This window comes from Chryseobacterium soli (genome assembly GCF_000737705.1).
Taxonomy (GTDB): domain Bacteria; phylum Bacteroidota; class Bacteroidia; order Flavobacteriales; family Weeksellaceae; genus Chryseobacterium; species Chryseobacterium soli.
The window spans coordinates 57,672-173,014 of the sequence record NZ_JPRH01000006.1 but is presented as its reverse complement, the minus strand read 5'-3'; the positions used below and the strand labels follow the sequence as shown (position 1 = coordinate 173,014).

Annotated in this window: 105 protein-coding genes and 1 riboswitch (2 of these 106 cut by a window edge); of the genes, 67 read left to right on the top strand and 38 right to left on the bottom strand. The window is 36.3% G+C overall.

What is annotated here, in order from left to right:
• The 6 genes from IW15_RS15090 to recJ form a co-directional block, all read right to left on the bottom strand.
• Nucleotides 1-295, bottom strand: partial view of an alpha/beta hydrolase gene (locus IW15_RS15090; RefSeq protein WP_034712933.1) — the beginning only. 578 nt of this gene lie to the left of the window's left edge; 295 of the gene's 873 nt are visible here — the first part of the coding sequence; its start codon is at nucleotides 293-295; its stop codon lies beyond the left edge, outside the window.
• An 80-nt stretch (nucleotides 296-375) separates the two neighbouring features.
• Nucleotides 376-2,634 (bottom strand): TonB-dependent receptor domain-containing protein, encoded by a 2,259-nt coding sequence (locus IW15_RS15085; RefSeq protein WP_034712930.1) that lies wholly within the window; start codon nucleotides 2,632-2,634, stop codon nucleotides 376-378.
• 48 nt (nucleotides 2,635-2,682) lie between these two features.
• Nucleotides 2,683-4,911, bottom strand: coding sequence for an outer membrane beta-barrel family protein (locus IW15_RS15080; protein ID WP_034712929.1), 2,229 nt, complete (start codon nucleotides 4,909-4,911; stop codon nucleotides 2,683-2,685).
• A gap of 242 nt (nucleotides 4,912-5,153) precedes the next feature.
• Nucleotides 5,154-5,495, bottom strand: a complete 342-nt coding sequence (locus IW15_RS15075) for a DUF3817 domain-containing protein (protein ID WP_034712927.1) — start codon at nucleotides 5,493-5,495, stop codon at nucleotides 5,154-5,156.
• 86 nt (nucleotides 5,496-5,581) lie between these two features.
• Nucleotides 5,582-6,166, bottom strand: coding sequence for a nicotinate (nicotinamide) nucleotide adenylyltransferase (nadD, locus tag IW15_RS15070; RefSeq protein WP_034712925.1), 585 nt, complete (start codon nucleotides 6,164-6,166; stop codon nucleotides 5,582-5,584).
• Nucleotides 6,167-6,190: 24 nt separating this feature from the next.
• Complete coding sequence (recJ, locus tag IW15_RS15065) at nucleotides 6,191-7,903, bottom strand: single-stranded-DNA-specific exonuclease RecJ (RefSeq protein WP_034712923.1); 1,713 nt, start codon at nucleotides 7,901-7,903, stop codon at nucleotides 6,191-6,193.
• Nucleotides 7,904-8,012: 109 nt separating this feature from the next.
• On the opposite strand from recJ, the gene IW15_RS15060 reads away from it, so the two are divergent.
• Nucleotides 8,013-8,825, top strand: coding sequence for a M48 family metallopeptidase (locus IW15_RS15060; protein ID WP_034712921.1), 813 nt, complete (start codon nucleotides 8,013-8,015; stop codon nucleotides 8,823-8,825).
• 81 nt (nucleotides 8,826-8,906) lie between these two features.
• Here the strand turns inward: IW15_RS15060 and IW15_RS15055 are convergent, their stop codons facing one another.
• The gene (locus IW15_RS15055) at nucleotides 8,907-10,529 is read right to left on the bottom strand and encodes an ABC-F family ATP-binding cassette domain-containing protein (protein ID WP_034712918.1); all 1,623 of its coding nucleotides are present in this window, start codon (nucleotides 10,527-10,529) and stop codon (nucleotides 8,907-8,909) included.
• A 120-nt stretch (nucleotides 10,530-10,649) separates the two neighbouring features.
• Here IW15_RS15055 and smpB point away from each other — a divergent pair, with 120 nt between their 5' ends.
• From smpB to IW15_RS15030, 5 genes are all read left to right on the top strand, one after another.
• A complete protein-coding gene (smpB, locus tag IW15_RS15050; protein WP_034713109.1) occupies nucleotides 10,650-11,108 on the top strand; it encodes an SsrA-binding protein SmpB in 459 nt (152 codons plus the stop codon).
• Nucleotides 11,109-11,185: 77 nt separating this feature from the next.
• Nucleotides 11,186-12,685, top strand: coding sequence for an OmpA family protein (locus tag IW15_RS15045; protein ID WP_034712915.1), 1,500 nt, complete (start codon nucleotides 11,186-11,188; stop codon nucleotides 12,683-12,685).
• 94 nt (nucleotides 12,686-12,779) lie between these two features.
• Entirely contained in the window at nucleotides 12,780-13,520 is a 741-nt protein-coding gene (locus IW15_RS15040; protein WP_034712912.1) for a YebC/PmpR family DNA-binding transcriptional regulator, read from the top strand.
• 57 nt (nucleotides 13,521-13,577) lie between these two features.
• Entirely contained in the window at nucleotides 13,578-14,402 is an 825-nt protein-coding gene (locus IW15_RS15035) for a UDP-2,3-diacylglucosamine diphosphatase (protein ID WP_034712910.1), read from the top strand.
• Complete coding sequence (locus tag IW15_RS15030) at nucleotides 14,403-15,374, top strand: glycosyltransferase family protein (protein ID WP_034712907.1); 972 nt, start codon at nucleotides 14,403-14,405, stop codon at nucleotides 15,372-15,374. It begins immediately after the preceding gene.
• On the opposite strand, the gene IW15_RS15025 is transcribed toward IW15_RS15030, so the two are convergent.
• The gene (locus IW15_RS15025) at nucleotides 15,363-15,653 is read right to left on the bottom strand and encodes a GNAT family N-acetyltransferase (RefSeq protein ID WP_034712904.1); all 291 of its coding nucleotides are present in this window, start codon (nucleotides 15,651-15,653) and stop codon (nucleotides 15,363-15,365) included. The two genes, IW15_RS15030 and IW15_RS15025, sit on opposite strands and share 12 nt — an antisense overlap.
• A 133-nt stretch (nucleotides 15,654-15,786) precedes the next feature.
• Nucleotides 15,787-16,536: an RDD family protein gene (locus IW15_RS15020; protein WP_034712903.1), complete on the bottom strand. Its 750-nt coding sequence runs from the start codon at nucleotides 16,534-16,536 to the stop codon at nucleotides 15,787-15,789.
• 27 nt (nucleotides 16,537-16,563) lie between these two features.
• Between IW15_RS15020 and IW15_RS15015 the strand changes: the two genes are divergently transcribed.
• From IW15_RS15015 to IW15_RS14985, 7 genes are all read left to right on the top strand, one after another.
• Nucleotides 16,564-17,547 (top strand): stage II sporulation protein M, encoded by a 984-nt coding sequence (locus tag IW15_RS15015; protein WP_034712901.1) that lies wholly within the window; start codon nucleotides 16,564-16,566, stop codon nucleotides 17,545-17,547.
• The gene (locus IW15_RS15010) at nucleotides 17,531-18,493 is read left to right on the top strand and encodes a DUF4013 domain-containing protein (protein ID WP_034712899.1); all 963 of its coding nucleotides are present in this window, start codon (nucleotides 17,531-17,533) and stop codon (nucleotides 18,491-18,493) included. The genes IW15_RS15015 and IW15_RS15010 overlap by 17 nt, the downstream gene beginning before the upstream one ends.
• Entirely contained in the window at nucleotides 18,486-19,283 is a 798-nt protein-coding gene (locus IW15_RS15005) for a DUF4129 domain-containing protein (RefSeq protein WP_034712896.1), read from the top strand. Before IW15_RS15010 ends, IW15_RS15005 begins: the two co-directional genes overlap by 8 nt.
• A 13-nt stretch (nucleotides 19,284-19,296) precedes the next feature.
• Nucleotides 19,297-20,454, top strand: a complete 1,158-nt coding sequence (locus IW15_RS15000) for a DUF4350 domain-containing protein (protein ID WP_034712893.1) — start codon at nucleotides 19,297-19,299, stop codon at nucleotides 20,452-20,454.
• A 78-nt stretch (nucleotides 20,455-20,532) separates the two neighbouring features.
• Nucleotides 20,533-21,564 (top strand): AAA family ATPase, encoded by a 1,032-nt coding sequence (locus IW15_RS14995; RefSeq protein WP_034712890.1) that lies wholly within the window; start codon nucleotides 20,533-20,535, stop codon nucleotides 21,562-21,564.
• A 51-nt stretch (nucleotides 21,565-21,615) separates the two neighbouring features.
• A complete protein-coding gene (locus IW15_RS14990) occupies nucleotides 21,616-22,938 on the top strand; it encodes a DUF58 domain-containing protein (RefSeq protein ID WP_034712887.1) in 1,323 nt (440 codons plus the stop codon).
• Nucleotides 22,939-23,038: 100 nt separating this feature from the next.
• A complete protein-coding gene (locus IW15_RS14985; protein ID WP_034712885.1) occupies nucleotides 23,039-23,458 on the top strand; it encodes an OsmC family protein in 420 nt (139 codons plus the stop codon).
• Between the two features lie 173 nt (nucleotides 23,459-23,631).
• Here the strand turns inward: IW15_RS14985 and IW15_RS14980 are convergent, their stop codons facing one another.
• On the bottom strand, nucleotides 23,632-26,247 hold the full coding sequence (locus tag IW15_RS14980; RefSeq protein ID WP_034712882.1) for an MGH1-like glycoside hydrolase domain-containing protein: 2,616 nt from the start codon (nucleotides 26,245-26,247) through the stop codon (nucleotides 23,632-23,634).
• A gap of 188 nt (nucleotides 26,248-26,435) precedes the next feature.
• Nucleotides 26,436-26,542: riboswitch (SAM riboswitch) on the top strand.
• 60 nt (nucleotides 26,543-26,602) lie between these two features.
• Here IW15_RS14980 and IW15_RS23220 point away from each other — a divergent pair.
• The 6 genes from IW15_RS23220 (at nucleotide 26,603) to metF (ending at nucleotide 35,271) form a co-directional block, all read left to right on the top strand.
• On the top strand, nucleotides 26,603-27,541 hold the full coding sequence (locus IW15_RS23220; RefSeq protein ID WP_034712880.1) for an alpha/beta fold hydrolase: 939 nt from the start codon (nucleotides 26,603-26,605) through the stop codon (nucleotides 27,539-27,541).
• Between the two features lie 63 nt (nucleotides 27,542-27,604).
• On the top strand, nucleotides 27,605-29,143 hold the full coding sequence (locus IW15_RS23215; RefSeq protein WP_034712878.1) for an ACT domain-containing protein: 1,539 nt from the start codon (nucleotides 27,605-27,607) through the stop codon (nucleotides 29,141-29,143).
• Nucleotides 29,144-29,263: 120 nt separating this feature from the next.
• Entirely contained in the window at nucleotides 29,264-30,424 is a 1,161-nt protein-coding gene (locus IW15_RS14965) for an O-succinylhomoserine sulfhydrylase (RefSeq protein WP_034712876.1), read from the top strand.
• Between the two features lie 142 nt (nucleotides 30,425-30,566).
• Entirely contained in the window at nucleotides 30,567-31,589 is a 1,023-nt protein-coding gene (locus IW15_RS14960; protein WP_034712873.1) for a homocysteine S-methyltransferase family protein, read from the top strand.
• Between the two features lie 53 nt (nucleotides 31,590-31,642).
• A complete protein-coding gene (metH, locus tag IW15_RS14955) occupies nucleotides 31,643-34,303 on the top strand; it encodes a methionine synthase (RefSeq protein WP_051882066.1) in 2,661 nt (886 codons plus the stop codon).
• A gap of 8 nt (nucleotides 34,304-34,311) precedes the next feature.
• Complete coding sequence (gene metF / locus IW15_RS14950) at nucleotides 34,312-35,271, top strand: methylenetetrahydrofolate reductase [NAD(P)H] (protein ID WP_034712871.1); 960 nt, start codon at nucleotides 34,312-34,314, stop codon at nucleotides 35,269-35,271.
• A 49-nt stretch (nucleotides 35,272-35,320) separates the two neighbouring features.
• On the opposite strand, the gene IW15_RS14945 is transcribed toward metF, so the two are convergent.
• Entirely contained in the window at nucleotides 35,321-36,475 is a 1,155-nt protein-coding gene (locus IW15_RS14945; RefSeq protein ID WP_034712869.1) for a hypothetical protein, read from the bottom strand.
• A gap of 99 nt (nucleotides 36,476-36,574) precedes the next feature.
• On the opposite strand from IW15_RS14945, the gene folE reads away from it, so the two are divergent.
• The 8 genes from folE to IW15_RS14905 all read left to right on the top strand — a co-directional run bounded on the left by folE (nucleotide 36,575) and on the right by IW15_RS14905 (nucleotide 46,013).
• Complete coding sequence (gene folE, locus IW15_RS14940) at nucleotides 36,575-37,240, top strand: GTP cyclohydrolase I FolE (RefSeq protein WP_034712867.1); 666 nt, start codon at nucleotides 36,575-36,577, stop codon at nucleotides 37,238-37,240.
• A gap of 11 nt (nucleotides 37,241-37,251) precedes the next feature.
• On the top strand, nucleotides 37,252-37,683 hold the full coding sequence (locus IW15_RS14935) for a DinB family protein (protein ID WP_034712865.1): 432 nt from the start codon (nucleotides 37,252-37,254) through the stop codon (nucleotides 37,681-37,683).
• A gap of 124 nt (nucleotides 37,684-37,807) precedes the next feature.
• Nucleotides 37,808-39,274 (top strand): cysteine--tRNA ligase, encoded by a 1,467-nt coding sequence (gene cysS / locus IW15_RS14930; protein WP_034712863.1) that lies wholly within the window; start codon nucleotides 37,808-37,810, stop codon nucleotides 39,272-39,274.
• A 260-nt stretch (nucleotides 39,275-39,534) separates the two neighbouring features.
• Nucleotides 39,535-40,701: a T9SS type A sorting domain-containing protein gene (locus tag IW15_RS14925; protein WP_034712861.1), complete on the top strand. Its 1,167-nt coding sequence runs from the start codon at nucleotides 39,535-39,537 to the stop codon at nucleotides 40,699-40,701.
• A gap of 124 nt (nucleotides 40,702-40,825) precedes the next feature.
• Nucleotides 40,826-43,477 carry a 4-alpha-glucanotransferase gene (locus tag IW15_RS14920; RefSeq protein WP_034712859.1) on the top strand — a complete coding sequence of 884 codons (2,652 nt, stop codon included), beginning with the start codon at nucleotides 40,826-40,828 and terminating at the stop codon, nucleotides 43,475-43,477.
• A gap of 139 nt (nucleotides 43,478-43,616) precedes the next feature.
• Nucleotides 43,617-44,750 (top strand): hypothetical protein, encoded by a 1,134-nt coding sequence (locus IW15_RS14915; protein ID WP_034712838.1) that lies wholly within the window; start codon nucleotides 43,617-43,619, stop codon nucleotides 44,748-44,750.
• A 178-nt stretch (nucleotides 44,751-44,928) separates the two neighbouring features.
• Complete coding sequence (locus tag IW15_RS14910; protein ID WP_034712836.1) at nucleotides 44,929-45,378, top strand: hypothetical protein; 450 nt, start codon at nucleotides 44,929-44,931, stop codon at nucleotides 45,376-45,378.
• 125 nt (nucleotides 45,379-45,503) lie between these two features.
• Entirely contained in the window at nucleotides 45,504-46,013 is a 510-nt protein-coding gene (locus IW15_RS14905; RefSeq protein WP_034712833.1) for a ferritin, read from the top strand.
• Nucleotides 46,014-46,121: 108 nt separating this feature from the next.
• Here IW15_RS14905 and IW15_RS14900 read toward each other — a convergent pair whose 3' ends face one another.
• Nucleotides 46,122-49,262, bottom strand: coding sequence for a UvrD-helicase domain-containing protein (locus tag IW15_RS14900; protein WP_034712830.1), 3,141 nt, complete (start codon nucleotides 49,260-49,262; stop codon nucleotides 46,122-46,124).
• Nucleotides 49,263-49,444: 182 nt separating this feature from the next.
• Between IW15_RS14900 and IW15_RS14895 the strand changes: the two genes are divergently transcribed.
• The 4 genes from IW15_RS14895 to IW15_RS14880 all read left to right on the top strand — a co-directional run bounded on the left by IW15_RS14895 (nucleotide 49,445) and on the right by IW15_RS14880 (nucleotide 52,676).
• Nucleotides 49,445-50,188: a hypothetical protein gene (locus IW15_RS14895; RefSeq protein WP_034712828.1), complete on the top strand. Its 744-nt coding sequence runs from the start codon at nucleotides 49,445-49,447 to the stop codon at nucleotides 50,186-50,188.
• 6 nt (nucleotides 50,189-50,194) lie between these two features.
• Entirely contained in the window at nucleotides 50,195-51,004 is an 810-nt protein-coding gene (locus tag IW15_RS14890) for a peptidase associated/transthyretin-like domain-containing protein (RefSeq protein ID WP_034712826.1), read from the top strand.
• A gap of 37 nt (nucleotides 51,005-51,041) precedes the next feature.
• Nucleotides 51,042-51,857 carry a carboxypeptidase-like regulatory domain-containing protein gene (locus IW15_RS14885; RefSeq protein WP_051882065.1) on the top strand — a complete coding sequence of 272 codons (816 nt, stop codon included), beginning with the start codon at nucleotides 51,042-51,044 and terminating at the stop codon, nucleotides 51,855-51,857.
• Between the two features lie 81 nt (nucleotides 51,858-51,938).
• On the top strand, nucleotides 51,939-52,676 hold the full coding sequence (locus tag IW15_RS14880) for an SIMPL domain-containing protein (RefSeq protein WP_034712823.1): 738 nt from the start codon (nucleotides 51,939-51,941) through the stop codon (nucleotides 52,674-52,676).
• A 75-nt stretch (nucleotides 52,677-52,751) separates the two neighbouring features.
• Here the strand turns inward: IW15_RS14880 and IW15_RS14875 are convergent, their stop codons facing one another.
• From IW15_RS14875 to IW15_RS14855, 5 genes are read right to left on the bottom strand one after another with little or no spacing between them, the layout of a single operon-like run.
• Nucleotides 52,752-53,264 carry a GNAT family N-acetyltransferase gene (locus IW15_RS14875; RefSeq protein ID WP_034712819.1) on the bottom strand — a complete coding sequence of 171 codons (513 nt, stop codon included), beginning with the start codon at nucleotides 53,262-53,264 and terminating at the stop codon, nucleotides 52,752-52,754.
• A gap of 2 nt (nucleotides 53,265-53,266) precedes the next feature.
• On the bottom strand, nucleotides 53,267-53,488 hold the full coding sequence (locus tag IW15_RS14870; protein ID WP_034712816.1) for a PspC family transcriptional regulator: 222 nt from the start codon (nucleotides 53,486-53,488) through the stop codon (nucleotides 53,267-53,269).
• Nucleotides 53,481-54,755, bottom strand: a complete 1,275-nt coding sequence (locus IW15_RS14865) for a DUF2851 family protein (RefSeq protein WP_034712813.1) — start codon at nucleotides 54,753-54,755, stop codon at nucleotides 53,481-53,483. Before IW15_RS14865 ends, IW15_RS14870 begins: the two co-directional genes overlap by 8 nt.
• Nucleotides 54,756-54,781: 26 nt before the next feature.
• Nucleotides 54,782-55,930 carry an N-acetyl-alpha-D-glucosaminyl L-malate synthase BshA gene (bshA, locus tag IW15_RS14860; RefSeq protein ID WP_034712811.1) on the bottom strand — a complete coding sequence of 383 codons (1,149 nt, stop codon included), beginning with the start codon at nucleotides 55,928-55,930 and terminating at the stop codon, nucleotides 54,782-54,784.
• 4 nt (nucleotides 55,931-55,934) lie between these two features.
• Nucleotides 55,935-57,674: a glycoside hydrolase family 3 protein gene (locus IW15_RS14855; protein WP_034712808.1), complete on the bottom strand. Its 1,740-nt coding sequence runs from the start codon at nucleotides 57,672-57,674 to the stop codon at nucleotides 55,935-55,937.
• A gap of 115 nt (nucleotides 57,675-57,789) precedes the next feature.
• Between IW15_RS14855 and IW15_RS14850 the strand changes: the two genes are divergently transcribed.
• Nucleotides 57,790-58,329 carry a hypothetical protein gene (locus IW15_RS14850; protein ID WP_034712807.1) on the top strand — a complete coding sequence of 180 codons (540 nt, stop codon included), beginning with the start codon at nucleotides 57,790-57,792 and terminating at the stop codon, nucleotides 58,327-58,329.
• 160 nt (nucleotides 58,330-58,489) lie between these two features.
• Here the strand turns inward: IW15_RS14850 and ribA are convergent, their stop codons facing one another.
• The 8 genes from ribA to IW15_RS14810 all read right to left on the bottom strand — a co-directional run bounded on the left by ribA (nucleotide 58,490) and on the right by IW15_RS14810 (nucleotide 65,551).
• Complete coding sequence (gene ribA / locus IW15_RS14845) at nucleotides 58,490-59,086, bottom strand: GTP cyclohydrolase II (protein WP_034712805.1); 597 nt, start codon at nucleotides 59,084-59,086, stop codon at nucleotides 58,490-58,492.
• Nucleotides 59,087-59,103: 17 nt separating this feature from the next.
• Nucleotides 59,104-59,562, bottom strand: a complete 459-nt coding sequence (locus tag IW15_RS14840; protein ID WP_034712803.1) for a hypothetical protein — start codon at nucleotides 59,560-59,562, stop codon at nucleotides 59,104-59,106.
• Nucleotides 59,559-60,173, bottom strand: a complete 615-nt coding sequence (locus IW15_RS14835) for a DUF4254 domain-containing protein (protein ID WP_034712801.1) — start codon at nucleotides 60,171-60,173, stop codon at nucleotides 59,559-59,561. Before IW15_RS14835 ends, IW15_RS14840 begins: the two co-directional genes overlap by 4 nt.
• A 14-nt stretch (nucleotides 60,174-60,187) precedes the next feature.
• Nucleotides 60,188-60,403, bottom strand: coding sequence for a twin-arginine translocase TatA/TatE family subunit (locus IW15_RS14830; RefSeq protein ID WP_034712799.1), 216 nt, complete (start codon nucleotides 60,401-60,403; stop codon nucleotides 60,188-60,190).
• A gap of 29 nt (nucleotides 60,404-60,432) precedes the next feature.
• A complete protein-coding gene (locus IW15_RS14825) occupies nucleotides 60,433-61,995 on the bottom strand; it encodes a murein hydrolase activator EnvC family protein (protein ID WP_034712795.1) in 1,563 nt (520 codons plus the stop codon).
• On the bottom strand, nucleotides 61,992-62,840 hold the full coding sequence (locus IW15_RS14820; protein ID WP_034712792.1) for a DUF4292 domain-containing protein: 849 nt from the start codon (nucleotides 62,838-62,840) through the stop codon (nucleotides 61,992-61,994). Before IW15_RS14820 ends, IW15_RS14825 begins: the two co-directional genes overlap by 4 nt.
• A gap of 111 nt (nucleotides 62,841-62,951) precedes the next feature.
• A complete protein-coding gene (locus IW15_RS14815) occupies nucleotides 62,952-63,968 on the bottom strand; it encodes a sugar phosphate nucleotidyltransferase (protein ID WP_034712789.1) in 1,017 nt (338 codons plus the stop codon).
• 155 nt (nucleotides 63,969-64,123) lie between these two features.
• The gene (locus tag IW15_RS14810; protein ID WP_034712786.1) at nucleotides 64,124-65,551 is read right to left on the bottom strand and encodes an oligosaccharide flippase family protein; all 1,428 of its coding nucleotides are present in this window, start codon (nucleotides 65,549-65,551) and stop codon (nucleotides 64,124-64,126) included.
• A 151-nt stretch (nucleotides 65,552-65,702) separates the two neighbouring features.
• Here IW15_RS14810 and IW15_RS14805 point away from each other — a divergent pair, with 151 nt between their 5' ends.
• Together IW15_RS14805 and IW15_RS14800 are read left to right on the top strand one after the other, a co-directional pair.
• Complete coding sequence (locus IW15_RS14805; RefSeq protein WP_034712782.1) at nucleotides 65,703-67,040, top strand: dihydroorotase; 1,338 nt, start codon at nucleotides 65,703-65,705, stop codon at nucleotides 67,038-67,040.
• 361 nt (nucleotides 67,041-67,401) lie between these two features.
• Nucleotides 67,402-68,457, top strand: a complete 1,056-nt coding sequence (locus IW15_RS14800) for a tetratricopeptide repeat protein (protein WP_034712780.1) — start codon at nucleotides 67,402-67,404, stop codon at nucleotides 68,455-68,457.
• Nucleotides 68,458-68,646: 189 nt separating this feature from the next.
• On the opposite strand, the gene IW15_RS14795 is transcribed toward IW15_RS14800, so the two are convergent.
• A complete protein-coding gene (locus IW15_RS14795) occupies nucleotides 68,647-70,944 on the bottom strand; it encodes a GH92 family glycosyl hydrolase (protein WP_084681442.1) in 2,298 nt (765 codons plus the stop codon).
• Nucleotides 70,945-71,069: 125 nt separating this feature from the next.
• Between IW15_RS14795 and IW15_RS14790 the strand changes: the two genes are divergently transcribed.
• The 3 genes from IW15_RS14790 (at nucleotide 71,070) to IW15_RS14780 (ending at nucleotide 75,159) form a co-directional block, all read left to right on the top strand.
• Nucleotides 71,070-71,951: an SDR family oxidoreductase gene (locus IW15_RS14790; protein WP_034712777.1), complete on the top strand. Its 882-nt coding sequence runs from the start codon at nucleotides 71,070-71,072 to the stop codon at nucleotides 71,949-71,951.
• An 81-nt stretch (nucleotides 71,952-72,032) separates the two neighbouring features.
• The gene (locus IW15_RS14785; protein WP_051882064.1) at nucleotides 72,033-74,231 is read left to right on the top strand and encodes a M1 family metallopeptidase; all 2,199 of its coding nucleotides are present in this window, start codon (nucleotides 72,033-72,035) and stop codon (nucleotides 74,229-74,231) included.
• A gap of 100 nt (nucleotides 74,232-74,331) precedes the next feature.
• The gene (locus tag IW15_RS14780) at nucleotides 74,332-75,159 is read left to right on the top strand and encodes an endonuclease/exonuclease/phosphatase family protein (protein WP_034712775.1); all 828 of its coding nucleotides are present in this window, start codon (nucleotides 74,332-74,334) and stop codon (nucleotides 75,157-75,159) included.
• A gap of 6 nt (nucleotides 75,160-75,165) precedes the next feature.
• On the opposite strand, the gene IW15_RS14775 is transcribed toward IW15_RS14780, so the two are convergent.
• Together IW15_RS14775 and IW15_RS14770 are read right to left on the bottom strand one after the other, a co-directional pair.
• On the bottom strand, nucleotides 75,166-75,852 hold the full coding sequence (locus IW15_RS14775; protein WP_034712771.1) for a response regulator transcription factor: 687 nt from the start codon (nucleotides 75,850-75,852) through the stop codon (nucleotides 75,166-75,168).
• Nucleotides 75,842-77,161, bottom strand: coding sequence for a sensor histidine kinase (locus IW15_RS14770; RefSeq protein ID WP_034712769.1), 1,320 nt, complete (start codon nucleotides 77,159-77,161; stop codon nucleotides 75,842-75,844). The genes IW15_RS14775 and IW15_RS14770 overlap by 11 nt, the downstream gene beginning before the upstream one ends.
• 196 nt (nucleotides 77,162-77,357) lie before the next feature.
• On the opposite strand from IW15_RS14770, the gene IW15_RS14765 reads away from it, so the two are divergent.
• From IW15_RS14765 to IW15_RS14755, 3 genes are all read left to right on the top strand, one after another.
• The gene (locus tag IW15_RS14765) at nucleotides 77,358-77,729 is read left to right on the top strand and encodes a GLPGLI family protein (protein ID WP_034712767.1); all 372 of its coding nucleotides are present in this window, start codon (nucleotides 77,358-77,360) and stop codon (nucleotides 77,727-77,729) included.
• A gap of 249 nt (nucleotides 77,730-77,978) precedes the next feature.
• Complete coding sequence (locus IW15_RS14760; RefSeq protein WP_034712764.1) at nucleotides 77,979-80,348, top strand: outer membrane beta-barrel family protein; 2,370 nt, start codon at nucleotides 77,979-77,981, stop codon at nucleotides 80,346-80,348.
• 102 nt (nucleotides 80,349-80,450) lie between these two features.
• The gene (locus tag IW15_RS14755; RefSeq protein ID WP_034712761.1) at nucleotides 80,451-82,316 is read left to right on the top strand and encodes a M1 family metallopeptidase; all 1,866 of its coding nucleotides are present in this window, start codon (nucleotides 80,451-80,453) and stop codon (nucleotides 82,314-82,316) included.
• A gap of 81 nt (nucleotides 82,317-82,397) precedes the next feature.
• Here IW15_RS14755 and IW15_RS14750 read toward each other — a convergent pair whose 3' ends face one another.
• The 7 genes from IW15_RS14750 to clpB all read right to left on the bottom strand — a co-directional run bounded on the left by IW15_RS14750 (nucleotide 82,398) and on the right by clpB (nucleotide 89,506).
• On the bottom strand, nucleotides 82,398-83,405 hold the full coding sequence (locus IW15_RS14750) for a zinc metalloprotease (RefSeq protein ID WP_034712758.1): 1,008 nt from the start codon (nucleotides 83,403-83,405) through the stop codon (nucleotides 82,398-82,400).
• A 313-nt stretch (nucleotides 83,406-83,718) separates the two neighbouring features.
• Nucleotides 83,719-84,357 (bottom strand): response regulator transcription factor, encoded by a 639-nt coding sequence (locus IW15_RS14745; protein ID WP_034712756.1) that lies wholly within the window; start codon nucleotides 84,355-84,357, stop codon nucleotides 83,719-83,721.
• Nucleotides 84,354-85,139 carry a sensor histidine kinase gene (locus IW15_RS14740; RefSeq protein WP_034712754.1) on the bottom strand — a complete coding sequence of 262 codons (786 nt, stop codon included), beginning with the start codon at nucleotides 85,137-85,139 and terminating at the stop codon, nucleotides 84,354-84,356. Before IW15_RS14740 ends, IW15_RS14745 begins: the two co-directional genes overlap by 4 nt.
• Complete coding sequence (locus IW15_RS14735) at nucleotides 85,118-85,762, bottom strand: hypothetical protein (protein ID WP_034712752.1); 645 nt, start codon at nucleotides 85,760-85,762, stop codon at nucleotides 85,118-85,120. The genes IW15_RS14740 and IW15_RS14735 overlap by 22 nt, the downstream gene beginning before the upstream one ends.
• A 44-nt stretch (nucleotides 85,763-85,806) precedes the next feature.
• Complete coding sequence (locus tag IW15_RS14730; protein ID WP_051882062.1) at nucleotides 85,807-86,370, bottom strand: hypothetical protein; 564 nt, start codon at nucleotides 86,368-86,370, stop codon at nucleotides 85,807-85,809.
• A gap of 250 nt (nucleotides 86,371-86,620) precedes the next feature.
• Complete coding sequence (locus IW15_RS22845; RefSeq protein WP_165585204.1) at nucleotides 86,621-86,770, bottom strand: hypothetical protein; 150 nt, start codon at nucleotides 86,768-86,770, stop codon at nucleotides 86,621-86,623.
• Nucleotides 86,771-86,911: 141 nt separating this feature from the next.
• Nucleotides 86,912-89,506, bottom strand: a complete 2,595-nt coding sequence (clpB, locus tag IW15_RS14725) for an ATP-dependent chaperone ClpB (protein WP_034712750.1) — start codon at nucleotides 89,504-89,506, stop codon at nucleotides 86,912-86,914.
• A gap of 538 nt (nucleotides 89,507-90,044) precedes the next feature.
• Between clpB and IW15_RS14720 the strand changes: the two genes are divergently transcribed.
• From IW15_RS14720 to IW15_RS23125, 25 genes are all read left to right on the top strand, one after another.
• The gene (locus IW15_RS14720; protein WP_034712746.1) at nucleotides 90,045-90,623 is read left to right on the top strand and encodes a TetR/AcrR family transcriptional regulator; all 579 of its coding nucleotides are present in this window, start codon (nucleotides 90,045-90,047) and stop codon (nucleotides 90,621-90,623) included.
• A gap of 225 nt (nucleotides 90,624-90,848) precedes the next feature.
• Nucleotides 90,849-92,168: a phenylacetate--CoA ligase family protein gene (locus tag IW15_RS14715; protein WP_034712743.1), complete on the top strand. Its 1,320-nt coding sequence runs from the start codon at nucleotides 90,849-90,851 to the stop codon at nucleotides 92,166-92,168.
• Complete coding sequence (locus tag IW15_RS14710; RefSeq protein WP_034712741.1) at nucleotides 92,165-93,250, top strand: 2Fe-2S iron-sulfur cluster-binding protein; 1,086 nt, start codon at nucleotides 92,165-92,167, stop codon at nucleotides 93,248-93,250. The genes IW15_RS14715 and IW15_RS14710 overlap by 4 nt, the downstream gene beginning before the upstream one ends.
• Before the next feature lie 92 nt (nucleotides 93,251-93,342).
• Nucleotides 93,343-94,284 carry a 1,2-phenylacetyl-CoA epoxidase subunit PaaA gene (paaA, locus tag IW15_RS14705; protein WP_034712739.1) on the top strand — a complete coding sequence of 314 codons (942 nt, stop codon included), beginning with the start codon at nucleotides 93,343-93,345 and terminating at the stop codon, nucleotides 94,282-94,284.
• An 11-nt stretch (nucleotides 94,285-94,295) separates the two neighbouring features.
• Nucleotides 94,296-95,240 carry a hypothetical protein gene (locus IW15_RS14700; protein WP_034712736.1) on the top strand — a complete coding sequence of 315 codons (945 nt, stop codon included), beginning with the start codon at nucleotides 94,296-94,298 and terminating at the stop codon, nucleotides 95,238-95,240.
• Nucleotides 95,241-95,294: 54 nt separating this feature from the next.
• A complete protein-coding gene (gene paaB, locus IW15_RS14695; protein WP_034712733.1) occupies nucleotides 95,295-95,576 on the top strand; it encodes a 1,2-phenylacetyl-CoA epoxidase subunit PaaB in 282 nt (93 codons plus the stop codon).
• Between the two features lie 73 nt (nucleotides 95,577-95,649).
• The gene (gene paaC, locus IW15_RS14690; protein WP_034712731.1) at nucleotides 95,650-96,399 is read left to right on the top strand and encodes a 1,2-phenylacetyl-CoA epoxidase subunit PaaC; all 750 of its coding nucleotides are present in this window, start codon (nucleotides 95,650-95,652) and stop codon (nucleotides 96,397-96,399) included.
• 5 nt (nucleotides 96,400-96,404) lie between these two features.
• On the top strand, nucleotides 96,405-97,214 hold the full coding sequence (locus IW15_RS14685) for an alpha/beta hydrolase (RefSeq protein ID WP_034712728.1): 810 nt from the start codon (nucleotides 96,405-96,407) through the stop codon (nucleotides 97,212-97,214).
• A 3-nt stretch (nucleotides 97,215-97,217) separates the two neighbouring features.
• Nucleotides 97,218-97,682: a 1,2-phenylacetyl-CoA epoxidase subunit PaaD gene (gene paaD / locus IW15_RS14680; protein ID WP_034712725.1), complete on the top strand. Its 465-nt coding sequence runs from the start codon at nucleotides 97,218-97,220 to the stop codon at nucleotides 97,680-97,682.
• 152 nt (nucleotides 97,683-97,834) lie between these two features.
• Nucleotides 97,835-98,635: an enoyl-CoA hydratase/isomerase family protein gene (locus tag IW15_RS14675; RefSeq protein WP_034712723.1), complete on the top strand. Its 801-nt coding sequence runs from the start codon at nucleotides 97,835-97,837 to the stop codon at nucleotides 98,633-98,635.
• 89 nt (nucleotides 98,636-98,724) lie between these two features.
• The gene (locus IW15_RS14670; protein WP_034712721.1) at nucleotides 98,725-99,858 is read left to right on the top strand and encodes a 3-hydroxyacyl-CoA dehydrogenase NAD-binding domain-containing protein; all 1,134 of its coding nucleotides are present in this window, start codon (nucleotides 98,725-98,727) and stop codon (nucleotides 99,856-99,858) included.
• Nucleotides 99,859-99,961: 103 nt separating this feature from the next.
• Nucleotides 99,962-100,276 (top strand): hypothetical protein, encoded by a 315-nt coding sequence (locus IW15_RS14665; protein ID WP_034712718.1) that lies wholly within the window; start codon nucleotides 99,962-99,964, stop codon nucleotides 100,274-100,276.
• Between the two features lies 1 nt (nucleotide 100,277).
• A complete protein-coding gene (locus IW15_RS14660; RefSeq protein ID WP_034712716.1) occupies nucleotides 100,278-100,691 on the top strand; it encodes a PaaI family thioesterase in 414 nt (137 codons plus the stop codon).
• 53 nt (nucleotides 100,692-100,744) lie between these two features.
• Entirely contained in the window at nucleotides 100,745-101,107 is a 363-nt protein-coding gene (locus IW15_RS14655) for a four helix bundle protein (protein ID WP_034712715.1), read from the top strand.
• 45 nt (nucleotides 101,108-101,152) lie between these two features.
• Nucleotides 101,153-102,358, top strand: coding sequence for a 3-oxoadipyl-CoA thiolase (gene pcaF, locus IW15_RS14650; protein WP_034712713.1), 1,206 nt, complete (start codon nucleotides 101,153-101,155; stop codon nucleotides 102,356-102,358).
• Between the two features lie 143 nt (nucleotides 102,359-102,501).
• Complete coding sequence (locus IW15_RS14645) at nucleotides 102,502-103,095, top strand: acyltransferase (RefSeq protein WP_034712711.1); 594 nt, start codon at nucleotides 102,502-102,504, stop codon at nucleotides 103,093-103,095.
• A 21-nt stretch (nucleotides 103,096-103,116) separates the two neighbouring features.
• A complete protein-coding gene (locus IW15_RS14640; protein ID WP_034712709.1) occupies nucleotides 103,117-103,944 on the top strand; it encodes an alpha/beta hydrolase in 828 nt (275 codons plus the stop codon).
• 123 nt (nucleotides 103,945-104,067) lie between these two features.
• Entirely contained in the window at nucleotides 104,068-106,563 is a 2,496-nt protein-coding gene (gene paaZ, locus IW15_RS14635; RefSeq protein ID WP_034712706.1) for a phenylacetic acid degradation bifunctional protein PaaZ, read from the top strand.
• Nucleotides 106,564-106,721: 158 nt separating this feature from the next.
• The gene (locus IW15_RS23040) at nucleotides 106,722-106,877 is read left to right on the top strand and encodes a hypothetical protein (RefSeq protein WP_228384374.1); all 156 of its coding nucleotides are present in this window, start codon (nucleotides 106,722-106,724) and stop codon (nucleotides 106,875-106,877) included.
• Nucleotides 106,877-107,254 (top strand): SMI1/KNR4 family protein, encoded by a 378-nt coding sequence (locus IW15_RS14630; RefSeq protein WP_228384373.1) that lies wholly within the window; start codon nucleotides 106,877-106,879, stop codon nucleotides 107,252-107,254. The genes IW15_RS23040 and IW15_RS14630 overlap by 1 nt, the downstream gene beginning before the upstream one ends.
• A gap of 50 nt (nucleotides 107,255-107,304) precedes the next feature.
• Nucleotides 107,305-108,090 carry a DUF4241 domain-containing protein gene (locus tag IW15_RS14625; RefSeq protein WP_051882061.1) on the top strand — a complete coding sequence of 262 codons (786 nt, stop codon included), beginning with the start codon at nucleotides 107,305-107,307 and terminating at the stop codon, nucleotides 108,088-108,090.
• 2 nt (nucleotides 108,091-108,092) lie between these two features.
• Complete coding sequence (locus IW15_RS14620; RefSeq protein WP_034712702.1) at nucleotides 108,093-108,788, top strand: SMUG2 DNA glycosylase family protein; 696 nt, start codon at nucleotides 108,093-108,095, stop codon at nucleotides 108,786-108,788.
• A gap of 618 nt (nucleotides 108,789-109,406) precedes the next feature.
• Nucleotides 109,407-109,973: an acyltransferase family protein gene (locus tag IW15_RS14615; RefSeq protein WP_051882060.1), complete on the top strand. Its 567-nt coding sequence runs from the start codon at nucleotides 109,407-109,409 to the stop codon at nucleotides 109,971-109,973.
• Entirely contained in the window at nucleotides 109,933-110,526 is a 594-nt protein-coding gene (locus IW15_RS14610; protein ID WP_131368564.1) for an acyltransferase family protein, read from the top strand. The genes IW15_RS14615 and IW15_RS14610 overlap by 41 nt, the downstream gene beginning before the upstream one ends.
• 104 nt (nucleotides 110,527-110,630) lie before the next feature.
• Complete coding sequence (locus IW15_RS23125; protein WP_262483676.1) at nucleotides 110,631-110,756, top strand: hypothetical protein; 126 nt, start codon at nucleotides 110,631-110,633, stop codon at nucleotides 110,754-110,756.
• Between the two features lie 226 nt (nucleotides 110,757-110,982).
• Here the strand turns inward: IW15_RS23125 and IW15_RS22090 are convergent, their stop codons facing one another.
• The 3 genes from IW15_RS22090 to IW15_RS14595 are packed head-to-tail and all read right to left on the bottom strand — an operon-like array spanning nucleotide 110,983 to nucleotide 112,990.
• Nucleotides 110,983-111,819: a T9SS type A sorting domain-containing protein gene (locus tag IW15_RS22090; protein WP_051882059.1), complete on the bottom strand. Its 837-nt coding sequence runs from the start codon at nucleotides 111,817-111,819 to the stop codon at nucleotides 110,983-110,985.
• 34 nt (nucleotides 111,820-111,853) lie between these two features.
• Nucleotides 111,854-112,396, bottom strand: a complete 543-nt coding sequence (locus tag IW15_RS14600; RefSeq protein ID WP_034712695.1) for a phage tail protein — start codon at nucleotides 112,394-112,396, stop codon at nucleotides 111,854-111,856.
• 51 nt (nucleotides 112,397-112,447) lie between these two features.
• A complete protein-coding gene (locus IW15_RS14595) occupies nucleotides 112,448-112,990 on the bottom strand; it encodes a phage tail protein (protein WP_034712693.1) in 543 nt (180 codons plus the stop codon).
• Between the two features lie 256 nt (nucleotides 112,991-113,246).
• On the opposite strand from IW15_RS14595, the gene IW15_RS14590 reads away from it, so the two are divergent.
• Complete coding sequence (locus IW15_RS14590; RefSeq protein ID WP_034712691.1) at nucleotides 113,247-114,011, top strand: enoyl-CoA hydratase/isomerase family protein; 765 nt, start codon at nucleotides 113,247-113,249, stop codon at nucleotides 114,009-114,011.
• 247 nt (nucleotides 114,012-114,258) lie between these two features.
• On the top strand, nucleotides 114,259-115,343 hold the beginning of the coding sequence (locus tag IW15_RS14585) for a SusC/RagA family TonB-linked outer membrane protein (protein ID WP_034712688.1). Its footprint extends 1,864 nt past the window's final position; only the first 1,085 of its 2,949 coding nucleotides appear in the window; it begins with the start codon at nucleotides 114,259-114,261; its stop codon lies off the right edge, out of view.

The following is a 115,343-nucleotide window of genomic DNA, read 5'->3' as shown; positions in this document are numbered from 1 at the left end:
CAAAAACCATGTCCGGAAATTTCTGCATCATCGCAAGTGTGAAAACGGTAAGCTGGGATTTATCACCTCCCCGCCAGCCGCCGCCATGAAGTATAACAAAAACATCTTTTTTCTCCGTAGTTTTTTCATGAGGAACATAAAAATCCATGACCTGCTCGGAGTCTTTTCCGTAAAGAATATTTTTTTCACTGTCAAAACTGATATGATCGCTAAGTTTCAGGATCTTCTTTTGGCAGCTCTGTACCAAAAACAGAGTGCTAATGCATGCTAATACGATCAATAAACCTTTTTTCATAGGTATTAAAGATAAAAAAACCCGCTAATAAATCAGCGGGTTCTCTGTACAAATATAATTGAATATGAAACGATTGTTTTTTATCTTGTTCTGCTTTTGATAGCATCTGAAGCTCCTTCAATATCTCTTACTTTTTTAACTTTTTGGTTTCCAAAGTTATACGTAATACTGAAAGTCATTCCCCGGTTGAATTGGTCATTTTTCACATAATTGTAATTTCCGTTAGCCTGAAAATCTTCAATTTCCACGATATTGGTTCTAAGGACATCCGTTACATTCAGTGCAAACGTCCATTCGTTCCAGACTTTTTTCAGACTAAGATCCAGACTCATTAAGTTTTTCAACAATCCAAGCTCAATCTGTTGTTTGTCTACAAAGAAGTAATTAACGCCTACAAACCATGTTTTCTTTTTATCTAAACGGATGGTATTGTTGGTTTGAATAACGATACTTGTAGATTTTGTTTTATTAACATATTCCACAGGTTTACCGTCTATATCCTGGAAACGGTCTCCGGTAGTAGGATCAACAGCCAAAGTACCGTTGTTGATATTGTGCTGTACCCCGATATTAAAATTCGTTGTCCAGTATTCTTTGAAATATGATTTTTGAATTCCAAACATCGCAGACATTTCCTGTTTGTTTCCAAAATTTGTTCTTAAATAACGAAGCACGTTGTTGGTGCCTACTTTTCCATCTGGTGAAACTGGATAGCCCTGTAATGGAACCTGAGTGATGACATCTTTGTATAAAGAGTGATTTAAAATCAGGAAATATGAGCTTTTATACATATAGGTTAATTCCTGATTATACGTGGAAGATGCTTTTACAAATGGATTGTTCTGAGTGTAATTGTCATTTGTTAAAATATTTCTTACCGGATTAATCTCCCAGAAGCTGGGTCTTCTCATTCTGGTAGAAAACGCATAAGAAATATTGTTAGTTTGATTCAATGCATAATTAAAACTTACGTAAGGCAGGAAGTTATTATACTTTCGGTCTATTCTTCGGAATTCTTCCGGAGTATTGGTATTATCAGATGTTCCTAAACTGCTCGTAACTTCATAGCGGGCACCGGCCTTTCCGGAAAATTTATCAGAGAATTTCTTTTCCAGTGTTAAATAAACCCCATAAATCGTTTCATCATATACAAAGTGATTCGGATCATGTTTTGGGGCTACAGGAGGCTGTGCATTGAATATGAAGGTATCATTTTTAGTGTCATTATCAGTTTTGGTTTTATTAAAGTTTCCCCCCACAGAAACGGTGAAATCATTTTTAAACTTTTGGATGTAATCTACAGTACCTGAGAAATTATTAATAATCTGTGGAAGATTCTGAATGATTTGTTGATTTAAACCCAGTACATCTCTGCTTATATTGGATCCATAGGTTTTATTATCCGTATTCTGAAATCTTCTGTAATTAAGATAAGCAGCGTTAAGATTCAACTTACTTCCCAATGAATCCGTCTTCAATTCATAGTTTAAGTTAAGTGAATTGTTGTAAGAACGGGCATTTTCTCTGTTTTTTGACCAGGTATATTGGGTGCTGTCGCTCACTATAGTATTAAATAAATCTACTCTTGAATCATAGCTTCTGTTCACCCATGAATTCCAGGATAGCGCCAGATTACTCTTATCGGTTAATTGATAATCAATATTTAAATATCCACCCAGGTTTTTATTAGGGTCTGTAATATCACCAATAGATTCATTGGAAGATTTAGCATTTCCGTTTTTAAGGACATAAGATTGTGCCTGGATGTTATCTCCTGCAAAAATATTACTGCTGATTCCTAATTTGTCCTTTCTGTAATTAATAGATACAGATGCACTCGAACCATTGTATTTATTCTGCATATTGCTCATTCTCATGTTTCCACTCAGGCCGTCGCTCATTTTTTTCTTCATCACGATATTGATGATACCGTCTGAAGATTCCACCTGATATTCACTCCCTGGAACTGTGATTACTTCAATTTTTTGGATATTTTCGGCAGGAGTGCTTTTAAGAAGCTGAACCAGAGAATCTGCATCCATGTTGGTTTTTCTTCCGTTGATGTAGATCAGCGCATTATTCTTTCCGGCAATTTTTAATGTTTTGTCGTCAGTAGAAGAAAGCAGGGGAGTTTGCTTTAATAAATCAAAAGTAGTATTTCCCTTGGCTACTGGAGAAGCGGCAACATCATATACAAAACGGTCGCTTTGTTTTTTGAATACCTGTTTTTTGATCGTAACTTCCTCGATACTTTTAGTTTTAATAGTATCCTGTTTCTTTTCCTGTGCAAAGGCGAATCCTGTGAAAAATATGGCGGCGATGAGTAGTGGCGTTTTCATGATTTTATTTTTTAGTTGAAATAACTTGTATGCGTAATATTTGATTTTTTAAGTTCTTGATTTTACAGCGTCATTCGCTGATTTCATCTCTCTTGCTTTTTTTAATTTTTGATTTCCGAAGTTATAAGTAGCACCTGCGCTTATTATTCTTCTGTACCCAAAAGTGGTAATGTTATTATAGCTTCCGTTAGGCTGTATACCGGTAAGCCTGTCATAGTTTTGATTAAATACATCATACACTTCAACTAAGAAAGTCCAGTTGCCTGAGATCTTTTTTATGCTGAGGTCTAAGCTTTGCTGTATTCCAGATTCTCCAATCTCCACCTGGTTTTTTCCGGCGTAAAAATAATTGACTCCCAAAAACCAGTCTTTTTGGGAAGAAAGACGGATACTGTTGTTGAACTGGGCAAAAAAATTGAAATTTTTAACATCGATTGTATAAGGAATAAGAGTTTCCGTAGTTCCCGCTGCAGGTCTGGAAGTAGGATCCTCACTTACCGTACCGGAAAACATTCTATATGCTACATTTACAGAGTAGTTGGTAGTCCAGATCTCTTTCATCCAGGATTTGTTCATTCCGACAGTCAGACCCAGTTGCTTATTGATACCATAATTCGTTCTGATGTACCTTAAGAATTTTGTGGTAATGATGATTGGGTTTCCATGCTCATCCTCACCTTGTTTGGATAAAGTTCCCTGCAAAGGAAGCTGGCTGGAAGCATCCTGTGCGTAATTGAAGCTGAGATTGGCATAGAAAGCGCTTTTAAACATATAACTGATTTCCTGATTATAATGTTTCGAAGCCAGGATGAACGGATTATTCTGAGTGTAATTCTCAGGTGTAAAATATGTTCTTGAAGGATTCAGCTCCCAGAATCTTGGTCTTCTGATTCTGCTGGAAAAAGTATAGCTGATGCTGTTATCTGCATTGATTACGTAATTAAGATTAAGATAAGGAAGCAGATTATTATAATTTCTGTCGAAATCGGTTTTTCCTAAAATCTCTCCGGTACTTTTGGTCATCTCATATCGGGTTCCGATTTTACCGGATAGTTTTTCATTAAACTTTTTTTCATAAGTAATATAAGCGCCTAAAATATTTTCCTTGTAAATAAAATGATTCGTCTGGCTGATGTCACTTACAAAATTACCATCCGCAAAAACATCCTGTTTAGCATCATTATCCGTATTCGTATGGTTATAGCTGATTCCCATTAACCATGAATTTCCCTTCGCTGTTTTCTGGATATAATCAATATTAGCAGCATAATTATTAATAATCTGAGGAACGGATTGTCTGATAGCACCATACTGACTTTCGATACTGATTGGGAAAGTTTCATTAGAACTTACTTTATCCCTGTTGAACCATAAATAAGAAACATTCGAAGTCAGTTTACTGCCTAAAGAATCTGTTTTTATTTCATAATTAAGATTGAAAGAATGATTTCTTGTTTGTGCATTTTCCGTGTTTACGGTTCTGTTTTGCAAAACACCATCCTGCCAGTTGGTAACGTCCAACACTGAGTTAAAACTTTTATTATATCTCATGTTATAAGTAAGTCCCAGGCTTTGCTTTTTATTAATCTCATAGTCGATGTTTACCACACCACCATAGTTTCTGTTAGGATCGGTATTCATCCCGTATGATTCATTTCTGAAGGTTGCATCACCGTTGGAAAGAGTGTATTTTTCTTTTTCTTTCCAGCTTCCCATATTGAAATTGGTGTTGAAAGCCCATTTATTTTTTCTTACATTCAATGAAAGTCCTCCCGATGGATTATTAAAATATCCCTGTTCATCCAGTACTTTCAATGTTCCGTTATACCCATTGTTCTTACTTTTTTTCATTATGATGTTTATTACACCTTCGGTAGATTCTACCTGAAACTCACTTCCGGGAACCGTGATCACTTCAATTTTCTGAATATCTTCGGAAGGCGTATTTTTCAGCATCTCTATCAATGCCTCAGCATCCATATTGGTTTTCTTGCTGTTGATGTAGATCACTGCATCAGATTTCCCCATTATTTTTAAGGTTTTCCCATCAATACTTGAAATCATAGGAGTTTGCTGTAAAAGATTAAAAGTATTGGTTCCCTTAGCAATAGGAGATGCGGCAACATCATAAATAAAACGGTCACTCTGTTTTTTGAAAACCTGCTTTTTCAAAGTGATCCCTTCTATGCTTTTTACTTTCAGCGTATCCGTTTTCTTTTCTTGTGCGAAAACAAATCCTGTGAAAAATAGAGCTCCAATTAGTAATGACGTTCTCATGATGGTTATTTTAACTTGTTAATAGCTTGTATGTGTTATTATTTAACATTACAAAGATATATAATAAATCTAGTATCTTGCAATACAAAGTACTTGAAATATTTTTATATCCATTTTAACTAATTGATTTTCAGTAGTTAAAATTTGTATTAAAAAATTAGATACTTACCTTTTATACATGATAAGACAACTGTAACTGGAATATTGTTACAGCAAAAAGTGAAATTTTATGAAAAATAAAATTATTCTCTGTCGAATCGGGCTAATTTTTTATCAACCCAGATCGTTGCGAACGGGAAAAATGCCGAAAGAAGGGCAAAGACGAAATCCTCATCATCCCAGTTGAAAATTTTTCTCACAGGAAGACACAACAAAAGATAAAGGCTGAAAAATATCCCGTGGATATTTCCAATAACAATAATGAAAATCGTAGGAAGAAGTCCCTCATCATCATATCTTTTCCAGATCATGGCAACGCCGTATAGCAGGAAACAAGAAACAGCTTCTGCAATACAAATCTGTTTAAACCATTTGATGATTTTTTCCTGGGAATATTTTGAGAAAAATTTTTCGATGAAGTTCATTATCTTGATTATAAATTATCATTGAAACTTAAAATAAAGATTCACTGGTCGCGGCTTTATTTCCTTAACGTTCAATCCGTACAAAATTACTTATAAAAACTGCTTCCGTCCAAATAGTCAAATACTTCCGGTGGTAGCATAGGTCTTACATTTTTACCCTCTTTAATCATATTCCGGATTTCCGTAGCCGAAAGCTCAATGACAGGAGCTTTTATAACTGAAATATTATCATGCTGAAGATATTCAGAATCCTTTTTCTCCCCTTCAAAAACCCTTGGATACACAATAATGTGATGATTTTTTATAAGAGTTTCAGAATTTTTCCACTTATGAAGACCATCCAGATTGTCTTCACCCATAATCAGGCTGAAAGAATGATCAGGATATTTTTCATGAAGATAAGTAAGTGTATCAATAGTATAGCTTGGTTTAGGAAGTGAGAATTCTACATTGGAGGCTCTCATATTCGGATAATTTTTTACGGCAAGCTGTACCATATCCAGCCTGTTGTGATCCTTCAGCAACGTTTTTTTCTCTTTGAAAGGGTTTTGTGGGCTCACGACAAACCAAAGCTCTTCCATATCAGAGTTCTCCAGAATGTAATTGGCCAAAATAAGATGTCCAATGTGGATTGGATTAAATGACCCGAAAAAAAGACCGATCTTCTTCATAAATCAAATGGCAGCATTTAGTGATTATTCTCTAAACTTTACGTCCTTAATATTCAGATAATGCGTTACATTACCTTTCCAGTGGTTTTCTTCCAGTGTGAAAGCCAGATCAAAGTTTTTATTCTTAAAATCGTCTACGAATGGGCCTAATTTAAAACCCACACATTCAATATTTCTTCCTGTAGCTTCCTGTCTTATGTAAAATTTAACGTGGTTATTGTCTTTCCCCATTGTTTTTACATATCCGGAAAGCCTTTGATTCGTTAAAGTCAGGATAGGCTTCATATTGTGAGGGCCAAAAGGCGCCAGTTTTCTATGAAAATTAATGAATTCTCTGTTAATATCATCAACATTGATTTCAGAATCAATATGAATAGTCGGCTCTTTCTGATGTTCCTGAATCTTCTCCGAAACAATTCGTTCAAACTTTACTTTGAATGCTTCAAATTTGTCTTTTTCCATTGAAAGGCCTGCCGCAGCGTGATGTCCTCCAAATTTCAGGAAATATTCTGAACAGAGATCCAGCGCTTCATGAACGTCAAAATCCGAAACAGATCGGGCAGAAGCTACCATTTCTCCATTGTTTCCATCTGTGAAAACCAATGTTGGTTTATGGTATGTTTCAATCAGTCTTGAAGCAACAATTCCGATAACGCCTTTGTTCCATTCGGGATGATAAACGATCGTCGTATGTTTGGTTTCCTGCTGAGATTCAATGATCTGATTCAAAGCGGAAAGGGTGGAATTCATATCCAGTTCACGCCTTTCATCATTAAGACCCATAATGTCATTAACGATCTGGTTGGCGTGTTTCAGGTTATCGGAAACCATCAGCTCAACCGCTGCTTTTCCATGTGAAATCCTTCCTGCAGCATTTATTTTGGGGGCAATTTCAAAAACAATATTTGAAATTTCAAAATGAGAAAGTTTATCTTCAGGAATAAGAAGCCTTAGCCCCATATTTCTTGTTTTTCGAAGGACTTTTAATCCCATTTTAGCTAAAACCCTGTTTTCACCGGTCATCGAAACAATATCTGCCGCAATGGAAATGGCAAGCAGATCAGTAAGTTCAAATAATTCTGCTTCAGGAATTTTATAAATAGTATTCAATCCCTGGCAAAGCTTAAAGCCCACTCCGCATCCTGAAAGTTCCTTAAACGGATATCTGCAGTCAGTTCTTTTAGGGTCTAAAACAGCGGCAGCATTCGGAATTTCGTCTCCCGGAAGGTGATGGTCGCAGATGATAAAATCGATATCCAAGCTTTTGGCGTAAGCGATCATGTCAATTGCCTTGATTCCGCAGTCTAACGCGATAATTAAAGAGAAATTATTTTCTTTCGCGAAATCAATTCCTTCGGTGGAAATACCATATCCTTCAGAATTTCTGTCGGGAATGTAATAGTCCAGATATTTTTTCTCAACAATTTTGCTGAGATAGAGGTACATCAAAGCAACGGCCGTAGTTCCATCTACGTCGTAATCTCCATATACCATTATTTTTTCTCCATTTTCAATAGCAGTTGCAATGCGTTCTACCGCTTTTTGCATGTCAGCCATTAAAAAAGGACTGTGAATATCAGTAAGGTTTGGCTTAAAAAATTCCCGGGCCTTTTGATAATTGTCAATTCCTCTAAGAACGAGGAGTTTAGATTCAAAAGTACCAAATCCAAGTGACGAACTTAGGCTGTCCACAACTTCTTCATCGGGTTCGGGCTTATAGATCCATTTTTGACTCATTTCACAAAAATAGGGAAAAAAAATAGCATTTTGAAATGATTAATGATGAAGTTTTGAAACTGAAGTTGTTAAAAATTAACTACCTTCGCGGTCCAAATTCGAAATAATTATGAAAAAAATGGCTATCGGGCTTCTATTGTTAGGAGCTGTGTGTACAGTTAATGCACAAAAAATTAATCTTGGAAAAGCAGTAGGGGTGGTTTCCAAAGGAGCCAAGGCCTTTACTTTTACCAATGAAGACGCGATTAAGCTGTCAAAGGAATCAGTAGATTATATGGATAAAAATAATCAGGTTGCTGGTCCTAAAGATCCTTATACCATAAGGCTTAATAAACTTTTCGCGAAACACAAATCCCAGGATGGTCTTACGCTCAATTACAAAGTCTACAAAGTAAAAGACATTAATGCCTTTGCCTGTGCAGACGGTAGCGTTCGGGTATTTTCTTCATTGATGGATATCATGACGGATGATGAGCTACTGGCAGTTATCGGGCATGAAATCGGACATGTGAAAAATCAGGACACAAAAGATGCTATGAAATCGGCTTATTTAAAAGCAGCAGCATTAGATGCGGCTTCATCAGCTTCCGCTACAGTTTCTACACTTAATGAAAGCCAGGTAGGAAAGATGGCGAACGCCTTTTTGGATGCTTCACACAGCAAGAAGCAGGAATCTGAAGCTGACACCTATTCATATGATTTTATGAAAGCTAATAATTATAATGTAGTAGGAGCGTACAGAGCATTTAAAAAGCTGGCACTGCTTTCAGAAGGAAGTACACAATCTGGTTTTGAAAAGATGTTTAATTCTCACCCGGACAGCGAAAAAAGAGCTCAGGCTGTTAAGAAAAGAGCAGAGAAAGACGGTTTATGGAAAGACCCCGGAACTGTTACCCTGCCGAAAACAAAACTGACTTCATAAAGGTAAACTTACATAAAAAAATATTCCTCAAAAGCAACTTTGAGGAATTTTTTTATTCTGAAACTAGAATGTATTCTTGTCTTAAGAATACATTTTTTCTCTTAATTCTTTTACTTTTTTATCAGCAAGATATTCGTCATAAGTCATTTCTCTATCGATGATCCCTGAAGGAGTCAATTCGATAATTCTGTTACAGACTGTCTGAAGCATTTCGTGGTCATGAGATGCCAATAAAAGATTTCCTTTGAAGTTAGATAAAGAGTTGTTCAAAGTAGTGATACTCTCAAGGTCTAAGTGGTTGGTAGGTTCATCAAGTAAAAGAACATTTGCTTTCTGAAGCATCATTCTACTGAACATACATCTCATTTTTTCCCCTCCTGAAAGTACAGTACAAGATTTCAAAGCTTCATCCCCTGAGAATAGCATTCTTCCAAGGAATCCTCTCATGAATTCTTCGTGACGCTCTTCATCATTTTTAGTGAATTGTCTTAACCAGTCTACTAAACTTAGGTCTTCCTGGAAGAAATTCGTATTGTCTAAAGGCATATGCGACTGGTTGGTAGTAACACCCCATGCAACTGTACCTTTGTCTGCTTCAACATTTCCGGCTAAAATTTCAAAAAATTCAGTGATTGCTAAAGAGTTTTTAGAAATTACCGCTACTTTATCTCCTTTTTTAAGATTAAGGTCAATATTAGAGAACAATAATTCTCCGTCTTTAGTCTTTTCAAGACCTTTTACATCTAAGATCTGATCTCCGGCCTCTCTTTCCATTTCAAAAATAATAGCAGGATATCTTCTTGAAGATGGCTTAATATCATCGATGTTAAGTTTATCGATCATTTTCTTTCTTGCCGTTGCCTGTTTAGCTTTTGCTACGTTTGAACTAAATCTGGCAATGAAATCCTGAAGTTCTTTTTTCTTCTCTTCAGCTTTTTTGTTGGCTTGAGCTCTTTGTCTTGTTGCCAGCTGTGAAGCCTGATACCAGAATGAATAATTTCCTGTATAAAGGTTCAGTTTAGCATAATCCAAGTCACCGATATGAGTACAGACAGTATCTAAGAAGTGACGGTCGTGAGAAACTACAATAACTGTATTTTCGTAATCCGCAAGGAAGTCTTCTAACCATGAAATAGTGTCGATATCCAGGTCATTCGTAGGTTCATCCAGAATCAGTACATCAGGGTTTCCGAAAAGTGCCTGAGCCAAAAGAACTTTTACTTTGTCCTTGTTCTCAAGTTCACTCATCATCTGCCAATGCATATCATCCTTGATTCTTACATTAGAAAGCATACTTTGTGCATCAGATTCTGAGTTCCATCCTCCCATTTCATCATAGATAACACCTAGTTCTCCCGCTTTTATACCATCTTCATCAGAGAAATCTTCTTTCGCATACAGCGCATCCATTTCCTCTTTTATTTCAAATAGCTTTTTATTTCCTCTTAGTACAGTTTCAAGAACAGTATATTGATCGTAAGCAAAGTGATCCTGCTCTAAAACTGACATTCTTTTTCCTGGCTCTAGTGATATATGCCCTGTCGTAGGATCCTGCTTTCCAGTTAATATTTTAAGGAATGTTGATTTTCCAGCTCCATTAGCTCCGATAATCCCATAACAATTTCCTTTTGCAAACATGATGTTTACCTCGTCAAAAAGAACTCTTTTCCCGAATTGTAAAGATAAGTTAGATACTGTTAACATATAGTTTTGTAAATTTGGCGCAAAATTACGAAAAGAATTTGGGTAATTTATAATAATGTCATAGCCAAGTTTTTAAATGTACCGTATTTTTTATATATTTCATAACGAAATTTAAAAATGATGAAGATCGAAAAAACAGTCAATATATTTAATAGAAGAGCCCGGTTTGAATATGAAATTCTTGAAGAATTTGAAGCAGGCATGGTATTAACGGGTACGGAGATAAAATCTTTACGTTCATCCAAAGCTTCCATTACAGAATCGTTCTGTCAGTTTATTGATGGGGAGTTATACATTATAAATATGATGATTGATGAGTACAAATTAGGTACTTTTTACAATCACAAAACAAAAAGGGAACGGAAATTGCTGTTGCACAAAAAAGAATTGCAGAAACTTGAAAAGAAATTAAAGGATGCAGGAAATACTGTTATACCTTTAAAGTTATATATTAATGACAAGGGGAAAGCAAAGGTTTTAATAGCGCTAGGAAGGGGGAAAAAGCTTTTTGATAAAAGGGAAGCGATAAAAGATAGAGAAAATAAACGTAACCTGGATAGAATATTAAAGAAAAGTTAAAAATCATTTAAAAAACTTTGTATATAAAGAAAAATTATATTTATTTTGCATTATCAATTATTTAATCATTTAATTCTATGAAAAATCTAAAATTAGGAATTTCAGCATTGGCGCTTACTGTAGCCTCTACTGTTTTCGCTCAGACTACCAACAATCCGTGGTTAATCGGGGTTGGTGCTCATGCGGAAAACCATAAAGCACAGCAGGGCAACTTCAGTAATACGTTCTCTGCTAATAATTTGACGAAGACAATGTTCAATGTGAACAACTTCTCTATCACTCCTCCATTGTCTAAGCTTACTGTAGCTAGAAACATTGGTAAAGGTTTGGTTATCGACTGGCAGACTTCTGTAGGAAATGTTGATAATAAGAGATTCAACATGGGTAAAGAGTTCATGTTAATGACTGGTCTTGGTTTCCAGGCTAAAGCTGCAGGGCTTTTATGGAACGAAGAGTCTTGGTTTGATCCTTACTTAAGAGTAGGTGCTAACTATTTAAGACATGACTATACTGCTCTTTCTTTCCCAAGAACTGACGTTAATGGAAACTATGTTTTAAACGGAGACGGTGGTAACGAGAATGGTAAAGCTAACTTCTTTACAGTTTCTACAGGTGCAGGTGCTAACTTCTGGGTAACTAAGAACTTCGGTCTTGGTGTTCAGGGTGATTATGTATCAACTCCTGGTGATAAATCTACTGTTGCTAACTTTTGGCAAGCTTCAGCATCTTTACTATTTAGATTTGGTAACAGAGATAGAGATAAGGATGGTATCTTAGATAAAGACGATTTATGTCCAGATACACCAGGTCTACCAGAATTCCAAGGATGTCCTGATACTGACGGTGATGGAGTTCCAGATAAAGACGATCAATGTCCAGACGTAGCAGGTCCAGTTGAAAACAACGGTTGTCCTTGGCCAGATACTGACGGTGATGGTGTAATAGACAAAGATGATGCTTGTCCTACAGTTGCAGGTCCAGCAGAAAACAACGGTTGTCCTTGGCCAGATACTGACGGTGATGGTATCTTAGACAAAGATGATGCTTGTCCTACAGTACCAGGTCTTCCTGAATACAACGGATGTCCAGCTCCTAAGAAGCCAACAGCTATCGTAGTAACTGAACAATTAAAAGATATCTTATTTGATTTCAACAAAGCTACAATCAGACCTCAGTCTAGTGAAAAATTAGACAGTGCTGCTAAGATTATCAAAGATGCAGATGCTGAAAACTTCGTAGTAGTAGGTATGACAGATGCTAAAGGTGCTGCCGCTTACAACTTGAAACTTTCTAAAGAAAGAGCCGCTTCTGTAGTAGCTGCTTTAGAAGCTAGAGGTGTAAACCCTGCAACATTGAAATCTATCGGTATCGGTTCTCAGGAAGCTACTGTTCCTGCAACTGCATCTGATGCTGAAAGACAAAAAGACAGAAAAGTTATCGTAAGAGCTATCTCAGGTGCTGAGTGGGATACTTACAAGAAGAATGACCTTACTGTAGCTAAACCAGCTAAAAAAGCTGTTAAAAAAGGTGCTAAGAAAGCTCCAGCTAAGAAGGCTCCAGCTAAAAAGAAAAAATAATTAATTTTTCTAAATAATAAATACCTCCAATTTTTTTGGGGGTATTTTTTTTTCGTATACTTTTAAGTAATTTTGTTGAAAATTTAAAATAAAAATGGGAAGAGCATTTGAATATAGAAAAGCTTCTAAAATGGCCCGTTGGGATAAAATGGCCAAAACTTTTTCTAAAATTGGAAAAGATATCGCATTAGCAGTAAAAGCTGGTGGACCAGATCAGGAAGCTAATCCTGCATTAAGGAGATGCATCCAGAATGCAAAAGGCGCGAATATGCCAAAAGACAATGTGGAAAGAGCCATCAAAAAGGCGAGTGGTGCTGATGCAGAAAACTATGAGGAGATTACCTATGAAGGATATGGACAGGGTGGTGTTGCATTTTTTGTAGAATGTACCACCAATAACACAACAAGAACTGTTGCCAACGTAAGAGCTATTTTTAATAAGTTCGACGGTAACCTTGGGAAAAATGGGGAGCTAGCATTTATCTTTGATAGAAAAGGTATTTTCAGTATTGATAAGGCCCAAATCAAAATGGATTGGGATGATTTCGAAATGGAAATGATTGATGGAGGTGCTGAAGATGTAGATCAGGATGAAGAAGAAGTAATGATTACGACTGCTTTTGAAGATTTTGGATCTATGTCTCATAAACTGGATGAACTTGGAGTGGAAGCTAAAAGTGCAGAACTTCAAAGAATTGCCAACAATACGAAAGAAGTGAATGCAGATCAGTTTAAGGCTAACATGAAAATGCTTGAGCGTTTTGAAGAAGATGATGATGTGCAGAACGTTTATCACAATATGGAAATCACAGAAGAGTTAATGAACACTCTCTAAAAAATAATATAGCATTCATATATAATTAACTTTCAATTAGTTTCTTTGCATAAAACTATGAAAAGAAACGTAGAGCTAGTTGTTATTTCGGATGTTCATTTGGGAACTTATGGATGTAAGGCTAAAGAATTGCTGAGATATCTGAATTCTATTCAACCTAAGACTCTGGTTTTGAATGGAGACATTATTGATATCTGGCAGTTTAAAAAGTCTTACTTCCCTAAACCTCATTTGAAAGTGATCAAGAAGATTCTTTCGTTGGCTACTAAAAGTACGGAAGTCTACTATATCACAGGCAATCATGATGAAATGTTCCGGAAGTTTACCGATTTTGAATTGGGTAAATTAAAGGTCTGCAATAAAATCTGTCTGGATATTGATCAAAAGAAAACCTGGATCTTTCATGGGGATGTTTTCGATGCATCAGTCCAGCATTCTAAATGGATTGCCAAACTCGGCGGCAAAGGCTACGATCTGCTAATCATCATCAATAATATGGTCAATTGGTTTTTGGAGAAAATGGGACGGGAAAAGTATTCATTTTCAAAGAAAATCAAAAACAATGTAAAGAAAGCCGTGAAGTATATTGGCGACTTTGAGCTGACGGCTTCCGAATTGGCTATTGACAATCATTATGACTACGTAATCTGCGGACATATTCATCAGCCTCAGATTCGGAAAGTAATCAATAAAAAAGGATCCTGTACTTATCTTAATTCCGGAGACTGGATAGAAAACCTGTCTGCCCTGGAATACAATGAAAAGGAATGGACTATTTTTTATTATGATGAACATAAACATCTGCTTCAAGATGATGGAACAGAAGATATTCAGGATATGGATAATTCTGAACTTTTAAAAATAGTTACCAATTTTTCCTAAATGAAAATTTTATATGCATTTCAGGGTACCGGAAACGGTCACGTAGCAAGAGCACAGGAAATTATTCCTATTCTTAAAAAATACGCTTCGGTAGACACTTTAATCAGTGGGCATCAATCGCAATTAAAGGCTGATTTTGATATTAACTATCAACATAAGGGCATTTCTCTGCTTTATAACAAAACAGGCGGTTTATCCTACCGCAAAACGTTTACTGAAAATAAATTTCTGGAAGCTGCTAAAACAATCAGGGAACTTGAGCTTTCCCGGTATGATCTCATCATTAACGATTATGAACCTCTCACCGGCTGGGCTTGTAAATTGAAGAAATTACCGATGATTGAACTTAGCCATCAGGCATCTATGAGCTTTGCCGAAACTCCAAAACCTGAAAAAAAAGACTTCCTGGGAGAATTGATCTTAAAATATTATGTTCCCAGTGACAGAAAAATAGGGTTTCATTTTGAAAATTATCATCCTCAGATTAAAAAGCCGGTTATCAGAAGAAAAATAAGAAATCTTAATCCGCAGAAAAAAGGATATTATTTGGTTTATCTTCCCAGTTTTGCCGATGAGAATATTATTAAAATTTTGCGACAGATTCCTGTTGAATGGAAAGTATTTTCAAAATACAGTAAACAACAGGTTAAAGTGAAAAATGTAGAAGTTTTTCCTATCGACGAAATTCAATACCTCAAATATTTTGAAAGCTGTGAAGGGATTTTATGCAATGCCGGTTTTGAGAGCCCGGCAGAGGCACTTTTTATGGATAAGAAATTATTCGTGATTCCCATTCATAACCAATACGAACAGGAATGTAATGCCTGCGCTTTAGATCAAATGGGAATTCCTAATTCTAAAGTGTTAGAACTTGAAGAGATCATGAATTGGGTAGCTTCTGATCATCATCTCAAGGTAAACTACCCGGATAATATTGAAGATATACTGGTGAATGAAGTTTTAATTCTTTAAGAAAATATCATCTACATCGGTCATTCTCGTCATCACAGCTCTTGCATAGGAACAGTGCGGATATACTTTCCAGTTGTTTTCCCTTGAAAATTTCAGGGCTTCTTCAACCAAAAATTTTCCCATTCCCCTTCCTTCAAATTCCGGATGTACCAGTACGAAAGAAATAATCAGTTTATTGTCTTCAGGGAAAATAGTATAGGTAAGCCTTCCTACTTCTTTTACTTCGTTGTTGAGCGTAATAACACCGCCGTTTCCTGATTTATTGTTGTCAAATTTCATAATCAATAATTTGTTAATGGAAATACAAAAATTGCACCGACCTTTTGTGAAACATAAATAACACGAATGTTTTCAGAAGCAATATCAATTTTCAAAGTCACTCCAGCTATCAAATGGAGTTGTACATTGAGCTTTAATTATCTTTCCCAGTATAGTAATTGTAATCTTTGATGATCACATTAATAAACTGCCTTTCCGTCATTTTTACGGCATCAACATCCAGTTTTAAAATACTTTTAATCTTATCTGATAGCTTGCTGATTACCTGTCTGTCGTCTATTTTAAGGGCTTTTGTATAATTATCTTTAATAATTCTCATGTCGTTATCACTCAGAGCAATTACCTGAGGAAATGAAGGAACGTAATCCTGATGGATATTTTCTAAGATTGTATGAGAAATATTGATGTTATTTTTGAGTGAAATCACGGCGGTACCGGAAGCAATATCTCCTAACCGCTGATTATTTTTTGAAACGATCATTGAGATCAAACCAACCACTCCGGCAAAAGAAGTATCAATCAGCCTGAATACCCATCGAATCAGATAATCTCCAAAACTGGCCTGATATCCATCAATTTTTACCACCCGGATTTTCATGGCTTTTTTGCCGGGAGTCTGTCCCTCCATCAGGCTTTCCAAAACAACGGGGTAAATGTAAATAGGAAATGTAATGGCAATATAGATAGCCATTTGCGACCATTGATCAAGCCCGGTCAATATATAGCCTAAATCAAAAACACTAAAAAATAAATACAAAGCAACAACTGCGTATGCCACTTTTATCAGAAGATCAATGATGAAAGCAAGCATTCTTTCTCCAACGCTGGCGGTGGTAAAGTTAATATTTACATTTTGTGAAGTATTTATCGCAATTTGAGACATATTTTTTATTATTTTAGCCTTACAATTATGAGAGAAGTTTATTTTATTAAACAAAATAAAGAAAAATGGTTGGGAATAGAACAGGTTATTCAAGGGAAAATCAAAAAAAATCCTGATGACCTGTCTTCGCTGTACATCAATCTCATCAATGATCTTTCTTTTGCACAGACTTATTACCCTAAAAGCAATACGACTGTATATCTGAATCACCTTTCTTCCCAAATATTTCAGAAGATTTATAAAACGAAACGTGTGGAAGAAAACAGGCTGTTGTATTTCTTCAAAACAGAAGCGCCTTTACTGGTGTATCAGTATCGGAGGTATTTGATGTATGCTTTTATTTTCTTCATTTTATTTACTTCCATAGGCGTTCTTTCCGCAATATATGATAAAGATTTCACGAATATCATTCTTGGAGAAGGGTATGTGAATGAAACGATTGAAAACATCAAAAAAGGGAATGCAGTAGGAGTTTATCAGAGCGGTTCCACATGGGGCAGTACGATAGGAATTATTTTTAATAATATCGGAGTAGGTGCTAAATTATATCTCTATGGGATTGCCGGAGGAATAGGAACGCTGTATGCGCTTCTTTCCAATAGTGTAATGCTGGGGTCATTCCAGTATTTTTTCTATGATTACGGAGCCTTAATGGATAGTGCAAGAGGAATCTGGCTTCACGGAGTTTTTGAGATCTTTTCAATGGTGGTGGAAGCTATGTGCGGATTGATTCTTGGGGCCTCTATTTTATTTCCTAAAACCTTATCAAGATTCAATTCTTTTAAAAGCGGTTTTAAAGATTCCTTTAAAATATTCTTAAGCACGGTTCCCTTTACCATCTGTGCGGGAATTATCGAAGGATACGTTACAAGACATGCCTTGAAAATGCCGCTCATATTGAATCTTATTATTATTTTCGGGTCTTTGGTTATAATAGGATTTTACTATTTCATTTACCCGTCCATTGTCTATAAAAAAATTAATACACCAACAAATGATGCAATTTTATAAGAAAAGGGAGTTTGGAACTTTTATCAGCGACAGTTTCAACTTTTTCAAAATATACGGTAAAAATTATTTTAAAAACTATCTGCTTATCAATGGTCTGCTGATTATTTTGATGATAGCAGTGGTTATTTTCGGATTCAGAGAGATTTTCGGACAGCTTGCTGGTTCAAATCTTAGCGGTGAAAGCTACTACTTCGAAAGGTATTTTTCTGATAACGCCGGAATGCTCGTCATTGTAGGAGGATTGATATTTGTGCTTTTTGCAGTACTGATGATCGTCAATTATTTATATCCCGTGTTTTATCTTAAAAGAATTGCTCAGGGAGCTGAGAAGGTGAAATCTGATGAGATTCTGGGTGATTTTAAGAAAAATGCAGGCAGAATTATTATTCTTTGTTTAGGAATGATGTTTATTGTCACGCCGCTGTCCTTCTTTGTACTGGGAATCTCTTATGCACTGCTGCTGATCATTATCGGATTCTTCCTGTTGCTGCTGGTATATCCTACACTTTTTAATGTCGTGATATTTTTGATGTTTGATTATTTCAATACAGACAGAGGTTTCTTTGAAAGCTTAAGTTATGCCATCAGATCGCAGTTTTCTTATCCGAATGGGAGAGAAAAATCACCATATTGGAAATATTGGGGAGCAACCATTGTGGTATCCATCATTTTATATGTGATAACTTCTATTTTCACACTGATACCGATGATGTTTACTTATGGATCAGCGCTTACGACAATTCCTGATGGAAGTTCCGGACAAGATGCTTTTGCAGGGGTAGCAGGGATTATCTTCTTCATATTTTACGGAATTTCAATGCTGATCTCATTTTTCCTCTCGAATTTAATCTTTATCAATTCAGGGTTAATGTATTATGACAGCCGGACAGATCTTCATCAAAAAGTAGAACTTGCAGAAATTGAAACCATCGGATTTAATGAATAAATTTCTTTTTTTCATACTGATCTTTTTTTCGGTAGAATCGGTATATGCTCAAAGCGACAGTGCAACAACTGTGGTTGAAAGCTATATGGAAGATTCTCTGAGCTCAGGGCATTATAGAAATATGCTTCGGGCGGATTCTGTTTTGTTGAGGAATCCTGTTTCTGAAAATACAGTGTATCCTAAGAAATTTAAAGAAAATCTCCAGTCAAGATACAAAGGGAATGAATACGATTATACTGTTTCTAAGCCCAGAGAATCTTTTTTTCAAAAGCTTTTACGGAAATTAGATCAATTCCTGCAAAGTATTTTTGGAGAAACAGCGTTTACTAAATCTGCTAATGCAGCCAGTATAGTCATTCGGCTTTTTGCTATTCTTCTTGTGGGCTTTTTGCTGTATTTTATCGTCAGATATATCCTTGGAAAAGATGGAAACTTTTTCTTTGGCAAAAAAAATAAGAAAGTAGAGATCAATGCAGAAGAACTCCATGAAAATATTCATGAAATTAACTTTCCGGAAAGTATTGCTCAATTTGAGAGATCCGGCGATTACCGGTCTGCCGTTCGGTATCAGTTTTTATTTGTACTGAAGAAATTAAGCGATAAAAAATTAATCAATTGGAACCCTGAAAAAACCAACAAAGAATATGGAGCGGAATTAAAAGCTCCCCATCTCAAAAATGAATTTTTCAATCTGTCTTACATTTTCGATTATGTATGGTATGGAGAATTCAATATTGATGAACAGGGATATCAGAATTTTAAAAATCAATATCAGGCATTTAAACCGTAATTAAACTTTTACTATGAACAAAACTTTCAAAATATATGCTGTAATCTTCATCGTGGTGATGGTTATTCTGGCGTTGCTTGAAGTGAATAAAAAAGAAACTACGGACTGGAGAAAAAATTTTGATGTCAATAAAAAAACACCTTTCGGATTGTTTGTTTTTAATAATGAAGTGAAAGACCTTTTTAAAAACAATCTGAAAAAAATTGAACAGACTCCGTACGATTATTACAACCAGCATCCTAAAAAACCGCATAATATTCTGGTTATTGAAAGTGACATTGATGAAGAATCGTGGAGAAAAATCCTTGATGAGGTTTCAAAAGGTTCCGATGCGATGCTGATTGTAAATGATATTCCGAGAGAAATTTCAGACAGTATCGGGTACTATGATTCAGACATCTCTTTTAAGGAGGAAAATGTCCTGAAACTTACCGATAAACAATATCAGAATGATTTTATTAAATTAGATAAATTTCCGTCAGGTAGAGGATTCACCTTCATTAAACCCCAGGTGGAAGTCTTGGGCAAAACCATTGAAAAAGATAATGGAGATCAGGCTAATTTTATTAAAGTTAAATTTGGAAAAGGAAATATTTACGTTCACAGCGAACCTCTTTTCCTGACGAATTATTATCTTCTGAAACCGGGAAATATAAAATATACTCAGGATGTTTTTTCGTATCTTCAGGATAAAGAAACCCTTTGGTTTGTAGAAAGCAATACAAAAACTTCGCGGTTTTTTATGAGGTTTATCTTATCAAATCCCGCACTTAAATATGCCTGGTGGCTATTTTTGGGAGGATTGGTTTTGTTTATCTTTTTTAATGCCAAAAGAAAACAGCGTATTGTTCCCATTATTGAACCTCTAAAGAATACTTCGGTAGATTTTGTAAAAAGTATCGGAAACCTTTATTTACAGGAAGGCGATTTCCATGATATGATGGCCAAAAAAGCCCAGTATTTCTTACACAAAATTCGATTGGATCTTTTAATTGATACTCAGAATCTGGATGAAGATTTTATTAAAAAACTTCAGTTGAAAACCGGGAAACCTATTGAAATGATTCAAGAAGCAGTCAGTCTTATTAAAAAAGCGCAGGATCCTTATTCCCATGTAATGAAAGAAGACCTTGCTGCCCTGAATACAATTCTGGATGAAATAATAAAATAAAAGGCAATAATCTGATCAGCCAGTGATACAAGAAGATTATTGCATTGTTAAATTGATATATTGGTAAATTATAATCCTATGGAAAACATTGAAAACCAAAATATAGAAGATCGAAGTTCTATAAACCTCACAAAAAAAGAAGATCAGTTCGAATCAAGAATTGATATGATTGAACTTCGCGCCAGCCTGGAAAAAGTAAAAGCCGAGATCGGGAAGGTGATCGTAGGGCAGGAAAGTATGATTGAACATCTTTTAGCAGCCCTTTTATCAAACGGGCACGTATTGATTGAGGGTGTTCCCGGAGTTGCCAAAACCATTACCGCAAAATTGCTTGCCAAAACCGTTGCTGTAGCGTTCAGCAGAATTCAGTTTACACCGGATCTGATGCCTTCTGATATTTTAGGGACCTCAGTTTTCAATGTAAAAAATTCTGAATTTGAATTTAAAAAAGGACCTATTTTCTCCCACTTTATCCTGATTGATGAGATCAACAGATCACCGGCGAAAACGCAGTCTGCTTTATTTGAAGTGATGGAGGAAAGACAGATCACTATGGACGGAGTACAATATAAAATGGATGAACCGTTTCTGGTGCTGGCTACCCAAAACCCGATAGAGCACGAAGGAACGTACAGGCTTCCTGAAGCACAACTGGACCGTTTTCTATTCAAGATCAATGTTGGATATCCTAATTTTGAGCAGGAAGTTGCCATCATTAAAAATCAGCACGAAAGTAAAAAAGAAGATAAAACGGAGACCGTTCAACAGGTGATTACTGCAGAACAGTTGAAAAATTACCAACATCTGGTAAAAGAAATTATTGTGGAACCTCAGCTGATACAATATATCGCTAAAATCACAGTAAATACCAGAGAAAATCAATTCTTATATCTGGGAGCTTCTCCGAGAGCATCACTGGCACTTCTTAGCGCTTCAAAGGCATTTGCAGCGCTAAGAGGAAGAGATTTTGTAACTCCTGAAGATATTAAAGAAGCCAGTTATGCTGTATTGAGACACAGAGTAATGGTTTCGCCAGAAAGAGAAATGGAAGGTCTTACTGCAGACGAAATTATCCGTCAAATATTAGAAGGAATAGAAATTCCTAGATAAGAGACGGGATTAGGGCTTAGAAAATAGTTCTGATCCTTAAGAATCTATATCATGAAAAACTTATACATCAACACTCGTTTTTTCTTTACGCTCATTGGAGTGGGGATCCTTTATGTGTTCGCATTTTTCTTTCCGTTTTTAATGATTATTGCGCACATCATTCTCCTTATATGCTTTCTGGCGGTGATGGTGGATTATCTTCTGTTGTTTCTTCAAAAGAACGGAGTTCTGGCCCAGAGAATATTACCGGAAAAATTATCCAACGGTGATGAGAATCCGGTGAAAATTGATATTAAAAATGAATACAGCTTTCCCATTACAGCGAGAATCATTGATGAAATTCCGTTTCAGTTTCAGAAAAGGGATTTTTTAATTGAAAAAAAGATTGATTCTGGTAAAAACACGTATTTTCAATATGTTTTAGAGCCTAAAGAAAGAGGGGAATATCATTTTGGAAGCTTAAATATTTACGCTTCATCACCGATAGGTTTTGTCTCCAAAAGGTTTATTTTTCAGAAAGATGCCAGCCTTCCTTCTTATCCGTCTTTCGTACATCTCCGGAAATATGAATTAATGGCACTGCAAAATGAATTTTTGCTGGGTGGAATCAAGAAAATAAGAAAGCTCGGCCATACCATGGAATTTGAGCAGATCAAAGAATATGTTCCGGGAGATGATATCAGAACTATCAACTGGAAAGCAACTTCTAAAACGAATCGCCTGATGGTGAATCAGTTTCAGGATGAGAAGGCACAGCGTGTTTTTATGCTCATCGATACAGGCAGAACAATGAAAATGCCTTTCAATGGATTGAGCTTACTGGATTACTCGATCAATGCGGCAATGGCGTTGTCACATATTATTCTGAAGAAAGGAGACCGTGCAGGAATGATGACGTTTTCGAAAAAAACAGAGAATAAAATTGCGGGGGAAAATAAATCGGGACAGCTGAAAAAAATATCAGAAGCACTGTACAATGTGAAAACTGATTTTTTTGAAAGTGACTTCAACCGTCTGTACCAGGATGTAAAATACTCGATCAATCAAAGAAGTCTGATTCTGTTATTTACGAACTTTGAAACGTTGGATGGATTAAACCGACAGCTGAAATATCTTCGTGGAATAGCCAAAAACTATTTATTAGTGGTCGTTTTCTTTAAAAACTCCGAGCTGCATACACTCATCCATAAAGATCCTGAAAGTACACAGGAAATTTATGATGAAATCATTGCTGAAAAGTTTGAATTTGAAAAGAAACTGATCATTCAGGAACTCCGCAAATATGGAATTTACACCGTATATACACTTCCTGAGAATTTGAATATCGATGTTATCAATAAATATTTGGAGATAAAAGCGAGAGGAATTTTATAAATTTGCAGTACTAAATAATTAAAAGCACTTCAACAGATGCTGTTTCATATAGCGGTATCCTTCAGAATGAAGTGAAAATCTTTCAAATCAAAATTCAACAATGAAAATAACACTTAATAGAATCAACGACGACTTTTTATTTGAATGTACCAATTCTCAGGGAAATTCAATTCTTTTAGACAATACTTCACAGCCCGGAGCCAAAGGAGTTTCTCCAATGGAAAGTGTGCTGATGGCGGTTGCAGGATGCAGCGGAATCGATGTGGTTTCCATTTTAAAAAAACAGCGTCAGGAAATTACAGACTTTAAGGCTGAAGTAGAAGGAGAAAGAGTGGTTGTAGAAGATGCAAAACCTTTTAAGGCAATCAAGGTGAAATTTTTCCTGGCGGGAACGGTTGATCCTAAAAAAGCAGCAAAAGCGGCGGAATTATCTTTTGAAAAATACTGCTCAGTGTCCAAAACCCTTGAACCGAATGTGGAAATAGGATATGAAGTTTTTGTTAACGGAGAAAAGATTTAAATTATCAATCATAAAAAACAAAACAACCGGGCAGTACTGTCCGGTTGTTTTATTTTTGCTACGTTCATGTGATTATTATCTACGCTTCCGGTAAGTCCTTCTGCTAAACGTAATCCTATTCTGTTGTAAGAATAGTTGTCAGCAAAAAGCCCCTTAAAAAAGAGGCTTTGCAGTTATATTGTCAATCTTGGTTTCATGAGTTTTGCGACGGTGGCTGTCCATCCCGTTTGGTGGGAAGCACCTACGCCGCGGCCGTTATCACCGTGGAAATATTCAAAGAAAGTAATGTAATCTCTGAAATGTTCATCATAATTAAAAAGAGCATTTCCTCCATTGAAAGCCCTCTGGCCATGTTCATCCTTTAAAAATATAGAACAAAGTCTATTGCTTATATTTTGGGCGACTTCGTCGAGATTTCTTTTGTCTCCGCTTCCTGTCGGAAGGTCGACCTTTAGACTGTTTCCATAATAAAAATGAAAACGCTGTAAACTTTCAACGATCAGGAAATTGATGGGGAACCAGATCGGTCCTCTCCAGTTGCTGTTCCCACCGAACATTCTGCTGTCGCTTTCCGCAGGAGTATAATACACTACATTTTCATTGCCGTGAACAGAGAAAACAAAAGGATTTTCTTCATATACTTTTGACATTGCACGGATTCCGTAAGAGCTTAAAAACTCTTTCTCATCAAGCATTCTTGTCAGGACTTTTTTCAATCTGTTTTTACGCAAAATACTCATTAAGTGCTTTCTGCCGTGTCCTTCTTCATCCCAGTGAGAAACTAATTTTGTAAGCTCAGGCTTGTTTTTCAATACCCATTCCATTCTTATTTTGAAATTAGGCATTTTTTCAAGCAGACTGTGATCAATAACTTCCACAGCAAATAATGGGATAAGGCCTACGATGCTTCTTAAACGTAATGATACGCTTTCACCGTTTCCAAGCTGCAGAACGTCATAGAAAAATCCATCTTCCTCATTCCATAATCCTTCTTTATCATCACCCAGATTTTCCATGGCCTCAGCGATATACAGATAGTGCTCAAAAAACTTAATCGCCATATCCTCATATACCTGATAATACTGAGCGAGTTCCATGGCAATACGCATCATATTAAGGGCATACATAGCCATCCAGCTGGTTCCGTCTGCCTGTTCAAGATGCTGACCGTCTTTTAAGACCATATTTCTGTCGAAGGCCCCAATATTATCAAGTCCTAAGAAACCGCCCCCAAAAATATTATTCCCGCTTTTATCCTTTCGGTTAACCCACCAGGTGAAATTCAGAAGAAGTTTTTGGAAAACTTTTTCAAGGAATAATAAGTCGGGTTTACCGTTTTGCTTTTCATCAATCTTAAAAACCCGGAAACATGACCATGCATGAACAGGTGGATTTACATCACTTAAGTTCCATTCATAAGCAGGAAGCTGACCGTTCGGGTGCATATACCATTCCTTGGTAAGCAGTAAAAGCTGCCCTTTTGCAAATTCAGCATCAATAATAGCATAAGGAACACAATGGAAAGCCAGATCCCAGGTTGCATACCACGGATATTCCCATTTGTCGGGCATAGAGATGATGTCTTTATTATGAAGATGGTTCCACTCCGTATTTCTTACATAATCATTGAAATTTCTTGGAGCTTCAAAATTAGGATCTCCTTTCAGCCATTTTCCGACGTTGTAATGATAAAATTGTTTATTCCAAAGCAGTCCCGCGAAAGCCTGTCTCTGAACATTTTTTTCATCATCATTCGTTACGTCATTTTGCATTTCGTTATAAAACTCATTGGCTTCATTGATTCTTGCATTCAGGATCTCATCAAACTGAGAAAATGGTTCATCCAATTCATTTGGACATAATCTGAAATCAAATGTTTTTGACTCGCCGGCGCCAATCATTTCATCAATTAAAAAAGAAGCTTTTGTTCCTCTTTTTTCAGGATTCACTGTATTGGACTGATGGATGATAAAATTATTGATGCCATCTTTAAAATAGGTATTTTCTGTTTCGGGAGCTCCATACAGCTTGGGAGTATTCGTTTCATTCTCACAAAAAACACTATTGGCATTCAATCTCCTTGAATACAATTTCTTAATGGATATGCTATCGTGGTTAATGTCAATACATCCTTCATGAGAGGCATTCAGCTGACCTTTATACGTATTATACCCCCATTTCCAGTTATTTCTGAACCATGCGGTCGGAGCCACTACAATGGGAGCCTCCTGCTGGCTTCTGTTACACACAGTAACCCTTACCAGAATATCATTATGATCGGCTTTACCGTATTCAATGAAAATATCGAAATACTCGTTATTGTCAAAGATCCCGGTATCGATAATTTCATACTCAGGTTCCTTTTTACTTCGTCTGCCGTTTTCAGCAACGAGGTTATCATATGGGAATTTATTGATAGGATATTTGTACACCATCTTCATATAGCTGTGGGTAGGTGTATTATCCAGGTAATAAAAAATTTCTTTAATATCTTCTCCGTGATTTCCCTGAGGATTACTCAGTCCAAAGAAGCGCTCCTTCACCATCTTATCTTTCTTGTTCCAGAAAGAAAGACCGAAACAGAAAATCTGTTTTACATCAGAGATTCCGGCAATACCTTCCTCTCCCCATCGATAGGCGTAGCTTTCTGCATTATTATGATTGGTATGGTTCCAGGCATTTCCGTTCGGACTGTAATCTTCCCGTACATTTCCCCATTGACGGTTGCTTACATAAGGACCCCAGTTTTTCCAGTTGTTATCTTCTAATCTTTGTTTTTCAACACTCATATTGCATCACTTTTCGATACGAAGGTAGTTTTTTTGAAAAATAATTCCAATTGTTTTAATCTGAATTATCCTTAACATAGTCTTGAAAATCTTTTATTTATGGGGCTTTTAAGGGGAAATTATTTTTTTTTAAAAAGATAAAATAAAAAGTACTATCTTTGCGGCACACGTTCATTCAAATATTGAAAATGTTATCAAGAAAGGTTGAGGGATTAGACCCTATGAAACCTTAGCAACCCTTTGTGCAAGCAAAGAAGGTGCTACGTTCTACCAATTTATTTTGGACAGATAACTTACTGAAGTTCTTTCAGCCATTTCTTATGGCATTTTCAATTGTATTAAAATAATAATAGAATTGAAAACAGAACTAAAAAATATTACACTTTCGTATCAAACGAATTCCGGTAAGGAATACAATATCCCGTTGAGCTACCAGCTCTTCGGGAAAGACCTGTTTACTGCACCCATCATTGTTATTAATCATGCTTTAACCGGAAACTCCAATGTTGCCGGTAAAAAAGGATGGTGGAAACAGCTGATCGGCGAAGGACAGGTTATTGATACCAATACCTACACTGTTCTGTGTTTCAATATTCCCGGAAACGGATATGATAATTTTTTAATTGATGAATATGAAAATTTTTCTCCTTCAGATATTGCCAATATATTTCTGGAAGGACTTAAAATTCTAAACATACAAAGCGTATACGCCATTATTGGAGGATCACTGGGCGGAGGAATTGGATGGGAAATGCTGGCTAAACAACCAGATCTGGCGGAAATCTTTATTCCGGTGGCCTGCGATTTCAAAACCCATGACTGGCTTCATGCACAATGCCTGGTTCAGAAGTTTTTGTTGGGTAGCGATCACGAGCCATTACAAAAAGCGAGAATTCATGCGATGCTGTGCTACAGGACGCCGCAATCATTAAACGATAGATTTCAAACTCAATATAATCAGGAAAAGCAATGCTTAGAATCAGAAGACTGGTTGGTGTATCACGGTAATTCACTAAACGAAAGATTTAGTTTAAAATCGTATAAGCTGATGAACCATCTGCTGATGAATATTAATGCCGAACAAAAAAGATTGGATGAGATCAGCGCACGAATGCACCTGATTTCAGTAGATACCGATTTATTTTTTCCGGCCTCTGAAATTCGAATGTGCTTTGAAAAGCTGAAAGAGAAAAATAAAAATGTTGACTATCACGAGATACAATCAATACATGGGCATGATGCCTTCTTAATGGAATACGAACAATTAAATAACATCATTAAAAATATTTTGTAAAGAATGAAATGGAGCGGCCGCGAAATTCTATCTGACCAATAATAAAAATTAAAGTAAGAACAGATGAAAAATGCTAACGAAATAAAATTTTTAAAAAACAGATCAATCATCAAATTTGAAGGAGAAGATTTCTTAGGTGAAATCGGGATTGACGGAAGAATTTTCAAAGCCCTTACCCTGGCGAGAATCAGTGTGGGCGTAATTTCTCAACAGGCTATAGAAAACGGCCTCTCAATTTTAGTTCATGAAAATGATTCCGAAAAAGCGGTTAACTGTCTCATAGAAGAATTTGAAGCAGAAAGACTATCGGGGAAAGTTTCTCAGATCTACAGCATCAATAATGTTTCTGTACTGGGATTTGTTGCTGAGGATTTTAATAAAATTCTTTCAGAGCTTGCCAGAAATAATGTTTTTCCACTGCTTTTAAATCAAATTGCAAGTGAAAAAAGAGTCAATATAGTAGTGACCTCTTCACAGGATGAGAAAACTAAAAATATCATTGAATCTGAGATTTCGAAAAAACCTAAAACCGTTCATCTGGCTATTATCGGCCATGGAAATGTAGGGAAAACATTAATTGAGCAGGTGCTGAAATCATCAGAAGAGATTAAAAGACGTAAGAAGATTGATCTTAAAGTAGTGGCGGTAGCCAATTCAAAGAAAATTGCATTTAATAAAAAAGGTTTTGACGGTAATTGGAATGATGAGGTGCTGGCGGCGAAAAATTCTTCCAATGTTGAAGAACTGATTAGCTTCTCCAAAGAAAACCAGCTGGAAAATCTGATCGTTGTAGATAATACAGCAAGTAAAGATTTTGTTAAAAATTACCATGCCTTAGCTGAAAATGGATTTGACCTTGTGTCTTCCAATAAAATATTCAACACACTTCCTATTGAAGAATATCGCAAACTAAGATATACGTTGAGTAAAAATAATAGAAGATATCTGTATGAAACCAACGTGGGTGCCGGTTTACCCTTAATTGATACCATAAAATTATTACACCTTTCAGGGGAAAACATTACCAGAATCAAAGGTGTATTCTCAGGATCTTTAAGCTATATCTTCAATAATTATTCTGTAAGAAATGACAAATTTTCTACAGTGATCGGAGAGGCAATGGAAAAAGGATATACGGAACCGGATCCACGCGAAGATCTTTCAGGAAATGATGTTGCGAGAAAACTGTTGATCCTTGCGAGAGAATTAGACCTGATCAATGAATTCAGTGATATCAATATTCAAAATTTAATTCCGGAACATCTTCTTTCCATTGAGAAAAATGAATTCGTTTCAAGATTGGAAGAACTGGATGATGAATATCAAAAAATTAAGGACAATCAGGAATCTGGTCATGTGCTGCGCTATGTAGGAGATCTGCATGGAGACCTGCAAAAAGAAAAAGGCCAGCTGGATGTAAAACTGATTTCTGTTCCGGGAGGTTCTGCTTTAGGGCAACTGAAAGGATCAGATTCCATTTTTGAAATCTATACGGAAAGTTATGGTGAAAACCCGATTGTGATTATGGGAGCAGGAGCAGGAGCCCAGGTGACGGCAAGAGGTGTTTTCGGAGATATTTTAAGACTAAGCGAAACAAAATAAATTAATGTACATACAGCGATATAACAGTGTACCCAAAAAAACTACCTCAAAAAGCACGTACAGTCACTCATTGGTAAACTGTTACACTGATATATTGCTACATTATTAAAATTAAACTATATGGAAAATTTTGAAACATTTGCAATAAGAACACAGACTGAGAGAAGCCAGTTTGATGAGCATTCTACACCATTATACCTTACCTCCAGCTTTGTTTTCCAGGATGCGGAAGATATGCGGGCGAGCTTTGCCGAAGAAAAATCTAAAAATTTATACAGCCGATTTTCCAATCCTAACGTCAATGAATTTACCGATAAAATCGTAAAAATGGAAGGTGCAGAAGCCGGATACGCTTTTGCAACGGGGATGGCTGCGATCTATTCTACATTTGCAACATTACTGGATGCCGGAGATCATATTGTAAGCTGCCAGTCGGTTTTTGGATCTACCCATACTTTATTTACGAAGTATTTCCCGAAATGGAATATCGAAACCACCTACTTTAAAGCAGATAATGCAGAAAATGTTGAGCAGTATATTAAGCCCAATACAAAAATTTTATATCTGGAAACACCAACCAATCCGGCCATTGAAATTCTGGATTTAGAGTTTTTCGGGAAAATTGCAAAAAAACATAATCTGATTTTTATTGTCGATAACTGTTTTGCGACGCCTTATCTGCAACAGCCCATCAAATATGGGGCAGATGTGGTGGTGCATTCCGCGACAAAGCTTATTGACGGACAGGGAAGGGTGTTAGGAGGTGTTGCTGTAGGAAGAGCAGACCTGATCAGAGAAATATATCTTTTCGCAAGAAATACCGGTCCCGCTATGTCGCCTTTCAATGCCTGGGTATTGTCAAAAAGTTTGGAGACCCTTGCCATCCGTGTAGAAAGACACTGTGAGAATGCGTTGAAAGTTGCTCAGTTTCTGGAGAGCCATCCTAATGTAGAATTGGTGAAATATCCTTTCTTACCTTCCCATCCAAGCTATGAAATTGCAAAAAAGCAGATGAAATTAGGCGGAAATATCGTGGCTTTCGAAATAAAAGGCGGAATAGAAGGTGGCAGGAAGTTTTTAGATAGCATTACAATGTGTTCGCTTTCCGCAAACCTGGGCGATACAAGAACTATTGTGACACATCCTGCTTCTACAACACACTCGAAATTAACCGACGAAGAAAGAAATGAAGTGGGAATTACTGCCGGTTTGGTTCGTTGTTCAGTAGGTCTTGAAAATGTAGAGGATGTCATAGCAGATCTGAAACAGGCACTGGATTAAATTATTTTGACAGATTGATCTCAAAAAATTAGCCTTGATTAGGTTTCAGAATAAAAAGTTTGAAATATATAAAAGCCTTAATGGATGATTTCGTTTGGATAAAATGAAAATCCTATTAAAGTCATTTCAATAAAAAAGTAAAATGAAAAATTCAGCACAATTATATAAAGCATTATCACAGAGAATCCTTGTTCTTGACGGAGCGATGGGAACCATGCTTCAGCGGTATAAATTTGAAGAAGAAGATTACCGGGGTGAGCGTTTCAAAGACTGGGAACATCCTGTAAAAGGAAATAATGACCTGCTTTCATTAACGCAGCCTCATGCCATTGAGGAAGTTCACAGGAAATATTTGGATGCAGGAGCAGATATTCTCGAAACCAATACCTTTTCCGGGACTACCATCGCCATGGCGGATTACCATATGGAGGAATTGGTGTATGAACTTAATTATGAATCTGCAAAGATTGCGAGAAAAGTTTGTGATGAATTCACTGCTAAAAATCCAGACAAACCCAGATTTGTAGCAGGATCTATCGGACCAACCAACAGAACGGCAAGCTTAAGCCCTGATGTGAATGATCCAGGATACCGTGCGATTACTTTTGATGAACTGAGAATTGCTTACAAACAGCAGTCAGAAGCTTTATTGGATGGAGGTTCGGATATTTTACTGGTAGAAACGATATTTGACACTCTGAATGCGAAGGCTGCTCTTTTCGCCATTGATGAAATTCAGGAGGAAAGAGGCATTGAAATTCCCATTATGGTTTCAGGAACGATTACCGATGCATCAGGAAGAACATTGAGTGGACAGACTGCAGAAGCATTTTTAATCTCAGTTTCTCATTTGAACCTATTGAGTGTAGGATTCAACTGTGCGCTGGGAGCTAACCAGCTGACGCCGTATTTAGAAACTTTAGCTCATAATTCAGATTTCTATGTTTCAGCCTATCCGAATGCCGGCTTGCCTAATGCTTTTGGGAAATATGATGAAACCCCTGAATTCATGGCAGAACAGATAAAAGAATATGCAGAAAAAGGATTAATCAATATCATTGGAGGCTGTTGTGGAACTACGCCTGAACATATAAAAGCTATTGCAGACTTGGTTGACAAATATGAGCCAAGGAAGATTAACAAATATAACAATGTATCAATTTAAAAATGTATCAATACTTAACCTGTTGCTAGATTTTTAAATTGGTAAATTAAATTATGAAGTATTTAAGACTATCGGGCCTTGAGCCTCTTATTATAACGCCGGAAAGTAATTTCATCAACGTTGGTGAAAGGACTAATGTTGCCGGTTCCAAAAAGTTTTTAAGATTAATTAAAGAAGAGAAATTTTCCGAAGCATTGGATATTGCCCGCCACCAAGTTGAGGGTGGTGCACAAATTCTTGATGTGAATTTTGATGACGGATTGATTGATGGAAAAGCTTCCATGATCAAGTTTTTGAATTTAATTGCTTCAGAGCCTGATATCTCGAGAATTCCGATTATGATTGATTCTTCCAAATGGGAGATTCTGGAAGCCGGGCTTCAGGTAGCACAGGGAAAATGTGTGGTCAATTCCATCAGCTTAAAAGGGGGCGAAGAAGAATTTATAAAGCAGGCAAAAGCTATTAAGAGATATGGTGCGGCAGTGATTGTAATGGCTTTTGATGAAGATGGGCAGGCGGATACTTTCGATCGTAGGGTAGAAATTACAAAACGTTCCTATGATATCCTGGTGAATCAGGTAAAATTTGCAGCAGAAGATATTATTTTCGACTTAAATATTTTCCCTGTTGCAACTGGAATGGATGAGCACAGGAGAAATGCAATCGACTTCATTGAGGCCACAAGATGGGTAAGACAAAATCTTCCGTATGCATCTGTGAGTGGAGGAGTGAGTAATGTTTCATTTTCTTTTCGCGGAAATGATACAGTAAGAGAAGCGATGCACTCGGTTTTTCTTTACCATGCCATCCAGGCGGGAATGAACATCGGGATCGTAAATCCAGCCATGCTGGAAGTATATGATGAAATTAATAAAGAGCTTCTTCAATTAGTTGAAGATGTAATTCTTGACAAAAGAGAAGATGCCACAGAAAGACTTTTAGAGTATTCTGAAAAAAATAAGTCTGTAAAAAAAGAAAAAGTAGAAGAGCTTGAATGGCGGACAAGACCTTTACAGGAGAGGATTACGCATTCTTTAGTGAAAGGGATTGACCGTTTTATTGAAGAAGACGTAGAAGAAGCAAGACTCCAGTCGGCAAAACCCTTACATGTTATTGAAGTTAATTTAATGACGGGAATGGGAGTAGTTGGAGATCTATTCGGAAGTGGGAAAATGTTTTTACCGCAGGTGGTAAAATCAGCACGGGTGATGAAAAAAGCCGTAGCCTATTTACAGCCTTTTATAGAAGCAGAAAAAGACGGGGCAAGACCTGCCAACGGGAAAATATTAATGGCAACTGTAAAAGGAGATGTTCACGATATCGGTAAAAATATTGTAAGTGTGGTGCTGGGCTGTAATAATTATGAAATTGTAGACCTTGGAGTAATGGTTCCGGCGGAAAAAATTATACAGGCTGCCATCGAACACAATGTTGATGTAATTGGCTTGAGTGGTTTGATCACGCCAAGTTTAGATGAAATGGTGTATATCGCTTCAGAATTGGAACGTCAAAATCTTAATTTTCCTTTATTGATCGGTGGAGCAACAACTTCCAAGGCTCATACTGCGGTGAAGATCGATTTAAAATATAAAAATGCTGTCGTACATGTAAATGATGCTTCAAGAGCTGTGAATGTTGTAAGTTCTCTACTGGGCGACCGTAATAAAGAATATGTTCATGACCTGAAAGATGAATATTCTGATTTCCGCGAAAAATTCCTGAACAGACAAGTGGATAAAGAATATGTTTCCATTGAAGAGGCAAGAAAAGACAAGTTTAAAATTGACTGGGAAAACGAAGAAATTTTTACTCCAAATAATATAGGCATACAGGTTTTCCATAATCAGGATCTGAATGAGCTTGTTCCTTTTATCGACTGGTCGCCTTTCTTCAGAAGCTGGGATCTGCACGGGAAATACCCGAATATCCTTGAAGATGAGGTAGTAGGCGCACAGGCTAAAGAACTGTTCAAAGATGCTCAGGTTATTTTAAAGAAAATTTTGGATGAAAAATTGTTAACAGCCAAAGCTATTTTTGGAATTTTCAAAGCCAAAGCTAATGAAACGGATGATATCCTGATCTTCGATGAAAATGATAAGGAGCAGGCAAAATTTATCACCTTAAGACAGCAGGTTCAGAAATCCAAAGGAAAAGAATATTTGGCATTAAGTGATTTCATTGCACCGCAGAGTTCGGGGAAAACCGATTATGTAGGCGCTTTCTGTGTAACGACAGGTTTTGGAACAGATGAGCTGTCAAAAGAATATGAAGAGGCTAATGATGATTATAATGCCATCATGGTAAAAGCGCTGGCAGACCGTTTTGCTGAAGCCTATGCTGAATTTTTACATAAAAAAGTAAGGACAGAATATTGGGGCTATTCCAATCAGGAAAATTTAAGTAATGAAGATCTTATTGCAGAAAAATATAAAGGAGTACGTCCTGCTCCGGGCTATCCTGCGTGTCCGGATCATTTAGAGAAACACACGATTTGGGATCTTTTAAAAGTAGAAGAAAATATCGGCGTTTTCCTTACCGAAAGCTTAGCCATGTTTCCTACTGCATCAGTTTCCGGATATTATTTCGGAAGCCCGCATGCCAAATATTTCGGACTTGGGAAAATCACAGAAGACCAATTGAAGGACTATTCCAAACGAAAAGGAATTTCCTTGCAAGAAGCAAGAAAATGGTTGTCACCTAATTTAGCAGATTAATACGAAACATGAAAATTACAGATCATATAAAAAACGCAAAAGGAAAAACATTATTCTCCCTGGAAGTTGTCCCGCCGCAAAAAGGAATTGGGATTGAAGATTTATATCGAAATATAGATCCGTTGATGGAATTTAAGCCACCTTTTATTGATGTAACGACCTCGAGAGAAGAATATATTTATATCGACAAAGGAAATGGATTGGTAGAACGTCGTATTACGAGAATGCGTCCCGGAACCCTTGGGATATGTTCGGCCATTCAGCATAAATATAATGTAGATACCGTTCCGCATCTTCTTTGCGGAGGTTTTACAAAAGAAGAAACGGAATATCTTCTGGTAGACTGTATGTATCTCGGAATTGAAAATGTAATGGCACTTCGTGGAGATGCCATGAAGGGACATCAATATTTTGAACCCACTTCCGGAGGCCATGCCAGTGCGATGGATCTTGTACATCAGATCAATAACCTGGGTAGAGGAAAATACCTGCATGACGAAGATCAGGTATGTGACGAACACAATAAATTCTGCATTGGAGTTGCTGGATATCCCGAAAAGCATATCGAAGCTCCCTCCATGAACTACGACCTGAAATGGCTGAAACAGAAAGTAGATGCCGGAGCAGATTATATTGTTACCCAAATGTTTTTTGATAATAAAAGATACATTGAATTCGTAACCAAGGCGCGGGAAATGGGAATTACCATACCGATAATCCCAGGCATTAAGCCAATTGCAACCAAGAAACATCTTAAATTATTGCCTCAGGTCTTTAAAATAGATCTTCCGGAAGAATTAATTAATGCAGTGGAAAATGCTAAAAATAATGAAGCCGTCAGAGAAATCGGAATAGAATGGGCCATCAGCCAATGCAAAGAATTGCTTGATTTTGGAGTACCTGTTTTGCATTTTTATTCGATGGGCAAAAGTGATAATATTAAAAAAGTAGCCGGAGAGCTATTCTAATAGAAGTATCATGAAAGGAGCCCTGCTGATGAACAGCAGGGTTTTTATATTAAAGATCAGGATGTCTTTCAAAAATCTTATTTCGATCAAATAAATAACGGTAGGTGGCAAGCTTTCTTGTTAAATCAGTATCAAGGTTTTCTGCAATTTTGATCATTTTAGGATTAAAATCTCCAATCCACTGAAGTTCAGTGACGGTAAAATCAGTGTGCTTTCTTATATGCTGAGTGCCTTCCCAGATCATGTAGCCATCAATCCCTTTCTTCTGCCATTCAGGAACAACTCCGAAAACAAGACCTACCATTTTTTCATTTTTCCTGAATTTTTTGAGAAAAAAGAATTTAATTTTCTCAAAAATCCCAAACTTTCCATTCAGATATTTAAACCATTGGTTGAGGTCCGGAATATTGATCCACATAGCAACAGGATTCCCGTTTTCATAAACAAACCAAGAAATATGCTCATTGATAATAGGTTTCATCGTCTTGAACATCTTTACCACCTTAGCCTTTTCCAATTGTTTGCCTTCTCCGTGTGATGCCCAGGCTCTGTTATAAATTTCCGTAAAATCTGCAGCAAATTTTTCCAGGTTATTCTTTTTCATGGGCTTTGCTGTAATAGCAGGATTTCTTCTGTGCTTTTCATGCATCACTGTGAAGACTCTTGAGACGTCTGCAAAAATAGATCTTGAAAAACAAAGCTGTTCAAAATAAACCGAAAATCCATAATTTTCAAAAAGCTCCTTATAATAGGAAAAATTATAGTTCATGCCGTATAAAGGCTCTATAAACTGATCAATAAGCAGTCCCCAGAATTTATCCCTTTCCCCAAAGTTGATGGGCCCATCCATGGCTTCCATTCCTCTTGCCTGCAGCCATTTTTTGCAATAGTCAAAAATGAAATTTGCGGTTTCCTGATCATTAATGCAGTCAAAGAAACCAATTCCTCCTGTTGGCTGATTCTGGAGGTAAAGTTGGTTGACAAAAACAGCTATTTTTCCAACAGTAATGTTGTCTTTATCTTTAAATAAAAACCTACGGCATTCTCCGTTTTTGAAAAACTTATTTTTTTGAGGGTCAAAAATGTTTTCGATATCCTTATCTAAAGGTCTGATATAATTTTTATCATGCTGATAAAGGCGGGCCGGGAATTCTAAAAATTCTTTTTTCTGGTCTTCATCCTGTACTTCTTCGACAATAATCATAATTTTTTTCTCCGAATGAATAATAAGGTAATGTTTTTAAGCTCAATTGAAATATAACAAACAGATATAATCCGTATTTTTGCTGCAAATTAAATAAAAATGGTTGATTTTACTGATAACGACGATGATATTTTCACTGGAAAAGAACATACGCCTATACGGGAAGATGCTTTTGATAAATCGCCACAGGAAAAAATAGAAAAGATTACAGCGCTTTTTGGCGAGATTATGGAGACATTAGGTCTCGATATGACAGACGATTCTTTAAAAGATTCTCCGAAACGTGTTGCGAAAATGTATGTGAATGAAATTTTTGGAGGACTCCTTCCGGAAAATAAACCCGGAATTTCTACTTTTTCTAATAAATACAAATACAGCCAGATGCTGGTGGAAAAGGATATCACCGTATATTCTTTTTGTGAACATCACTTTTTGCCGATTATTGGAAGAGCACATGTAGCCTATATTTCAAATGGGGAAGTCATTGGACTTTCAAAAATAAACAGGATTGTAGATTATTACGCCAAAAGACCGCAGGTTCAGGAAAGACTGACAATGCAGATCGTAAATGCTTTAAAAGAAGCACTCGGAACCAAAAATGTTGCCTGTATCATCGATGCAAAGCATCTTTGCGTCAATTGCAGAGGAATAAAAGATACAGCGAGTTCAACCATTACCGCTGAATTAAGCGGTATTTTCAAAACAAATCCGATTACCCGACAAGAATTCTTACACTATGTAGGAAGTCATGCAAAATTGGATTAAATTTGTTTCAAATGGATTATCAGATTCTTAACCATATTGTCACAGCAGAGCTTAAGAGGTTTGAAATGATTTCTGAAGAAGAATGGTCACATAAAATCTCCCCTGAAAAATGGTCTAAAAAAGAAATTTTAGGACATCTTTGCGACAGTGCTTTTACCAATATAAGAAGATTTGTAATCACCCAATATAAAGAAAACGAGAATATTGTATACGATCAGGATCTTTGGGTAAAAGCCCAGAATTATCAGAATATTTCAGCTTCCGAGATCATCAGTCTCTGGAAGGTTTTAAATATTCAGATCGTACATATTGTGGAAAATATTCCGGATGAAGCATTGCAGAGAACCTGTGACACCACGAAAACGGAACTCAGGATTTTTACGCTGGCTTATCTTATTCAGGATTATATAGACCATTTGCAATATCACTTAAAAGCAATTTAATAATGATACAATTTAAAAAAGTTTCCAATAAAATTTTTGTAGCAGTAATTATTTGTTGCGAAAGCCTATTTTTATCTTAATTTTAAATTTATTATTCATTAAAAAATCATTCAATTTTGTAATCATGCAATTAAAAATATATAACTCGCTTACTGCAGAAAAAGAAATATTCAAGCCTATTTTAGAAGGAAATGTCGGAATGTATGTCTGCGGACCTACCGTGTACAGCAATGTTCATTTAGGGAATGTAAGAACGTTCCTCTCTTTCGATTTTATTTATCGCTCATTGATGCACTTAGGATACAAAGTGAGATATGTAAGGAACATTACCGATGCCGGACACCTTACCGATGACGGAAATGTAGAAAATGATCGCTTCGTAAAACAAACCCGTCTTGAAAAGCTTGAGCCGATGGAAATCGTGCAGAAATATACGGTGGATTTTCATAAAGTACTGGATATGTTCAACCTGCTGCCTCCGAACATTGAGCCTACAGCAACCGGACATATTGTAGAACAAATAGAATTGACTCAGAAGCTAATTGAAAAAGGATTTGCCTACGAGAGCAATGGTTCAGTTTATTTTGATGTTCTGGAATACAACAGAAGAGGATTAAATTACGGTGAACTTTCAAAACGTAATATAGAAGAACTTTTCGCCAATACCCGTGATTTGGATGGGCAGGGTGAGAAGAAGAATCCGCAGGATTTTGCTCTTTGGAAAAAAGCATCTCCCGCTCACATTATGAGATGGAATTCTCCTTGGGGGGAAGGTTTTCCGGGATGGCATCTTGAATGTACTGCAATGAGCACTAAATATTTAGGTGAAAAATTTGATATTCATGGCGGCGGAATGGATTTAAAATTCCCACATCACGAATGTGAAATTGCCCAGGGGAAAGCCTGCAATGATATCGCTCCTGTAAATTACTGGATGCATGCCAATATGCTGACCATGAACAGCCAGCGTATGAGTAAATCAACAGGAAATTATATCCTGCCGATGCAGCTGGTGACCGGAGAAAATGATTTCTTTGAAAAACCTTTCCATCCGACGATTGTAAGATTCTGCTTCCTGCAGGCTCATTACAGAAGTGTACTGGATATTTCCAATGATGCAATGATCGCGAGCGAAAAAGGATTCATCAGATTAATGGAAGCGGTTAAAGTATTGAATGCTGTCACGCCAAATGATGAAAAACAATCCGGTTTCAATTTTGAAGAATGGAAAACGAAATGTTATGATGCATTAACCGATGATTTCAATTCACCGATACTGATTGCCCATTTATTTGAAGCCGTGAAATTTATTTTCGCTTTAAATGATGATAAAGAAACGATTTCAGCCAAAGATCTTGAAGACTTAAAAACAACCTTACGGGCATTCATCTTTGATGTTCTGGGATTACAGGCTGTTGAAGAAAACAATAATGAAAAATTAGATCAGACGTTGCAGGTTTTAATTGAATTGAGAAATCAGGCCAGAAAGTCCAAAAATTTTGACCTTTCAGACCAGATCAGAGACAAGCTGCTTGCAGAAGGGATTGAGCTGAAAGATGGCAGAGACGGAACAAGCTATGTCTTAAATTAATTAAAGTTTTTAACACTTATATATACTCTCGCAGATTATGCGGATTGAGCAGATGAATATGTGATATAAATCTGCCTGATCTGCTTAATCTGCGGGATTTTTTTATTAAAATTGAAGGTGAATTTCTTATATTATTAAAAAATAATGTTCATTAATCATTATAAATAATATTCAATAGGAAGAGAGTTTTTTGTTATTTCATATTGGAAATTGTGTAACTTAGTAAGAATAAAACAATTACACATCTAAAATCTATTATTATGAAAAAACATTTATTCCCTTTATTTTTGCTGTTGTTAGGCATAGAAGCACAAGCACAGCAGGATTTTTTTGCCATTACCGGAAAAGATTCTCCAGCAATTATTTTCAATGATTTTCGTTCGATGGATGCAATAAACGGTATTTCCGGAGAACGTATTTTTACTGCTGATTCTTCAGCGAAAGTATTTTCACAGGCTAGAAGAGGTGTTGCTTCTGAGGACAAAAATTCATATCATAATGCTCAGGCTACCACGATGGCTGCGTTGGCGTATGACTCATCTAATAATAATCTGGTCTACATGCCGATGTTTTCTTCCAATATCTATGTATTGAATCCAAATACAAAAGAAATTACATTAGTGGAAAATACGGTGGCGAGAGTAACTTCCTGTGACATCAATTCTCACATTACGAGAATGACCGCAGGATATGATGGAAATATATATGCCATGAATAATTCCGGGACCCAGTTTTTGCAGATTGCTAAAAAGAACAGTCAGTATGCAGTAACAGATCTTGGAATCGTTAAAGATGATCCATCCAATGGGAAAAATTCATTTACGACCATGGAAACCGGTTTTGGCGGAGATATAATCGCAGATGCCGATAATAATTTCTATGTTTTTTCAGTGTCAGGGAATGTATTTAAAATCTCAACTAAAGAATTAAAGGCAACATTTGTCGGAAAAATCACAGGTATTCCGGAAAATTATTCTGTAAACGGAGCAGCGGTTAATTCCAAAGGAAAAGTGGTTATTGCAAGTGCAAAAGGAGCTCCGTTATTCGAAATGGATATAGAAACTTTACAGGCTAAACAGCTTCCCGGAGATCTTAATCTGCATATTTATGATTTAGCAAGCAAATATTTTGTCAACGACAAAGCGCTCTCCAATACTACCCTTGCCAATCTGGATATATACCCGACAAGAGTGGATGAACATTTCATTACGATACGAGGAAACGATAAAGCGATAAAAGGAAATATCAAACTTAGTGTTTTTGATTTATCCGGTAAAAATGTAATGCAGCAGCAATTATCTGCTAAAGAGGGCTCATTGAACCAGCAGGTATATTTGAAAAATCTTGTTAGTGGTGCCTATATTGTGAGTATTACAGATGAAGCCAACAAAATTCTTTTAAACAAGAAAATTTTGGTCACTGAATAATCTTTAACTTTCATAAAAATCAAGAGCCTTTTCAAATCGTTGAGAAGGCTTTTTTAATGAAGATTTGATATTCAATAAGTTTTGTTTTTCAAGATTATAATGTATTTTTATAAAAAAAATATAAATGAGGCTATACTTTATTATCGATTACAGAGCAAAAGCCGGAGAGTCTTTGGAGTTGGTTATCAATGAAGAAGGAGCCACAGCTCAGAGTCATACATTATTTTATGCAGAAAATGGAATATGGAAATGTGAGGTGGATTATTTTTCAAAATCAATTTCTTATCAATATAAGCTTAAGGATGAAAAAGGAGTTATCCTTCGTGAAGAATTTGTGATGCACAAACTTCATTTTCCTCATAACTACAAAGAATTTGTCATTTTTGATGAGTGGAATAACAAAAATTTCCCTGAAAACTACCTGAACAACAAAATTCTTTATAATAAACTTAACCATTTTGTTCCCGAGAAAATTACGGTGTTAAAAAAACACACCCATTTATTCCGCATTGAGGCACCTGTTTATAATCCCGACTGGAAGATTGTACTTTTTGGAAGCACAGCATCATTAGGCAATTGGAACTATGAAAAAGCGGTACATTTAGTTCAGACTGATTTCGGAATTTGGGAAGTATCTGTTGAAATTCCTGAGAATGAACTTATTCAGTTCAAGTACTGCATTTACGATACAAAAGAAGGACGTGTAATTGATGTGGAGACGGGTGAAAACAGATATACGGCACCCAATCTGTCGAAAGATATATTGCATATTGTTTCCAATCACTATTTCAAATTCAAGCTGTATCAGATGTACCACGATGCAGGAGTTGCCATTCCCGTATTTTCACTGAGAAGTAAAGACGGTTTTGGAGTCGGAGAATTTTCCGATATGAAAAAATTGGCTGACTGGACAAAAGAAACGAATCTCGGAATCATCCAGATCCTTCCAATTAATGACACCACTGCGAATTATACATGGACAGACTCTTATCCGTATGCTGCAGTATCAGTATATGCATTACATCCACAATATATTTCATTAGAAAACTTAGATTTTCCTTTACCTGAGGATTTAGTTGAAGAATATCAATCCGAAAAACAAGCATTAAATCTCTTAGAATTAATAGATTATGAAAAAGTAATTTCCGGGAAATGGAAATATATAAAAGCTGTTTTCGGTGGGAATAAGGAAAGGATTTATAAAGACAGAAACTTTAAGAAGTTTATAAAAGATAACGAAAGCTGGTTGGTTGCCTATGCGGCGTTTTGTGTGTTAAGGGATAAATATAAAACGCCCAACTTTAATGAATGGAAAACGCATAAAAAATACATTGCCGGCAAAATTTCTCCATTCTTTTCTCCTAAAAATAAAGACTATGATGAATCAATGCTTCATGCGTGGGTACAGTATCAGCTCCATCTGCAGCTTAAAGATGCTGTAGATTATATGCATAGTCTGGGCATCTCTGTAAAAGGAGACCTCCCGATCGGTATTTACAGATACTCAGTAGAGGCATGGACAGAGCCGGAATTATTCGGAATGGATTTTCAGGCTGGGGCACCACCGGATCAGTTTACGGAACTTGGGCAGAACTGGGAATTTCCAACCTATAACTGGGAAGCCATGAAGGCTGATGATTACAGATGGTGGAAAAACAGATTCAAAGTGCTGGAACAGTATTTCGATGCTATGAGGATCGACCACATATTAGGATTCTTCAGGATCTGGAGAATGCCAATTTCTGCCACACAGGGGATTTTAGGGTATTTTTACCCTGCAGTGCCTATTGTTTTGGATGAATTCAACGCACGCAGCATTCCTTTCAGTTTTGACAGGTATTGCAAGCCTTTTATCAATGGGCAGATCCTTTGGGATTATTTCGGCGAGGACAGTGGTAAAACGCTAGAATTCATTAATAACAACCAGAACGGAACGTATTCATTTAAAGAAGAATTTGATACCCAGAGAAAGCTGTCGGATTTCTTTAAGAAAAATCCTCGTGGTCCCATCGAAGAGCAGCTGATTTCCTTGTGTGCAAATGTTTTATTTCTGCCTGAAGAAAGAAACGGACAAACGGTATATCACCCAAGATTCAATGTATACAATACAGAATCTTATAAATATCTTTCAGATTGGGAGAAGAAAGCTATCTATGAACTGTATCATGATTATTTCTTCAAAAGACAGGATCATCTTTGGTATGAAAAAGCGATGGAAAAACTTCCGGTCATTTTGAATGCAACTAAAATGCTTATCTGTGGAGAAGATTTGGGAATGGTTCCTGCAAGTGTACCGATTGTAATGGATGAATTGGCAATTATCGCGCTTAAAGTGCAAAGAATGCCATCTGAAAATATACCTTTCTACAATCCTAAAAATGCAGGTTACTTAAATGTAGTGACCGCTTCTTCACACGACAGTTCTACCTTAAGACAATGGTGGAAAGAAGACCCGGCATTAACGCAGAAATATTTCAACCAGCACCTGAATCAATATGGAAAAGCACCGGAAGAACTCACTGCTGATCTAGCTGAAATTATTATGAAACAGCATCTGTACAATGATGCCATGCTGGCGATATTCCCGATACAGGAATTTTTGGCTACAGATCCGGCATTGACCAATCAGAATATGGATCAGGAAAGAATCAATAATCCTGCAGTTTTTCCACATTACTGGCGGTATAGAATGCATTTGAATGTAGAAGATTTAAAAAACAATACTTCTTTCAACCAAAAAATTGCCGGTTGGATAAAAGATAGCGGAAGAGCGTAAATTTAATATTTGATTATCAATTAGTTAATGATATTTTAAAAGAAGTTAGGTCAAAAGATTTAACTTCTTTTTTTTATTTACATCAAAGAGATAGAATAGAGATATTCTACTATATACTAACCAATTAACGACTATAGAGATGAAAAAAATACTTTTGGGATTTGCATTGAGCCTGGCGACTCTGTCGTTCGCTCAGCAATACCCTAATAACCCTAATAACAACGGTTGGGGAGACAACGGAAATAATAATAACGGTTATAACGGAGACAACAGCGGATATAACGGAAATAATAACGGATATAACGGAAGTAACGACGGATATAATGGAAGTAACGATGGGTATTACAGCGATCAGGATGATCAAAATTATTTCCCTAATGATTACTACTACAATTATCCACAGGATTATTATCCGCAGGATTATTACCAAAGCTATTACAATGACTACCGAAACAGTATTCTCAATATCAACTGGAATGTCTTTTTTACCCAAAACAGACTGAACCGTTGGCAGATAGATCAGGTATTAAGACTTAACAATCTATATGTAAGCTTCTCAAACTGGAATAGCTTCTACCGATACAATCCGGACAGATGGTATTACGATAGATTTTATGCACTGCAAAGAATTTTGGGACCAAGAGTATTCGTTACTTTCCAAAATAACTATTATCATGGATACAGCCCTATTAGGTATTTCCAGAATTACAGAACAACCTATTACGCACCAAGATTCAGTGTAATGCCACGGTACAGAAATGTAAATATCAATGTTTACAGAGTGGACAGAGCAAAATTCAGAGGGATGAATAATCCTACTTTGAATATCGTGAGAAGAAGCAGCAGAGAAGACAATGGATTCAGAGGTTCTGTAAGAGATAATAATGGCGGAGGTTTCCGGGGAAATAACAACAATAATAATTCCGGAATCCGTACCCAGGGAAATAATGGAGTAAGAAATAATGGAAACAACGGAAATAATGGAAATTCAGGAGGGTTCAGAGGTAATAATAATATGAACAGTGGAACCCGAACTGAGAATAACGGAGGTTTCAGAAGCGGAAACTCCAGTGATGGAACCAGAGTAGGGGTAAGAACCGGTGGTGGATTCAGAAGCCAGGAAACAAGAAGAGAAAGCATTCCCGTAAGACAGGAAAATAATGGCGGAGGTTTCAGACAACAGCGTTCTGAACATTCAGCTCCAAGACAGCAGCATAACAACAGCGGCGAAAATAGAGGCGGAGGTTTCAGACAACGTTTAGCACGTAATTAATTTTCATATATTATATTTAAGTGGTGTGAAGGACAGATTTTTTTTAGAATCTGTCCTTTTTTATTGCGATATATTTTCGATAATTAAAATTAACATTTTTTATGAATTATTTGATTTAACTTCTGTTTCTATCGATAATCAAATAGATGTATAACAATTAATTAAAAATTTAAGAAAGATGAAAAAGTTAATTTTAGCAATAGCAATGATCGGAATGGGAAGTTTTGCCATGGCGCAACAAACAACTACTCCGCAGGATAAACAAGCAAGAAGAGCAGAAATGCAGCAAAAAATGCAGGAAAGAGAGCAGGAGCATATGGCACAGATGCAGAAAGATCTTAACCTGAATCAAACTCAGGTTACCCAGATAAAAGCGCTTAATGAAAAAAGAAAGGCTGAAATGAAGGCTACCTTTGATCAGAACAAAGAGAACAGAGAAGCCCAAATGGATCAGATGAAAGCGAAAAGAGCCCAAATGGATGCTGAAATGAAAAATATTTTAACTCCACAGCAGTATGATAAATGGCAGGCAGACAGAAAAGCTAAAATGGAGCAGAGAAAGCAGGGAATGAAGGAAGGAAAAATGATGAGGAAACCAATGAATACAGGAGCTGCTGAGGTAAAATAACAGCTTATAATGTTAGTTTTTTAATGCAAAAAGGATGGAAGTAATTCCATCCTTTTTGCATTAATTTTCATTAAAACTTTTGATTTCGGGGTTTTATTCCATAATTTTGAATATAAATTTTTATTATGGTAAGCGAAAAAATTGCAAAATTAATTAACGAACAAATAGCACACGAACAATACGCCGCACAATATTATCTTTCAATGTCTGCATGGTTTTCAGGAATTGACCTGGACGGAATTGCCAACTATTTCAGAGTTCAGAGTAAAGAAGAACTGATGCACGCAGATAAAATGTTCGACTATTTAAATGATGTAGGAGGCCAAATCATTATCGGAGAAATCGCAAAACCTCCGCATGAGTTTGAAAATGCAATTGATATTTTCGAAAAAGCATTACAGCACGAAAAAACGGTAACGAAAAGTATCTTTAATATTGTTAAAAATGCCAATGACGAAGGTGATTTTGCAACGACTTCTTTTCTTCAGTGGTTCATCAATGAGCAGGTAGAAGAAGAGGCGAGTGCTTCACAGTATGTTACCAAAATCAAAATGGTTTCAGATAACCCATCTGCATTATACCTTTTTGACCAGGAATTGTCCCAGAGAGTTTTCACTCCGGATCCAAAGGCATAATACCAGGATTCGTTTACATACAAAACCCACCATTCTTAGGAATAGCGGGTTTTTATTTTTTTAATGAATTGGTAAAAATATTTCTGGTTTTCAATCAAGGAAGTTTTTTTATAAATAAATAAGCTGGGTCTTCGAAACCTTTCTCCCAAGGCTTTCCAGAATATTTTTATATCCTTCGATCTGCATGACGTCATCTTCTTTCGGTTCTCCGGTTTTAAAATCTACAATCACATGATCTTCCCCATTTTTCAGAATACGGTCGGGTCTGAAGATTCTGCTTTTCCCGCGTACGGTGATCATGATGTCCTTTTCATTGATAACATTCCACTTTTCGTCAAAAAATTCAGCATAGGTGGTGACGATATGTTCTAAGGTCTGCTGAATTTCATTTCTCTCATCCAGAGTGATCAAACCTTCCAGAACATAACTGTCCAGGACCTTAACAATATCTTTTCGAGTGTTTATTTTTGATAATAATTCGTGGACGAAGAGACCTATTCTTACCTTTTCAACCCGTACCTGATAGTTTTTCGATGGCGTTGCAATCTTTATCGAGGTACTTTTTTCATTGATATTTTTTAAATTCCGGATGTTTTGTGTTTTGAATGATGAACTCTTATGTTTCGACTGTTTTTTTAACAGCTCAGGATCCACAGGATACAGGTCAAATTCATCTGCTTCGCTTGTGTTTTTTTCCTGAAGGAATGCTAACAGTTCAAGATTGTTTGAAGTTTTATTTTGTTTTTGAAGGTAAAAGAAAAGCTGTTCCACAGGTCTTGTGGTCGCCACATATTGTAAACATAATCTGTCGATGAGGTTTTTATATGAATTCTGCTTGTTGAATTTTTCAATAGATTCGTCATACACCTCAAGGTTTTTACTGAACTGATTGATATTAACTGATTTCAGGGCATCATTGTTGTCGGTCTCAAACCAGTTAGTAAACTCGCTATCTCTGTTTTTATTCATCATTGGAATAAAGACAATAGGGAACTCCAAACCTTTCGATTTATGAATCGTCATAATCTGAATGGCGTCGATGTTTTCTGAAGCCTGAATAGTGAAGGCTGAGGCTTCTTCATCCCAGTATTTTAAAAATTCTTTTGTACTTGCACCTGCATTTTGGGTAAAATTAAAAAGCATTTCCAGGAAGTTCAGAAGAAAATCAGTTTCCTTGTTCTCAATAGAAAATTCGTTGATGTAATATTCAACAAAATTATACAGGTTAAACTTCGGGAAGTTGTCCTGTTTCAGATGTAAAGAATACGTTTCATGAAGAAACTGAAGAATCTCTTCATGCGTTTCAATTTCCAGGATTTTTTTCATTTCCAGCGTGAAATCTGCCATCTGAACCCTTCCCAACGTATTAAGATGATACATCATCATAATCAGATTGGGTTTGCTTTTAGGATTCATTTCCCATTTCAGAAATTCGATGGCCGCCTTTAACGTATTCGATAGTTCAAGCGTCAGTCCTTTATCGGAAATTGTCTTAATATTGGTCTCTCCACCCTGGTACTGTACTTTCAGATTTCCCAATTTCTGTGAATAGCTGAAAATATCGAAGTTTCCACGGCATAAAATTGTAATATCCGAAAACTTAAAACCGTTGTCAAGACTTTCCTGGATATCTTTACGCATCCGTTCGGAAGTATCGTTGTAGAAATCTTCATTGGTAAGATTTTCAATTAGGTTTACTTTTACCCTTCCTGCAATTTTTGACTTTGAATTTTGTTCAGCATCCGTCCCGAAAATATTTTTATGTTCCTCCTCCAGATCCCGGGAATGGTATTGGTATAATTCATTATTAAACTGAACAATATTGGTGGCACTGCGCCAGTTGTCTTTCAGAACCAGAAGATCAGCTTGTTTAGGGGCAAATTCCTTTTTATTGATAATATCCAGCATGAGTTTGCTTTCTCCGCCACGGAACCTGTAGATGCTCTGTTTTGGATCTCCAACTAATGTGAAAGAGGTGTTCTTAGAGGATACACTATGATCCCTCAACGGAACAAAATTCTGCCACTGAAGTTCTGAAGTATCCTGAAATTCATCAAAAAAGTAATGCTGAAACTGTGAACCTACTTTTTCATAAATAAAAGCCGAAGGCTCATTTCTCAGGTTTTCATTGATCAGGATATTAAATTTTGAAAGTAAAACCAGATCATTTTCCTCTTCAATTTTTTTTAATTCATCCTGAATATCCTTGTTGACCTTTAAAGGAAGAAGAGCAAACAAAATTTTCTCTTTCTTTTGCGTTTCGATATATAAAATAATAAGCTTCATCCTGCTTTCAAGGAGCTGCTCTAGAATTTCTAAGATGTCCGGCTCTTTACTTTTTGATTTTGAAGAAGCTCCCTTTCTGTAATTATTGACCACAGATTCTTCCTGCGTCGTTGGAAAAGGAAATCCCGGTCTTTTCTGCTGATAAAAATCCAAAACCTTGGTAAAGAATCCTCCAAGTCCATTTTTACCCTGGGCGAAATCTTCAATCTCTATATTTCTGGACTTGAATAAATCTACAGACTGTAAAGCAAGTTCTGTTGATTGTTTTTTATTGGCTACAATTTCTTTCCGAAGCGTATTTTTGATGTCTTCATACGTCGTATCATCAAAACTTTTATTGCTTTTAAGATGTTCATAATGAATATCTTTTACAAACTCTTTTGCTGATCCGTAAAGACTTTTGTTGAGGTTGATCCTTTCATTGTTTTCGAGGCTGTAATCCACATAATCCATGAAAGAATTGGAGATCGACTCATTTTCACCAATCTGATCAAGCATTTTATCAACCGCTTCGATCAGAAAAGGTTCTGCATCAATTTCAAGGTTAAAGTTTTTAGCCAGTCCCAGCTCATAAGAAAAACTACGTACCAGCCTTGAATTAAACTTGTCAATCGTTCCGATATTTAACGTGGAATAATTGTGAAGAACATAATCCAGCAGTTTTTTAGAGCGAAGGTGAAGTTCATCGATGGTAATCCTTAAGCCCTGTTCTTCAAAAGCTTTCTGTATATTTTTCAGATCTGCATTCTCTGCAAACTGATCAGAAGCAAAATTTCCCAGCCATGATAAAATTCGTTCCTTCATTTCATTGGCTGCCTTATTGGTGAAGGTAAGTGCTAAAATGTTCCGGATTGAATGCGGCTGATTCGGATAACGAAGACAGATCATCAAAAGCCGCTGTACAAGGGCATAGGTTTTCCCTGAACCCGCAGAAGCATTGATCACTGTATAAGAATTTTGCATTGTTTTAATAGAATTGAGACTGCAATTTAGCTAAAATTTAAGTGGGATTTTAACAATTTGGGCCGGCTCTTTAACAGTTTTAGAATTAAAAATCAAAAATAAATCCTAAAACAAGTTAACTGAGGTTAAACTTATGATTACATTTAAAAATAATTTTAGCTTTGCTTTATTAAAAACAGCCCGTGAAAATTAAATTATTCTTTCTTTTATCTACCATCTTTTTTATCAATCTGAATGCCCAGAGCTATATTTTTGGGAAAGTCACCACTGAAGATGGCAGCGAGATGGCGGATGTTGCCGTCATTAATATAAGAACGGACGAAATGGTGGCATCTAACCAGGATGGGCACTTTATGCTTTCAGGAAGAGTAGGGGATGAGCTGCGCTTTATAAAAGCCGGCTATGAACGGATGATGAAAAAAATATCCAAAGAAAACATAGAGTCTCCTTTAAACGTCAGTCTGGCAAGAACAACCATATTGATTCCTGAGGTTGAAGTGAAAAAAGGGCTTACCGGAAACTTGAGGATAGATTCCAAGAACCTCAATAAGCCAAAAGTGGAGAAACTGACGAAAGAGATAGACCGCTACATTGCTCAGAAATCAGATCCTAGGATATTGGCCGCAAGACCCGGTGAATTTGTACAGCCTAAAGGACAGGGCTTTTCAATTGGAAAAGTGAAAGACAGATGGGATGATACAGATCTTGTAACCTACCTTCGAACTGCTTTGGGGGATGAATATTTTATCCATCTGAAAATAGAAAAACCTCTGATAGACCATTTTATTTATTATGTGCTGGCGGGAGGTTTTGAAAGGAAAAAGATCTTAAAATATGGATTTTGCAGTGATGCAGACTTATATAGATTTCAGCGTTTTGTACTGACCAGAATTTCTTCTTACCGTGCTCCGCAAACCCAAAGATAGACCGTAATGAGAAGATATATCAGACAAAGTCTGTATGCAGTTCCTTGTTTTATTTTTGCAGATGTATGCTCACAGCAAAAGATTACAGGAAGCATTATAGATAACAATGGAAGTTCAACCCTTAATTCTGTTTTAGTAGTGAATATTTCCAATCATACAAGCACATTCAGTAATGCTTCCGGAAATTTTGTAATTGATGCTGATGAAAATGACGAGCTCAGGTTTGTAAAGGAAGGCTATTATCGTGTTGACAGGAAGATAACTAAACAAGACATCAGAAATCCATTACTGATCGTTTTGCCTCATGCTGAAATCCTGATTCCCGAAGTAAAGATTAAGTACCAGCCTACAGGAAATCTGGAAAGGGATAGCAAACATCTCGACGAGTCAAGAAAAATAGCTTCTTTAAAATCCGGATTGGATGATTATATGAGAAGTCCTCTCAATGAGCCGTTGCCAAAAAACACGATTCCGAAACAATTTGGAGGTCATGACTTTGCTGCAGGGCAGGGAGATGTATTAGGAGCTCTCGGTCTTGTAGTAAATTTGATTAAAAAATCAGGCAAGCCTAAGATCACGAAAGCTGATTATAATGAGACTCAAAATTTTATTAAAAGAGTAAAGGAAGAAATGAATCTTGATTTTCTCAGGAAATATGGAATGGGTGATGAACAGATAGACCGTTTTTTACTCTATGCCAATGACACCAAAAAACTTGCAAAATTATATAGAAAAGATTTTAATGTGGCAGCCATAGAATTTGAACTGAAAGCAGCATTTCAGGAGTATAAAAAGACGAATAAACTTGAAGGCTAAACAATTACATTACAGATAAAAAACACAAAAAGATACATTGAATTTCAAAAGCAAATACAGATATGCACTTACCGGAAAAATAGTTTTTGTTTTCCTGGTCTTTCTGTTTACGCATTTGTTTTCACAGCAAACCGTCACAGGGAGAATTGTGGATAATGACGGAATCAATTTGAGTGGTGTTATCATTATCAATATGGCTACCGATCATAAAACCTATTCGAATGCTGAAGGAGCATTTTCTATTGAAGCTTCACAAAATGACGAGTTGAGGTTTGTCAAAGAAGATTTCGGAAGAGTTTCTACGAGAGTTCTGACGGATGGTAATAATCCTCCGTTATTAGTCAGCCTTATCCCGATTCCAAAAGAGATAGAAGAAGTACAGATCGTCAAAAAACTTACAGGTGATCTGTCAAAAGATTCCAGAATAGTGGCGAAGGTAGATAAGGGAGAAATCGTTCAGCAGGCAGTCGGACTTCCGCAGCCGATTGGAAAAATGAGGGAAAAACCGGCAGAAGTAAAAAGCGTTTTGCTGCCAATGCTTTTGGGAAGTCTTAATGTTCAGGGAGTATATGATCTCATTAGCGGAAAAGCCCGAAAGCAAAAAAGACAATATAAATACGATGATCTTCAGGAACACATTTCTTGGATTAAAAATAGAGTCGACGAAGACTATTTTACACAGGCAGGCATTCCTGCGGAAAGAATTTCAGAGTTTATAGAATTTTCTTTTCTTGTTAAACCTCAGGTAAGAACCTATGTGAAAGCTAAAAATTTGTCTGGAGTCCTGCTGAGACTGGAAGAAACGATTCCCTTATATGTCGATCGGTTAAAACATTCCGGCAAGTCAGAATAATGTTAAAGAAATCTTAAAATTTCGGAACGGAAATTGATATACTTTCTGTGAAAAATTAAATCACCCCAACTCACAAATTTTATGAATAAAAGCAGTATTATCACCGTTGCCATTGGAGCACTAGGATTTGTACTCGGTCTCGGTCTTCTTGGAAATGCCATAAAAAACAGGAATAAATCTGAAAACACCATTTCTGTAACCGGTTTAGGAACTAAACATTTCACTGCCGACCTTATCACCTGGTCCGGAAGTTTTTCGAAGAATAATATGGATCTGAAATCAGCCTATGATGAATTGGCAATGGACAGAAAAGTGATCAATGATTATCTTGTTTCAAAAGGGATTAAGCAGAATGAAATTGTATTTTCGTCCGTAGATATTCAAAAGCAATTCAGAAATTACAATGATGCCAACGGAAATAATATCCAGGGAGAATTTTCCGGATATAATTTAACCCAAAAAGTTTCCATTGAAAGTAAAGAAGTGGCTAAAATTGAAAACGTTTCCAGAAATATTACAGAGATTATTAACCGTGGGATTGAATTCACTTCTTCATCGCCATCTTACTTTTACACAAAATTATCGACTGTGAAGCAGGAAATGATTGCCAGCGCGACAAAAGACGCCAAAGAACGTGCGGAGAAAATTGCGGAGAACTCCGGAAGCAGTTTAGGTCACCTTAAAAAGGCAACGATGGGTGTAGTTCAGATTACAGCTCCTAATTCAAACGAAGATTATTCGTACGGAGGAACGTTCAATACGTCTTCCAAAGAGAAAGAAGCCAGTATTACCATCAAACTGGAATATGAAGTTAACTGATGCTTAGAACATCGAGCAGGTTTTCATAAAAATAAATAAAAAAAGAAAAAGTCAGAGTAATCTGACTTTTTTATGTTAATGATAAACGATATCGTAAATTTCGTCTTTGATGATGTTGAGGTTTTCAGGAGAATAATTAGCCAGCAGCCAAAGGTCTAAAGGTTTCTTCCCTTCGCCGTAGCTGGGCTGTACATGGGCTTCATCAATCAATCTGAATCCATTTCTCTGATAAAAAGCATACCGTCTTTTGGCATCTTCATCCAGATGTTCAGGCTCTATTTCTAAAATAATCCGCGGATAATTGTCAAATAAATAGCCTGTGATATGCGAGCCTAATTTCTGACTTCTGAATTCCGCAAACACTTCAAAATGTTCTACAAAAACATAATTGCTGAGTTCCCAGATAATGAGATATCCAATTGTTTTAGATTCGTGAAGGACCGAAATGATCTTCACATAAGGATTTGAAAATAAATCTACGAATTGGTTCCAGTCTCTCCTTTCATCTTCAGGAAAGGTGCTGGAGTAAGAGTTGTATATTTCCTGAACTCTATAATCCTCTGATGAGGTGATCTGTAAAAATTCCATAATTATAAGTCAAAAACGCTGGGCCTCCTTGTTATGAAAATGTCTTTAATCCAAAGAGTAAAGGCAAGTCCCAGATAAATTAAAAAGAAAAAGCCTGCCGTGGCAAAAGTTGAATAGATAAAGAATACCCGTAATTTAGACACGGGAATCCCCAGTTTAGCGCCCATTCTCGTAAGAACACCAAACCATTCTCTTTCCATTTTATGGCGGATATTATCAAACATTTGAAGATTCTTTTAAAATTTTAAATCCAATACTGCAATGTAAGCAATTTTTTTCTTCACAGAAACTTTTGTAATGATAAATAAGACTCTGGCTTTCTAAGGCAGTGGGAATAGAAGTCCCCATGTTTTTCCAGTTTTTGGTCACTGAATTTTTTTCTGCAGCAATCGTTCGGTAAAAACTGATGATCTCTTCCGAAATTTCTTCATGATGATATTTGTGATAGGTATATTTTAAGGGAAGAATCGTGTTGAGAATAACAAGATCTATAAAATCTTTACTTACCACCTTGGGATATTTACTACTGGATATCTTTCCGAAATTAAAATGATTATCCCAATATTCGGAAGCGTTACTATCTTTAAAAATAGCAAATAATTCCTCCGAGTTTTTTGCAACGATCACTTTAGAAAATATATTTTGCTGCTGATGGTAAAGGTTTGCGAGTTGAGAAAGCCGGATCGTAGGAAAATTAGGTGGACGTAATCTCAAAAATTTAGGATGAAAATGTAAATCCAGAATATTGAACTTTGCTTTGATAAAAGTAAATTCTCTTTTCCATATCTTCATCTGCTCATCTTCGTCAGTTTCAAGCCATCCTGAAATTCCAAATAACAAAGCTTCCAGCTGATATGGGTTTTGCCGGATTTTATTAACAATACTGAAGTCTACACTTTCAGCGATCTGCCGGAAAATATAGGCATTCACTTTTAGTCCGAAAGAATATGCTAAACTGTGGAATAGAACCGCTTCAAAGTTATTTTTATACTGTTTCAGACTATGCTCAAATTCCAGGGATTTTTCTTCCAGTTTTCTTAGGATATTTCCTTCATGAAAATTAACAGGAATTTTTTGAGAATCAAAAATACGCTCACAGGGAATGAATTGATTTTCACCTGAAAGTTTTTCGTATTTCCAGAGAATATTTTCATCGATGTAGTCTTTAAGCTCTAGCGTTGGGATATTATTGATGGTAAAATCATCAATAGAAGTATCGTTATAGAAAACGACGTGAAGGATAATATTTTTGTAATTGGGATCTGTAGAATGGTTATGGAAAATCCAGTCGGATGCTTTTACATGAAGCTCAATATTTCCGGCCAATATTACATTATTGAATTTGATTTTTCCAGTTAAAAAATCCGGGCCGGCATCCGAGTTCCATTTTCCAAACTCTAGTATTTCAACGGAATTTCCTTCAATATCTTTGAAGTCAAAATGTTTGAAAACCTTAAAGTTCCAAAGATATTGAAGTAGTTTTTCCGTCATAAGTGACGATAAATATAATAGAAATATTATACTTTCGACACCTCCTTTTTAAAGTTTTCGATGGTCGTTCTATACATTTCTTCATAAATAGGAAGAATGTTTTTCAAATCGAATTTTATAGCCTGTTCTTTCGCATTTATTTTCATTTTGGCTAAAAGTTCATCGTTGCTCAGCAGCTTAATGGTATAATTACTCATTGCTTCTACATTTCCGATTTCTGCCAAAAATCCGGTCTCTCCCTGAATGTTCACTTCCGGAATTCCGCCCGCATTGGAGCTGATAACCGGAGTATAAGCGGCCATAGCTTCAAGTGCCGCAAGACCGAAGCTTTCCTGCTCCGAAGGAAGTAAAAATACATCCGAAAGCTGTAAGATTTTATACAGATCATTCACTTTTCCTAAAAGACGGATTTTGGAGATCAGATCTGGATTTTCTTCCAAAAACTGATTGATCTTTTCCATGTCAGGGCCTTCCCCGATAATGATCAGTTTGGATTTTACTTTTTTCTCCACATTTTTAAAGATCTGCAATACTTCTTCCACTCGTTTTACCGGACGTAAATTGGAAACGTGGATCAGTATTTTTTCATCCGGACTGGCAAACTGCGTTCTCTGGCATTCATCACAGTCATCAAACTCCGAATTATCAATAAAATTGGTAATTACCTGAATCTCTTTTTTGATGTGGAAAAACTGCAGGGTATCTTTTTTTAAGCTTTCGGAAACAGAAGTAATTGCATCTGATTTATTAATAGAAAATTCTACCGCATGTTTATAGCTCGGGTGCTGTCCTACCAGCGTAATATCCGTCCCGTGAAGGGTCGTCACCAAAGGAATGTCATTATTGTCTTCCATAAGCATTTGCTTCGCTGTAAAAGCTGCATATGCATAGGGAATGGCATAATGAGCGTGAAGTAAATCCAGTTTATAAAGATTAACGACCCGGTAGATCATTGAACTTAATGCAATATCATAAGGCTGATATTGGAAAAGCGGATACGTCTGGACATTCACTCTATGGAAAAAAATATTCGGATTCGTGATATCCAGTCTTGCAGGAAGTGCCGAGCTTATGAAATGTACTTCATAACCTTTGTTGGCAAGAGACATTCCTAATTCTGTTGCTACGATTCCGCTTCCGCCGTATGTTGGATAGCAAAGTATGCCTATTTTCATTAGATTACTGTTGTTTTGATGTTGTGAAAACTGTTGAGTTCATATTGGTGGTGCTGGCAGCAGCCGGATTGAGATCCATTCCCATTCCTGCTTTCAGCTGGTCATTGACAAGAACAGGAAGCCTGCCCCATATTTTCGTTTTTCCGTTAAGAGCATCTGCTGTTGCAGTCATTGAATCGTCATTATTTTCATAAGAAACGAGAACGGTTGAAACTTTTGAAATATCGATGTCTTTTAAAGCATAGGCGCTTCCGAAAACATTCAGGATAATATTTTGATTTTTTGTTAATTCGGATAGAATCTTCTTTGATTCAGCTGATATTTTATAAGGTTTATAGGCTGTAGAATTATCTTTATGCAATCCTACAATCACCGTTGAGTTGGCCGGAATTGTATTAACTTCATTGGCTTTTTTGATGATCACAGCTGACCCCAGTTGATTGGCAAAAGTTTGATAAGGAGCTTCTTCCAACGGAACGTAATAGACTTGTTTTCCGGTAAGAGGAAGCAGTTTTTTGTCGTCTTTCAGTAAAGTCAGTGCATTGGAATATAGATTTTGAACCAAGACTTTATGAGAGTTATTGTTCAGATCATTATTAACGTTTTCAGAATTGTTGGGAGTATAGTGATCTAATCCTAAAAAATATTTTGTCAACAGGATTTTCTTAACACTTTCTTCCACCCGAGACTGAGGAATTTCTTTATTATCAATCGCTTTCTGAATTAATTTTTTCCCATCAGCAACGCCTTGTGAAAACAGCATAATATCATTTCCTGCTTTGAAGGCCATGGCATCCAGTTCACCGGGCTTAAATTTATTGGCAACAGCTCCCATATTTAATGCATCAGTGATGATAAGGCCTTTATATCCCAGTTTCTCTTTCAACAAACCTGTAATGATGTTTTTCGAAACCGAAGCAGGAATTCCTTTAGCGGGTTCCAAACTCGGTACATAGAGATGAGCTACCATAACTCCACCGATTCCTTTATCCATTAATGCTTTGAAAGGTGCTAATTCTATGCTGTTAAGCCTGTCCAAACTATGGGAAACTACCGGAAGGTCAAGGTGTGAATCTGTGCTGGTATCACCGTGCCCCGGAAAATGTTTTATGGCTGCAAGGATATTGTTATTCTGAAGGCCATTTGAATAGGATAGGGCAGAATTAATTACATTATCCACTTCCGAACCGAAACTTCTGTTTCCGATAATCGGATTGTTGGGATTGGTATTAACATCAACTACTGGCGCAAAATCCCAATTGATACCCATTCTGTGGCAGTCTTCCGCTATTTTGGCAGACATCTGCTCAATCAGATTTTTGTCTTGTATGGCTCCTAAGGTCATAGCCCAGGGAAACTTATGAGCGGCAGCAATTCTTTGGTAAAGGCCCCATTCTGCATCCATTCCGATGATTAAAGGAACTTTGGATTTTTGCTGGAATTCGTTAACAAGATTAATTTCTCTTGCAGCATCATCCTGCATAAGGATTAATCCCCCGATTTTATCATTGACAACGATGTTTCTGATCTGGCTGATGTGGTTCTCGTCTTTATTGGTATATAATGCTACAATAAATAACTGACCCAGTTTTTCGTCCTGTGAAAGGGACTTGTATGTTTTGTCAACCCATTGATGAGCCTTTTTTATATCTTCTTTAGAGAGGTTTTTAGGCTGATATTGGGCGGTAATAGCTGAACTTATAAATAAAAAAATAAAGAGGGAAGTATATGATAATTTCTTCATGATTTTTTGAATAAGAACAAAAATACAACTAAAAAAATGATGAAAACAATGTTTTTAAGTTTTTTGGTATATGTTTTGAATATGCTTTATGTATAATAACTAAACTTTTATAAAAATGAAAAAAATTCTTCCATTTTTACTTATGGCTTTTGTAGGTCTTTTTGCTTACAGTTGCGACAATAATGACGATGTAACGCCAGTAAATACTGTGGATTACGATACATATTCAGTAGCATACGATATCGCGCCTAGTTTCACCAAGGTAAGTGATAATCTTTATAGATACACGGATGATTTTAATAATCCTCTTGTAGAGTCTGATGTAGTATTAATCTACATGCAGAATGGAACTGATGGAGGATCACCGGTTTGGAAACTTCTTCCTTACACTTATTATGTAGGAAATGCAAATAATGATGCTGTTGATTATTTATTTGATTTCAGCAAATTTGCGATCACAATTAATATCAATTCTACTCCAACATTAAGTTTAACGGCAAATCCAACTTATTATCAAGGGAAAAAATTCAGAGTGGTAGTAGTTCCTGCAAAAACAGGTACAAGCAAAAATGCAGCTGCTGCTGTAGACTATGCTGATTATAACAGTGTAATTAAATATTACCATATCGACGAGTCTAAAATTAAGACGAAGTAAATAAGAAATATCTTTTCAGTTTTTTATAATTAAAAAAGCTCCGGGAGAAATCCTGGGGCTTTTGCTTTATAATAATTGGAGATAACCTCAATTACAAAGGATTACTTAAATAAAAAGCTCCGAGAGAATATCTTTCGGAGCTTTTGGTATGTATTGTTCTTTAATTATCATTGTCATCCAGAAGATGGCCAAAATAATCTTTCTTTGTTTGTAAATATCCTTTGCTATTCTCATTAGCCGGAATCTGGAGAGGAATTCTTGAATTAAGATGGATGTTACTTTCTACGACGTATTTTACCTTTTCAGGATTGTTCGTCAGCAGATTGACATCTTTCACACCCAGCAGGTTCAAAATTTCAATAGCCACTCCAAAGTTTCTGTCATCTGCAGGAAGACCTAGTTCAAGGTTGGCCTGTACAGTATCAAGTCCTTTTTCCTGTAAAGAGTATGCTTTTAATTTATTGATAATCCCTATATTTCTTCCTTCCTGACGAAGATAGACGATAATGCCTCCGTTTTCATGGATATATTTCATTGCGGCATCAAGTTGCTGTCCGCATTCACATTTTTTTGAATGGAAAACTTCTCCGGTAATACATTCTGAGTGGAAGCGTACATTCACAGGTTTTGAAAAATCTGTATTTTCTGCTACTATGGCCATGTGAGGCATCCAGTCATTGGCATCTTCAGAGAGAGCAATCATTCGGAAATTGCCGTGTTCTGTAGGAACATTGGATTCCGCCTGAATTTTAATCATTAATAGTGCAATTAGTTTTAGTTTCCTTTTAAAGAATCTTCAATAACAGAGATGTTGGTTTTTAGGCGAACCAGATACCTGTTGAGTACCTCATCATCATCTTTATCGAGACGTTGTCTTAGTTTTTGGATTTTTTTATAAGATTTTTCGAAGCTCTTAATAGCCCTGTTTTTTCCTGGTGAATTGTTGGCGTCGATTGCATATAAGTAGTTCTGCAGACTGTATTTCAGACTGGTGATCTCTTCATTTACTTCGACATTTTTAAACTTGGGAAAAGTTGAGATAAGATTTGATATTTCAGAAGCGTTTACATTTTCTTTGATATTAATATCAAAGCCCTTCTTTTTATCTCTACCGGAATCTGAACCCTTCGTTTCGCTGTAAAAATTATTGGACAACGGGGAAAGGTTAAGCTTTTCCGTTGCGCAGGAAGCAGTTATTATTAATAGTACTCCAAAAAAAAATTGTTTTTTCATTTCTGTTGCCCCTTTTGATAAAGGATTGGGTTAAGACTTTCATCGTTATACATTTTCATTTGTCTGTATACCTTCATCTTAACATTACCGTTCTCAATATCAGCAAGCAACTGATCTATAGAAGTTGAAAGATCCTCTTTCTGAGTAAGAAGCACGTCCATTTTTGCCTGGCAATTCGTTCGGTGCTCTTCAGAAGCGGACTCTCTATTGGCTTCTAATGACATATGATAAACCTTTAATGCAAGAATGGATAGTCTGTCTACTGCCCAAGCGGGAGTTTCAGTATTTATCTTTGCATCAGGGTTCGGAGTTATATTTTCAAACTTTATAAGAAACCAACTGTCAATAAATTCCACTAGATCAGTTCTTTTCTGATTAGAGGCATCAATTGTTCTCTTCAATTGAAGAGCTTCGATCGGATCTATATTCTCATCTCTAATTATATCTTCCAAATGCCATTGAACGGTATCAATCCAGTTCTTTGCATACAAAATCCGTTCCAAACTGTCTTTTTCGAAAGGGTTATTAACTAGAGCGTTAACATCATCAAACACGTGATAGTCTTCAATAGATTGATTGAAGACTTTCCATGCGGTCTCGGTGAAATTCATTAATTCTGTAGAATTTAGTTGCTAGGCGGCGTATTATTGTTCGTTGAAGACGGATTCTTTTCAGAGTCCGGTTTATCTTCTTCTTTTACGGCATCTTTAAATTCTTTAATACCAGAACCTACCCCTCTCATTAATTCCGGAATTTTTTTTCCTCCGAAAAGTAATACAAGAAGTATCGCAACGATTAGGATGTGTTGCCACGATAAGGATAATATTGTTAATGTTTCCATTTCTAAAATTTTTACAAAGTTAGCTTTTTTTAATATGCAATCCAACCTAATGGATCAACTGGATTACTTCCTTTCCATACTTGGAAATCAAGGGTATAGGAACCATCGAAATCCTGTGCTATAGTCCCTACAGGAGTCCCTGACGAAACTTGCTGTCCTTTGGAAACACTTACATTTCCTAAGTTGGAATAAATAGTAAAGTATTCTCCATGTTTTACAATTACAGTCTTCGTGCCGTCATTGTTTGCCAATACTGAAGAAACGGTTCCCGGGAATACCGATTTTGCACGGGTACCGGAAGGAACTGAAATTTTGATTCCGTTATTTTCTTCAACAATATTTTTAAGTATAGGGTGAGGCTGTCTTCCAAAACGGTGGGTAATCTGTCCTGCTCTGTCTGCCGGATAGCCTAATCGACCTCTGCTTTCTGCAAAATTATTTCCTGCCGGAGTGGTTACTCCATAGCTGGTCATAGCTTTGGATTCTGCCGCCTTTTTGTCTTCGTCTTTTCTTTTTTCCAGTGCTGCTTCTGCGGCTCTTGCTGCAATTAGCTTATTGGTTGCTTCTTTAGCTTTGGCGTTGGCTTCTTCAGAGGCTTTCGTTGCTGCAATTTTTCTGGCAGCATCTTTTGCATTGGCTTCTGCTCTGGCTGCTTCTTCGGTACGTTTTCTTTCTTCCTCAGCTCTCTTAGCTGCCAGTTCTGTTGCTCTTTTAGATTCCGCTTCGGCTATTTTTCTTTCTCTTTCCAGGGCTTCCGCTCTGGCTTTGGCTTCGGCTTCAATTCTGGCCTTTTCTCTTTCTGCAGCAATTTTTGCGAGACGGATTTTTTCCGCTTCCGCTTTTCTTCTGGCTTCTTCTTCTGCTTTGGCTATTCTTATTTCTTCCGCAATAATGGCTCTGATCTGGCCTTCAAGAACTTTAGACTGAGTTTGTTTCTGCTTAAGCTCTACTGTCAGTTTTGATTCATTTTTCTTGAATTCCGTAACCAGCTGTTCCTTCTGTGCTTTTTCAGCATTGATGGTGGTTAAGTCTTTTTGCTGATTAATTAAAAGATTTTCTTTGTCTTTTATTGAATTCTGCCTTTGTGTAATGGTCTTTTTGATCTGATTTGCAGCATCTGTGATTTCGGCCGCTTTTTTATCCTGGAAATCGGAATATTGTTTCAGGTATTGAACCCTTCTTATTCCTTCTCCAAGGTTTTTGGCAGAAAGAATAAAGGTTACTTTGTTTTGTACCCCTTTGTTTTTATAGGCTTTTACTAAAACTTCGGCATAATTTTTCCTCAGAACATCGAGTTCCTTATTTTGCCTGTTGATCTCTAATTGACGAAGATAAATATCGTCTTCAATAAATCTTTTTTCTTTTTGAGTATTGTTGTAAACCTTTTCTCTTAAGACCAGTTTTTTATTGACATTCATAAGATAGGCTACGGAAAGCTTGGATTCGCTTCTTGTTTTAGCTAAATCTGAATTTATTTGTGCAATTTGTTTTTTAAGATCGGCATTCTGCTTCTGCAATTGTTCTTTATTTTGCTGCCCCTGGTGCAGACCAAAGAACAAAATACCTATTAAAAAGCTAAATTTTTTAATCATTTAATCTCTATTTTCTTATAACTGGAAGGTACAGAATATGCTGTTTCCATCCTCGAAAAGTCAAATTTCGTATTTTCCATTAAAATTTGACTAGATTTTGAGCCTTTTATAATTATTTTAACATTTTTTGGAAGACGTATTCCATTATATTCATCCCAATTGCTGTATGATATTTCTAATTCATCAGGAGATAATACATCTTTTAAATTGACACTTAACAGGTCGTAATTGGTATCATATTGTAAAACAATTTTATACTCTCTCGTTTTTTCATTGGTGACAATTTTCTGATTAACTTTTGAAGCCATTTTAAATCCCTGTGCATTCTGGGTAAGATTGAACTGAGAGTCGCTGATTTTTACAAAAGTTCGTCCCAGTAATATTTTTTCAAGTGATTTATAATCAATGAAATTAACATTCAGCAGGTGATTAAGATAATCAAAGTCTGAATCAATATAGGTTTTACTGGTTTTATCCTGACCTTTAATTCCTTCCGGAGTAGCAATACCTTTGGCAACCGTAAAGAAGAATGCCTGAAGGTTCATCCATACTTTTTTATCATTTTCAATATAAATGGTTGCATCAAGGGTAGGAATGAAATTTCCTGTCTCCACATTTATTTTGCTGTTGATTTTTATCTGCTCAAATTTAGGCGGAATAATCACATGTTCAAAAAAAGCGAATTTATCACTTACAGGTTCATTGACGTCTTTTGGATCCCTGTTATCCCCAACAACAGTACTAGTACTGTCCTGTGGAGTTCCTGTTTTGTTTCTGGCCGCATTACGGGTTTTACAAGACGTTACAACGAGAAGTAATAGTAGTACGGATATCCAATTTTTCATGTATTAATCTTTTCAATTACAAATGCTTTGCAATATTAACGCCAAACCACACAAAATATATTGTGTGGTTTGGACATATCTTTATTTATGTTAAATGATTTCTAACTTTATTTATTTGGATAAGAAATCCAATACGGAAAAATCTCCTAGAGAAATTTCTCTTGCGACCCCAAAATACTGGGCAGAATTACCGATCATTGAGTTGGAAAGATTTCCATGGTTGATCTTTGTATTTTCCTGAATCAATGAGTTTTCAATATTGGAATTAACGATAACGGTGTTATTTCCCAATGAAACTCCAGGACCTACTTTTGAATTGGAAATCCTTACGTTTTCTCCAATGAAGCAAGGCTGGATGATTAAAGAATTTTCAATCACTGCAGAAGCCGGGAAATTCTTCATATTTTCTCTTTCGTATTCAAGGATTTTGCTGTTGGTTTCTACCGTTGCGTTTTTATTACCGCAGTCCATCCAGTCATTTACTTTTCCTAAAGTGAATTTGGCTCCTTTCGCTCTCAGATTTTCCAGTGCAGTTGTTAATTGATATTCGCCGCCATTTTTAATATCATTATCCATGATATAATTAATTTCGCTCATCAATTTCTCAGCACTGTTGAAATAATATATTCCGATGATTGCAAGGTCTGAAACATATGTTTGTGGCTTTTCTACAAAATCTGTGATAAAGCCATAATTGTCTAATTTTACGACTCCAAAAGCAGAAGGATCTTCCACACTTTTTACCCAGATTACTCCGTCTGAATTTTTATCCAGCTGGAAATCTGCACGGAAAAGAGTATCTGCAAAAGCAATGACCACATCTCCCTGCATAGAAGCTTCAGCACATTTTATGGCGTGAGCGGTACCCAGCGGATCTGTTTGATAATATATACTTCCTTTTGCTCCTAATTTTTCGGCAATATGAAGCAGGGATTTTTCAATCTCCGGTCCAAAGTCTCCAATGATAAAGGCTACTTCTTCAATTTTTTCTCCTGCTACTTTAGCGATATCTTCCACCAACCTCTGTACGATAGGTTTTCCTGCAATAGGAATAAGAGGTTTTGGAACGGTGAGTGTATGTGGACGTAATCTGGAACCACGTCCAGCCATAGGAACAATAATTTTCATAAATGATATGAGGATATTTTATTTGTTAGTTTTAATTTTCTTAGGTTAAAGATAGTAATTAAAACCATGCTTGCCGGTAATATTTATCATCTTTAGTCTGTGTTTATCTAATTTTTAAAAATAGAATTCATTACTATCAAAAGAGGGACCAATTTTTAGTTTTTTTTGATTCGCGAGAGGACCATATTTTTTTCGGAGTAAAATAAAATTCCAATGAAAATTAAGAATAATATATTGCTCAGTAAGATATTATAGTTAAGGTATTTCACAATGATAAAACTGAAAACGCCAAGTAATATGAGGAAGAAAGACATTTTTTTCATTCTGTAAGGTATGGGATAATATTTTTGACCTAATAGATAAGACACAACCATCATGATAACATATGCTCCGAAAGTTGCCCATGCAGAACCAATCATACTGTGATAAAATTTTAGCGCTAAAAGATTCAATGCAATATTGATCCCAGCTCCAAGCCAAGAAATGATCGTTCCAATACTCGTTCTATCTGTAACTTTATACCAAGTCGAAAAGTTATAGTAAATTCCAAAGCAAAGATTGGCTAGGACAATAATTGGGATAATATCTATTGCGATCCAATAAGATTTGTTAGGAATAAAAACGCTTTTTAGCCAAGAAATATTGGCAATAATTCCTAATGCAACGGCACATGCAAAAAACGCAAAATATTCAGCGACTTTTGCATATGTTTTTTTAGAATCGCCTTTGTCCATTTGTTTAAAGAAGAAAGGCTCAATACCCATTCTATAAGCAGTAACAAATAATGTCATCAAAACGGCTAATTTGTAACAACCACCATAAGCGCCGGCCTCTTCATCTGATATCAGACCTTTTTGAATAGATTTATCGAAATTCTCATTAACCATAAATGCTAAACCAGCTAACATCAATGGGAATGAATATTTGATCATTCGTCTAAACAATGAAGTTATGAATTGAAATCTTACCTTTATTATAATCGGAAGCAATAATAAAACCCCTAGTGCACTTCCCGCAAGATTACTGAAGAATGGATAATCTACATTTTGGTCTAGTCCAAAGCTTCTTGAAATGCTTTGTGGAATCCAGAAAAATAATGAAGCAGTAAAGACTGCCTGAAAAATAGCTTGAACGATCCTTACTACTGAATATTTGATTGGTTTATTGTGAAAACGTAGCCAAGCAAAAGGTATCACCAATAAATTATCAAAAAATGCAATTAAAGCAAACCATTTAATGTATTCAGGATTATTATGATATCCGGCATAATCTGCTAACTGCTGATTGAATAAGTAGCACAACGCGAGGAAAATAGTAGAGGTTGAAAATAAAAACCAAAAAGAAGTATTGAAAGTCTTTTTCTCATTTCCTTCTTCCGCAGAAAATCTAAAATAAGCTGTTTCAAAACCAAAAGAAAGTATGATGTTTACAAACGAAATCCATGCGTAAAGCTGTGTGAAAGTAGCAAAACCTTCATTGGGAATTTTATAGATCAAAAGTGGATTAAGAATAAATAAAATAATTCTTGGCGCAATTGCACCAACTCCGTATATGATTGTCTGCCCTAATAGTTTCTTATACAATGTCGAAATTTTTTCTGCAAATGTAAATATTTAGAAATTGATTTATTATCGGAGGGATTAAAATTCATTCATAAATCTTAATTTTGTAATGAATGAAAATGCAGACCGTATTTTACTGTCTGAAATCTAATATCTAAAGCCTACCAATAAAATGAAGACCCTTATCAAAAATGTAAAAATCGTCAACGAAGGCCAGATCTTTGAAAGCGATATTTTAATTGAAAACGATATCATTTCTAAAATAGAAGCTTCTATTTCTGAGGAAGCTGACCAGATTATTGATGCTGCCGGAAAATACCTTCTGCCAGGAATTATTGATGATCAAGTGCATTTCCGGGATCCGGGATTGACGCATAAAGGAAATATTGAAACGGAATCAAGAGCTGCCATCGCAGGGGGCGTAACCAGTTTTATCGATCAGCCCAATACAGTTCCCAATGCAGTAACGCAGGAATTGCTGGCTGACAAATATGAGATTGCTGCTCAAAAAGCCTATGCTAATTATGGGTTTATGATGGGCGGAACCAATGATAATCTGGAAGAAGTTCTAAAAACGAATCCCAGAAATGTTCCCGGAATTAAACTGTTTCTGGGATCTTCAACAGGAAATATGCTGGTAGACAATCCTGAAACGCTGGAAAATATTTTCAGCAATACAAACATGCTGATCGCAGTTCATTGTGAAGATGAAGCGACCATCAGAGCGAATACACAGCAGTATATCGATAAATATGGAGAAGATATTCCGATGAAGTTTCATCATTTGATAAGAAGTGAAGAAGCCTGCTATAAATCATCTTCAAAAGCAATTGAACTTGCAGAGAAAACCGGAGCCAGACTTCATGTGTTCCATCTTTCTACTGCTGTAGAAACCGGACTTTTCAGAAATGATATTCCATTAAAGGATAAAAAAATAACAGCGGAGGTGTGCGTTCATCATTTAACCTTCACGAATGAAGATTATGAAACGAAAGGAGGTTTGATTAAATGGAATCCGGCCGTAAAAACCCAAAAGGATAAAGATGGTCTTTGGGAAGCACTTTTAGACGATAGAATTGATGTTATCGCAACAGATCATGCTCCTCATACGTGGGAAGAAAAACAAAATCTATATACTAAATGTCCTTCAGGAGGGCCTTTGGTACAGCATTCATTAGTAGTGATGCTGGAAAATTATAAAAACGGTAAAATCTCCCTGGAAAAAATTGTTGAAAAAATGAGCCATAATCCGGCCATCCTTTTCAGAATTGAAAAAAGAGGTTTTGTGAGAGAAGGATACAAAGCTGATCTTGTTTTGGTTGATTTAAATGAAAACTGGACGGTTGCCAAAGAAAATATCTTATATAAATGTGGGTGGAGCCCATTGGAAGGGATGAATTTCCATTCTAAAGTGACCCATACTTTTGTGAACGGAAATCTGGTATATGACAATGGGAAAATTACAGAAGAGAAATTTGGAGAAAGATTGCTTTTTGAAGAAAGAGATTAATAAAATTAAATCATAGAATATAATCTCTGAATTAATGGAGATTATCAAGATAATTCAATAGGAGCGGGCTTTAGCCCGCTCTTTTTATATTTTATTTTCCATTGGCTTTAGCCAAAACTTATTCTTAGCTCTCGCAAATCTGGGAGATTATGCAGATTTTAGAACACAATCACATGCTAAATCCGCAAAATCTGCGAGAATATTATATTTCAAGAGTATTTATCTTTTTCCTTTCGCGATTTTGAAATTTTATTTTTTCGCTTTACTTCCCATATAAAAAGTAAGCTTTACTCTATTCATAAGCTGTATTTTTTGCAATAAACTTTTATTTAGCTAGTTTTGCGCGGAAAAATAATCATCAATGTATAAATTTTTTTTAACCTTATTTCTCTCAATTTCTTTACAGCTTAGCGCTCAAGTTAATACACAGTTGCTTTCAAATTCATCCTGGACACGTCTGAAAAACAAAATGGTTGATGGAAGTACAGATTTATCGAAAGAATCACCCCGATTTTTGGTATGGAAGATCAACGGAAATAATTTTTGTAAAAATATTGATCCATGGTTTGTAGATAGAAATAAATGTATCAATTTTAAACTTGAAAATAATGTAATAAAGTTATCAGATAAGTTAGCCTATCACATTGAAACACTAACAGCAGATTCATTAGTTGTTGTAGAAAAGATAGATGGCGTGACTTCCCCAGATAAAATAAGAAAGTTCTGGTTTGTAAAGACTTCTGTTATTGTAAAAGATTTTGCTGATAAAGAAAAAAGTGATTCAATTATAATTAATTCCCAAACTGTAACTCCAACATTGACAAAAGATATAATTAGTGAAATGCTGAGTGTGTATTTGAAAAAAAATTATACCCACGATTTTACCTTGGATGGAGAAATCCTTATTTTTCCCAAAAAACAGGTGGTTGAAGTGAAAATGGAGAATAAAAAATGGACTAGAGATAATCAAATAGGTGTTGATTTATTCAAAAATACTCTACAAAATAGCTTTAAAGTATGGAACATAGCAGGATTTGAGAAGTTTGAAAAAATTATTATTCCTTATCATTTCTATAGTAAGGTAGAAGCGGGTTCTGGTAATTTTAGTTTTTCTAATAAGGTTTCCGATAAGGGAAATAAAGAAATTGTAATTAATATAAAAAATAAGTTTGCTTCTTCAGATAATTTCAATAAAGGTTTAGGAGCCATTAACAACCAGAAGTTTGATAGTGCAATTTATTTTTTCAATCAGGCTTATGAGAATGATAATACCAATACTGATGCATTATATAATATAGTTTCAATTTATTTAGCTCAGAATAAAACAGATGCTGCATGTGCTACATTGAAAAAATTAAAAGATCTGGAACAAACCGAAGGGATAAAATTGTACAATGAAAAATGTTCAGAAAAATAATAATCAATAGGAGCGGGCTAAAGTCCGCTCTCTTTATATTTTATTTTCCATTGGCTTTAGCCAAAACTTATTCTTAGCTCTCGCAGATCTGGGAGATTATGCAGATTTAAAACACAATCATCTGTGAAAATCTGCAAGAATATTATATTTCAACAGTACTTATCTTTTTTCTTTCGCGATTTTGAAATTTTATTTTTTCGCTTTGCTTCCCATATAAAATGTGAGTTTCCCACCATTCATAATCTCAGAATGTTTCAGAGTGAAATTACTGATCTCCTTTCCATTCAAAAGAACCTTTTGGACATACACGTTTTTCGGACTCTGATTGATGGCTTCAATTTCAAACGTTTTTCCATTTTCCAGATTCAGAACAGCATGATCAATGGCAGGGCTTCCGATAGAATAATCTTCTGAACCGGGTGCTACAGGATAAAATCCTAATGAACTTAAAATATACCAGGCACTCATTTGTCCCGCATCATCATTTCCACCCAATCCATCAGGAGTTGTTTTGTACTGCATTTCTAAAATATGACGGATCTGGGATTGTGTTTTCCACGGTTGTCCCGCCCAGTTGTAAAAATAAGCAACATGGTGTGCAGGTTCATTTCCGTGAACATAGCCGCCAATGATTCCTTCCCGGGTAATGTCTTCAGTATCGGCAAAAAATTCATCAGGAAGATGCATGGTAAACAATTCATCCAGTTTTAATGCGAATTTTTTCTTTCCACCCATCATTTTAATCAGTTCATCCGGGTTTTGAGGAACAAAGAAACTGTAGTTCCAAGAGTTACCTTCGATAAATCCCTGACCATGGGTACTCAACACATCAAAATCTTTCTTGAAGCTGCCATCAGCTAATCGGGGACGCATAAAACCTATACTTGGATCAAAATTGTTTTTCCAGTTTTCAGAACGTTTGATAAATTGGTTATAAATATCGGTTTCACCCAGATGCTTTGCAAGCTGCGCAACGGCCCAGTCGTCATAAGCATATTCCAGTGTATTGGAAACCGAGGTTCCGCTTTTCTCAGCAGGAATATATCCAAGGTCTATATACTGTCCGATTCCTTCATAATCTCTTTTGTTAGCGGTTTCCACACAGGCTTTAAGAGCCTCTTTCGGATCTCCCGTGTAATTTCCTTTGATAATTGCATCGGCAACAACGCTTACACTGTGATAACCACTCATACACCAGTTGTCATTGGCATAATGCGACCAGATCGGTAACATTTTCATGGAAAACTGGCGGTAATGTGCCATCATTGACTGAACCATATCATTATTCCTTTTTGGCTGAATGATATTAAAGAAGGGATGAAGTGCACGATAAGTATCCCAAAGAGAAAATGTAGTATAGTTGGTAAATCCTTCTGCTTTATGAATATTCTGGTCAAGTCCTTTGTACTCACCGTTCACATCGGTATAAGTGGTAGGATTGATAAAGGTATGGTACATCGCTGTGTAAAAATTGGTCTTTTCAGTTTCGGCACCTTTAATAACGATTTTATTTAATTCTTTATTCCAGTCCTGCTGGGTTTTTGCTTTGACCTGATCGAAAGATAAACCGCCGGTTTCTTTTTGTAAATTATCCAGAGCATTGGCCTGGCTTACCGGCGAAATTGCCAGTTTTACTTCTATTGCTTCATTGTCATTCGTATCAAAATCAAAATATAGTTTCAGGTTTTTGCCAGCGATTTCAGGGAAGTTTTTGGTCTGGTCAAATTTTCTCCAGAATCCATTATAAACCTGCTTGCCGTCATAATTTTTCTGACCGTAAGATTTAAATGGCTTAGAGAATGTCAGTGCAAAATAAACCGTCCTTGTTCTGGCCCAGCCGTTGGTCTGCCGGTATCCTGTAATAGTAGTTCCGTTTTCTACCCGTGCATAGGTCCATACATTTTTACCGTCATAATTATAAATTCCAGCCATCAGATCAAGGATGATGTGCGCCTGATCAGATTTTGGAAAAGTATACCGGTGAACACCTGTTCTGGTGGTTGCCGTCATTTCTGCAAGAATATTGTGGTCATCCAGTTTTACCTTATAATAACCGGCTTCTGCTTTTTCATTCTGATGGGAAAACCGGCTTCTATAGCCGCTATCTGGATTCGAAGCGGTTCCGGGATTCAACTGTAATTTCCCTACGGTAGGCATAAGTAAAAAATCGCCAAGATCAGAATGTCCGGTTCCGCTAAAATGCGTAGAACTGAACCCTACAATGGTTTTATCTTCATATCGGTATCCTGCACAATATTTATACACTTCACCGTTGTATTTCCCGTTAAGTTCATAAGAAATCGTGTCTGTTTCAGGACTCAGCTGAATAGCTCCAAAGGGAGCCGTCGCACCGGGATAGGTATGACCCATTTTTTCAGTTCCTATTAACGGATTGATATATTGATAAAGCTTTTCGAATGTTTGGGCTTTAGAATGTACACTAAAAAATAAGAGGATCAGTACAACGGAAGTTCCCGGATTTTTCATGAATGAGTAATTTTTGAATCGTAAATGTAAATAAAATCAAAGAATAATTATTTATAACATTATTTATACTGGAATTTTAAAGGTCATCCATTCAATATTTAGTATTTTTAGGAAAAATAAAAAATATGAATCTATATACACAGCCGATGCTTCGTGAAGGCGCATTGAACGATAAAGTAGCGATTGTAACAGGAGGCGGAAGCGGACTTGGAAAGGCTATGACCAAATATTTTCTTGAATTAGGTGCAAAAGTAGTGATCACTTCCAGGAATATTGAAAAGCTACAGGCAACTGCCAAGGAACTGGAAGATGAAACAGGTGGGAAAGTTCTTTGTGTAGCTTGTGATGTAAGAAACTGGGATGAAGTGGAAGCCATGAAAGAGGCCACCTTAAAAGAATTCGGAAGAATTGATATCCTGTTGAATAATGCAGCAGGAAATTTCATTTCACCAACCGAAAGACTTACCCATTCGGCTTTTGATTCTATTCTGGATATCGTTCTGAAAGGAACCAAAAACTGTACACTATCTATCGGTAAACACTGGATTGATACTAAATCCCCGGGCACTGTTTTGAATATTGTAACGACATATTCATGGACAGGATCGGCATATGTTGTTCCTTCTGCCTGTGCAAAAGCAGGTGTATTGGCCATGACCAGATCATTAGCGGTAGAATGGGCAAAATATGGAATCCGTTTCAATGCGATTGCTCCGGGGCCTTTCCCTACCAAAGGAGCCTGGGACAGACTGCTTCCGGGAGATCTTCAGGAAAAATTTGATATGAAAAAGAAAGTTCCGTTAAGAAGAGTAGGTGAGCATCAAGAACTTGCCAATTTAGCAGCTTACTTGGTATCCGATTATTCAGCGTATATGAATGGGGAAGTAGTAACTATTGATGGTGGCGAATGGCTGCAGGGAGCCGGGGAATTTAACATGCTGGAAGATGTTCCCCAGGAAATGTGGGATATGCTCGAAGCTATGATTAAAGCAAAGAAATCTAATTAAATGATAATAAAAATTCCCGGATTTGTAACAAATCCGGGAGTTTTTTTACCTATCTGTTTATAAGCTTATAAATTTTTACCAATGAATTATAAATTCCCCACGCTTGTTTCCGCTATTGCAGTCCTTATGTTTTCAGGATCTGCTATTGCACAGGAAGCTCCAAAATATGATTATGTAGAAGCATTCAAACCTTTTTTCTATCCTCAGACAGGTACGGAAACACGCTCCGCGAGCGGACAGCCGGGACATGCGTACTGGCAGAATTCGGCTTACTATAACCTCAATGTCAGCCTGAATGAGACTAAAAATGAAATTACAGGAACTGCTGAAATTACCTATACCAACAATAGTCCCGATCAGTTAGGCTTTCTTTGGCTTCAGCTGGATCAGAATTTATTTAATAAAGATTCCAGAGGAAATGCAGTTGTGCCTATGTCCGGAAGCAGAAACGGAGCTCACGGAGAAAAGCTGAATGGCGGATATACCATTAAATCGGTGAAAATGGACGGTAAAGACATAAAATATACAGTTACCGATACAAGAATGCAGATTGATCTTCCTAAAGAGCTTAAAGCGAAAGGAGGAACAGCAAAAATTAAAATTGAATATTCTTTCATATCCCCGGAATATGGCTCTGACCGAATGGGAATACAGGACACCAAAAACGGTAAAATTTTTACCATGGCCCAATGGTATCCAAGAATGTGTGTCTATGACGATGTAATGGGATGGAATACCCTTCCTTATCTTGGTGCCGCAGAGTTTTATCTGGAATATGGTAACATAACGGCTAATATCACGGTGCCTGCCAATCATTATGTGGTGGCCTCCGGAGAACTTCTTAACGAAAAGGAAGTTTATAGCAAAGAAGAAAACTCCCGCTGGAGCCAGGCGAGAAACAGTGATAAAACAGTAATGATCCGCCCGGAATCTGAGATTGGCAAAAACCAGGCTTCTGGAACCAAAACATGGAAATTTAAAATTGATCAGGCGAGAGATTTTGCCTGGGCATCTTCTGCTGCATTTGTTTTGGATGCTGCCAGAATCAATTTACCTAGTGGTAAAAAATCATTGGCTATTTCCGCATATCCGGCAGAAACCGGTGGCGATAAGGCCTGGGGAAGATCTACGGAATATACCAAGGCTGCTATAGAACATTATTCTGCAAAATGGTATGAATATACTTATCCGGCAGCGACGAATGTAGCAGGAAATGAAGGCGGAATGGAATATCCGGGAATCGTATTCTGTCATATGGATTCTAAAGGAGAAGACCTTTGGGGAGTGACGGATCATGAATTTGGACACAACTGGTTCCCGATGATTGTAGGCTCTAATGAAAGACTTTTTGCATGGATGGATGAAGGATTTAATACCTTTATCAATGAATTGTCCACGGAGGCTTTCAACAAAGGAGAATATTATAAAAAGAAGAATGTGGCCCAAACAGGAAGTTTTCTGATGAGTGATCAGTTTGAACCTATTATGGTGGGAGCTGATAATATGAAAGAAAGAAACATCGGTGTTTTGGCTTACTACAAACCGGGAATGGGACTTGAAATTTTGAGAGGATCCATTCTGGGACCTGAAAAATTTGATAAAGCTTTCAGAACGTATATCCAGCGTTGGGCGTTCAAACACCCTACACCGTGGGATTTCTTCCATACAATGGAAAATGTTTCCGGAGAAGAGCTGAACTGGTTCTGGAGAGGTTGGTTTTTCGGCAAATGGAAAATCGATCAGTCTGTTAAGGCTGTTAAATATATCAACGGAGACTTTAAGAATGGGGCGCAAATTACGGTTGAAAATATCGGACAGCTTCCAATGCCGACTACGGTTCAGGTGAAATTTAAAGATGGAACCAAGCAAATCATCCAGCTTCCTATCGAGCTTTGGAAACGAAATACCGAATGGACTTTCAAAGTGGATTCAAATAAAGAAATTGATGAGGTGAAACTGGATCCGAATTCCCAGATTCCGGATATCAATGTGAAAAATAACAGCTGGAGCTCTGCACAGGTGAAACCGGTTGAGAAAATTGATGCGAAAGATTTCGCAGGAACATTTGGAAGCAAAGAAGTCCCGCTTAAAATCATATTCTCTGAGAAAAACGGACAGTTGTATGGAAAAGCCGGCGGGCAGTCTGAATTTCCTCTGGAGTATGCTGGTGACAATACCTTCACTTTTGATCAGGCAACTATTTCCATCGTTTTCAGTAAAGACAAAAAAGCAATCACTTTTAAACAAGGGGAGAGAGAATTCAAATTCACGAGAGAATAGAATTTCCGTTTGTTTAAATTAACAATATTGTTACCTTTTTAAAGCTTCTCTCTCGCAGAGAAGCTTTATTTTTGTTGTTTATTATTTTAAATATATGAGTATGAATTTTAGATTTTCTATGGTCTTTTTGATGTTTTTTGCGTTGGGATTTTCGCAGGATCTTAAAGTAATGAGTTTTAACATCAGGCTTCAGGTGGAATCCGATAAGCAGAATGCCTGGACAGAGAGAAAGCAGGATGTAGTCAGTTTGTTGGAGTATTATCACCCGGATTATTTTGGAGTTCAGGAAGCGCTTCCTGAGCAGATGAAGGATCTCAAAACCGGATTAAAGAATTACGATTATGTAGGAGTAAGAAGAGATGACGGAAAAGAAAAGGGTGAGTTTTCAGCACTTTTTTATGATACAAGCAGACTTCAGATCATCAAATCGGGAACGTTCTGGCTTTCCGAGACTCCGGATGTTCCTTCAAAAGGCTGGGATGCAGCATACAACAGGGTTTGCACCTATGCTGTGTTTAAAGATAAGAAATCTAAAAAAGAATTCATGGCGCTCAATCTTCACTTCGATCATGTCGGAAATGTGGCAAGAGTGAAATCTTCGGAATTAATTCTAAAGAAAATCAAAGAAATCAATCCGAAAAACCTGCCGGTAACAGTGAGTGGTGATTTTAATTTAACTGATGATTCAGAGCCGATTAAAATTATGTCACAACATATGAAAGACAGTTTCTATCATTCGGAAACAAAACATTATGGGCCTGTAGGAACATTCACCGATTTCAACGTCAATGAAATTCCAAAAGAAAGAATCGATTATATTTTTGTAAAAGGATTCAACATAAAATCACACCGCCACATCAATGACAGAAGAGAGAATTTACTGTATCCTTCCGATCATTTTCCGGTATTGGTAGATATTTCTTTCTAAACAATATTACGGTGTCGGAAAATCAACTTCAAATCCAATTCCTCTCAGGGATTGGATTTTTATTTCTGGATCATTACTGAGGTATTTTCTAAGCCTGCTGATGAAAACATCAAGGCTTCTTCCCGTAAAATAATCATTAGTTTCCCAAAGACTGTCCAATATATCGTCCCGCTTTATGGCCTTTTTATTGTGTTTTAAAAGGTGAAGGAGCAGCTGCTGTTCACGGATGGTAAGCCGGATGTTTCCTGCCGTATGGGAGAGCAAAAGCTTTTCTGTATCTAATTGGTAGCTGCCTATACTGATGATATTTTCCGGCGTGGCGGGCTGTACTCTTTTAAGGATGTTTTTAATTCTCAGGATGAGTTCTTCTGGATCGCAGGGTTTGGCGATGTAATCATCGGCGCCTATTTTCAGACCTGTCAGACGGTCTATTTTCTGGTTTTTGGCTGTTAAAAACAGGATGGGAAAATCAGTTTTTTCCTTTAAGATCATTTTGGCTAAAGAAAATCCGTCAATATTAGGCATCATGATATCTAAAATTCCGATATGAAACGTAAAATCGGCAGATAAAACAGGAATGATATCAGCAGGATTCTGGAACCATACGACCTCAAAATCCTCAAGTTCAAGATACTGCTTAAGAATCATTCCAAAATCTACATCATCTTCTGCTAGCAAAATTTTAGTTTTCATAAGGCAGTCGTATTGTAAAAGTTGTTCCTTTTTGAAGCTGGCTTGAAACCTCTATTCTGCCGGCGTACTGATCAATTATTTTTTTTACAAAATAGAGTCCTAGCCCCAATCCTTTGCTGTTGTGAATATTATTGGACTGTATTCTGTAGAACTTTTCAAATATATTTTTAAGTTCTTTCTTTTCCATACCCTGGCCATTATCGGAAATTTCAATTTCTATATGATGTGGTTGGCTAATGATATTGACTTTTACAGCGGAAGATCCATATTTTACACTGTTTTCACAAAGATTTTTAATAACCGTCTCCATTAGGTTTTTATCAAAAGGAAGCTGCTGTGTAATCTGGTTTTTAATTTCAAAATCTATGTGAGGATAGGCAAAAGATAAGTCCTGAATGAAAAAACTCCAGTCTTCGGGCTGTATGTGAATAATTTCTTCTTCTGTTTCATCTTTGTGAAGCTGCTGCATCAGGCTTTCCAGGCGGAGAATCTGTCGGTCAATAAGAGGCAGTATTTCAGGATTCCATTCCTTGTTCAGTGCTTTGGAAGCGATTTTCAGCGTGGCAATAGGCGTTTTGAATTCGTGGGAAATATTATCCACAACAGTGTGGAGAACTTCTACCTGCTTCTGCTGCCTGATTAGATTTTTAACCGTGAAAATATAAAGGATTAAAACACTTGCCAGCAAAGCAATACAACATAGGAAAAGCAGAGTGAGTTCTTTGAAAACAATACTTTTGATGTTTAAAATTTCAAATTCCGTTTTGCTTTTCACATGAAAACTATTGTTTTTGATGATCTTTTTGTCATCATCTGAGGTAGAAGTAGAAGAGGTTTCCCAATTTCCTGTGTTGGTAATTCCAGCTTTTACCACCTTATTTTTTGTTTCAAAGAGGGTGATGGGATCGTCAATGAGCTGGGTTTTGGTCGGTAAAAAAACGATGGATAAATATTGAATTTTAACAGCAATTTTATACCCTTCTTTTTTGAATTGATTATCTACATACCCGCTGAAATAATCCTGACTTTTTTTTCTGTTTTGCTCAAATAGAGCTAAAAATTGTTTTTTGCTGATTTCCTTATTGTTATACCGGATGAAAATATGCTGCAACGAATCGTCCGATGCTTTTTTAATTCCTTTTTTATCTTCCAGATCATCAGTGAATCCGGTGAGTGTATTATGTACGTTTCTGTAAATTTCCCGCTCTTTTACCTGATAGGTTTTATACATGAAATAAGCCTGAATCCCTAACAGAAGCAGGAATAATGCTGCAAAAAGAGCAATAAGATTTTTACTTTTCAAAATCATAGTAACAAATATAAAACTTTAGTCTTTGTCATAGGGCCATTAACCTGTCATTAACCTTCCATTAACCGAGTTTTTCAGATTAAATAATCACCTTTGTACTGCAGGTAAAAGTTTTCATCTACTCATTACAACGGGATACATAAAAACATATTCGCATACAGTTTTCTGATTGTACTTTTTAATAAAAAATTACTCAATGGAAAAAATAATTTTTCTTTTCGTGGTATCAATGGGCATTTTTGTTAATGCTCAAAATACCGATAGATCAGTGTCTGTTGAACAGTCTCAAAAGGTGACAGCCCATCATGCTGAAGAAAGTATTCAATGGAAAATTGAATCAGAAACAAAGACACTTAATAATTATAACCTTCAGAAAGCAACGGCTGTGTTTGAAGGAAGAGAGCTTACCGCGTGGTTTACCGCTGAAACAAAAATTTCAACGGGCCATTATCAGCTTGGAGGACTTCCGGGAGCGATATTGTATGTGGAAGACAGTCAGAAAGATTTTGTGTATAAATCCAATCTGAAGAAAACGAATGGAAGAGCAGAAAAAACAATACCTTCTTAGATTGACCATCTCACCATCAAATTCATAACATGAATTGGAAAATAATATTTCGGGGCCTGAACAGCATGCTGTTCAGGTCATTTTGTATTTTAATAATAAATTAATTCCGGTTGTTGTCTAAAAGCCATTAACCCATCATTAACCTTCTGTTAACCCATATTTCCCTTAGCAACATGGACTTTTGTATCAGAAATTTCGCGGACAGGATATCCTGTTTTCGGAAGAGTATGTAACCTTAAAAAATGAATCATGTATAAATTGCTTGTCTTTCTGTTTCTTCCCATTCTGATGTTTTCGCAGCAGCAAAAAATCGAGGGAACTGTTACCAATGCTCAGAACGAAAAACTGGCTCTGGTCTCTGTTGAGGTCTTCAACTCCGAAAATACTTTACTGAAAACTTTGACGACTAATGAAAATGGAGGTTTTACCCTTGAAGGCATTTCAGAAAAGACCATAAAACTGGTGATTAAAGACCTGGAATATGGAACGGTAGAAAAAAATGTGGATATGGAAAAGCAGGATGAGCTTCAAATTGTTTTGAAAAAAGAAATCCAGGAAATTCAGGAAGTGGTGATGACTAGGCAAAAACCTGTCGTGAAAAGGAAAATCGACCGGCTGGAGTTTAATGTGGAAAATAGTAATATTTCCTCACTGAATGCATGGGAAATCCTCAAAAAAACGCCGGGCGTTACAGCAGGGAATGATGTATTGGCGATAAAAGGAAGCCAGAGTATTCTGGTAACCATTAATGATAAAAAGGTAATGCTGACAGGAGATGAACTGAAAAGTCTGCTGGAAAATACACAGGGTGACGAAGTGAAGTCTGTAGAGGTGATTACCAATCCGCCGGCAAAATATGAAGCGTCTGGAAGTGCAGTATTGAATATCGTATTAAAGAAAAATAAAATAGAAGGTTACCGCGGCGTACTGTATTCCAAATATGTACAAAGCCAGTATGCAAAAGGAGTGGCGGGCCTCTCACAATATTATAAAAAAGATAAACTCTCGGTGATGGGAAGCTATTACCGTGGAACCGGAACGTATTACAGAGAAGGAACGGACTATGTGAATTATATAGAAGATCAGACCCGATGGATCAGTACCATGAACCGTAAAGATCAGAATAAAAGCCAGAATACCGTAAATGTGAATCTTGAATATGAAATAGACAGCCTTACCAACATCAGTCTGAATTATTCAGGATCATTCAGTCCGAAATCCTTTGGAACCTATCATGTTCCTACTTTAATTTATAACAATCAGAATATTGCTGAATCCAATTATCTAACGGTAAATGATCATAATTCCCGTTCTATCAATAACTCACTGAGCTTTCAGGCAGACCGGAAGCTCAATGAAAAAAGCCAGCTGACCTGGACCAATTATTTTGCAGGAAACAATGCCCGCAAATATCAAAATGTGCTGACCTATCTGGATTTTGTCAACCAGCCACCTAAGGAAAATAATTTTCTGACCAATAACAGAAGTGATGTTCAGCTGTATTCCACGCAGGCAGATTATCAGTGGAAAAATGAAAAATGGGAACTGGAATCAGGGGCAAAATACAGTTTTGTGAAGACCAGCAGCCAGCTGGATTTTTCAGATAATGAAAACGGACAGTTTCAGTACAGAGCTGATAAAAGCAATGTTTTTGATTATAAAGAACATAATTTTGCGCTCTACTCTTCACTGGCCTATAATCCGGGAAAATGGAATTTTAAAGCAGGCCTTCGCGCGGAGAAAACCGATCTTGAAGGTGTAGTTTCCGAACCTTATGAGATGAATAAGAACGATTACTGGAAATTATTCCCGACTGCATATGCCCAATATACCACGGAGAGTAAACATCAGTTCGGATTATCATACGGAAAAAGAATCAGCAGACCTTCCTATTCATGGCTGAATCCGGCAAAGTCTTATTATAACCTGTTTTCTTACTTTCAGGGTGATCCCAAACTGAAAGCGACAATCATCCATAATCTTAACCTTACATATACCTGGAAAGAATGGAATCTCGATTTCTATTATCGTAAAGAGCTGTATCCCTCCATGGAAATTTCATTTCAGGAACCGAGTACCAATCAGCTGATTTATCATTATACCAATATAGAAAAAGCGCAGGCCTATGGCCTGAGTCTGTATAAAAATTTCCAGATCAAACCGTGGTGGAGCTTAAGTCTGTCTGAAAATCTTGAACATAATGAGAACTATTTTATCGGCGTAGATGATCTTTTATACAAAAATAAAATCTGGAACTGGACATCCAATGTTTCAACAAGTTTCACGCTAGATAAAAACAGTGACTGGAAACTGGAGCTGGGACATCAATACAATTCCCCTTCCATACAAGGAACATTTAGAATTTCAGGTTCATCGTCTACCTATCTGGTCATGAACAGGAAATTCTTGAACAAAAAATTAGAAGCCAGCCTTTTCTTTAATGATATTTTCAGAACTTCAGGAGAAAAAATAAGTACCAAATATGCCAATCAGGATAATTATTTTCTGGATTACAGGGATACAAGAAACTTTATCATCTCTTTAAAATTCAATTTTGGAAATCAATCAGTAAAAAATACTAAAACCATTAAAAAAGCGGATGAACAGGATAGGATGTAAAAATCAATTATCATAGAATAATATTAACTATTAAACGGATTAATTTACTTTTCTCTGTTGCATTTTCCTTAATTTTGAAGTTGATTTTTAAAAATTGGAGATATGAAGAGAATTTTTTCCGGGTTGATGATGATTATTTCGCTGTATCAAGTTTCCGCTCAGGATCTGTATATGCCGAGAAACATTAAAAAAGCATATGAAAATGGAACGCGGGATGCATCCGGTGCACCCGGGAAAAACTACTGGCAAAACAAAGGAATTTATAATGTAGAGGTGAAAGTAGATGCTGCCACAAAAGTAGTTTCCGGAAAAGAAACTATTGTGTACAGCAATAACAGTCCGAATGATCTGAATGATCTGGCCATTCGTTTTGTCAACAATCTTCATAAACCGGAATCTCCAAGGTCCGGTTCTGTATCCAAAGACTTTTTGTCTTCAGGATTGCATATCAAGTCATTTGCTGTGGATGGTAAAAAATATGACATCAACAGTGATGATTGGGGAACGGTAGAAAAAGTAAAATTACAAACTGTTTTAAAAGCAAAATCAAAAGCCCAGATTGCCATAGAATGGGAATACCCACTGTCTGTACAAAGTGGAAGAGAAGGACAGATTGATGCTGAAACCTTTTATGTGGCCTATTCATTCCCAAGAATCTCCGTATATGATGATTACAACGGTTGGGATATGTTGCCGCATTCAGACAGACAGGAATTTTATAATGATTTTAATGATTACAACTTTGCGATTACCGCTCCAAAAAATTATGTCGTTTGGGCGACTGGAGATTTCCTGAATCCCGATGCCGTATTGCAGCCTGAATATTTAAAAAGATACAAAGCTTCTTTAAAAAGTGACAAAGTAATGCATGTTGCTACAGAGCACGAAATGAAATCTGGAAAAGTAACCAAACAGAATAAACAGAATGTCTGGAAATTTAAAGCCAATAATATCACCGACTTCTGTTTCGCATTAAGCAATCATTACGTTTGGGATGCTGCCAGTGTTCAGCTGAAAACAAAAAGAGCCAGTGTGCAGGCAGGATATAAAGCCGGAGCAAAAGATTTTGAACATTATGTAGACTGGATGCGTTATAACCTGGATTGGTTTTCAAAAAACTGGCCGGGGGTAGAATATCCTTATAATGTAATGACAGCGATTCAGGGATATGCCGATATGGAATATCCGATGATGATTAATGACAGCAGTATTCCCGATAATCTTCAGGATGCAAGACTGACAGCAGATCACGAAATTGCTCATACCTATTTCCCTTTTTATATGGGAATCAATGAAACACGATATGCCTTTATGGATGAAGGTTGGGCCACCACACTGGAATACCTGATTGGGATTGATGAAAATGGTGAAGCGCCGGCAAAAGAATTTTATCAGAACTTCAGGGTGAAAAAATGGATCAATGATCCGTCTGCAGAACAGGATCAGCCAATTATTACGATGAGTACACAGGTAAGCGGAGCAGGATATGGGAACAATTCCTATGTGAAGGCATCTTTATCGTATTTAGCTTTAAAAGATTATTTAGGGGATGAACTGTTTAAAAAAGCACTTCATCATTATATGGATAACTGGAACGGGAAGCATCCGGTTCCGTGGGATTATTTTAACTCAATGAATACGGGTTCTGGCAAAAACCTCAACTGGTTCTTCAATAATTGGTTTTATACCAATAATTATATTGATCTTAAGATTAAAGGAACCGCTCAGCAAAATGATCTTCTTACGGTAAATATTGACAATGTAGGTGGTTTTGCAGTGCCTTTTGATGCGATATTAACATACGAAGACGGTACTACAGAAAAGCTTCATTTTTCTCCTTCTATTTGGGAAAAAGATCAGAAGCAGACAGCTTTAACGATTCCTATCAAGAAAAAAGTAAAATCAATTACCCTGGATGGCGGTCTTTTTATGGACTATACCCCGGCAGACAATACAAAAGTTTTATAATTTCCATAATGATAAAAAGTAAACATCCTTTCTCAAAACCAGAGAAAGGATGTTTCATTATAAAAATAAAAAGGATATATTCTAAAGTACTCTTAACCCAGCTCTTGAACCTGAGGAAGCAACGACTGCCTGCATTCTTGTTTTTTGTCCGGCTGAGAACATAAACATGGCAGCATCATCTACATAATCCATGAAATTCATAAACATTACCGATCTCTGAACCCCGCTGCAAGTGTTGTATAATGGATAAGTAGGTTTTCCTACATTGGAAGTTGTCTGCGTTGGAGTATCAGCTACAAGGTCATTTCCGCAGTTGGCATCTCCCCAGATGTGTCTTAGGTTTAAATAATGACCCACTTCATGAGTGGCTGTTCTTCCTAGATTAAATGGAGATGAAGTCCCTGTTTTTCCAAAAAATGGAGCTGCGATTACAACACCGTCATTCCAAAGACCTGCAGACTCAGGAAAAGTGGCGTATCCTAAAGTTTCTCCCTGGCTGCTAGGCATGCTGCTTACTACCCAGATATTCAGATAATTGGTAGGATTCGTAGCATCAATACCGCCAGTGGAAGCTTTTTTCATTGCATCATTGGTCGTCCAGCTTGTTTTGGTAGTAGATTTTCTTACCGTATTGGCTAATTTGAATCTTACTTTAACATCACCTGATTTTACCGTCTGAAATTCTGTAGGGATTTTGCTTACATCAGTATTCGTACCACCGTAATCAGCATTCAAGACTGCGATTTGTTCCGTGATCCTTGCATCTGAAACGTTTTCTGCAGTGGTTCTGTATAATACATTCACAATGACAGGGATTTCAACGGTACCATCTGCAAGAACTTTCCCTAACGAGATATCGTTTGCAAATTTTTCAGTATTAGCCTCTAAAGCACTATACTTTTGTCGTAGCTCTGAGCTGCTTTGCAAAGCCTGTTTTCTGATTTCTTCAGAAGGACAGCTTCTTTTATTCGCAAAACTGGCTGAAGATTCATTGCTTTTTCCCGGATCTTCGGTTTGAGTAGATACATTATCATTGTTGCAAGATGACAGGAATCCTAAGGCAAGAATTCCGAATAGTAGTTTTTTCATTGTTTAAATATTATATTTTGTGGTGAGACGAAATTATATTATTTTCAATGAGTTTGCAAAATTTGAATTTTGATAAGTTGATAGGTTTAGCTTAATTTTTAAAATGAAATATTTATATTTTTGTATATTTTTATAGCTATTTTCTTTATTTATAGGGTTTTCTTTGATTTTTCACTTTTCATAATTTCCATGTTATCATGGCTTGTTTGGATATAATTATGTAATGAAATTCGTTATTCGTTGCATAATTAACAATTGTTAGGTTAGTGTGTTAATTATGGAAGATTTTTGATTGTAATATCACTCAAATCATTTAAGCAAAACCATTCTTCATTGCAAATACAGCCAGTCCTACACGGGTTTTTAACTCCAGCTTTTCGCACAGCTGATCGCGGTAGCTTTCAACCGTTCTGGGACTGCAGCACATACGGTCTGCAATTTCTTTATAGCTGAGCTCCGTTACTGTATAGGTCAGGAATTCTTTTTCCCGGTCGGAAATTTTTACTGTATTTTCAGCACCCTTTTCATTGTTGAGGCTTGAAAGGATAATGCGTGTTGCCCATTCAGGATAGAAAAAACCGTCGGTATTTAATTTGGTAAGTGCCGTTTCCAGATCTTTCGGATGAGTGTTTTTTAGTAAATATCCTTTTGCTCCGTTTTTGATCATTTTAATCACGCTGTTGTCATCACCCTGCATGCTTAAAGCCATAATTTTGATGCCGGGATGATTTTTTGTAAGCCAGGCCGCTGTTTCAAAACCATTCATAATGGGCATACTGATGTCTAACAGGATGAAATCCGGAATCTGGCTATTGTTTTCAAGTTTATCGATGAGGTCCTGTCCGTTTTCACATACATAGATCACTTCAAAATCGTTGAAATTACCGATAATTCCTTCTAATGCTTTGGCAATAAGGATATGGTCATCAACAATAACTATTGTTTTTTTCATGGCTGTCTTTTTAAAATAATATTGAGCGTCGTTCCGATGTTTTTCTGGCTTATAAGACTGAAGTCAGCACCAATGATGGCCGCTCTGTTTTTCATATTGGTGAGGCCTATACCGCTGGAACTTATGTCTGATGTATCAAACCCGACACCGTCATCCTTGATATTCAGTTCCCAAAGCACATCATCGGACGTATTAAGGGTGATGAAAATGTTTTTACAGTCGGCATGTTTGATGCTGTTCTGAATAAATTCCTGTGTAATCCTGAGCAGTACATTTTTATGGACAAAATCAAGATCCAGCTGTTTGAAATTATGTTCAAAACTTACGATGCATTTTTTAAAAGTATTGGTGTTATCCGCTTCTTCCTGGATTAAAGTTACAATTTCTTTCTGATTGATATTGTCATCGGTAAGAGTTTTCGACAGGCTTCTGAGATCCTGCAGAGACTGATTGATGATCTGAGATACCTGCTCAATCCTTTCACTTACTTCAGATACTTTATTTTCATAGAGCAGCTGTTGGGTGTAAAGGCTTACGAGCGTAAGTTTCTGCCCGATATTATCGTGAAGTTCACGCCCGATCTGCTGCATAGTAGCCTGCTGAATTTCCAGCTGTGTGGCCAGAAGTTCTCTTTTATGAATCTCATTTTTTACTTCAATTTCATTGAGGTATTCCTTCTTGCGCTGTCTGTATTGCCTGATGTAGACCATTACAGCTGCAACAAACAGCACAAAAAAGATATTGAATAAGATGATCGTTATTAAGAGTTCTGTTTTCCCCATATAAACGAAATTGTAAATAATGCATACATGATAATTCCTGAAATCAGAAAGTAACTGAAATAGATGTTGAAAATCCCGCGATATTCCCTGATATAATCCAGAAATGTCCAGAATGGTAATGTTCCTATATAGAATAACGTTACCCCCAGATTGATATAAAACATTCTGTTTTTATTAAAATGAAGGATATCAGAAGAGTTGATCTGTTTATAATACTCCATGATAACTAAAATCATTAAAAGCAGGCATCCCAAAGTATAATTTAAGGAGAACATCACCTTATCTGTTGAAATAAATTCGATGGGAATAAAAGAGAGCAGATAAAGAAAGGATAATAAAGCGAAAAGCTTGGGTTTTTCAAGAGATTTTACGGCATACAGCCAATAGAAAAATATAAACTGTACGGGGATTACAAAATAATTGTAGAATTGTGCTTTATTATAATCCATAAAATGATGTCCCCATTTTCCTATTGATTCACACAAAAAAATAAAAACCAGATAAAACATAAAATATTTCCATTGCTGATCTTTTCTCCGGATATAAAAGATCAGAGATGTAGCAGCAGCTATTCCTTCTGCTAAATACATGAGTTCAAATGCTCCTTTTTGGAAGTCAATCATTATGTTTGGGATTTAATTTTTTTTTATTTGTAATGCTGATTATATTAGAATTGTTCTACTACTGAAAGATCCGGTGGAATTAAAGCTCCATGATTCTGGCATAAAATCGATTTAGGAGATTTTGCTCCCATTGCCATAACCTGTTCGTTTTCAATTCCTGTTTCTTGTGTAATACTGTATGTTGAAGAATCCATTGGATTGAAATCATAATTCAGCATTTCACCATTTTCATCCGCAATTTTCAAAGTAGGAATCATTACTAACGTGTGTTTTCCTGCATATTCCTGTACAATCGGCTGATCTGCCATCTGATCCCAGTCTTCAATTCTTGGGTAGGCTGCATAATGAAATCTTACTCCTAAACTACTTTCTGTTATAGCTGTATCTACTTTTTGAGTTTCAGCTTCTATATCGGCAATGAATTTTTTTAAAGTAGGGAGATCAAACCAGATAGAATGTGCATCATCGATATTCATTGCACCATTGATTACGTTGAGCTGACGGATGCGGTAATTGTCTATTAAACCCTGGATAAACGGAGTGAGCATCGTGTTGGGAGCTGCCGGTAAATCATTGTTTTCAGAATTAGGAGTAGGTTCTGTTGTCATAATATTAGTGTTTAAGATAGAATGTTAGTTAGTAACGCAAATTTCGCAAAAAATACGAGCTAAGCGATAGGTGTTTTTCCCGTTTATTATCCGTGTTTTCACGGATTGCATTTTGGGTGTTAAAAGTATAAAGTATTATTGACTTTTTAAAAAGAAAAATGAGTGTTTTATTATATTTAATGATGCTTTCGGGAAAACATAAAAAAAGCGGCAAAAAATTAATTTCGCCGCTCTTATCATAGAATTTTTTTTAGATGCAAGGATACTTTTTAGGATCTTTACAAAGGGTACCATTACTGCAGCAAAGTCCCGAAGGGCATGAGCCATCAAGAGCACAATAAATAGGTGCCGGACCAGCTCCGGTGATTTCCTTCAATTCGTTTCTTTTTAATTTTTTCATAATATTACTTGTTTTGATTAATGATGTTTGGTTATTGTAAATGTATGAATAAGAATTTTAACCGTTTGAGTTTAAAAAAATAAGTGGCGCAGACCTGATCTGCGCCACTTACTACAAAAATAATATATGAAAAAAAACTATTTATTGTTCTGCAGGACGGAATACCAATCCTGTTTCTTCAAAATAATCCAATGTGATTCGGTCTCCCTCATTTACCGTTCCTGCAAGAATCTCTCTGGACAATTTGTTCAGTACTTCCTGTTGAATAACCCTTTTCAGTGGTCTCGCTCCGAAAGCAGGATCATATCCTTTGTTCATTAAATAATCTACAGCATCCTGTGTAGCAGTCATAATGATATTTCTTTTGGCGAGCATATCATTGAATCCTCTCAATTGATACTGAACGATTTTTCCGATTTCTTTTTTTCTTAAAGGCTGGAAAAGAACGATCTCATCAATTCTGTTCAGGAATTCCGGGCGTAAAGTCTGTTTCAGCAGATCAAAAACCTCATCTTTCGTTTTATCAACAATTTCATCCTGGTTTTCTTCCGTAATGTTTTCAAAATTCTCCTGAATCAGGTGTGATCCGAGATTCGAAGTCATAATGATGATCGAATTTTTAAAATTCACCACACGTCCCTTATTATCCGTAAGACGGCCGTCATCTAAAACCTGTAACAGCGTATTGAAAACATCAGGATGTGCTTTTTCAATCTCATCCAGCAGGACTACAGAATAAGGTCTTCTTCGTACTGCTTCAGTTAATTGTCCTCCCTCATCATATCCTACATATCCCGGAGGAGCACCTACCAGTCTTGAAACACTGTGACGTTCCTGATATTCACTCATATCAATTCTCGTCATATTGTTTTCATCATCGAATAAGAATTCAGCCAGTGCTTTTGCCAGCTCAGTTTTTCCGACACCTGTTGTTCCCAGGAAAAGAAATGAACCGATTGGTTTTTTCTCATCACTCAATCCCGCTCTGTTTCTTCTGATCGCATCTGCAACCGCTTGAATAGCTTCCTCCTGTCCAACAACCCTATGATGAAGTTCCGTTTCCAGATGTAATAACTTTTCTCTTTCAGACTGCAAAAGCTTCGTAACAGGAATTCCTGTCCATTTTCCGATAACTTCTGAAATGTTGTCTGCGGTTACTTCCTCTTTAATCAATTCATTCTGATGGTTTTGCATTTCCAGTTCAAGTTTCTGCAAAGCATCTTCTTTTTCTTTTATTTTTCCGTACTGAATTTCAGCAACTTTTGCATAATCTCCGGCTCTTGAAGCTCTTTCAGCTTCCAGTTTCAGAGATTCAATATCTTTTTTGATTGATGTTAAGTCCTCAGATTTTTGTTTTTCTTTCAGCCATTTAGCATTGATCTCATTTCTTTCCTCTGATATTTTGGAAATATCTTCTTTCAAATGATCGATCTTGGTCTGGTTGCCCTCTCTTGAAATGGCAGCCAGTTCAATTTCCATCTGCATCAGCTTTCTGTCTAAAACATCCAGTTCTTCCGGTTTTGAATTGATCTCCATTCTTAATTTAGCAGACGCTTCATCAATAAGGTCGATCGCTTTATCTGGTAAAAATCGGTCTGAAATATATCGTTGAGACATTTCAACAGCTGCAATTATCGCTTCATCTTTGATTCTTACTTTGTGGTGGGCCTCATATTTGTCTTTAATACCTCTAAGAATAGAAATCGCAGCCTCAGTATCCGGTTCTTCCACCATGACTTTCTGGAAACGTCTTTCTAATGCCTTATCTTTTTCGAAATATTTCTGATATTCATTCAGTGTGGTGGCTCCGATTGCTCTTAATTCTCCTCTTGCCAAAGCCGGTTTCAGAATATTGGCAGCATCCATGGCGCCTTCACCACCTCCGGCACCCACTAATGTGTGGATTTCGTCGATGAAAAGGATGATCTGCCCATCTGATTTAATTACTTCATTAACAACAGATTTTAATCGCTCTTCAAATTCACCCTTATATTTTGCTCCGGCAATCAGTGCACCCATATCTAATGAATATAAAGTTTTATCCATTAGGTTTTCCGGAATATCCCCACTGATAATTCTGTGGGCAATTCCTTCTGCGATGGCAGTTTTACCCACCCCAGGTTCACCGATTAAGATCGGATTGTTTTTTGTTCTTCTTGAAAGAATCTGCAGCACCCTTCTGATTTCTTCATCACGTCCGATTACAGGATCCAGTTTTCCTTCTGCTGCTAACTCATTGAAGTTTTTAGCATATTTATTTAAGGACTGGTACGTTTCTTCCGAACTTGCAGAAGTAGCTTTGCTTCCTTTTCTTAATTCTTTAATTCCGCCTTCCAAAAGACTTTTAGTTACACCCATATCTTTCAGCATTTTGGAAACTTCTGAGCTGGTTTCTAAAAGAGATAACCATAAATGCTCAATCGTTACAAATTCATCGCCCATTTTTTTAGCAATATTGGGAGCATCCAATAAAACTTTATTGGCGGATTGTGAAAGATAAATGTTTCCTCCCTGTACTTTAGGAAGCTTTTCTAAATTTTCACGATTTCGCTCTCTCACTAAATTAGCATCTGCTTCAGATTTTTTTAATAAAAAAGGCGATATATTTTCATCCACTTGAAAGATCCCTTCCAGAAGATGTTGAGGTTCTATACTTTGATTGCCAAATTCCATTGCAACTTGCTGTGCTGCCTGGATGGCTTCCTGTGATTTTACGGTATATTGGTTTAAGTTCATATTTTTATATTTTTGGTAAGGTTAAGTTCCGATTAATTTTTCTAAAAAACATCAAGAAATTAAATTTTAAGGCTCAATTTCTTAATGTTATCAATTATTTATCATTTAATTCGATTAGTGTATCGCAAAAACTGTTCTTTTGTTGAATTTATAAATATTTGAGACAAAATTTCCGAATTATGCATTTTTTAGCAAAAAACACAAAGACAAAATTTCCGATTCATAATTATTTATAATAAAATGATGGAAAAATCGTCATATCATAAAAATTATAAAAAGATTAATAGAGCTAATTTTGAAAACAGCGCAGTAAAAATTCCCCTCCCTTGGAGGGGTGTCAAAAATTCTGGGAATTTTTGACGGGGTGGTAAAAAAGAATAAGCTTCCTCTTGATAAAATATATCTAGTTGAATATCATATTGTTACAAAGGAAAATAACCGTAATAACTATAAATAACCTCTGCTCCTGCAGCGTTAAAAAATCATTCATTCAAAATCAATATATTAAAATCAGAATAATTACTTTTGCATTTCACCGATGGAGTTAAAAGAAAAACAAAGAAAAATATTAGACGTTGCTGTAGAACTTTTCAAAGAGAAAGGGTATATGGGCAGTTCTGTAAGAGATCTGGCAACCAAACTGAACATTAAAGCAGCCTCTCTCTATGCGCACATACGTTCCAAAGAGGAAATTCTGGAATGGATTTGCTTTGGAATTGCACAGGAATTCTTTGTAGAACTTCAATCTGTAAAAAATACTCCTGTAAATCCAAAAGAAAAGCTGGACCTCTTTATTGATAAACATCTGTCGGTTGTTCTTAAAAACCGCGATGTTACTCATATCTATTCCAATGAATGGAGGCATTTGGAAGAAAGGCTTCCTGAGTTTATAGAACTGAGAAAACAATATCAGCTTGAGGTGGAAGAATTAATTTCTGAAATTTTCCAGGCTCAAAACTGGGAACTGAAGTCACCCACTTTTACCACCAGGTTTATCCTTCATACCTTAAATAATTCTTATTTCTGGTTCAAAAGAAATATCGATTCCACCAATGAAATCACCGAAGAAATCCGGGATAAAATACTCTTCGGGTTATTAGGAAATCAAAAACGGTAAATACTTTTATAATTTTAGAAGTGTGAAAATTCACATATTTCAAATAATGAACATTTATAATTAACTGATTGTAAATGTTTTAACGATTAAATTAGGTTGATTATTGCAATTCTTTATCTATCACAGTTCTTTAGAATAATTCAAAATATGATGAAAATCATAAAAATTTTGTCAGGTGGTAAAATCTTTATAAATTTACACCTAACAAATGTTAGTTAGTTGAATATGGATTTTTCAGTTGAATACTTAAAGCTCGACCAATTGAGACAGCTTCAATCCGAGAGATTGTCAGCTTTGGTAGAGTATCTTGGGGAGAGATCGGATTTTTATAAAGGAAAATTTAATGAAGCAGGAATATCACCTAAGGAGATAAGGTCAATTGAAGATATTTCAAAACTGCCGATTACCTATAAACAGGATTTGAGAGATAATTACCCGTTTGGCTTATTTACAGTTCCGAAAAATGAACTTCAGAGAATTCACTGTTCAAGCGGAACCACGGGAAGACCTACAGTAGTGGGGTATACCAAAGAAGATGTTGATCTTTTCAGTGAAGTGGTAGCAAGATCTTTATATGCAGCCGGTGCAAGAGCCGGAATGCAGCTGCACAATGCCTACGGATATGGAATTTTCACGGGAGGACTTGGACTTCATTACGGAGCTGAAAAATTAGGAATGAGCGTTCTGCCGATTTCAGGGGGAATGACGACCAGACAGGTGGATCTCATTATGGATTTCAAACCTGAAGTGATCTGCTGTTCTCCTTCCTATGCTTTAACAATTGCAGATGAATTTGCTAACAGAGGAATTTCTGCGGATGAAATAAGTTTAAAATATGCCGTATTGGGTTCAGAGCCCTGGACGGAATTGATAAGACATCATATTGAAGAAAGATTAGGCGTTCACGCGACCAATATTTACGGGTTAAGTGAAATTATCGGTCCCGGGGTTTCTATGGAAGATTTTGAGGAAAAAGGAGGTTCTTACATCTGGGAAGACCATTTTTATCCTGAAATTTTAGATCCGGTTACTAAACAACCGGTTCCTTTCGGGGAAGAAGGAGTTTTGGTGATCACTACATTAACAAAGAAAGCTATGCCGCTTTTACGGTATTGGACCAATGATATTACCAGTCTTTATTATGATGATAATGGCAAGAGAAACATGGTTAAAATGAGACCTATTCTTGGTAGAGCTGATGATATGCTGATCGTAAGAGGCGTAAATGTATATCCAAGCCAGATAGAAGAAGCTTTTTCTCATGTGAAAGGTGTTGTACCGAATTATTATCTGACTCCGGTTGAAAAAGAACAAATGTGTGTAGCACTGGATATTGACATAGAAATTGATGATGATTTTGTAAAAGAAGCCCAGCAGGTAATAAATACCGATGATTATACTATTTTTGTCGGGAACTTTGGAAAAAGTATAGAAAACGAAATAAAAAAACGGGTAGGAATCACAACGAAAGTGAAAATTCATGCCCAGGACAGTTTGCCTAAGTGCGAAGGTGGAAAAATTAATAGAATACTAAAGAAAAAATGAATTCATTTTATAAACTAAAAACGGTAAAAGTTCAGAAAGATACCAACGATGCAGTGAATGTAGCGGTAGAAATTCCTGAAGAACTGAAAGATAAATTCAGATTCAAACAGGGACAATATCTTAACTTCCGAATGATGATCGACGGAAATGAAGAGAGACGTTCTTACTCTATCTGTAATGCGCCAAGCGAAAAAAGCAACACGCTTGAAGTATTGGTGAAATTATTGGAAGGCGGAAAGGTTTCAGGATATTTCAATGAACATCTTCATATGGATGAAGTCTTGGAAGTAATGCCGCCTATGGGAGGTTTCAATACATCTTATCACCCCTCCAACACGAAAACCTATATCGGTTTGGCAGCAGGAAGTGGAATCAGTCCGATTTTATCCAATATTAAAGAAAGCCTTTACCAGGAACCCAACAGCAATGCATATCTGTTCTACAGCAACAGAAGCATGAGCCAAATTATGAAAAAAGCTGAAATTGAAAAGCTGGTAGAGCATTTCAATGGAAGACTGAAAGTGGTTTATCTGGTAAGCCGTGAAAAACATGAAGACCCTATTTTTGAAGGAAGAATTTCCCCTGAAAAACTAGATCATTTATTTGAAAGATATACAGATATCGACGTAAAGGAAGCCACCTATTTCATCTGTGGACCTGCTGAAATGATCAAAGGCATCGCCGATTATTTAAAGAAAGATAAAAAAGTACCTGCTATTCAGGTTTTATTTGAATATTTCACCGCTCCTGACGAAGAGAATTCTGCAGAAATGAGTGATGAATTCAAAGCGATTGCCAATATTGAAAGTATGGTGACGGTAATCATTGATGACGATGAATATTCATTCCACCTTAATTCTAAAAAAGAGAGTATCTTAGATAAAGCATTGAAAGACAATCTTCCTGTACCTTTTGCTTGTAAAGGAGGAGTGTGCTGTACGTGTAAGGCCGAAGTATTAGAAGGAGAAGTTTTCATGGAAAAAAACTTTGCGCTTACCGAAGACGAGGTAGCAAGAGGATTTGTTCTTACTTGCCAATGTCACCCGACAACCAATGTGGTGATGCTTAATTATGATGTTTAATTTTTTGTAAAGTGTAAAATGTATAATGTAAAAAGTATATCGAATTACATTATACAACCGACATTTTACTTTAATACAAAAAAACAAAAGATATGGACTTAGAAAAATTTGTTCAATACGTTCACGAAGAAAATAAAGTAGAACCAAAAGATGTAATGCCTGATGATTACAGAAAATTATTGGTTCGTCAGATTTCGCAGCATGCACACTCTGAGATTGTCGGAATGCTGCCGGAAGCCAACTGGATTTCCAGAGCCCCTTCATTAAGAAGAAAAATGGCATTGCTCGCAAAGGTTCAGGATGAAGCAGGACATGGTTTATACCTGTATTCTGCCACTGAAACCTTAGGAAACGGAACTATCAGAGCAGATAGAGACGCGACTTACGAAGATATGCTGGAAGGAAAGGCAAAATACTCAAGTATTTTCAATTATCCAACATTAAGCTGGGCAGATATCGGAGCAATCGGCTGGCTGGTAGACGGCGCTGCCATTATGAATCAGGTAATGCTGATGGGGAATTCTTACGGTCCTTACTCCAGAGCCATGGTGAAAATCTGTAAAGAAGAATCTTTCCACCAAAGACAAGGATATGAAATCCTGATGGCGCTTTGCCGTGGTACAAAACAACAGAAAGAAATGGCTCAGGCTTCTCTAAACCGTTTCTGGTGGCCGGCTCTAATGATGTTTGGTCCGAATGACGACAGTTCACCTAACTCTAAAATCTCTATGAATTACAGAGTAAAGCGTGAGAGTAACGACAGTCTTCGTCAGCGATTTATTGACGTTACCGTTTCTCAGGCTGAATTCTTAGGATTAACCATTCCGGACAAAGATCTGAAATGGAATGAGGAAAGACAGCATTACGATTTCGGAGAACTTCCGTGGGATGAATTCATGACAATCCTGAAAGGAAACGGACCTTGTAATAAGAAAAGGTTACAGACAAAAGTAAAGGCGCAACAAGAAAACCTTTGGGTGAAAGAAGCGGCAGCAGCTTTTGCAGAAAAACAGCAAAAAGAATCTATTAAGTAACTGAAGAAATTATGATCTGGGATTATTTTAAAATTATTGTGATACCTGTAATTGTAGTAACATTCATTAGGGTGTTATTCGGAGCAAATATTTTTGAAAATTTTTCCAGTGTAATGTCTCTGAACTTTTTTATCACTGTTCCTTTTGTATTAGGGGCTTTAATGATTTACTTGTCAAAAGAAAAAGATACACCATCTTATACTTATAGAATATTTTTTCCTTGGTTAGGAGTTTGTGCTTTTGTAGGAGTGACAATTGTATTCCAAATTGAAGGATGGGCTTGCTGGATAATGATAACGCCTTTGTTTTTATTGTTTTCATCATTAGGGGGATTGTTTGGAGGTTATATAAAATCTAAAAAAAGAGATAGATTAAATATTTCATTGGTGATATTATTACCTTTTTTAATTGCACCAATTGAGAAATCAATACATACTCAAAAGCAGATTTTTAAAACCTTTACAAGTATTAGAATTCATTCAACAAAAGAGAAAATCTGGGAAAATGTTATTTCAGTAAAAAAGATAGAGTCTAATGAAGAGCATCCGAAACTTACAAAGTTTTTAGGGTTTCCTATGCCTGTAGAAGCAGTGCTAGATAAGAATGAAATAGGTGGATTTAGAAAAGCAATTTTCGAAAGAGGATTGATTTTCAATGAAACTGTGACGGATTATTCGGATTTTAATAAAATGAGCTTTGAAATAAAAGCAAATACTTATGATATTCCATCTACAACTTTAGATGAGCATATTTTAATAGGAGGTGAATATTTTGATATGCTTAATGGAACTTATGTACTAAAGAAAATATCAGAAAATGAATATGATTTAATTTTATATTCAAATTTTTCACTCAATACAACATTTAATTTTTATGCTGGACTTTGGGGGAAATGGATAATGAAAGATATACAAGATAATATACTTCGGGTTATTAAAAACAGAAGTGAAAAATAAAATATGATTTAAATAAATATTTTTAAATCATTTAAATTTATAAAACAAATAAAAATGAGTCAATTAGATATGTGGGAAGTGTTTATTCAGACTAAACCGGGATTATCTCACAAACACGTTGGAATTGTACAGGCACCAACAGCAGAAATGGCTTTGCAGAATGCAAGAGACGTATACACAAGAAGAAAAGAAGGGACCTCTGTTTGGGTGGTTCCAAGTAAATATATTGTGACTTCAGAAGGAGTAGACAAAGAAGCATTCTTTGATCCGGCTGATGACAAATTGTACCGTCACCCGACTTTTTATGACATTCCGAATGATGTGAAAAATATGTAATTCTCTGTAAAATGTCAGCTGTAAAAAGTACATTGTACATCCGACATTTTACATTTTACAAAAATAAAAAACAATGAATTCATTATATAATTATTTATTAAAACTAGCGGACGACAGTTTCATTATGGGACAAAGATTGTCTGCGTGGTGTGGTGAAGGTCCTTATCTGGAGGAAGATATTGCATTGACAAATATCGCATTGGACGAACTTGGACAGGCAAATAACTTTTATGTTTACGCCTCAAGAGTTGCCGATAACGGTAAAAGTGAGGATGATTTGGCATTTCTAAGATATGAACACGAATATCTGAATGCGCATTTAGCCGAACTTCCGAATGAAGATTATGCACAGACCATTCTTAAAGTATATATTTTCTCTGTCTATCAGAAATTGATGTATGAAGCATTATCAAATTCTGCTGATGAAGAACTTTCTGCTCTAGCACAGAAATCTTTGAAAGAAGTTAGGTATCATTATACTCATGCTTCTTCTTGGATGAAAATTTTCGCTCAGGGAACAGAAGAAAGTAAAACCCGTTTAGTAAAAGCAATCGAAAATGTTTGGGAATATACAAAAGGTTTATTCGCAAAAGTGGACGGAGAAGATGATTTAATTGCTTTAAATATCACTCCGAATGTGGATGAATTATACAACCAGTTTATCTCCATTACAGAAAAAGATTTCGCAGATTTTGGATTAGAATATCCAAAAGATCATTTCATGCAACCTAAATCAAGAACAGGGTATCATACAGAATATTTCGGATTTATGCTTTGTGAATTACAGTATATGCAGAGAGCGTATCCGGGATGTACATGGTAGCGTAAATGAAAAAGATGATCCTGGGTATAATCGCTTTTTTATTGATAGCATATGCTTTCATTTGTGTTGCAGTATATTTTTATCAGGAACAAATTATTTTCTATCCGGAAAAATTATCAGAAAATTATTCCTATGATTTCGGAGGTAATTTTGAGGAAATATCAATCTATACAAAAGATAAAAAGAAAATAAACTCAGTATTATTTAAAGTTGAAAATCCGCGCGGTGTTATTTTTTACCTTCATGGAAATGCAGGTTCAATAAAAGGATGGGGCGAGGTCGCGAAACTCTATAATCATATGAATTATGATGTTTTTATAATTGATTATAGAGGGTATGGAAAAAGCGAAGGAGGTATTGAAAGTAAAGAACAATTATTTTCAGATGTGAAACTAGCATATGAAGAGGTGAAGAAAAGATATTCTGAAAATAAGATTATTATTTTAGGATATTCCCTTGGAACTGGATTGGCTTCAAAATTAGCCTCTCAGGAAAATGCTAAATTATTGATTTTACAAGCTCCATATTATAGTATTGAAGATGAAATGAATCAAAAGTTTTCATTTCTTCCGAAGTTTTTGCTAAAATATAATATTGAAACTTATGACTATTTAAAAACCGTTAGGTCTCCGGTCATCATTTTTCATGGAAATAAAGATGAGGTCATTAATTATAAAGCATCTTTAAAACTGAAAGCAAATTTTAAAAAAGGAGATCGTTTGATCCTGTTGAAAGATCAATCTCATAACGGAATAACAGATAATTTAGATTATCAGAATTCAATGAAAACAATTCTTGAGTTTGATAATAAATAAAATATGAATCAGCTTTTAGATTTATTAAGTACAATCCCCGATCCGGAAATTCCGGTAATCAATATCGTGGAGTTAGGTATTGTAAGAGAGGCAAAAGTTACCAGCGAGAATGCTTGTGAAGTAATAATTACGCCCACTTATTCTGCCTGTCCTGCTATGTTTACCATTGAGGAAGATATCATTAAAATGATGAAGGAAAACGGCTGGGATGCAAAAGTGGTCACCAAAATGTTTCCGATTTGGACGACAGACTGGCTGACAGATGAAGCAAGAGAAAAACTCCGTGTGTACGGAATTACACCTCCCGAAAAAGGAGCCGACGAACATCACATCGGGAAACCTAAAAAATGTCCGCGTTGTGGATCGATGCATTCGAAACAGATCAGCAGATTCGGGTCTACCTTATGCAAAGCTTCCTATCAGTGTTTAGACTGTTTGGAGCCTTTTGACTATTTTAAGTGCCACTAATAAATGTAACAATAAAACAATGTACCAGTTTACCAATGCAAAAATAATTGTTACACTGCTAAACTGATACATTGTTAGATTGTTTAATATTGTTAAATTAGAGCAGTGTAATTTTTTAATTCTTTAATCATTTAATTTTTAAATTTAAAACCATGTATACACAACTTGATATCGAAACGCATTTTGACGGAAAACTTAAAATTGCTTACCTCAACCAGCCTGACACAATGAATGCGCTTACAAAGCCTTCTTTAGGAGATTTGAAAGATTTTATTAAAGAATGCAATGAAGATGATACTGTAAGATGTGTGGCTATTTCTGGAAGAGGAAGAGCGTTCTGCTCCGGACAGAATCTGGATGATGCTTTTGTACAGGGAAATGAACATCATGATAACGACATCATCAGAAAAATTGTAGTAGATTATTATAATCCTTTGGTGACGGAGATCACACACTGCAAAAAACCGGTTGTTGCCTTGGTAAATGGTCCAGCAGTAGGAGCTGGTGCTATGCTGGCATTAATTTGTGACTTCGTTTTAGCGGTTGATAAGTCCTATTTTGCTCAGGCATTTTCTAATATAGGATTGATTCCTGATACAGGAGGAACATACTTCTTGCCAAAATTATTGGGCAGACAATTGGCAAATTATTTAGCTTTCACAGGTAAAAAATTATCCGCTGAAGAAGCAAAATCTTATGGTTTAGTTGCAGAAGTTTTCAATGAAGAAGAATTTGCTCCAAAATCTATGGAAATTCTTGAAAGAATGTCAAATATGCCGACTGTTGCTATAAAGTTAACTAAAAAAGCTTTTGCCCATTCATACAACAATACGTTGAAAGAACAGCTTGAATTAGAAGGTGATCTACAGCAGGAAGCTGCTCAGACAGAAGATTTCAAAGAAGGAGTAAGTGCCTTTTTACAAAAAAGAAAACCTGATTATAAAGGAAAATAAAAGATCTTGTACAATGTAAAAAGTATAATGTACAAGGTATGTTGCCATTATGATACTTTTTACATTGTACTTTTTACATAATACAGAAAATGAACAATATCGGAATTATTGGTGCAGGAACTATGGGCGTAGGAATTGCTCAGGTGGCTGCAACAGCGGGATGTAAAGTCGTTATATACGATGCACAGACCCCGCAAATAGATAAAGCACTTTCAGGTCTGGAGAAAACCCTTCAGAAATTAGTTGAAAAAGCTAAAATTTCTCAGGAAAAAGCCGCCGAAATCAGAAATAATATCGCCAAAGGTGGGAAGTTACAGGATTTAAAAGATTCTGATCTTGTGATTGAAGCGATTATTGAAAATAAACAAATTAAAACAAAAGTTTTTACAGAATTGGAACAGTATGTTTCCGATAATTGCATCATCGCTTCCAATACTTCATCCATTTCCATTACTTCCTTAGGGGCAGAATTAAAGAAACCGGAGCGTTTCATCGGAATTCATTTTTTCAATCCGGCACCTTTGATGCCTTTAGTTGAGGTGATTCCATCTTTACTGACAGAAAAATCTTTAGCAGAAAAAATGTATACCCTCATGAAAGATTGGGGTAAACTTCCCGTGATTGCCAAGGATATTCCTGGGTTTATTGTTAACAGAATTGCCCGCCCTTACTACGGAGAAGCATTAAGAATTGTTGAAGAAAATATAGCAACTCCGGAACAGGTGGATGATGCTATGAAAACACTGGGTAACTTCAAAATGGGTCCTTTTGAATTAATGGATCTCATTGGTGTTGATGTGAACTTCTCTGTAACCACTACCGTTTATAAGGATTATTTCTATGATCCAAAATACAAACCATCTTTACTGCAGCAGCGTATGTCTGAAGCAAAACTTCACGGGCGAAAAACCGGAAAAGGCTTCTACGATTATGCAGAAGGGGCTGAAAAGCCGATTCCTCAAAAGGATGAAGCTTTATACCAGCAGATTTTCTTAAGAATTATTTCCATGTTGATCAATGAAGCGGTTGAAGCAAAAAGGCTGGGAGTGGCCAATGATGAAGACCTTGAACTGGCAATGCAGAAAGGAGTAAACTATCCAAAAGGATTATTAAGCTGGGGCCAAGAAATCGGATATGCAAAAATCTCCGAAGCCCTGCAAAACCTTTACGAAGAATATCAGGAAGAAAGATACAGGCAAAGCCCTTTACTTCGTAAAATGTAACAATATACTAATCTAACAATGTAGCAATCTTACTGTCATTCTGAGGAAAGTGAAGAATCTCAATTGGTAAAGAGTTACAATGTTAAATTTTAGATTAAAATTAATGGGTATAGATGAATTTAAAATTGAGCTGGAAACAAGGCTTTTAATTGAAAAAAACTATGTAATTCAAGAACTTGCTTCGATCTGTGATGATCAGGAGATACTTGGATTATTAGGGAAATTTAATGAAAAATATAAAGACTTGGTAAAACGGTTAGCTTATGAAAATGGAATCGACTTAAGCGCTCCTTATCCAATTGAAAATTCATCCAATTCAGAAAATCTTTCCTATGAGCAAGTAATTCTTGGCAAAACTATGAGTATTTATGATCAGTTGGTTGAAGAATTATATGAAGAAATAACAAGTATAGAGTAAAATGAATCCAAGACAAGTTGCAGAATATATGTTCGATCAGGATTATTTTTCCCAGTGGATGAATATCAAAATGATTGAAGTACAAGAAAATTATTGTTTACTAGAAATGCCCATCAGACAGGAAATGTTGAATGGCCTTAAAACCGTTCACGGAGGTGTTACATTTGCTTTTGCGGATTCGGCATTGGCATTTTCATCCAACAATTCCGGAGATGCGGCAGTAGCATTAAACTGTATCATCAGTTTTACCAAAGCCGGAAAAGAAGGCGATATTTTCAGAGCTGAAAGTAAACTGGTAAACAATACAAGAAAAACCGCTGTTTACGACATCAATATTACCAATCAACATGAAGAACTGATTGCAAAATTTGTCGGAACAGTCTATAAAATCGGAAAAAAAGTAACAGAACTGTAAGTTCAATATAACAATGTAATAGTTTACCAGTGTAACAATTTAATTTTAAAAGGATGATAAATTTTGACAATAATCCGTTGATTCAGAAAACTGTTCAATTTTCATTAGATATTATTGAATTTTGTGAATTATTAGAGGAAAAAAGAAAATTTGTTATTGCTAAACAACTATTACGTTCAGGGACAAGCATTGGAGCGAATGCATTTGAAGCCCAAAACCCTCACAGTAAAAATGATTTTATCAATAAGATAAAAATTTCAGCCAAAGAATTGGAAGAGACCAAGTATTGGCTATATCTGTGTAAACATTCCGATAGCTATCCATTTGATGAAAAACTAGAACATCAGATTATAGAATTAGGAAAAATTATTTATAAAATATTAAGTACAAGTTTAAATAAAAACCAATCGATTTAGTATTGTTAGACTGTTACATTGCTAAATTGTTACATTTCAAATATTATGAACAACGTATATATCATAGATTATATAAGAACGCCAATTTCAAAATTGTCAGGTGGTCTTTCAGAAGTACGTGCCGATGATTTGGCAGCAGTTGTCCTTAAAGAAATTGTTGCCAGAAACCCTGAAGTTCCTGTTGAGGAAATTGAGGACGTTATTTTCGGATGTGCCAATCAGGCAGGAGAAGATAACCGTAATGTAGCAAGAATGGGACTTTTACTGGCCGGACTTCCTTACAAAATAGGAGGTGAAACCGTCAACAGGTTATGTGCTTCCGGAATGTCGGCAGTTGCGAATGCTTTCCGGTCAATTGCTTCTGGTGAAGGTGAAATTTACATTGCAGGTGGAGTAGAGCATATGACGCGTTCACCTTATGTAATGTCAAAACCGAGCGCAGCTTTTGGAAGAGACAGCCAACTATTTGACACCACTTTCGGATGGCGTTTTATCAACCCTAAAATGAAAGAATTATACGGTGTTGACGGAATGGGAGATACAGCTGAAAACCTTGCGGATATGCATCAGATCAGCAGAGAAGATCAGGATAAATTTGCGCTTTGGTCTCAGCAGAAAGCTACAAAAGCACAGGAAAGCGGAAGACTGGCGGAAGAAATTGTAAAAGTTGAAATCCCACAGAAAAAAGGAGAACCGAAAATTTTCGATACAGACGAGTTTATCAAGCCTACATCTTCTATGGAAGGGTTAGGAAAACTTCGTCCAGCTTTCAGGAAAGAAGGAACCGTTACAGCCGGAAATGCTTCAGGAATGAACGACGGTGCAGCAGCATTGATCCTGGCAAGTGAAGAAGCCGTAAAAAAATACGGATTGAAACCAAAAGCTAAGATTTTAGGATCTGCGGTAGCAGGTGTTGAACCAAGAATTATGGGAATCGGACCTGTGGAAGCAACGCAGAAACTCTTAAAAAGATTAAACCTGTCTTTAGAAGATATGGATGTTATCGAATTAAATGAAGCGTTTGCAGCTCAATCACTGGCGGTAACAAGAAGCTTAGGACTAAAAGACGATGATGCAAGAATCAATCCAAATGGAGGAGCTATTGCGATTGGGCATCCTCTTGGAGTTTCTGGAGCAAGAATCATTGGTTCTGCAGCGATAGAGCTTCAAAAGCAGAATAAAAAATATGCATTATGTACGCTTTGTATCGGTGTCGGACAAGGCTATGCAATGGTAATTGAAAAAGTATAGCTTTTTTCAATAATGTACCAATATAGCAGTGTATCAATGTACCAATTTAAATTCAATCGTTTAAATATTGTTAAACTGTTAGATTGATACACTGTTACATTCATTAAGATATATTGTTAAATTAAATTTTTAATAAAAATTTCATGAACATCTACTCATATCACGGGATTCGCCCTATCATAAAACCATCGGCCTATATTCATCCGCAGGCCGTAATCATTGGAAATGTAGAAATAGGTGAAGAAGTATATATTGGTCCCAATGCGGTCATCCGTGGCGACTGGGGTAAAATTATTATAAAAGACGGAGCCAATGTGCAGGAAAATTGTACACTTCACGTTTTCCCCAATATTGAAACTATTTTAGAAGAATCAGCACACATTGGACATGGTGCCATTATCCATTCTGGACATATCGGGAAGAATTGTCTGGTAGGAATGAATGCTGTGGTTATGGATAAAGCGGTGATCGGTGACGAATGCATCATCGGAGCATTGGCTTTTGTTCCGGCCAATTTTACATGTGGTCCAAGAAAATTAATTGTCGGAAGTCCGGCAAAAATTATCAGGGATGTTTCTGATGATATGATTCATTGGAAAACACAAGGTACAAAACTGTATCAGGAATTGGCGAGAGAAGGGAAGGATGCCATTCTTCCGTGCGAGCCGTTTTCAGAATATGTCGAACAGATTCCTACGAAAATTGTTGATTACAGTATTTGGGATGATGTGAAATAACCCCACCTTACAAAATTTAATATGTTAAAAAAACTTCTAATTTTCTGCAGTATTCTGTTTGCATTTCAGTCTATGGTGTTAGCCCAGAATGAAATTGTAAAACCACTTACCATTGGAGAGACAGTCACCTTAAAATCTGCCATCTTAAAAGAAGAGAGAACTTTAAATATCTATCTTCCTTTGGGTTTTGATAAAGCTAAATCATATCCCGTAATCTATCTTCTGGATGGAAGCATGAATGAAGATTTTATCCATGTTTCAGGACTCGTTCAGTTCTTTAATCAAATGTATGCTATGCCGGAGACAATTGTTGTGGGAATAGCTAATGTAGACCGTAAGAGAGATTTTACCTACCATACAGATTTAAAAGATTTACAAAAGGATTATCCTACTACAGGACATTCTGATCGGTTTATCAGTTTTCTTGAGAAAGAGTTGAAACCTTATGTAGAAAGTCATTACAAAACAACAGATACCTATATATTCGGACAGTCTTTAGGTGGACTTCTGGCAACGGAAATTCTATTGAAAAAGCCTGAAATGTTCAATAATTATTTTATCATAAGTCCGAGTTTGTGGTGGGATGATCAAAGTCTGATCAAACAGGCAAAACAACTGCTTTCTAAAAGTCCCGACATGAAAAAGTTTGTGTATGTTTCTGTAGGAAAAGGGGAACATCCTGTGATGGTAAAAGATGCAGAATCCATCTATGATATTCTTAAAAATTCAAACAAGAAAAACTGGACGGTAGAATATAAAATGATGGAAGGTGATAACCATGCAACGATTCTTCACAGAAGTCTGTATGAAGGACTGGTGAAAATGTTTCCTTACAAAGAACCGAAATAAAAATAAATAAATGTAACAATATATCAATGTGAAAATCTAATCATTATGTGCTTGCATGCCAAGTTTATAGGAGCAACTCACTGCCAAACTGTTAAATGGACACATTGTTAAATTAAATATTTTATGGAAAAATTAAAAAACTATATCTACGGAGAATGGGTAGAAGGTACCGGAAACGGAATTCCTTTATACAATGCTGTAACGGGAGAGCAGGTTGCTGTTTCAGATACAGAAGGCCTTAATTTTGAACAGGCTCTTGATTATGGAAGAACAGTAGGGTACAAGAACCTTTCTTCTATGACGTTCTACGATCGTGGAGAAATGTTGAAAAAAGTAGCGCTGTATCTTTTAGAAAGAAAGAAAAAATATTACGAACTATCATATAAAACAGGAGCTACGCATGCAGACTCATGGGTAGATATTGAAGGAGGTTTCGGTACCTTTTTCACCTATTCCGGATTGGCAAAAAGAATGCTTCCGAATACTCCGTTTTGGGTAGATGGCGAAACTCAGAAGATTTCTGCCAACGGAACATTTCTGGGAACCCATATTTTAACCCCTAGTGAAGGAGTTTCTGTACAGATCAATGCCTATAACTTTCCGGTTTGGGGAATGCTGGAGAAACTGTCAACTTCATTATTGGCAGGAGTTCCAAGTATTGTAAAACCATCTCCTTACGGTTCCTATTTAACCAATGCTGTTTTTCAGGATATGATTGAAAGTGGAGTCCTTCCTGAAGGGGCCCTTCAACTGGTTTGCGGTGAACCCGGAAATATTCTGGATTACGTACAGGATGGAGATTCTGTATTGTTCACAGGTTCTGCAACAACAGGGAGAAAATTGAAATCTTTACCTTCAGTGTCTGGAAATTCTGTGCGTTTCAATATGGAAGCAGACTCCTTGAACTGCTCAATCCTTGGATTAGATGCTAAACCGGGAACCCCGGAATTTGATCTTTTCATCAAAGAAGTTCGTACGGAAATGACGACCAAAGCCGGTCAGAAATGTACAGCGATCAGAAGAATTATCGTTCCTGAACATTTGATAGGTGACGTTCAGAATGCCTTATCCAAAGCATTGGATCAAACCAAAATAGGAAATCCCCTAAGCAGAGAAACCAGAATGGGATCTTTAGTAGGAAAACAGCAATACGATGAAGTTCTTAGAAAAGTTAATATTTTAAAAACCGAAACAGAGCTTGTATACGACGGAAAACACGAATTGGTAGATGCTGATTATGAAAATGGAGCATTTATGAGTCCGAAATTATTCCTGAATGACAAACCTTTTGAAAAAAATATCTCTCACGATGTTGAGGCTTTCGGACCCGTTTCTACCCTGATGCCTTATAAAGATGCTGAAGAAGCAGCTGCTCTGGCAAAAAGAGGAAAAGGAAGTTTAGTAGGTTCTATCATTTCTCATGATGACCATTTTATCGCTGAAACGTCATGGAAAATGGCTTCCCAGCACGGAAGGATCTTTGTGTTGAATAGAGATAACGCAAAAGAAAGCACAGGACACGGTTCGCCGCTTCCTACCTTAATGCACGGAGGACCTGGTAGAGCAGGAGGTGGAGAAGAAATGGGCGGATTGAACGGCTTACATTTCTTCCTTCAAAAAACAGCGATTCAGGGATCACCGGATGTTCTGACGGCGATCACTAAAATTTATCAGCAGGGAGCAGAGAAAAAATTCGCAGACAAACATCCTTTCCAAAAATATTTTGAAGACGTTGAAGTCGGAGATTCATTAGAGACTGCAGGAAGAACAGTTACCGATGCAGATATCGTTAACTTCTCCAATGTTTCATGGGATCATTTCTATGCCCACACAGATGCAACAAGTTTAACAGGAACTATTTTTGATAAAACCGTAGCACACGGATATTTCATCCTTTCAGCGGCAGCTGGATTATTTGTTTCCGGTAAAAAAGGTCCTGTTATTGCCAACTATGGACTAGAAAACTGTAATTTCTTTAAACCTGTATATGCAGGAGACACGATTACAGTATACTTAACGGCAAAAGAAAAGGTAAACCGTGGTGTAAAAGGTAGAAATATACCTTCAGGAGTCGTAAAATGGCTCGTTGAGGTGGTTAATCAGCGTGAAGAAGTGGTTTGTGTAGCTACGATCTTAACATTGGTGGCGAAGAAATCACCATTTATCGATTTGAAAGTAAAAGCTGTTGAGAAAATCCTGAACGGTTTAACAGATCATACTCAGGCAAAATGGGGCAAAATGTCTCCTCAGCAAATGATTGAGCATTTGGAACATGGTGTTTTGGTAAGTTTAGGTGAACCTGAAGCAGACAAATGCTACACTCCGGAAGAACAGCTTGAAAAATGGCAGGATTCCCTTTACAATCACAGAAAAATGCCTAAAGATTTCCCGGCTCCTTTCCTGGCGGAAGATGAAAAATTATTAGAATTAAGACATAAAAATCTTGAAGCTGCCAAACAGTCTTTCATAGATAATTTGAAAAAATTCTCAGTGTATTATAAAGAAAATCCACAGGCAGAGCATATGAATTTTGTTTTCGGAAAATTAAATAAAGAAATGTGGGAATTAATGCACAGTAAGCATTTCACCCATCATTTTGAGCAGTTTGGATTGATTTAATTCAGAATAAAATATAAATTGATTATCCCTTTTGGTTTTTACTGGAAGGGATTTTTGTTGTCCCTGATAAAATCTTAGTTGAATAAAGGCTTTTCTTAAAAATGATAAGTACTTTTACAGGAATACTAATATCAGAATCTCATTTATTTACAAAAAATATGGAATTACAATTTTTTAAAGACTTCGATTTCACCAATTTCTGGAATGAAAGCAGCTATTCAGTAAGAGATTATATTGAAGATTACCCCAATGATGAAATGATTGCATCAGTGGAAAGTGAACTTGGGTATAAGCTTCCTGCTTCTTATATTTGATGAGGTATCAAAACGGTGGCTTAGTAAACAAATCCTGTTTTCCTACTGCTGAAAGTACTTCCTGGGCAGATGATCACATCGCTATCACAGGGATTATGGGAATTGGGCGTGAAAAAACATATTCTCTTTGCGGCGAATTGGGAAGTCGGTTTATGATGGATGAATGGGGATATCCGGACACTGGAGTATATATTGCCGATTGCCCTTCCGCAGGACATGACATGGTGATGCTGGACTATTCCAAATGTGGAAAAGAAGGCGAACCTGAAGTTGTACACGTAGATCAGGAAGATGATTATAAGAAAACCTTTCTGGCCAAAAATTTTGAAACTTTCATTAAAGGCTTAAAAGACGAAGATGAATTTGATTTAGATTAAATAATCAGTATTTTTAACTCTTAATTCATCAAATTATAAAATAAAAAACAATGAACGAAAGTTGGATGCAAAAGTGGGAAGAGGTAAAAGATGTTATGGTATGCCCCACAGATTTAGAATCCTATTTTACCTCTGAGGAGATCCTTGATCAAAAAATGGAAGTGATGGAAATCGGAAATGTTTCTCTGCCTTCCGGAAAAGTAATTGTAAGAGATCCGCTGGTCTATTTGAATGCAGGAGAAAAACCTTATTTCATTGAAACTCCGAAAGGAGATTTTCCAGTAAAGATTGCTGTGGTAAAATCAGAAGAATGGGGAGACAGGTATGCCGTTGCCAAAGTAAAGTTTACCGATGAAAATCCCGTTATTTATCGCGAAGCACTCCTGGGTAACGAAGACATTGAAGATGTGGGAGAAGGTGATTACTTTGGATTTGCAGTAGATGCAGGATTAGCCTGTATTACGGATGTGGCTGTACTTCCTGCCTATGATAAATTCCTTACAGAAACCAATGCGGATAATATCTACGATGATTATTTTGCGGGTCTTTTTGCACAGAGCTATAAAGATCACCCTGACAATCAAAGAGAGCTGGGAGACTGGATCAACTGGACAATTCCAAATACGTCTTATCACATACCAATTTTTGCGAGTGGTTTTGGTGATGGTGCTTATCCGGTATATTTTGCTTACGATGCACAAGATCAGATCTGCGGATTGTATATTCAGTTTATTGATATTGAACTGGCATTGTCTGATGACGATGAGGAGGAATATGAAGAGGATGAAGAAGACGATAACAATGAACCTGAAAATTTCGTTTTTCTTAAAGACTAGGTATGAATAAAACTTTTGCTGATCAGGTTGTTCAGTTTAACAAAAATCTGGAATATGCAGGGGATCTTCCTGAAGGTTTTCAGATATTAAATCCCTACATGAATAATCCGGAAACAATGGAGGTCATGCAGAAGTTTTATCAAAAATATTATAACGATTCCAACCAAAGAAAATTCATCATTGGAATTAATCCCAGCCGTCATGGAGCAGGAGTTACAGGCGTTCCGTTTACCGATACAAAACGCTTAGAAAGCGTTTGTGGAATTCCCATGAAATCTGCCTATACTCACGAAATTTCTTCCGTTTTTATGTATGATATGATTGCAGAATATGGTGATGCAGATGAGTTTTACAATGACTGTTATATCAATTCACCGTTTCCGCTGGCTATTGTAAGAAAAACCAGAAATGGTGATGTCAATGCGAATTATTATGATGATAAAAAGCTGTTTGAAGCGGTAAAAGATTTTATGATCGATTCTTTAAAGAAACACATCAGCTTGAATCTCGATACCTCAGAGGTCTTTGTTCTCGGAAAAAAGAATGCAGATTTTATCTCTAAACTGAATAAAGAAGCAAAGCTTTTTGAAAGAATGACTATTCTGGAACATCCAAGATATATTCAGCAGTATAAGCTGAAAGAAAAACAAATGTATATCGATAAGTATGTACTGGCTTTAAAAACCATAGTATATTAACTCCTGAAATCTAAAGTATAGTATAAGATTGTTTTGTGCTTGTGAATCATTTGATAACAATGCAAATGAAACATTTCTTGGAAATATTCAATAACATCCTTGTCAACACTGAAATTCTTTCTTATCGACCACCACATGTCATTTTATTCTATTTATTTTCATCTATTCCATGAAGTCTTCTATTATTGCCCCAGCGAACACTCTGGCTATTCATTATCCCTAAAGAGGCTTCAGCTCACTAACCCTTTTTCACACGAACTTTCATGCATAGTTTTTCTATAACTAAGTCGAAATAGCCTGCCTCTATCCAGCGGATATAATAGTAATAAACCAATTGCCATTTTGGAAAATATTTAGGAAACATAAGACACTAACAGCCCGTTTTTATCAGATATATTAAGGCATTTCAAATCAGTATAAGAGGATATTTTCTTTTTCTCTCTTTTAGCTTCATATTTTTCCACTGGTTTTCATTCAAACCACTTGGGTATTGCATTATTTTTTTTTTCAAATATCCAACCTTTGAAATCCGCTTAACAAAATTTTCCAGCTAAATTTAAACAGGCTCTTAATAATTTGTAGTAAATTAGCCGGATTTTAACAAATTAAACACAAAGAATGATGAAAGTTTTAAGTATAAATATAAAACAAGATAGAGTTTTTGGACTTGATATTTTAAGATGTTTGGCTATTTTATTTGTAGTCATTGGACACGGTAATTATCTTTTGCCAACTAAAATTTCAAATATTATCGATTATTTTATATTCGATGGAGTAAGTGTATTTTTCGTGTTAAGTGTATTTTTAATAGGTGGTATTTTGATTAAAGAGATTGAAAATAAAGATATTTCTTTTAAATTAATATTGAATTTTTGGAAAAGAAGATGGTTCAGAACACTTCCAAATTATTTTCTAATTCTTATTATTCTATGTATTTTAAGTGTATCATTTGACAAAGACTTTGATGGTATCAGAAGTATTGCTAGATATTTTGTCTTTTCGCAAAATTTATTTACACCTCATCCCGGTTTTTTTCCAGAAGCTTGGAGCTTAAGTGTTGAGGAATGGTTTTATTTATTAAACCCCATTAATTATATTATTTATTTCGGTTACTCTAAAATCATCAAAAAAACAAACTTTGATTATGACTGCTTCTCTTATCATTATTGCTGTAACAGTTTTTAGATTTTACAGATTTTTAACTGTGACAATTAATGATATAAGTGATTGGGATTTGATATTCCGTAAACAAGTTTTTACAAGACTAGATAGCTTAATGTATGGGGTTGTAGGTGCTTATTTTGCATATTACTATAAATCAAACTGGTTAAAATACAAAAGAAGTCTTTTTTTAATTGGTTTTGTAATTTTAGTATTCCCGAAATTCATCTCTTTTAATAACTTTGGTACTATCTATCTTTGTGTGTTTTCTTTTTCAATTAATGCTATTGGAACTTTATTTTTAATCCCATATTTGAGTGATTTTAAAAAAACAAAAAATGCCTTTATACATAAGATTGTAACTTATATCTCTTTAATTTCATACTCTATGTATTTGATAAATTTATCTATTGTTAAAAAATGGATTTTAAACAATGTTCAGATCGAAGATATTAATTCCTATTTATTGATAATTATTAAATACTTTTTGTACTGGTTCTTAACTATAATATTATCAATTTTAATTTATAAATATTTTGAAATTCCAACAACAAAACTGAGAGAAAAAATAAATTAGATGTAATACTAATATCTTCACATAAATTTGTCAAATCCAGGCAAACCTTTCAATCTAAGAACAAAAAAAGTGCAGAATTTTTCAATGCAACCTGGAATGATTTAATGGAAAAGTCTGAGTTGGTTTTTACGAGAACTGTAGAAGGAAGAAAAATACTGCTGAAATTAAGGTTCCAGTCTTTGATGAAAAGAAATACAGGAATTGAACATATTCATAAATGGACCAGATAAAATAAACTCCCTTGACAATTGTTAAGGGAGTTATCATTTATGCATTAGAATCGCAGGGAAGCTGAATTCTTTTTCATACTGATTACAAGCGTTTTTATAATACAGTAGAAAGGTTGAGTGCATTTTTGTTCATATCATGACTGCTCATTGAGTGTAGAATAAAGTTTTCATGGTTACTGTTTATTTATTCAGAAAAAGCAGACTGTTATAAATGAAATGCTTTGTATTAATCCTTAATGATTTTATGAGATTCTGATAAGGTTTTAAGAATGTAGACACCTTTTGGTAATTCGGCGATGTTAGATTCATTCACTCCTTTTTTTACTTCCAGGGTTTTCACAAGCCTTCCGGTCTGATCATAGATTTCTGCCTTTGAGTTTTCATCCGTTTTGATGGTAAAGGCTCCTTTAGTAGGATTAGGATAAACACTCATTGTTTTCGGTGAAGCTTTTGTTTCGCCAGTAGCTAAAACTACACCCGTATCTTTTACCCAGGTAAAAGCATCAACACCAAGATAACGATAATCTCCGCCGATGGTCAGCTGAAGCTGATCAATAACGATATTCGAGTAGTTTTGCCCGTTCAGGTTGGTCAGATCAATCAATGTATACCCGTTGGTAGTTCCCAAAGATGTTGCAAAGCCATTGCTTTTAGTTTGGGTAAACTTGGTGATACCAGACAGCTTACCTGTAATGGTAAGCGTACCCGCAGCATTTTGGTTAATAAGATAATTGGCTAAAAACACCCAGAATCTGTTGACTTTAAACAAATTTGAAGTGGTTTTTATACTAAAAGAAACGTTTGCATTGGCAAGTGTTGCAGTTCCTGTATTATCAATATATCTGTTGTCATTCGCCGTACCATTCCATCCTGTGTTGGCGAAATTTCCAATGTCAAAAAGCGAAGCTGGAGCATTATGCGAAATGATATTAAAGATTACGCCGTTATCTGTGAAACTCGTGCTTCCACTGGATTCAGTTTCGAATACTTCTGTACTTGTCTGCGCGAAGGTGAAAAAGGAAATGAGCAGACTACAAATCGTAAAAAAAGTAGTTCTTTTCATGATTTTAATTTTTAGGTTGTTTTTAAATTCTTGTTTATGGCCTTGAAGGGTAAATACCCTCTACACAAATAATGTAGTTTAACCCTAAATAAGGAGGCATATTGTTAATGGGCAAATTCTGACCGATAAATGAAACAGATCTTGGATTAATTACCGTATCAGGATCACCATCTACATAACTTGGTATAGGACTAAATTCTCTTCCGTTGGGTATGCCTGTAATGGCTAATGAAGAATTGGCAGATGGCGTTGTAGAATTAGCATTAACGTTGGCTACTTTTACCTGGCTTGTAAAGCTTGGTAAGTTTGAATTAAGTAGTGTTGTTTGTGCAGAACCCGACATTTCCCCAAGTTCATATGACTTTCCGGTGCTTGAGTTTCCTGATCCAATAGGATAGCGCCCGTTAAGGTTAGGTAATGCAAAAGTCGTTTGACCATCGCCACCATAAATAGTCCCTAAAATTGAGAAAAGTGCAGTATTGTTTGCGATGCTTAATAACGCTCCGTTGCATAATAAGAAACCTCTAGGTGCAAAGTTTCCTGCGAATAATTTGATTGTGCCCATTAATTCTTCCATGATGATATCGTTTTTTTCAGTTGTTGATTTTTTAGTATGTTATTTTAAGACTTATGGTCTTGAAGGATAAATGCCTGATATGCAGATGATATAATTTAATCCTAAGTATGGAGGCATATTATTGATGGGTAGATTCTGTCCTATAAAAGAAACCGATTTTGCATTGATTATTGTGTCAGGATCACCATCCACAAAACTAGGTACCGGATTAAATTCTCTTCCATTAGGGGTTCCTGTGATGGCAATTGATGAAGTAGAGGAAGGAGCTATAGAGTTAGCATTGACATTAGCAACCTTTATTTGGCTGATAAAGCTGGGTAGATTCTGCTGAGTAAGAGTTGTCTGAGTGGTACCTGCCTGTGTCCCTAAAGGATAATATTCATTGGCATTTACATTTCCTGCTCCGATGGGATAGCGTCCCTGTAAATTGGGTAAAGCAAAATTTCTTACACCGTCGCCGCCATAGGTAGTCCCTAAAATTGAGAAAAGTGCAGAATTGCTTTGAATAGGTAATAAACTTCCATCACACATCAGATAGCCTTTGGGTGCAAAGTTGCCAGCAAATAATTTAATGACTCCGATCATTTCGTCCATGGTAAATATTTTTTCAGTTATACATTTTCCTACTCTTATATTGGCTTTTCGGATCCCGCCTTTAGGTTTTTATTAACAAGTCAAAGGAACAATATAAAACAGCGCAGCACTAGAGTAGAAAATACCAAATTGACCTTTCCGTATTTATACGGAAGGTAAAACAGACGCCATAGGAAAGCATCTTAATTTTATACGCTTTAATTCTTTCTGAAACAGGCGTATTTAGTATTTTTGTATAAATCCAATTAAAATAAAAATGAACGAATTCGTAGCATCAGAAATTAAAAACAATATTGCCGAAATCACATTCGGAACCCCAAAAAGCAATTCACTACCGGGAGCTATTTTAGAAAAACTGGCGCAGACTATTTTAGATGAAGGCGCTAAAGATGAGGTAAAAGCTATTGTAGTAAAAAGTGAAGGTGAGAAAGCTTTCTGTGCAGGTGCAAGTTTTGATGAGCTTTTGGCTATTAATGAACTTGAAAATTCGACGAAATTTTTCGGGGGCTTTGCAAAAGTATTGAACGCCATGAAAAACTGTGGAAAAATAGTTGTGGTAAGAGTTCAGGGAAAAACAACCGGTGGAGGAGTGGGCATCGCCTGCGGTGCAGATTATTGTTTTGCTACTAAAGATGCTGCTTTGGCTTTAACGGAGATTAATTTAGGAATCGGGCCATTCGTTATCGGCCCTTATGTGGAAAGAAAAATAGGAAAGTCACAGTTTTCTGCCATGGCGATTGATGCGGATTTCAGATCTGCAGCGTGGGCAGAGCAGCATAATGTTTACCATTCTGTTTCAGAAAATATTGAAGAAATGGATGCTAAGCTGGAGAAATTTTTACAGACTTTAGCTTCCAGAAGCAGTGATGCACTTGCGTTGATCAAAAAGGTTTCCTGGGAAGGAACAGATCATTTTAATGAATTAATGCCTGCAAGAATTCATATGAGTGCAAGCCTGATATTGGAAGAATCGGCTAAGAAAAATATTGAAACTATTAAAGAAAAATTGAGAGCGAAATAGCTTCTGAATGAGCATTTTAAAAAGGCCGTTGAACCCGTTCAACGGCCTTTTTTATGGCTAAAAAACAAAAATAAACGAACGATTGTTAGTTTCGTTAATATTGAACTGTTAATCAATTGATTGATTTAATTTGTTTTTCATGCTCATTATTTTGTTATATATATTAATTATTTAAAAAATTAACTAATATTTGGATATGTTAATATTTATTAACATATTTGCCAAGTTAATATTAAAATTTGTTAATATGAAATTACGATTGTCTTTAATAACTACTGCTGTTCTCTTCTTCGCAGGAGGGCAGGCGGTTGAAGCTCAACGGTCTAAAAAAGATACGATTGGTGAGCAAAAAATAGATGAGGTTGTTATTGTTGCTTATGGATCCCAGAAAAAGGAAACGTTAGTAGGCTCCAATACAGAAGTGAAAGCAAAGCAGTTTGCAGATCGCCCGATTTCTAACATTGCGCAGGCAATAGATGGAGCAAGTGCGGGGGTAAAGGTAAGTACCAGTACGGGTCAGCCGGGAGCATCACCTAGTATTCAGATCAGAGGTATCGGGTCTTATGGCATCTCTACAGCGCCCCTATATGTAGTGGATGGTGTGATCTTTACAGGAGCGCTTTCAGCACTTAACCCGAATGACATTGCATCATTTAACATCTTGAAAGATGCAGCTTCTACTTCACTGTATGGTTCTGCAGCAGCTAATGGTGTTGTTTTGATCACAACGAAAACAGGAAAAAAAGGTGCTGATGCTTTAAGTTTCAGTATGAGCACGGGATATGTGGGAAGAGCAATCCCAGAATATAGCAGGGTGAATGCCGCTCAATACTATCCACTTATCTGGGAAGCGATCAGAAATGGACGTCTGACTTCTGTTCCAACCAGTACGGTTGCAGCTGCAAATGCTTATGCTACAGCCAATTTGATTTCAGGTGTTTTAAAAACGAATATTTTCAACGTAGCTGATAATCAATTGGTCATAGATGGAATTTTGAATCCTAATGCCCAATTAAAATATACAGATTTAGACTGGCAGGGGCCATTGTTCAATACCGGATTTAGACAGAATTATGAATTAAACTACAGCGGTGGAACGAATAAAACTACTTATTTTTCTTCTGTAAGTTATACCAATGAAACCGGATATCTTATTAAATCTGACTTTGAAAGATTTACAGCCAGATTAAAAGTAGATTCTCAGGTTAAAAACTGGCTTAAAATAGGAACGAGTATCAGTGCGGTTTCATCCAATGGAAATAACTCTGTAGATGGAGCAGATAATAACTCTGCCTATATTAACCCGTATGCATGGACCAGAAGTATGGGACC

Bases quoted from the DNA above. Each gene is read 5' to 3' on its own strand.
- IW15_RS22090 (WP_051882059.1), bottom strand. From the start codon at position 111,819: ATGAAAAGAACTACTTTTTTTACGATTTGTAGTCTGCTCATTTCCTTT.
- IW15_RS14595 (WP_034712693.1), bottom strand. From the start codon at position 112,990: ATGGACGAAATGATCGGAGTCATTAAATTATTTGCTGGCAACTTTGCA.
- IW15_RS14740 (WP_034712754.1), bottom strand. From the start codon at position 85,139: ATGGGGAAAACAGAACTCTTAATAACGATCATCTTATTCAATATCTTT.
- IW15_RS14865 (WP_034712813.1), bottom strand. From the start codon at position 54,755: ATGACGGAAAAACTACTTCAATATCTTTGGAACTTTAAGGTTTTCAAA.
- IW15_RS23125 (WP_262483676.1), top strand. From the start codon at position 110,631: ATGGAAAAGTCTGAGTTGGTTTTTACGAGAACTGTAGAAGGAAGAAAA.
- IW15_RS14710 (WP_034712741.1), top strand. From the start codon at position 92,165: ATGAATTCATTTTATAAACTAAAAACGGTAAAAGTTCAGAAAGATACC.
- IW15_RS14880 (WP_034712823.1), top strand. From the start codon at position 51,939: ATGAATAAAAGCAGTATTATCACCGTTGCCATTGGAGCACTAGGATTT.
- paaB (WP_034712733.1), top strand. From the start codon at position 95,295: ATGAGTCAATTAGATATGTGGGAAGTGTTTATTCAGACTAAACCGGGA.
- IW15_RS14590 (WP_034712691.1), top strand. From the start codon at position 113,247: ATGAACGAATTCGTAGCATCAGAAATTAAAAACAATATTGCCGAAATC.
- IW15_RS14840 (WP_034712803.1), bottom strand. From the start codon at position 59,562: ATGAAAAAACAATTTTTTTTTGGAGTACTATTAATAATAACTGCTTCC.
- IW15_RS14835 (WP_034712801.1), bottom strand. From the start codon at position 60,173: ATGAATTTCACCGAGACCGCATGGAAAGTCTTCAATCAATCTATTGAA.
- IW15_RS15030 (WP_034712907.1), top strand. From the start codon at position 14,403: ATGAAAATTTTATATGCATTTCAGGGTACCGGAAACGGTCACGTAGCA.
- IW15_RS15005 (WP_034712896.1), top strand. From the start codon at position 18,486: ATGAATAAATTTCTTTTTTTCATACTGATCTTTTTTTCGGTAGAATCG.
- IW15_RS15085 (WP_034712930.1), bottom strand. From the start codon at position 2,634: ATGAAAACGCCACTACTCATCGCCGCCATATTTTTCACAGGATTCGCC.
- paaA (WP_034712739.1), top strand. From the start codon at position 93,343: ATGGACTTAGAAAAATTTGTTCAATACGTTCACGAAGAAAATAAAGTA.
- IW15_RS14980 (WP_034712882.1), bottom strand. From the start codon at position 26,247: ATGAGTGTTGAAAAACAAAGATTAGAAGATAACAACTGGAAAAACTGG.
- IW15_RS14855 (WP_034712808.1), bottom strand. From the start codon at position 57,674: ATGAAGAAATTATCATATACTTCCCTCTTTATTTTTTTATTTATAAGT.
- smpB (WP_034713109.1), top strand. From the start codon at position 10,650: ATGAAGATCGAAAAAACAGTCAATATATTTAATAGAAGAGCCCGGTTT.
- IW15_RS14745 (WP_034712756.1), bottom strand. From the start codon at position 84,357: ATGAAAAAAACAATAGTTATTGTTGATGACCATATCCTTATTGCCAAA.
- ribA (WP_034712805.1), bottom strand. From the start codon at position 59,086: ATGATTAAAATTCAGGCGGAATCCAATGTTCCTACAGAACACGGCAAT.
- IW15_RS14660 (WP_034712716.1), top strand. From the start codon at position 100,278: ATGAATCCAAGACAAGTTGCAGAATATATGTTCGATCAGGATTATTTT.
- IW15_RS14995 (WP_034712890.1), top strand. From the start codon at position 20,533: ATGGAAAACATTGAAAACCAAAATATAGAAGATCGAAGTTCTATAAAC.
- IW15_RS14820 (WP_034712792.1), bottom strand. From the start codon at position 62,840: ATGAAAAATTGGATATCCGTACTACTATTACTTCTCGTTGTAACGTCT.
- IW15_RS14960 (WP_034712873.1), top strand. From the start codon at position 30,567: ATGAAAAATTCAGCACAATTATATAAAGCATTATCACAGAGAATCCTT.
- IW15_RS14795 (WP_084681442.1), bottom strand. From the start codon at position 70,944: ATGAAAAATCCGGGAACTTCCGTTGTACTGATCCTCTTATTTTTTAGT.
- IW15_RS14715 (WP_034712743.1), top strand. From the start codon at position 90,849: ATGGATTTTTCAGTTGAATACTTAAAGCTCGACCAATTGAGACAGCTT.
- IW15_RS14625 (WP_051882061.1), top strand. From the start codon at position 107,305: ATGAACGAAAGTTGGATGCAAAAGTGGGAAGAGGTAAAAGATGTTATG.
- paaD (WP_034712725.1), top strand. From the start codon at position 97,218: ATGAATCAGCTTTTAGATTTATTAAGTACAATCCCCGATCCGGAAATT.
- IW15_RS14675 (WP_034712723.1), top strand. From the start codon at position 97,835: ATGTATACACAACTTGATATCGAAACGCATTTTGACGGAAAACTTAAA.
- IW15_RS14915 (WP_034712838.1), top strand. From the start codon at position 43,617: ATGAAAAAAATACTTTTGGGATTTGCATTGAGCCTGGCGACTCTGTCG.
- IW15_RS15060 (WP_034712921.1), top strand. From the start codon at position 8,013: ATGAAAAAAATGGCTATCGGGCTTCTATTGTTAGGAGCTGTGTGTACA.
- IW15_RS14775 (WP_034712771.1), bottom strand. From the start codon at position 75,852: ATGAAAACTAAAATTTTGCTAGCAGAAGATGATGTAGATTTTGGAATG.
- IW15_RS14765 (WP_034712767.1), top strand. From the start codon at position 77,358: ATGGAAAAAATAATTTTTCTTTTCGTGGTATCAATGGGCATTTTTGTT.
- IW15_RS14890 (WP_034712826.1), top strand. From the start codon at position 50,195: ATGAGAAGATATATCAGACAAAGTCTGTATGCAGTTCCTTGTTTTATT.
- IW15_RS14815 (WP_034712789.1), bottom strand. From the start codon at position 63,968: ATGAAAATTATTGTTCCTATGGCTGGACGTGGTTCCAGATTACGTCCA.
- IW15_RS14920 (WP_034712859.1), top strand. From the start codon at position 40,826: ATGAGGCTATACTTTATTATCGATTACAGAGCAAAAGCCGGAGAGTCT.
- metH (WP_051882066.1), top strand. From the start codon at position 31,643: ATGAAGTATTTAAGACTATCGGGCCTTGAGCCTCTTATTATAACGCCG.
- IW15_RS14665 (WP_034712718.1), top strand. From the start codon at position 99,962: ATGGGTATAGATGAATTTAAAATTGAGCTGGAAACAAGGCTTTTAATT.
- IW15_RS23040 (WP_228384374.1), top strand. From the start codon at position 106,722: ATGGAATTACAATTTTTTAAAGACTTCGATTTCACCAATTTCTGGAAT.
- IW15_RS22845 (WP_165585204.1), bottom strand. From the start codon at position 86,770: ATGAAAAAATTAAAAAGAAACGAATTGAAGGAAATCACCGGAGCTGGT.
- IW15_RS15020 (WP_034712903.1), bottom strand. From the start codon at position 16,536: ATGTCTCAAATTGCGATAAATACTTCACAAAATGTAAATATTAACTTT.
- cysS (WP_034712863.1), top strand. From the start codon at position 37,808: ATGCAATTAAAAATATATAACTCGCTTACTGCAGAAAAAGAAATATTC.
- IW15_RS14875 (WP_034712819.1), bottom strand. From the start codon at position 53,264: ATGGAATTTTTACAGATCACCTCATCAGAGGATTATAGAGTTCAGGAA.
- IW15_RS14935 (WP_034712865.1), top strand. From the start codon at position 37,252: ATGGATTATCAGATTCTTAACCATATTGTCACAGCAGAGCTTAAGAGG.
- clpB (WP_034712750.1), bottom strand. From the start codon at position 89,506: ATGAACTTAAACCAATATACCGTAAAATCACAGGAAGCCATCCAGGCA.
- IW15_RS14800 (WP_034712780.1), top strand. From the start codon at position 67,402: ATGTATAAATTTTTTTTAACCTTATTTCTCTCAATTTCTTTACAGCTT.
- nadD (WP_034712925.1), bottom strand. From the start codon at position 6,166: ATGAAGAAGATCGGTCTTTTTTTCGGGTCATTTAATCCAATCCACATT.
- metF (WP_034712871.1), top strand. From the start codon at position 34,312: ATGAAAATTACAGATCATATAAAAAACGCAAAAGGAAAAACATTATTC.
- IW15_RS15025 (WP_034712904.1), bottom strand. From the start codon at position 15,653: ATGAAATTTGACAACAATAAATCAGGAAACGGCGGTGTTATTACGCTC.
- IW15_RS14600 (WP_034712695.1), bottom strand. From the start codon at position 112,396: ATGGAAGAATTAATGGGCACAATCAAATTATTCGCAGGAAACTTTGCA.
- IW15_RS15000 (WP_034712893.1), top strand. From the start codon at position 19,297: ATGAACAAAACTTTCAAAATATATGCTGTAATCTTCATCGTGGTGATG.
- IW15_RS15055 (WP_034712918.1), bottom strand. From the start codon at position 10,529: ATGTTAACAGTATCTAACTTATCTTTACAATTCGGGAAAAGAGTTCTT.
- IW15_RS14805 (WP_034712782.1), top strand. From the start codon at position 65,703: ATGAAGACCCTTATCAAAAATGTAAAAATCGTCAACGAAGGCCAGATC.
- IW15_RS15075 (WP_034712927.1), bottom strand. From the start codon at position 5,495: ATGAACTTCATCGAAAAATTTTTCTCAAAATATTCCCAGGAAAAAATC.
- bshA (WP_034712811.1), bottom strand. From the start codon at position 55,930: ATGAAAATAGGCATACTTTGCTATCCAACATACGGCGGAAGCGGAATC.
- IW15_RS14615 (WP_051882060.1), top strand. From the start codon at position 109,407: ATGATGAAAGTTTTAAGTATAAATATAAAACAAGATAGAGTTTTTGGA.
- IW15_RS14760 (WP_034712764.1), top strand. From the start codon at position 77,979: ATGTATAAATTGCTTGTCTTTCTGTTTCTTCCCATTCTGATGTTTTCG.
- IW15_RS14735 (WP_034712752.1), bottom strand. From the start codon at position 85,762: ATGATTGACTTCCAAAAAGGAGCATTTGAACTCATGTATTTAGCAGAA.
- IW15_RS14610 (WP_131368564.1), top strand. From the start codon at position 109,933: ATGACTGCTTCTCTTATCATTATTGCTGTAACAGTTTTTAGATTTTAC.
- IW15_RS14790 (WP_034712777.1), top strand. From the start codon at position 71,070: ATGAATCTATATACACAGCCGATGCTTCGTGAAGGCGCATTGAACGAT.
- IW15_RS14925 (WP_034712861.1), top strand. From the start codon at position 39,535: ATGAAAAAACATTTATTCCCTTTATTTTTGCTGTTGTTAGGCATAGAA.
- IW15_RS15045 (WP_034712915.1), top strand. From the start codon at position 11,186: ATGAAAAATCTAAAATTAGGAATTTCAGCATTGGCGCTTACTGTAGCC.
- IW15_RS14965 (WP_034712876.1), top strand. From the start codon at position 29,264: ATGGAAAATTTTGAAACATTTGCAATAAGAACACAGACTGAGAGAAGC.
- IW15_RS14630 (WP_228384373.1), top strand. From the start codon at position 106,877: ATGAGGTATCAAAACGGTGGCTTAGTAAACAAATCCTGTTTTCCTACT.
- paaZ (WP_034712706.1), top strand. From the start codon at position 104,068: ATGGAAAAATTAAAAAACTATATCTACGGAGAATGGGTAGAAGGTACC.
- IW15_RS14780 (WP_034712775.1), top strand. From the start codon at position 74,332: ATGAATTTTAGATTTTCTATGGTCTTTTTGATGTTTTTTGCGTTGGGA.
- IW15_RS14750 (WP_034712758.1), bottom strand. From the start codon at position 83,405: ATGAAAAAACTACTATTCGGAATTCTTGCCTTAGGATTCCTGTCATCT.
- IW15_RS14640 (WP_034712709.1), top strand. From the start codon at position 103,117: ATGTTAAAAAAACTTCTAATTTTCTGCAGTATTCTGTTTGCATTTCAG.
- IW15_RS15035 (WP_034712910.1), top strand. From the start codon at position 13,578: ATGAAAAGAAACGTAGAGCTAGTTGTTATTTCGGATGTTCATTTGGGA.
- IW15_RS14655 (WP_034712715.1), top strand. From the start codon at position 100,745: ATGATAAATTTTGACAATAATCCGTTGATTCAGAAAACTGTTCAATTT.
- paaC (WP_034712731.1), top strand. From the start codon at position 95,650: ATGAATTCATTATATAATTATTTATTAAAACTAGCGGACGACAGTTTC.
- IW15_RS14720 (WP_034712746.1), top strand. From the start codon at position 90,045: ATGGAGTTAAAAGAAAAACAAAGAAAAATATTAGACGTTGCTGTAGAA.
- IW15_RS14825 (WP_034712795.1), bottom strand. From the start codon at position 61,995: ATGATTAAAAAATTTAGCTTTTTAATAGGTATTTTGTTCTTTGGTCTG.
- IW15_RS14905 (WP_034712833.1), top strand. From the start codon at position 45,504: ATGGTAAGCGAAAAAATTGCAAAATTAATTAACGAACAAATAGCACAC.
- IW15_RS14830 (WP_034712799.1), bottom strand. From the start codon at position 60,403: ATGGAAACATTAACAATATTATCCTTATCGTGGCAACACATCCTAATC.
- recJ (WP_034712923.1), bottom strand. From the start codon at position 7,903: ATGAGTCAAAAATGGATCTATAAGCCCGAACCCGATGAAGAAGTTGTG.
- IW15_RS14985 (WP_034712885.1), top strand. From the start codon at position 23,039: ATGAAAATAACACTTAATAGAATCAACGACGACTTTTTATTTGAATGT.
- IW15_RS14645 (WP_034712711.1), top strand. From the start codon at position 102,502: ATGAACATCTACTCATATCACGGGATTCGCCCTATCATAAAACCATCG.
- IW15_RS15010 (WP_034712899.1), top strand. From the start codon at position 17,531: ATGATGCAATTTTATAAGAAAAGGGAGTTTGGAACTTTTATCAGCGAC.
- IW15_RS14755 (WP_034712761.1), top strand. From the start codon at position 80,451: ATGAAGAGAATTTTTTCCGGGTTGATGATGATTATTTCGCTGTATCAA.
- IW15_RS14785 (WP_051882064.1), top strand. From the start codon at position 72,033: ATGAATTATAAATTCCCCACGCTTGTTTCCGCTATTGCAGTCCTTATG.
- IW15_RS14730 (WP_051882062.1), bottom strand. From the start codon at position 86,370: ATGACAACAGAACCTACTCCTAATTCTGAAAACAATGATTTACCGGCA.
- IW15_RS14945 (WP_034712869.1), bottom strand. From the start codon at position 36,475: ATGATTATTGTCGAAGAAGTACAGGATGAAGACCAGAAAAAAGAATTT.
- IW15_RS14910 (WP_034712836.1), top strand. From the start codon at position 44,929: ATGAAAAAGTTAATTTTAGCAATAGCAATGATCGGAATGGGAAGTTTT.
- IW15_RS14685 (WP_034712728.1), top strand. From the start codon at position 96,405: ATGAAAAAGATGATCCTGGGTATAATCGCTTTTTTATTGATAGCATAT.
- IW15_RS15080 (WP_034712929.1), bottom strand. From the start codon at position 4,911: ATGAGAACGTCATTACTAATTGGAGCTCTATTTTTCACAGGATTTGTT.
- IW15_RS14620 (WP_034712702.1), top strand. From the start codon at position 108,093: ATGAATAAAACTTTTGCTGATCAGGTTGTTCAGTTTAACAAAAATCTG.
- pcaF (WP_034712713.1), top strand. From the start codon at position 101,153: ATGAACAACGTATATATCATAGATTATATAAGAACGCCAATTTCAAAA.
- IW15_RS14770 (WP_034712769.1), bottom strand. From the start codon at position 77,161: ATGATTTTGAAAAGTAAAAATCTTATTGCTCTTTTTGCAGCATTATTC.
- IW15_RS15015 (WP_034712901.1), top strand. From the start codon at position 16,564: ATGAGAGAAGTTTATTTTATTAAACAAAATAAAGAAAAATGGTTGGGA.
- IW15_RS15040 (WP_034712912.1), top strand. From the start codon at position 12,780: ATGGGAAGAGCATTTGAATATAGAAAAGCTTCTAAAATGGCCCGTTGG.
- IW15_RS23215 (WP_034712878.1), top strand. From the start codon at position 27,605: ATGAAAAATGCTAACGAAATAAAATTTTTAAAAAACAGATCAATCATC.
- folE (WP_034712867.1), top strand. From the start codon at position 36,575: ATGGTTGATTTTACTGATAACGACGATGATATTTTCACTGGAAAAGAA.
- IW15_RS14900 (WP_034712830.1), bottom strand. From the start codon at position 49,262: ATGCAAAATTCTTATACAGTGATCAATGCTTCTGCGGGTTCAGGGAAA.
- IW15_RS14850 (WP_034712807.1), top strand. From the start codon at position 57,790: ATGAAAAAAATTCTTCCATTTTTACTTATGGCTTTTGTAGGTCTTTTT.
- IW15_RS14870 (WP_034712816.1), bottom strand. From the start codon at position 53,488: ATGTTTGATAATATCCGCCATAAAATGGAAAGAGAATGGTTTGGTGTT.
- IW15_RS14670 (WP_034712721.1), top strand. From the start codon at position 98,725: ATGAACAATATCGGAATTATTGGTGCAGGAACTATGGGCGTAGGAATT.
- IW15_RS14700 (WP_034712736.1), top strand. From the start codon at position 94,296: ATGATCTGGGATTATTTTAAAATTATTGTGATACCTGTAATTGTAGTA.
- IW15_RS14990 (WP_034712887.1), top strand. From the start codon at position 21,616: ATGAAAAACTTATACATCAACACTCGTTTTTTCTTTACGCTCATTGGA.